The sequence below is a fragment of the Rhizobium sp. TRM95796 genome (assembly GCF_025779995.1).
GTDB lineage: Bacteria > Pseudomonadota > Alphaproteobacteria > Rhizobiales > Rhizobiaceae > Rhizobium_E.
The window spans coordinates 282532-395648 of the sequence record NZ_JAOXHE010000001.1 but is presented as its reverse complement, the minus strand read 5'-3'; the positions used below and the strand labels follow the sequence as shown (position 1 = coordinate 395648).

Annotated in this window: 112 protein-coding genes, 1 tRNA gene, 1 pseudogene and 1 riboswitch (2 of these 115 only partly in view); of the genes and pseudogenes, 65 read left to right on the top strand and 49 right to left on the bottom strand. The window is 62.3% G+C overall.

The genetic code is table 11. The features are described from left to right. The 7 genes from OCK01_RS01965 to moaA form a co-directional block, all read right to left on the bottom strand. Positions 1-142 carry the start of a DMT family protein gene (locus tag OCK01_RS01965; RefSeq protein ID WP_182829215.1) on the bottom strand. It extends 212 nt beyond the left edge of the window, so only the first 142 of its 354 coding nucleotides appear in the window; it begins with the start codon at positions 140-142; its stop codon lies off the left edge, out of view. A gap of 156 nt (positions 143-298) precedes the next feature. After that, on the bottom strand, positions 299-694 hold the full coding sequence (locus OCK01_RS01960; RefSeq protein WP_263822461.1) for an acyl-CoA thioesterase: 396 nt from the start codon (positions 692-694) through the stop codon (positions 299-301). A gap of 46 nt (positions 695-740) precedes the next feature. Beyond that, complete coding sequence (gene mobB / locus OCK01_RS01955; protein ID WP_263822460.1) at positions 741-1274, bottom strand: molybdopterin-guanine dinucleotide biosynthesis protein B; 534 nt, start codon at positions 1272-1274, stop codon at positions 741-743. Then, positions 1271-1912 (bottom strand): molybdenum cofactor guanylyltransferase MobA, encoded by a 642-nt coding sequence (mobA, locus tag OCK01_RS01950; RefSeq protein ID WP_263822459.1) that lies wholly within the window; start codon positions 1910-1912, stop codon positions 1271-1273. The genes mobB and mobA overlap by 4 nt, the downstream gene beginning before the upstream one ends. A gap of 10 nt (positions 1913-1922) precedes the next feature. Beyond that, positions 1923-2819, bottom strand: coding sequence for a DMT family transporter (locus tag OCK01_RS01945; protein ID WP_263822458.1), 897 nt, complete (start codon positions 2817-2819; stop codon positions 1923-1925). 130 nt (positions 2820-2949) lie between these two features. Beyond that, positions 2950-4365, bottom strand: coding sequence for a diguanylate cyclase domain-containing protein (locus OCK01_RS01940; RefSeq protein ID WP_263822457.1), 1416 nt, complete (start codon positions 4363-4365; stop codon positions 2950-2952). A gap of 246 nt (positions 4366-4611) precedes the next feature. Then, positions 4612-5649: a GTP 3',8-cyclase MoaA gene (moaA, locus tag OCK01_RS01935; protein ID WP_263822456.1), complete on the bottom strand. Its 1038-nt coding sequence runs from the start codon at positions 5647-5649 to the stop codon at positions 4612-4614. A 140-nt stretch (positions 5650-5789) separates the two neighbouring features. On the opposite strand from moaA, the gene OCK01_RS01930 reads away from it, so the two are divergent. Then, a complete protein-coding gene (locus OCK01_RS01930; protein ID WP_263822455.1) occupies positions 5790-6149 on the top strand; it encodes a DUF971 domain-containing protein in 360 nt (119 codons plus the stop codon). Positions 6150-6174: 25 nt separating this feature from the next. Here OCK01_RS01930 and OCK01_RS01925 read toward each other — a convergent pair whose 3' ends face one another. Beyond that, complete coding sequence (locus OCK01_RS01925) at positions 6175-6639, bottom strand: MarR family winged helix-turn-helix transcriptional regulator (RefSeq protein WP_263822454.1); 465 nt, start codon at positions 6637-6639, stop codon at positions 6175-6177. Positions 6640-6681: 42 nt separating this feature from the next. On the opposite strand from OCK01_RS01925, the gene OCK01_RS01920 reads away from it, so the two are divergent. From OCK01_RS01920 to OCK01_RS01900, 5 genes are all read left to right on the top strand, one after another. Then, complete coding sequence (locus OCK01_RS01920; protein ID WP_263822453.1) at positions 6682-7575, top strand: alpha/beta hydrolase; 894 nt, start codon at positions 6682-6684, stop codon at positions 7573-7575. Positions 7576-7633: 58 nt separating this feature from the next. Continuing rightward, complete coding sequence (locus OCK01_RS01915; RefSeq protein ID WP_182829225.1) at positions 7634-8242, top strand: pyridoxamine 5'-phosphate oxidase family protein; 609 nt, start codon at positions 7634-7636, stop codon at positions 8240-8242. A gap of 112 nt (positions 8243-8354) precedes the next feature. Continuing rightward, entirely contained in the window at positions 8355-8744 is a 390-nt protein-coding gene (locus tag OCK01_RS01910; RefSeq protein ID WP_263822452.1) for a hypothetical protein, read from the top strand. After that, complete coding sequence (locus tag OCK01_RS01905) at positions 8734-9519, top strand: M15 family metallopeptidase (protein ID WP_263822451.1); 786 nt, start codon at positions 8734-8736, stop codon at positions 9517-9519. Before OCK01_RS01910 ends, OCK01_RS01905 begins: the two co-directional genes overlap by 11 nt. Before the next feature lie 11 nt (positions 9520-9530). Then, the gene (locus OCK01_RS01900; protein WP_182829227.1) at positions 9531-10154 is read left to right on the top strand and encodes a nucleoside 2-deoxyribosyltransferase; all 624 of its coding nucleotides are present in this window, start codon (positions 9531-9533) and stop codon (positions 10152-10154) included. Between the two features lie 27 nt (positions 10155-10181). Here OCK01_RS01900 and OCK01_RS01895 read toward each other — a convergent pair whose 3' ends face one another. Both OCK01_RS01895 and OCK01_RS01890 read right to left on the bottom strand, forming a co-directional pair. After that, on the bottom strand, positions 10182-11246 hold the full coding sequence (locus OCK01_RS01895; RefSeq protein ID WP_182829228.1) for a GGDEF domain-containing protein: 1065 nt from the start codon (positions 11244-11246) through the stop codon (positions 10182-10184). Positions 11247-11477: 231 nt separating this feature from the next. Beyond that, on the bottom strand, positions 11478-13085 hold the full coding sequence (locus tag OCK01_RS01890; protein WP_263822450.1) for a fumarate hydratase: 1608 nt from the start codon (positions 13083-13085) through the stop codon (positions 11478-11480). Between the two features lie 345 nt (positions 13086-13430). On the opposite strand from OCK01_RS01890, the gene OCK01_RS01885 reads away from it, so the two are divergent. From OCK01_RS01885 to OCK01_RS01860, 6 genes are all read left to right on the top strand, one after another. After that, on the top strand, positions 13431-14240 hold the full coding sequence (locus tag OCK01_RS01885; RefSeq protein WP_263822449.1) for a GGDEF domain-containing protein: 810 nt from the start codon (positions 13431-13433) through the stop codon (positions 14238-14240). 60 nt (positions 14241-14300) lie between these two features. Further along, positions 14301-15194 carry a LysR substrate-binding domain-containing protein gene (locus tag OCK01_RS01880; protein ID WP_263822448.1) on the top strand — a complete coding sequence of 298 codons (894 nt, stop codon included), beginning with the start codon at positions 14301-14303 and terminating at the stop codon, positions 15192-15194. Between the two features lie 127 nt (positions 15195-15321). Further along, a complete protein-coding gene (gene aldA, locus OCK01_RS01875; protein ID WP_263822447.1) occupies positions 15322-16743 on the top strand; it encodes an aldehyde dehydrogenase in 1422 nt (473 codons plus the stop codon). Between the two features lie 8 nt (positions 16744-16751). After that, the gene (locus tag OCK01_RS01870; RefSeq protein WP_263822446.1) at positions 16752-18383 is read left to right on the top strand and encodes a GMC family oxidoreductase; all 1632 of its coding nucleotides are present in this window, start codon (positions 16752-16754) and stop codon (positions 18381-18383) included. A 67-nt stretch (positions 18384-18450) separates the two neighbouring features. Next, positions 18451-18762, top strand: a complete 312-nt coding sequence (locus tag OCK01_RS01865) for a type II toxin-antitoxin system HigB family toxin (protein ID WP_263822445.1) — start codon at positions 18451-18453, stop codon at positions 18760-18762. 9 nt (positions 18763-18771) lie between these two features. After that, positions 18772-19149, top strand: coding sequence for a helix-turn-helix domain-containing protein (locus OCK01_RS01860; RefSeq protein ID WP_263822444.1), 378 nt, complete (start codon positions 18772-18774; stop codon positions 19147-19149). A 40-nt stretch (positions 19150-19189) separates the two neighbouring features. Here OCK01_RS01860 and fumC read toward each other — a convergent pair whose 3' ends face one another. Beyond that, a complete protein-coding gene (gene fumC / locus OCK01_RS01855) occupies positions 19190-20578 on the bottom strand; it encodes a class II fumarate hydratase (RefSeq protein ID WP_263822443.1) in 1389 nt (462 codons plus the stop codon). A gap of 184 nt (positions 20579-20762) precedes the next feature. Here fumC and OCK01_RS01850 point away from each other — a divergent pair, with 184 nt between their 5' ends. Together OCK01_RS01850 and OCK01_RS01845 are read left to right on the top strand one after the other, a co-directional pair. Continuing rightward, positions 20763-21110 carry an ArsR/SmtB family transcription factor gene (locus OCK01_RS01850; protein ID WP_263822442.1) on the top strand — a complete coding sequence of 116 codons (348 nt, stop codon included), beginning with the start codon at positions 20763-20765 and terminating at the stop codon, positions 21108-21110. A gap of 297 nt (positions 21111-21407) precedes the next feature. Next, a complete protein-coding gene (locus OCK01_RS01845) occupies positions 21408-23327 on the top strand; it encodes a L,D-transpeptidase family protein (protein WP_263822441.1) in 1920 nt (639 codons plus the stop codon). A gap of 213 nt (positions 23328-23540) precedes the next feature. Here OCK01_RS01845 and OCK01_RS01840 read toward each other — a convergent pair whose 3' ends face one another. The 3 genes from OCK01_RS01840 to OCK01_RS01835 all read right to left on the bottom strand — a co-directional run bounded on the left by OCK01_RS01840 (position 23541) and on the right by OCK01_RS01835 (position 24999). Next, on the bottom strand, positions 23541-23966 hold the full coding sequence (locus OCK01_RS01840; RefSeq protein WP_263822440.1) for a type II toxin-antitoxin system VapC family toxin: 426 nt from the start codon (positions 23964-23966) through the stop codon (positions 23541-23543). After that, positions 23963-24205 carry a FitA-like ribbon-helix-helix domain-containing protein gene (locus OCK01_RS26505; protein WP_412178959.1) on the bottom strand — a complete coding sequence of 81 codons (243 nt, stop codon included), beginning with the start codon at positions 24203-24205 and terminating at the stop codon, positions 23963-23965. The genes OCK01_RS01840 and OCK01_RS26505 overlap by 4 nt, the downstream gene beginning before the upstream one ends. A gap of 80 nt (positions 24206-24285) precedes the next feature. Further along, positions 24286-24999, bottom strand: coding sequence for an HAD family hydrolase (locus tag OCK01_RS01835; RefSeq protein ID WP_412178958.1), 714 nt, complete (start codon positions 24997-24999; stop codon positions 24286-24288). 156 nt (positions 25000-25155) lie between these two features. Here OCK01_RS01835 and rpiA point away from each other — a divergent pair, with 156 nt between their 5' ends. The 7 genes from rpiA (at position 25156) to OCK01_RS01805 (ending at position 30962) form a co-directional block, all read left to right on the top strand. Further along, complete coding sequence (gene rpiA / locus OCK01_RS01830; RefSeq protein ID WP_263822438.1) at positions 25156-25848, top strand: ribose-5-phosphate isomerase RpiA; 693 nt, start codon at positions 25156-25158, stop codon at positions 25846-25848. A 23-nt stretch (positions 25849-25871) separates the two neighbouring features. After that, positions 25872-26405 carry a DUF2059 domain-containing protein gene (locus OCK01_RS01825; RefSeq protein ID WP_182825973.1) on the top strand — a complete coding sequence of 178 codons (534 nt, stop codon included), beginning with the start codon at positions 25872-25874 and terminating at the stop codon, positions 26403-26405. A 108-nt stretch (positions 26406-26513) separates the two neighbouring features. Next, positions 26514-27902, top strand: coding sequence for a glutathione-disulfide reductase (gor, locus tag OCK01_RS01820; RefSeq protein ID WP_263822437.1), 1389 nt, complete (start codon positions 26514-26516; stop codon positions 27900-27902). Between the two features lie 339 nt (positions 27903-28241). After that, on the top strand, positions 28242-28751 hold the full coding sequence (locus OCK01_RS26425; RefSeq protein WP_318530220.1) for a LysR family transcriptional regulator: 510 nt from the start codon (positions 28242-28244) through the stop codon (positions 28749-28751). Continuing rightward, complete coding sequence (locus tag OCK01_RS26420) at positions 28718-29137, top strand: hypothetical protein (protein ID WP_318530219.1); 420 nt, start codon at positions 28718-28720, stop codon at positions 29135-29137. The genes OCK01_RS26425 and OCK01_RS26420 overlap by 34 nt, the downstream gene beginning before the upstream one ends. Before the next feature lie 116 nt (positions 29138-29253). Further along, on the top strand, positions 29254-29427 hold the full coding sequence (locus OCK01_RS01810) for a hypothetical protein (protein WP_182825981.1): 174 nt from the start codon (positions 29254-29256) through the stop codon (positions 29425-29427). Between the two features lie 161 nt (positions 29428-29588). Next, positions 29589-30962, top strand: coding sequence for a class II 3-deoxy-7-phosphoheptulonate synthase (locus OCK01_RS01805; RefSeq protein WP_263822436.1), 1374 nt, complete (start codon positions 29589-29591; stop codon positions 30960-30962). Positions 30963-31028: 66 nt separating this feature from the next. Here the strand turns inward: OCK01_RS01805 and OCK01_RS01800 are convergent, their stop codons facing one another. Next, positions 31029-32297 (bottom strand): metalloprotease, encoded by a 1269-nt coding sequence (locus OCK01_RS01800; RefSeq protein WP_263822435.1) that lies wholly within the window; start codon positions 32295-32297, stop codon positions 31029-31031. A gap of 316 nt (positions 32298-32613) precedes the next feature. On the opposite strand from OCK01_RS01800, the gene OCK01_RS01795 reads away from it, so the two are divergent. Then, complete coding sequence (locus OCK01_RS01795; protein ID WP_263822434.1) at positions 32614-33279, top strand: hypothetical protein; 666 nt, start codon at positions 32614-32616, stop codon at positions 33277-33279. Positions 33280-33283: 4 nt separating this feature from the next. Then, positions 33284-34126, top strand: coding sequence for an alpha/beta hydrolase (locus OCK01_RS01790; protein WP_263822433.1), 843 nt, complete (start codon positions 33284-33286; stop codon positions 34124-34126). A gap of 70 nt (positions 34127-34196) precedes the next feature. Here the strand turns inward: OCK01_RS01790 and OCK01_RS01785 are convergent, their stop codons facing one another. Further along, positions 34197-35099, bottom strand: a complete 903-nt coding sequence (locus OCK01_RS01785) for a calcium-binding protein (RefSeq protein ID WP_263822432.1) — start codon at positions 35097-35099, stop codon at positions 34197-34199. 345 nt (positions 35100-35444) lie between these two features. On the opposite strand from OCK01_RS01785, the gene OCK01_RS01780 reads away from it, so the two are divergent. Continuing rightward, a complete protein-coding gene (locus OCK01_RS01780) occupies positions 35445-35864 on the top strand; it encodes a GFA family protein (RefSeq protein WP_263822431.1) in 420 nt (139 codons plus the stop codon). Between the two features lie 49 nt (positions 35865-35913). On the opposite strand, the gene OCK01_RS01775 is transcribed toward OCK01_RS01780, so the two are convergent. Both OCK01_RS01775 and OCK01_RS01770 read right to left on the bottom strand, forming a co-directional pair. Further along, positions 35914-36954, bottom strand: a complete 1041-nt coding sequence (locus tag OCK01_RS01775; protein ID WP_318530229.1) for a porin — start codon at positions 36952-36954, stop codon at positions 35914-35916. Positions 36955-37156: 202 nt separating this feature from the next. Continuing rightward, positions 37157-37663 carry a DUF1003 domain-containing protein gene (locus OCK01_RS01770; protein ID WP_263822429.1) on the bottom strand — a complete coding sequence of 169 codons (507 nt, stop codon included), beginning with the start codon at positions 37661-37663 and terminating at the stop codon, positions 37157-37159. Positions 37664-37792: 129 nt separating this feature from the next. Here OCK01_RS01770 and OCK01_RS01765 point away from each other — a divergent pair, with 129 nt between their 5' ends. The 5 genes from OCK01_RS01765 to OCK01_RS01745 all read left to right on the top strand — a co-directional run bounded on the left by OCK01_RS01765 (position 37793) and on the right by OCK01_RS01745 (position 44610). After that, positions 37793-39466 carry an NAD+ synthase gene (locus tag OCK01_RS01765; RefSeq protein ID WP_182825994.1) on the top strand — a complete coding sequence of 558 codons (1674 nt, stop codon included), beginning with the start codon at positions 37793-37795 and terminating at the stop codon, positions 39464-39466. Positions 39467-39566: 100 nt separating this feature from the next. Beyond that, the gene (locus OCK01_RS01760) at positions 39567-41180 is read left to right on the top strand and encodes a molybdopterin-binding/glycosyltransferase family 2 protein (RefSeq protein WP_263822428.1); all 1614 of its coding nucleotides are present in this window, start codon (positions 39567-39569) and stop codon (positions 41178-41180) included. 163 nt (positions 41181-41343) lie between these two features. Next, positions 41344-43434 carry a TonB-dependent receptor domain-containing protein gene (locus tag OCK01_RS01755; protein ID WP_263822427.1) on the top strand — a complete coding sequence of 697 codons (2091 nt, stop codon included), beginning with the start codon at positions 41344-41346 and terminating at the stop codon, positions 43432-43434. A gap of 64 nt (positions 43435-43498) precedes the next feature. Beyond that, positions 43499-43819 carry a TfoX/Sxy family protein gene (locus tag OCK01_RS01750; RefSeq protein WP_263822426.1) on the top strand — a complete coding sequence of 107 codons (321 nt, stop codon included), beginning with the start codon at positions 43499-43501 and terminating at the stop codon, positions 43817-43819. A gap of 113 nt (positions 43820-43932) precedes the next feature. Then, positions 43933-44610, top strand: coding sequence for a M10 family metallopeptidase C-terminal domain-containing protein (locus OCK01_RS01745; protein ID WP_263822425.1), 678 nt, complete (start codon positions 43933-43935; stop codon positions 44608-44610). A gap of 34 nt (positions 44611-44644) precedes the next feature. Here the strand turns inward: OCK01_RS01745 and OCK01_RS01740 are convergent, their stop codons facing one another. The 6 genes from OCK01_RS01740 to OCK01_RS01715 all read right to left on the bottom strand — a co-directional run bounded on the left by OCK01_RS01740 (position 44645) and on the right by OCK01_RS01715 (position 50154). Continuing rightward, entirely contained in the window at positions 44645-45064 is a 420-nt protein-coding gene (locus OCK01_RS01740) for an NUDIX domain-containing protein (protein ID WP_263822424.1), read from the bottom strand. A 1-nt stretch (position 45065) separates the two neighbouring features. After that, entirely contained in the window at positions 45066-46565 is a 1500-nt protein-coding gene (locus OCK01_RS01735; RefSeq protein ID WP_182826000.1) for a DEAD/DEAH box helicase, read from the bottom strand. 148 nt (positions 46566-46713) lie between these two features. Then, positions 46714-47328, bottom strand: a complete 615-nt coding sequence (locus OCK01_RS01730; protein ID WP_263822423.1) for a LysE family translocator — start codon at positions 47326-47328, stop codon at positions 46714-46716. Positions 47329-47380: 52 nt separating this feature from the next. Continuing rightward, positions 47381-48595, bottom strand: a complete 1215-nt coding sequence (locus OCK01_RS01725) for a M23 family metallopeptidase (RefSeq protein ID WP_318530218.1) — start codon at positions 48593-48595, stop codon at positions 47381-47383. A 220-nt stretch (positions 48596-48815) separates the two neighbouring features. Continuing rightward, positions 48816-49643 carry a ferritin-like domain-containing protein gene (locus OCK01_RS01720; protein ID WP_263822421.1) on the bottom strand — a complete coding sequence of 276 codons (828 nt, stop codon included), beginning with the start codon at positions 49641-49643 and terminating at the stop codon, positions 48816-48818. A 43-nt stretch (positions 49644-49686) separates the two neighbouring features. After that, positions 49687-50154 carry a peroxiredoxin gene (locus OCK01_RS01715; protein ID WP_263822420.1) on the bottom strand — a complete coding sequence of 156 codons (468 nt, stop codon included), beginning with the start codon at positions 50152-50154 and terminating at the stop codon, positions 49687-49689. 118 nt (positions 50155-50272) lie between these two features. Here OCK01_RS01715 and OCK01_RS01710 point away from each other — a divergent pair, with 118 nt between their 5' ends. Next, positions 50273-53659 (top strand): DUF3971 domain-containing protein, encoded by a 3387-nt coding sequence (locus OCK01_RS01710; RefSeq protein WP_263822419.1) that lies wholly within the window; start codon positions 50273-50275, stop codon positions 53657-53659. 55 nt (positions 53660-53714) lie between these two features. Here OCK01_RS01710 and tyrS read toward each other — a convergent pair whose 3' ends face one another. After that, positions 53715-54968 carry a tyrosine--tRNA ligase gene (tyrS, locus tag OCK01_RS01705; protein WP_263822418.1) on the bottom strand — a complete coding sequence of 418 codons (1254 nt, stop codon included), beginning with the start codon at positions 54966-54968 and terminating at the stop codon, positions 53715-53717. Positions 54969-55103: 135 nt separating this feature from the next. Between tyrS and OCK01_RS01700 the strand changes: the two genes are divergently transcribed. The 6 genes and pseudogenes from OCK01_RS01700 (at position 55104) to OCK01_RS01680 (ending at position 60539) form a co-directional block, all read left to right on the top strand. Then, complete coding sequence (locus OCK01_RS01700) at positions 55104-55412, top strand: type II toxin-antitoxin system RelE/ParE family toxin (RefSeq protein WP_263822417.1); 309 nt, start codon at positions 55104-55106, stop codon at positions 55410-55412. Continuing rightward, positions 55403-55723, top strand: a complete 321-nt coding sequence (locus tag OCK01_RS01695) for an addiction module antidote protein (protein ID WP_263822416.1) — start codon at positions 55403-55405, stop codon at positions 55721-55723. The genes OCK01_RS01700 and OCK01_RS01695 overlap by 10 nt, the downstream gene beginning before the upstream one ends. Beyond that, complete coding sequence (locus tag OCK01_RS01690; protein ID WP_263822415.1) at positions 55710-56843, top strand: anhydro-N-acetylmuramic acid kinase; 1134 nt, start codon at positions 55710-55712, stop codon at positions 56841-56843. The genes OCK01_RS01695 and OCK01_RS01690 overlap by 14 nt, the downstream gene beginning before the upstream one ends. A gap of 45 nt (positions 56844-56888) precedes the next feature. Further along, positions 56889-57479 (top strand): flavin reductase family protein, encoded by a 591-nt coding sequence (locus OCK01_RS01685; protein ID WP_263822414.1) that lies wholly within the window; start codon positions 56889-56891, stop codon positions 57477-57479. 732 nt (positions 57480-58211) lie between these two features. Continuing rightward, a pseudogene (locus OCK01_RS26500) lies at positions 58212-58613 on the top strand (methyl-accepting chemotaxis protein); the annotation flags it as partial. A gap of 75 nt (positions 58614-58688) precedes the next feature. Next, on the top strand, positions 58689-60539 hold the full coding sequence (locus OCK01_RS01680) for a methyl-accepting chemotaxis protein (RefSeq protein WP_412178972.1): 1851 nt from the start codon (positions 58689-58691) through the stop codon (positions 60537-60539). Positions 60540-60748: 209 nt separating this feature from the next. Here the strand turns inward: OCK01_RS01680 and OCK01_RS01675 are convergent, their stop codons facing one another. Beyond that, positions 60749-61426, bottom strand: coding sequence for an alpha/beta hydrolase (locus tag OCK01_RS01675; RefSeq protein ID WP_263822412.1), 678 nt, complete (start codon positions 61424-61426; stop codon positions 60749-60751). Between the two features lie 208 nt (positions 61427-61634). Here OCK01_RS01675 and OCK01_RS01670 point away from each other — a divergent pair, with 208 nt between their 5' ends. The 10 genes from OCK01_RS01670 to OCK01_RS01625 all read left to right on the top strand — a co-directional run bounded on the left by OCK01_RS01670 (position 61635) and on the right by OCK01_RS01625 (position 69825). Next, positions 61635-62798, top strand: coding sequence for a cysteine desulfurase family protein (locus tag OCK01_RS01670; RefSeq protein ID WP_263822411.1), 1164 nt, complete (start codon positions 61635-61637; stop codon positions 62796-62798). Positions 62799-62931: 133 nt separating this feature from the next. Further along, positions 62932-64401, top strand: coding sequence for a Fe-S cluster assembly protein SufB (gene sufB, locus OCK01_RS01665; RefSeq protein WP_263822410.1), 1470 nt, complete (start codon positions 62932-62934; stop codon positions 64399-64401). Then, a complete protein-coding gene (locus tag OCK01_RS01660; RefSeq protein WP_263822409.1) occupies positions 64401-64757 on the top strand; it encodes a nucleotidyltransferase domain-containing protein in 357 nt (118 codons plus the stop codon). The genes sufB and OCK01_RS01660 overlap by 1 nt, the downstream gene beginning before the upstream one ends. Continuing rightward, the gene (locus OCK01_RS01655; RefSeq protein WP_182826013.1) at positions 64757-65167 is read left to right on the top strand and encodes a HEPN domain-containing protein; all 411 of its coding nucleotides are present in this window, start codon (positions 64757-64759) and stop codon (positions 65165-65167) included. The genes OCK01_RS01660 and OCK01_RS01655 overlap by 1 nt, the downstream gene beginning before the upstream one ends. Before the next feature lie 83 nt (positions 65168-65250). Beyond that, positions 65251-66006 (top strand): Fe-S cluster assembly ATPase SufC, encoded by a 756-nt coding sequence (sufC, locus tag OCK01_RS01650; protein ID WP_263822408.1) that lies wholly within the window; start codon positions 65251-65253, stop codon positions 66004-66006. Between the two features lie 14 nt (positions 66007-66020). Further along, positions 66021-67298, top strand: a complete 1278-nt coding sequence (gene sufD, locus OCK01_RS01645; protein ID WP_263822407.1) for a Fe-S cluster assembly protein SufD — start codon at positions 66021-66023, stop codon at positions 67296-67298. A 206-nt stretch (positions 67299-67504) separates the two neighbouring features. Continuing rightward, positions 67505-68728: a cysteine desulfurase gene (locus OCK01_RS01640; RefSeq protein WP_263822406.1), complete on the top strand. Its 1224-nt coding sequence runs from the start codon at positions 67505-67507 to the stop codon at positions 68726-68728. Positions 68729-68738: 10 nt separating this feature from the next. After that, positions 68739-69113 (top strand): SUF system Fe-S cluster assembly protein, encoded by a 375-nt coding sequence (locus tag OCK01_RS01635; RefSeq protein WP_182826016.1) that lies wholly within the window; start codon positions 68739-68741, stop codon positions 69111-69113. A 68-nt stretch (positions 69114-69181) separates the two neighbouring features. Next, entirely contained in the window at positions 69182-69505 is a 324-nt protein-coding gene (locus tag OCK01_RS01630) for a type II toxin-antitoxin system RelE/ParE family toxin (protein WP_318530228.1), read from the top strand. Next, positions 69505-69825, top strand: coding sequence for a helix-turn-helix domain-containing protein (locus tag OCK01_RS01625; protein WP_263822405.1), 321 nt, complete (start codon positions 69505-69507; stop codon positions 69823-69825). The genes OCK01_RS01630 and OCK01_RS01625 overlap by 1 nt, the downstream gene beginning before the upstream one ends. 64 nt (positions 69826-69889) lie before the next feature. Here the strand turns inward: OCK01_RS01625 and OCK01_RS01620 are convergent, their stop codons facing one another. Continuing rightward, positions 69890-70339: a hypothetical protein gene (locus tag OCK01_RS01620; RefSeq protein WP_263822404.1), complete on the bottom strand. Its 450-nt coding sequence runs from the start codon at positions 70337-70339 to the stop codon at positions 69890-69892. A gap of 164 nt (positions 70340-70503) precedes the next feature. Here OCK01_RS01620 and sufA point away from each other — a divergent pair, with 164 nt between their 5' ends. After that, the gene (gene sufA, locus OCK01_RS01615; protein ID WP_263822403.1) at positions 70504-70893 is read left to right on the top strand and encodes a Fe-S cluster assembly scaffold SufA; all 390 of its coding nucleotides are present in this window, start codon (positions 70504-70506) and stop codon (positions 70891-70893) included. Between the two features lie 27 nt (positions 70894-70920). Here sufA and OCK01_RS01610 read toward each other — a convergent pair whose 3' ends face one another. From OCK01_RS01610 to gcvT, 6 genes are all read right to left on the bottom strand, one after another. Continuing rightward, positions 70921-71529 (bottom strand): alpha/beta hydrolase, encoded by a 609-nt coding sequence (locus tag OCK01_RS01610; protein WP_263822402.1) that lies wholly within the window; start codon positions 71527-71529, stop codon positions 70921-70923. 63 nt (positions 71530-71592) lie between these two features. Continuing rightward, positions 71593-71856 carry a hypothetical protein gene (locus tag OCK01_RS01605; RefSeq protein ID WP_263822401.1) on the bottom strand — a complete coding sequence of 88 codons (264 nt, stop codon included), beginning with the start codon at positions 71854-71856 and terminating at the stop codon, positions 71593-71595. Positions 71857-71997: 141 nt separating this feature from the next. Continuing rightward, on the bottom strand, positions 71998-72294 hold the full coding sequence (locus OCK01_RS01600; protein ID WP_412178957.1) for an alkylphosphonate utilization protein: 297 nt from the start codon (positions 72292-72294) through the stop codon (positions 71998-72000). Between the two features lie 105 nt (positions 72295-72399). Further along, entirely contained in the window at positions 72400-75264 is a 2865-nt protein-coding gene (gene gcvP, locus OCK01_RS01595) for an aminomethyl-transferring glycine dehydrogenase (protein ID WP_263822400.1), read from the bottom strand. Beyond that, positions 75264-75626, bottom strand: a complete 363-nt coding sequence (gcvH, locus tag OCK01_RS01590) for a glycine cleavage system protein GcvH (protein ID WP_263822399.1) — start codon at positions 75624-75626, stop codon at positions 75264-75266. The genes gcvP and gcvH overlap by 1 nt, the downstream gene beginning before the upstream one ends. 209 nt (positions 75627-75835) lie before the next feature. Continuing rightward, positions 75836-76972, bottom strand: a complete 1137-nt coding sequence (gene gcvT / locus OCK01_RS01585; RefSeq protein ID WP_263822398.1) for a glycine cleavage system aminomethyltransferase GcvT — start codon at positions 76970-76972, stop codon at positions 75836-75838. Positions 76973-77114: 142 nt separating this feature from the next. Further along, a riboswitch (glycine riboswitch) is annotated at positions 77115-77205 on the bottom strand. Between the two features lie 177 nt (positions 77206-77382). Here gcvT and OCK01_RS01580 point away from each other — a divergent pair. Next, positions 77383-77754, top strand: a complete 372-nt coding sequence (locus tag OCK01_RS01580) for a DUF2946 family protein (protein ID WP_263822397.1) — start codon at positions 77383-77385, stop codon at positions 77752-77754. A 77-nt stretch (positions 77755-77831) separates the two neighbouring features. Continuing rightward, positions 77832-78785, top strand: a complete 954-nt coding sequence (locus OCK01_RS01575; RefSeq protein WP_263822396.1) for a DUF1775 domain-containing protein — start codon at positions 77832-77834, stop codon at positions 78783-78785. 48 nt (positions 78786-78833) lie between these two features. Here OCK01_RS01575 and OCK01_RS01570 read toward each other — a convergent pair whose 3' ends face one another. Beyond that, entirely contained in the window at positions 78834-79175 is a 342-nt protein-coding gene (locus OCK01_RS01570; RefSeq protein ID WP_182826027.1) for a hypothetical protein, read from the bottom strand. A gap of 452 nt (positions 79176-79627) precedes the next feature. Between OCK01_RS01570 and OCK01_RS01565 the strand changes: the two genes are divergently transcribed. Then, a complete protein-coding gene (locus OCK01_RS01565; protein ID WP_182829233.1) occupies positions 79628-80269 on the top strand; it encodes an outer membrane protein in 642 nt (213 codons plus the stop codon). A 67-nt stretch (positions 80270-80336) separates the two neighbouring features. On the opposite strand, the gene OCK01_RS01560 is transcribed toward OCK01_RS01565, so the two are convergent. The 5 genes from OCK01_RS01560 to wrbA form a co-directional block, all read right to left on the bottom strand. Then, positions 80337-81410 carry an HD domain-containing phosphohydrolase gene (locus OCK01_RS01560; protein WP_182826028.1) on the bottom strand — a complete coding sequence of 358 codons (1074 nt, stop codon included), beginning with the start codon at positions 81408-81410 and terminating at the stop codon, positions 80337-80339. A gap of 10 nt (positions 81411-81420) precedes the next feature. Continuing rightward, positions 81421-83667, bottom strand: coding sequence for an ATP-binding protein (locus tag OCK01_RS01555; protein ID WP_263822395.1), 2247 nt, complete (start codon positions 83665-83667; stop codon positions 81421-81423). Beyond that, on the bottom strand, positions 83664-84176 hold the full coding sequence (locus OCK01_RS01550) for a molybdopterin-dependent oxidoreductase (RefSeq protein WP_263822394.1): 513 nt from the start codon (positions 84174-84176) through the stop codon (positions 83664-83666). Before OCK01_RS01550 ends, OCK01_RS01555 begins: the two co-directional genes overlap by 4 nt. Before the next feature lie 538 nt (positions 84177-84714). Continuing rightward, a tRNA-Leu gene (locus tag OCK01_RS01545) sits at positions 84715-84799 on the bottom strand. 127 nt (positions 84800-84926) lie between these two features. Beyond that, on the bottom strand, positions 84927-85526 hold the full coding sequence (gene wrbA, locus OCK01_RS01540) for an NAD(P)H:quinone oxidoreductase (RefSeq protein WP_263822393.1): 600 nt from the start codon (positions 85524-85526) through the stop codon (positions 84927-84929). A 217-nt stretch (positions 85527-85743) separates the two neighbouring features. Here wrbA and OCK01_RS01535 point away from each other — a divergent pair, with 217 nt between their 5' ends. The 13 genes from OCK01_RS01535 (at position 85744) to fghA (ending at position 104665) form a co-directional block, all read left to right on the top strand. Beyond that, complete coding sequence (locus OCK01_RS01535) at positions 85744-86511, top strand: competence/damage-inducible protein A (RefSeq protein WP_263822392.1); 768 nt, start codon at positions 85744-85746, stop codon at positions 86509-86511. Between the two features lie 88 nt (positions 86512-86599). Then, a complete protein-coding gene (locus OCK01_RS01530) occupies positions 86600-87430 on the top strand; it encodes a universal stress protein (protein WP_263822391.1) in 831 nt (276 codons plus the stop codon). Positions 87431-87541: 111 nt separating this feature from the next. After that, positions 87542-88039: a xanthine phosphoribosyltransferase gene (gene gpt, locus OCK01_RS01525; RefSeq protein ID WP_263822390.1), complete on the top strand. Its 498-nt coding sequence runs from the start codon at positions 87542-87544 to the stop codon at positions 88037-88039. 414 nt (positions 88040-88453) lie between these two features. Further along, a complete protein-coding gene (locus OCK01_RS01520) occupies positions 88454-90331 on the top strand; it encodes a methyl-accepting chemotaxis protein (RefSeq protein ID WP_263822389.1) in 1878 nt (625 codons plus the stop codon). 48 nt (positions 90332-90379) lie between these two features. Further along, complete coding sequence (locus OCK01_RS01515; protein ID WP_318530227.1) at positions 90380-90955, top strand: hypothetical protein; 576 nt, start codon at positions 90380-90382, stop codon at positions 90953-90955. A 681-nt stretch (positions 90956-91636) separates the two neighbouring features. Then, entirely contained in the window at positions 91637-95431 is a 3795-nt protein-coding gene (locus tag OCK01_RS01510; RefSeq protein WP_263822387.1) for a vitamin B12-dependent ribonucleotide reductase, read from the top strand. Positions 95432-95795: 364 nt separating this feature from the next. Next, positions 95796-97478 carry a methyl-accepting chemotaxis protein gene (locus OCK01_RS01505; RefSeq protein ID WP_263822386.1) on the top strand — a complete coding sequence of 561 codons (1683 nt, stop codon included), beginning with the start codon at positions 95796-95798 and terminating at the stop codon, positions 97476-97478. Between the two features lie 109 nt (positions 97479-97587). After that, entirely contained in the window at positions 97588-98151 is a 564-nt protein-coding gene (locus tag OCK01_RS01500; protein ID WP_263822385.1) for a histidine phosphatase family protein, read from the top strand. Positions 98152-98296: 145 nt separating this feature from the next. Beyond that, positions 98297-99922, top strand: a complete 1626-nt coding sequence (locus OCK01_RS01495) for an FMN-binding glutamate synthase family protein (RefSeq protein ID WP_263822384.1) — start codon at positions 98297-98299, stop codon at positions 99920-99922. A 135-nt stretch (positions 99923-100057) separates the two neighbouring features. Then, a complete protein-coding gene (locus OCK01_RS01490; RefSeq protein ID WP_263822383.1) occupies positions 100058-101449 on the top strand; it encodes a DegQ family serine endoprotease in 1392 nt (463 codons plus the stop codon). Next, positions 101446-102753, top strand: coding sequence for a replication-associated recombination protein A (locus OCK01_RS01485; RefSeq protein ID WP_263822382.1), 1308 nt, complete (start codon positions 101446-101448; stop codon positions 102751-102753). Before OCK01_RS01490 ends, OCK01_RS01485 begins: the two co-directional genes overlap by 4 nt. Positions 102754-102762: 9 nt before the next feature. After that, positions 102763-103797 (top strand): hypothetical protein, encoded by a 1035-nt coding sequence (locus tag OCK01_RS01480; protein WP_263822381.1) that lies wholly within the window; start codon positions 102763-102765, stop codon positions 103795-103797. 28 nt (positions 103798-103825) lie between these two features. Beyond that, positions 103826-104665 carry an S-formylglutathione hydrolase gene (gene fghA / locus OCK01_RS01475; protein WP_263822380.1) on the top strand — a complete coding sequence of 280 codons (840 nt, stop codon included), beginning with the start codon at positions 103826-103828 and terminating at the stop codon, positions 104663-104665. A 54-nt stretch (positions 104666-104719) separates the two neighbouring features. On the opposite strand, the gene OCK01_RS01470 is transcribed toward fghA, so the two are convergent. From OCK01_RS01470 to crcB, 6 genes are all read right to left on the bottom strand, one after another. Beyond that, positions 104720-105625, bottom strand: coding sequence for a hypothetical protein (locus tag OCK01_RS01470; protein WP_263822379.1), 906 nt, complete (start codon positions 105623-105625; stop codon positions 104720-104722). 94 nt (positions 105626-105719) lie between these two features. Continuing rightward, positions 105720-106907 carry a GH12 family glycosyl hydrolase domain-containing protein gene (locus OCK01_RS01465; protein WP_263822378.1) on the bottom strand — a complete coding sequence of 396 codons (1188 nt, stop codon included), beginning with the start codon at positions 106905-106907 and terminating at the stop codon, positions 105720-105722. Continuing rightward, positions 106907-107743: an ATP12 family chaperone protein gene (locus OCK01_RS01460; RefSeq protein WP_263822377.1), complete on the bottom strand. Its 837-nt coding sequence runs from the start codon at positions 107741-107743 to the stop codon at positions 106907-106909. The genes OCK01_RS01465 and OCK01_RS01460 overlap by 1 nt, the downstream gene beginning before the upstream one ends. Then, on the bottom strand, positions 107736-108386 hold the full coding sequence (locus OCK01_RS01455; protein WP_263822376.1) for an HAD-IA family hydrolase: 651 nt from the start codon (positions 108384-108386) through the stop codon (positions 107736-107738). The genes OCK01_RS01460 and OCK01_RS01455 overlap by 8 nt, the downstream gene beginning before the upstream one ends. Positions 108387-108389: 3 nt before the next feature. Next, positions 108390-109379 (bottom strand): RluA family pseudouridine synthase, encoded by a 990-nt coding sequence (locus tag OCK01_RS01450; protein WP_263822375.1) that lies wholly within the window; start codon positions 109377-109379, stop codon positions 108390-108392. 27 nt (positions 109380-109406) lie between these two features. Beyond that, positions 109407-109784 carry a fluoride efflux transporter CrcB gene (crcB, locus tag OCK01_RS01445; protein ID WP_263822374.1) on the bottom strand — a complete coding sequence of 126 codons (378 nt, stop codon included), beginning with the start codon at positions 109782-109784 and terminating at the stop codon, positions 109407-109409. Between the two features lie 112 nt (positions 109785-109896). On the opposite strand from crcB, the gene OCK01_RS01440 reads away from it, so the two are divergent. Together OCK01_RS01440 and OCK01_RS01435 are read left to right on the top strand one after the other, a co-directional pair. After that, on the top strand, positions 109897-110196 hold the full coding sequence (locus OCK01_RS01440; RefSeq protein WP_182826115.1) for a nucleotidyltransferase family protein: 300 nt from the start codon (positions 109897-109899) through the stop codon (positions 110194-110196). A 26-nt stretch (positions 110197-110222) separates the two neighbouring features. Further along, complete coding sequence (locus tag OCK01_RS01435; RefSeq protein WP_263822373.1) at positions 110223-110555, top strand: DUF86 domain-containing protein; 333 nt, start codon at positions 110223-110225, stop codon at positions 110553-110555. On the opposite strand, the gene OCK01_RS01430 is transcribed toward OCK01_RS01435, so the two are convergent. The 4 genes from OCK01_RS01430 to OCK01_RS01415 all read right to left on the bottom strand — a co-directional run. Beyond that, positions 110552-111010, bottom strand: a complete 459-nt coding sequence (locus tag OCK01_RS01430) for a YaiI/YqxD family protein (protein WP_182826117.1) — start codon at positions 111008-111010, stop codon at positions 110552-110554. The genes OCK01_RS01435 and OCK01_RS01430 overlap by 4 nt on opposite strands. Before the next feature lie 26 nt (positions 111011-111036). Next, a complete protein-coding gene (locus OCK01_RS01425; RefSeq protein ID WP_263822372.1) occupies positions 111037-111525 on the bottom strand; it encodes a hypothetical protein in 489 nt (162 codons plus the stop codon). A 39-nt stretch (positions 111526-111564) separates the two neighbouring features. Beyond that, positions 111565-112575, bottom strand: a complete 1011-nt coding sequence (locus OCK01_RS01420; protein ID WP_263822371.1) for a P1 family peptidase — start codon at positions 112573-112575, stop codon at positions 111565-111567. Between the two features lie 93 nt (positions 112576-112668). Further along, positions 112669-113117 carry the final stretch of an ABC transporter substrate-binding protein gene (locus OCK01_RS01415; protein ID WP_263822370.1) on the bottom strand. The gene runs 625 nt beyond the window's last position, so 449 of the gene's 1074 nt are visible here — the last part of the coding sequence; its start codon lies beyond the right edge, outside the window; it ends in the stop codon at positions 112669-112671.

Below are 113117 nucleotides of genomic sequence, written 5' to 3'. Positions count from 1 at the left end.
TCCCCCAGGATGCGACGATTGCGAGCACGATCGACGTAGTCTTGTGTTTGAGATGTCCGTACCAGGCGAAGGTCATGAAGATGTTGGACAGGAACAGCATGCCGATCGGCAGAAGGGCGGGGAGATTGAACGGACCAGACATGGAGAATCCCTCATGGACAGCGATTTGCCGCCTTGATCTGCCTCCTCTGTGGCGCGGTCAAGACGGCTGGCCGCAAAACGCGCGGATCGGCATCCGGTTGCATAGCCCCGATCGCCTGCCGCTGCGGCGCTGGCGCGCGTTGCTTGCCGAGCAAGATCACTCTTCCGGCACAGCCGTCGGTTTGCCTTCCTGATCGAGCGCCACCATCACGAAGGTGGCGTCCGTGACCTTTTCCATATGCGGAGAGAGGTAGCGCTGGGCCCAGGCTTCGACATTGAGCGTGATCGAGCTGCGGCCGACCTTGACGATATCGGTATAGATGCACAGCGTATCGCCGATCTTCACCGGCAACTGGAAGGCCATCTCCTTGACGGCGGCGGTCACCACGCGGCCATGGGCCCGTTCGGCGGCGCGAATGCCGCAGGCCAGGTCCATCTGCGCCATGACCCAGCCGCCGAAAATATCGCCCGCGGCATTGGCGTCGCCGGGCATGGCCAGCGTGCGCAGGGTGAGTTCGCCTGAAATCTCGGGGCGGGCGGGACGGTCGTTCATGGTGGTTTCTCGGTCTTTCATGAGGTTTGCGCCGGGATGGCTGTATTCACCGTCCGTGGCCGGTGTCGGGGAGTTCGAGATGGCGGAGAATGAACTCGGCGAGCCCCTGCGTGTCGTCGAGGTCGAAGCGCGGCGGGCCGTCGGTGTCCGGCGCGTGGTCCGACGCGACCGCCAGGATCTGCGGATCGAACGGCGCGAGCGGTTCCGTGCTCCTTGCGTCGCGCCGCCTCGTCTCGATTTTCGGGATCGGTTCGCGCTTGTAGCCTTCGACGAGCACGATGTCGCACGGCGCGAGCCGGGCGAGGATATCGTCGAGGCTCGGTTCCGGCGCGCCGCGCAACTCCTGCATCAGCGCAACGCGCGCGCCGGAGACCAGCGCCACTTCCTGGGCGCCGGCCTTACGATGCTGGTGGGAATCGGCGCCGGGCTTGTCGACGTCGCAATCGTGATGCGCGTGCTTGACGGTCGAGACGCGATAGCCGCGCGCCGTCAGTTCGCGCACCAGCCGCACCATCAGGCCGGTCTTGCCGGAATTCTTCCAGCCGGTGACGCCGAAGATTTTCGGTTGGTTCTTCGTCATGCGCATTCTTCCGACGATGCCGCACCGAGATGGCGAAGCGCCTCCGAGAGGTCTTCCGGCGTGTTGATGTTGAAGAACGGGTCGATCATTCCGGCGGCGGTCGGGACCGGATCGAAATGCACGACCCGCTTCACCTTTCCTTCGAGAAACGCGCGGACCCTGAGTGTCGGTGGCGCCGCCAGCCAGGCGTCGAGCGCAGGCAGGAGCGCGGTCGGCCAGAGTCCGGTGACAGGATGCATGCGGCCGCCCGACGCCGCGAGCGCCACGTCGTCATCACCTTCGAGCGTCGCCCCCAGGCGATCGAACAGGTCGGGCGGGAAGAAGGGCGAGTCGACCGTGACCACCGCGACGTGGCTCGCGTCGGGATGAGCTTCGACGACGTGGGCCAAAGCCGATTGCAATCCTGCCAGCGGCCCCTGAAAATCAGGCGACAGATCCGGTATCACAAGTGCGCCGGTCAGATCGATCGCGGCGTCGTTGGCGTTGACCACGATCGCGTCGACCTGCGGCGCGAGCCGCGCCGCGACGTGATCGATGAGTCGACCCGCTCCGAAAGGCAGCAGCGCTTTCGGTCGGCCCATGCGCGACGATCGGCCGCCGCTGAGTATGACGCCCGGGCAGGGCGATGGCTTATGCATGGCATGCTCACTACAGGGGTTGGCTCGCGGCCGCTGTCAGCCGACGCAGCCTGTTTTCGCGGTAGAACATATAGACGCCGGCGGCGACGACAATCCCCGAGCCGATGATGATCCACATGTCCAGCCGCTCGCCCAGGAAGACGACGCCGAGCAGGATCGACCACAACAGGCTGGTATAGCGGAAGGGGGCGATGAAGGAGATGTCGCCGGTGCGCATGGCCATGATCAGCGTCTGGTAGGCGGTGAACAGCATCAACGCCCCGAAGCCCAACGCCGCCAGATCCGTGACGTCGGGCGTGCGCCAGCCGCCCATCGGCTCGACGAGCAGCGCGCCGCTGACGGTGACGGCGACGGAGGCCGCGCCCGAGACGAGAAGCGTGGGCGCGCCCGGCATGATGCGTTTGGTGGCGAGGTCGCGGGCGGCGGCGGTCAGGACGCTGGCGATGACGATGAGCGAGGCGACGGTGAAGCCGTCTCCGCCGGGGCGGATGATCACCAGCACGCCGCAAAAGCCCGCGCTGATCGCCAGCCAGCGCCGCCAGCCCACCTTTTCACCAAGAAACAGCGCGGCTCCCATGGTGACCACGAGCGGCAGCGCTTGCATGATCGAAGCGGCGTTCGAAAGCGGCATCAGGCCGAGCGCATGGACATAGGCGATCGCCGCGAGCGCTTCGCAGAGCGTACGGAGCATCAGGGCGCGGTCGCGCAACATCGACGGCGAGAACGCCGGCCTCATGCGCCAGGCGAAAAGTCCGATGATCAGCGTCGTCATCGCGCCGCGCAGGAGCATGATCTGGCCGGTGTTCATGTGAGCGGCGACCAGCCGAACCATGGCGTCGTTCAGGGAGAAGCCCGCCATGGCGAGAGCCATCAACAAGGCACCGCGTAAATTGCGATTATCGGGCAACGATCCACTCCAGCAGGAAACGCCTCCGTCGAGAAGACGCTTCGTCCATCGTCGCCGCGCTGTTCTGCGCGAGACGCTTCGCCTCTAGACCGAAAGAGGCGATGGAGCCAGATCCGCGACGAAGTTTTCGTCAGACGGCTGCGTACCGAATATCGACATGCTGATCGGGCGAGGCGGCGAACCCGTGATGGAATCGCAGCGTATTCTTGCCCGCGGCCTTGGCTTCGTACAACGCGGCGTCGGCTGCTTTGAGCAGCCCCTGCGCGGTGACGTCGGGCTCCCAGGAGTCGGCGATGCCGATCGAGCAGCCGATATGGGCGTCCTGTCCGGTCGACAAGGCGATGGGATTGCCGATCGACAGAAGAATGCGCGCGGCGATGGCCTGGATGTAGCTGCGCTCGATCCAGCCGGTCATCAAGACGACGAATTCATCGCCGCCCAGACGCGCGACGAGATCGTTGGTCCGCAGACAGTCCTTCAATCGCCGCGCCACCTCCTGCAACAACTCGTCTCCGCAAGCATGACCGAACCGGTCGTTGACCTGTTTGAAGCCGTCGAGGTCGATATACATGACGGTGATGCCGCTGAAGCCGCGCGATACGCGGCGCACCGCGTCTTCGAGTTCGGTGTTCAATCGCGCTCGATTGGCGAGGCCCGTCAGACTGTCGGAGCCGGCGCGCTGTTCCCGATCGGAGATCAGCCGGCTGGAATTGCTGATGAACCGCGCCAGCAAGAGGCCGAGCGCAGCCAGCGCCAACACCAGAACAGCGAAAAACGGCATGACGATGCGCAACATCTGGTCGCCGGGCCGCGACGGGTTCCAGATGAGAAACGTCTTCTGCGCATCGCCGGAATTGCCGCGGATTTCGACGGCGGAATCGGGATGCGGCGCCTCTTCGGCGATATTGGAGAGCCTGAGATCGTCGAGATCGAAATTCTGCTCGAGACGATCGAGCGCGGCGTCGTCGAAGCGATCGACGAAGACGATGGAATAGCCGGTGGCCGGTCGTCGAACGTCCGTTACGGAAGCCACCGGGGCCACCGCAATTGTCACGGCTTGGCTTTGATACGGTATGACCGCCGCGAAGGTCTTGGTCGGGTTCTTGAGCCAGGCGCGATAGGCGAAGCGGAAGGCGTGGGGAAGGTCGATGACGCGTTCGCCGTTCTGCCGGCTGCCCTTGACATAGGAATAGATGGTTTCGCCGTCGGGACCGATGACGAAGGAGAAATCCAGTCCCAGCGTCTGTTCCGGGCCGGCGCCGATCTGGGCGCGCATCCAGGCGAGATCGGGTTTGTCGACGATATTGGCGACGGCGTCGTCCCAATAGCCATAGTCGGATGCGCTCGGCCCGAGGCGCTCCGCCTGGACCTGCAGCGCATGCCGCGCCAGCCGCGATTGATGACGCACGGCCACCTGCGTCTGGTAGTCCGCGATCCACAACAGACCGGCGAAGGCCAGGACGATCAAGCCTGCTATGAGGGCGCAGAGCGGCAGAATCAAACGGCGTATGAACTGACTGCCGGCATCCGCCGCGAGATCCATCATCGCAATCCCCTCGTTGTTTAAAGAGAGTCCTACTCGTGATGGTTCAAGTTTTCGCTAAATTATACGGTTAACGTAGCGTCAGGTCGATATCGCGCCACACATGCAACGTATTCGCAGGATCGGCCGCCGATCTCGATCGTGGTCTGATCTGCGGGTGACGGTGGCCGATTGTCGGCATCGCCTCAAAATCCCGCTATAGGTCGAGTGCGCATTCGCAAGGGAGTTGGACGCGGGATCGCACGCACGTCACCCGCCGGTGACGCTCATATGGCGCGACACCGCAGGACGGTTATGCGTCCGGTCGATGATGAAATCGTGGCCGCGCGGCTTGCGGCGGATCGCTTCGTCGATCGCGGCGGAGAGGACCGCATCGTCGTCGCTGGCGCGAAGCACGGCGCGCAGATCGGCGGCGTCTTCCTGCCCGAGACACATATAGAGCGTGCCGGTGCAGGTCAGCCGCACGCGGTTGCAGCTCTCGCAGAAATTATGCGTCATCGGAGTGATGAAGCCGAGACGGCCGCCGGTCTCTTCGACCGTGACATAGCGGGCAGGGCCGCCGGTGCGGAAGGGAATGTCTTTCAGCGTGAAGCGGCTTTCGAGAGCGGCGCGCAGCACGGAGAGCGGCAGGTAGCGATCGGTGCGGTCTTCTTCGATCTCGCCCATCGGCATGGTTTCTATCACGGTCATGTCCATGCCGCGGCCATGCGCCCAGCGCATGATCTCGGGCAGTTCCCGGTCGTTGAAATCCTTGAGGCCAACGGCGTTGATCTTGATCTTCAAGCCTGCCTTCTGGGCGGCGTCGACGCCTTCGAGGACCTTGGCGAGATCGCCGGTGCGGGTGATCTGGCGAAACTTGTCCGGGTCGAGCGTATCGATGGAGACATTGATGCGGCGCACGCCGTTGTCGACCAGTTCGCTGGCGAAGCGCGACAGTTGCGATCCGTTGGTCGTGAGCGTCAGCTCTTCGAGACTGCCGTCCTTTATCTTGCGGCCGAGCGCGCGGATCAGATGCATGATGTTGTGGCGCACCAGGGGCTCGCCGCCCGTCAGCCGCAGCTTCTTGACCCCCTTGTCGATGAAGGCGGAACAGAGCCGCTCCAGTTCCTCGAGTGTCAGCAGATCCTTCTTGGGCAGGAACACCATTTTTTCCGCCATGCAATAGGTGCAGCGGAAATCGCATCGATCGGTGACCGACACGCGGAGATAACTCACCATGCGGCCGAACGGATCGATCATCGGCGGCGCTGCCGCCTCGCGCGCGATCGGACCGGGAATGATATTCATGCGCTTGCTCCTCCGAAGCCCATCATCGGAATTTCGGCTTTTGCGTCAAGGTTCATATAGGGACAGCATAACCGATTTAAAGCCGAAATGTCTTGCTCCTGCGACATGGCTTGTCCTATTGAACGGCCGAGAGGTGACGCATGACCGAACATTGGCCGACCGAACTCCGCATTTCCACCGACCGCAGGACGCTGAACATCGTCTATGACGACGGCGCGGGATTTTCCCTTCCTGCCGAAATGCTGCGTGTCCTGTCGCCGTCCGCGGAAGTGCAGGGGCATGGCCCCGGCCAGAAGGTGACGGTGCCGGGCAAGCGCGACGTCATGATCCTCTCGGTCTCGCCGCAGGGCAATTACGCGGTGCGCATCGGCTTCGACGATCTGCATGACAGCGGCATTTATACCTGGCGCTATCTCCGCGAACTCGGGGAAACCGGCGACCGGCTGTTTGCCGCTTACGAAGCGGAACTCGCCGAAAAAGGCTTGAGCCGGGATCGGTAAGCGGCCGACGACGCAGCGCCTTGGATCAGTCTCGATCTCCCTGTGCGAGCAGCGTGGCGATGATACCTTCCATGTGATCGGCCACATCGTTGCATCTCTCTTCCGAGGCGCCCGCCATCACCTGGTCGATAAGCCCGGTCTGCACCTCCATCGCCTGCTCGGTGATCGCCTTGCCCTCTTCTGTGAGGAACAGGCGGAGCACCCGCTTGTCCTGGCTGTCGCAGCGTCTTTCGACCAGTCCGCGCTTTTCCAATTGCGGCAGCAGCATCGACATGTTGGAGCGGCCGACCAGCAGCTTGCGCGCCAGTTCCTGTTGGGAAATGCCTTCGCGCCGATAGAGATTGAGCATGATGTCGAGATGCGGCGGCTTGATGTCGAGATGGGCGATGTTGCGCGCCAGTGTCAGTTGCATCAACTGACAGGCGCGCGCCACGGCGATCCAGGTGCGGAAACGGGGGTGGTCCCAGGGTTGGGCTTGCTTTTTGTTCATTGTTGTACTTTATAGTTCATGACTGAACATTCTAGGTGCGGCATGTCATCATATAGCGTCAAGGCCTTGGGGCAACTGATCAATCTCGCCGGCGTGATTTCTCCCCGATTGAGCGGCGATGCGGCGATGTGGTTGTTCTGCAGGACGTCCCGCCCCGATCCGGCAACGGACAAGGAGAAAGCGCTGTTCGCCGCCGCCCAGCCGCGCATGGCCGAGGCGCGAATCGAGATGCTCGAAACGGCGCGCGCCCGCGTGGCCGCGCATGTCTTTCCGCCGATCGGCCCGGCCAATGGCAAACGCGTGCTGGTGGCTCACGGCTGGGGTTCGCGCATCGACTATCTGCAGGCGCTGATCACCGGCCTGAGGGAGGCCGGGTTCGAAGCCGTCGGGCTCGATCTGCCCGGGCATGGCCGGTCCAGCGGCCGGACGCTCAACGTGCTCATGGCGATGGCGGCGATCAATGCGGCCTGGGATCGGTTCGGCGACTTTCACGCCATGATCGGCCACTCCTTCGGCGGTTATTGTGCGGCGATGGTCGCGGCGGGGCCCGCGGAGTTGGTCCGCCGGCGGACGCCGAAGCGGCTCGTCACCATCGGCTCGCCGGTGGCGGCCAAGGACGTATTCGCCGGCTTTTCCGATACACTGGGCTTTTCCGCCCGGGTTCGCCGAGGTCTCGACGACTCGGTGGCGCGGCTGACGGGGCGGCCGATCCAGGCCTTTTCCGCCGAAACCATGCTCGCCGCCCATCCCGAACTGCCGGTGCTGGTGCTGCATGCCGAAGACGACAAGGAAGTGCCGGCGGCTGCGGCGCGATCTTATGCGTCGGCGGGGGCCCAGGTGCGGCTGGAATGGCTGAACGGCTGGGGCCATCGCCGCATCGTCAGTTCACCCGAAGCGATCGAACGCATCAAATCTTTTGTCGCCCAAACGTCATAAACCTCGCGGTTCTGTCATGAAGCCGGACTATGTTGCCTGTGAAACAAAGGAGACGGTGATGAAGACGGTGCAGTCGGTCGAGGAATTGAACACGCTTTACGGCCAGCCCGGAGAAGCGTCCATCATCAAGGTGATCGATCGCCTGACCCCGGAATATCGCCGCATGATCGAGGCCTCGCCCTTCGTGGCGCTGGCGACGGTAGGGCCGGAAGGTCTGGATTGCTCGCCGCGCGGCGACGCGGGGCAGGTGGTGTTCGTCGAGGACGAGCGGACTGTGCTGATGCCCGACTGGCGCGGCAACAACCGGGTCGATTCGCTCTCCAACATCGTTCGCGATCCGCGCGTCGGGCTGATGTTCCTGATCCCCGGCTCCAACACCACCATGCGGCTCAACGGCAAGGCCAGCCTGGTGATCGACGAGGCGATGACGACGCGGTTCACCATGGACGGCAAGCATCCGCGCTCGGTGATCGTGATTACGATCGAGGAGGTCTACACCCAATGCGCCCGCGCCGTAATCCGCGCCGATCTCTGGAACGCGGAGAAGCATCTCGACCCCAAGAGCCTGCCGACGGTGGGACAGATGATGCAGACCATCAAACAGGGTTTCGACGGCGACGCCTATGACCGCGACTGGCCGGGCCGCGCCGCCAACACCATGTGGTGATTTTCTCGGTGAGGCTAACTCATCCCAAATAAAGTCGGCCGCTGAGCCGTACTGACAAGCGACGCCAAACGCCGACGGCGCTATAGTTCGACTTCATTTGAGGAAGAAGCCCATGAAAAAACTGTTGATCCTGTCCAGCGTCGCCATCACGACGATCATGTCGATGTCCGTTGCGGGGCGCGCCGACGACGTGCTCGACGAATACAACGCCTATATCGGCGAAGACGATCTCTATAATTCCAACGGCGAGCGCCTGCGCGAGCCCTGGCAGATCATCCGTCAGGACCGCGCCAATTTTCACAAATATCGCGTGCGTCAGTCCGGCGACGAAAGCGACAGCTACTTCTCGTCTGTCGACAATCGCGCCGCCGCCGAACGCATGGTCCGCTCGGGCACGATCACCCGCGAGGCGCGACGCCTGCTCCTCAACGGCGACGTCATGATCAATGTAAAGGTCATGGAGGGCGACGACGGCGTCTATCTGAAGATCAATGTCGAATAAAATCGGCTTCGTCCTCGGCGCGGCGGCGTTGTTCGCCGCCGCGCCCGCATGCGCCCTGACACTGTCGGAAAAGCTCGATCTTCTGGTCGCGGCCTATCCCGACACGCTCGCCGGTTGGAAAGGCAATGCGCTGACGCTCAGAGGCGGGGAGACAATCGAGATCGACGACGGCGTCCGGCGCGACCATTTCGCCATGCTCGCCGAGGGCGATGTCGAAGACAGTCTCCGACAACTGTATGAGGCCGGTCCCTGCGATCCCAAGCCCTCCCTGAATTCCGATCCGGGACGCATCCGTTCAGAGCCGCTGATGAAGGCCATGTATGGCGACAGTGCGAACATCATAAAGGCGAGGTTGTCGCCGGTCGACTGGTTCGGTGAAACGTTGCGGGTCACCTCCGTCAACGGCGTCGACAAGGCGCTCGCCAAGGTGCGGGACGAACTTGCGGCCCAGCCGGATCTACGCGCCTATCTCGCACCGTCGGCGGGCGTGTTCAACTGGCGCAAGGTCTCGGGGCAGCCCAACCTTTCGGTCCACAGTTTCGGCGCGGCCATCGATCTCAACACAAAATATGCCGATTACTGGGTATGGTCGGGCGGCAAACCGGGCCGTGTTCCTGTCTACGCCAACAAATATCCCATGGAGATCGTCGAAATTTTCGAACGCCACGGTTTCATCTGGGGCGGGCGCTGGTATCACTACGACACGATGCATTTCGAATATCGTCCGGAACTGATCGCCATCGGTCGTGCTTCTGGAGTCGCCGCCAGCAAGTGAAGGAGTTTGCCATGTCGCTGAAGATCTATACCGCCGGGCCGGAAGTGTTTCTGCCCAACGCCCGCGAGGTGATGGCGAGAAAGACGGCGCTCTGCGCCCAATACGGCTTCACGGCGATCTGCCCCGGCGATCTCGACATTCCCCAGCAGCCGACGCTCTACGAATTCGGTCTGGCGATCAGCCGGGTCGACGAAGAGATGATGGATGCCGCGGATGCGATCGTCGCCAATCTCACGCCGTTTCGCGGCATCGCCGCCGATGTCGGCACCTGTTTCGAACTCGGCTATATGTGCGCCCAGGGCAAGCTGGTCACCGCCTACACCAATGTCGTCGAAAACCACTTCGAACGCACCAAGGCCTATTACAATGGCGAAATCAGCGTCGGCGAAGACGGCCACAAGCGTGGGGCCGACGGGCTGTCGCTCGAAGATTTCGACATGATCGACAATCTGATGATGCATGGCGGCGTTGTCAGGCGCGGCGGCCATGTCGCCGTGCATAAGGCGGCGGCCGATGCGCTCTACACCGATCTTACCGGTTTTGAAGCTTGCTTGAAGGCGCTTTCGGAAATGGCCAAGGGGCGGGCCGAGCATGGGCTTCGTCCCGAAGAACTCGACGCCAGCAACGACGACTGAGCCGGCGCGGCGCGTGTGGCGCGCCGCCTACTTCTTATAGAGCAGCCAGCTCTTGGAAAGTTCCTTCTTCATGCCGTCTTCGAACACCATGACCTTGTTGCGGCCGTTGCTCTTGGCGCAATAGAGCGCGACGTCGGCCTTCTGGTAGAGCTCCTGAGGGCTTTCGGCCTCGGCCGCCAGGCAGAGACCGAGCGACAGGGTGACGGGGCCGTAATTGACGCCGGTCTTGGAATTCTTGAACGGCGTCGATTCGAGCGCCCGTCTGATGCGCTCTGAAACGGCGCTGGCCTCTTCCTGGGAGGCGCCTTCGAGAATGATGGCGAATTCCTCGCCGCCGGTGCGGGCGACGAAGACGTCCTTGCGCACATTCGATCGGATGACATTGGCGACCGTCGCCAGGATCTTGTCTCCGACGGGATGGCCGAACGAGTCGTTGATGTTCTTGAAATGGTCGATATCGCCGATCACCAGCGACGTCGTGGTGCGACCGAACTGGCTGTCGAAGATCGATGCCAGCTTTTCGTCGAAGGCGCGGCGGTTGAAGAGACGCGTCAGCGAATCCGTATTGGCGATGCGCTTGTATTCGTCGAGTTCACGACGAATGTCCTCCATCTCGCGCGACTTGTTGGCCATGCCGACCATGGTTTCCTGACCATGGGTCATCGTGTTGTCGGTCGCTTCCGTCAGAAGCGAAATGGCGTTGGTGAGCAGTTCGGTGCTGGCCGCGCTCTTGGAATTGATGCGCTGATAGGTTTCGCCGAGCAGTTTGTTGTAGCTTTCGAGCGACGACTGCTCCTGGCGAAGCATATTCACCAGTCCTTCGAGTTCCCGGACAATCTTATGATGGGCGTGATCGACGGCGTTTCCCTGATGCCGACTGAAATACTGTGCGCCGATGGCGTCGAGTTCTTCCTGGGTGGCGCGGTTGCCGAGCGCCGCCAGATCTTTGGTCAGTTTGGGATTGGAGCCGATATAGGCTTCATAGAACAGTTCGTAGTTTCGAGGCATCGGAGAGACGCCCATCTGGCGCATCGCATAGGTGACCTGCGCGGCGACATCCGGCACCTGCACCTTGCCCTGCGAACCTGTCATGGGAAACTCCTCAGTCTATTTGCATGAACTTATATTCTTGAAGTATTTGGAAAGCGTTAACGATCTTCAATACAGTCGGGCGGCCGCGGTCCTCGAGCGTATTGCCCGCCTGTCGCCCGGCGTTCGGAGCAAAAGCCCGCATCCGCAATGGGCGACGCAGAAACGCCCGGCCACTGATCGCGCGCCGGGCGTCTCCAATCTCCACTTGCGATATCTTGCCGGCGGGTGGGCCTATTCCAGATTGAGCTCTTTGAAGAAGTCGTTGCCCTTGTCGTCTATGACGATGAAGGCGGGGAAGTCCTCGACTTCGATCCGCCAGATCGCCTCCATGCCGAGTTCGGGATATTCCACCACCTCGACCTTCTTGATGCAGTCCTTGGCCAGCCGCGCCGCGGGGCCGCCGATCGAACCGAGATAGAAGCCGTGATGCGCGCCGCAGGCGTCGCGCACCTGGCGGGAGCGGTTGCCCTTGGCGAGCATCACCATCGAGCCGCCGAAGGACTGGAACTGGTCGACATAGGAATCCATGCGGCCTGCGGTCGTCGGGCCGAAGGAGCCCGAGGCATAGCCCTCCGGCGTCTTGGCCGGTCCGGCATAATAGATGGGGTGGTTCTTGAAGTAGTCCGGCATGCCTTCGCCGGCTTCCAGACGCGCGCGGATCTTGGCATGCGCCAGATCGCGCGCCACGATGATCGGGCCGGTCAGCGACAGGCGCGTCTTGATCGGATGCTTGCTGAGTTCCGCCAGGATTTCCGCCATCGGACGGTTGAGGTCGATCTTCACCACGCCGTCGGAGAGACGGCTCTCGTCGATGTCGGGCATGTATTTCGACGGATCGGTCTCCAGCGCCTCGAGGAAGATCCCGTCCTTGGTGATCTTGCCCTTGGCCTGGCGGTCGGCCGAACAGCTGACGCCGAGGCCGATCGGCAGCGACGCGCCATGGCGCGGCAGGCGGATGACGCGGACGTCGTGACAGAAATACTTGCCGCCGAATTGCGCGCCGACGCCCAGCGACTGGGTCAGCTTGTGGATTTCCTGTTCCATCTCGAGATCGCGGAAGGCGTGGCCGCTTTCCGAACCTTCGGTCGGCAATTCGTCGAGATAATGGGTCGAGGCGAGCTTCACGGTCTTCAGATTCATCTCCGCCGACGTCCCGCCGATCACGATGGCGAGATGGTAGGGGGGACAGGCCGCCGTGCCGAGCGACAGGATCTTGTCCTTGAGGAAGGTCACCATGCGGTCATGGGTCAGCAGCGACGGCGTGCCCTGGTAGAGGTAGGTCTTGTTGGCCGAGCCGCCTCCCTTGGCGACGAACAGGAATTCGTATTCGTCGACGCCCTCTTCATAGATGTCGATCTGGGCCGGGAGATTGTTCTTGGTGTTCTTTTCCTCGAACATCGAGATGGGCGCGAGCTGCGAATAGCGCAGGTTCTTCCTGAGATAGGCGTCCATGACGCCATGCGCCAAGGCTTCGTAATCGCCGCCTTCGGTCCAGACGCGGCGGCCCTTCTTGCCCATGATGATCGCCGTGCCGGTGTCCTGGCACATCGGCAACACGCCGCCGGCGGCGATGTTGGCGTTCTTGAGCAGATCATAGGCGACGAAGCGGTCGTTGCCGGTGGCTTCAGGGTCGTCGAGAATCGAGGCGAGCTGCTTGAGGTGGTCGGCGCGCAGGAGATGGTTGATGTCGGCGAAGGCGGCTTCGGCGAGCAAACGCAGACCCTCCTCGGCGACCGTCAGGATCTCCTGACCCTTGAACATGTCCGTCGAGACATGATCGGATGAAAGCTTGCGGTATTCTGTCTTGTCCTCGCCGAGCGGGAAGAGATCTGCGGCCATAAGCTTGCCTTTCAATGCCAGAAGCGCTGCAAATGCGGCCTGTGTATAAGCTGGCCGCACGAATTTCAATGCGCCCTCGGCTAGGCCTTTCTGCTTAATCGATTGTAAAACCGAGGCAAACCTGAACGCGAACGTCACAATCTCTGTTCAGGAGTGACGCAAGCCTCCCGCATAGTTCAAATTGTATATTGTTCGTTAGAGGCGTGTTCACGCCTCGGTCTTAGTTTGAACGAGCCCTGGAAACAGAGGGAGCTCGGAATGATTCCGAACCGAAGACCCGTATCACGCGGGGTTGGGACATCCGTTGTCCAAAAAATATCGTTTGTTTGCCTCCTCGGCGTTCACATGCCGTTGGCGGTGATGCTGATGCAGGCGGGAAGCCTGCCGCCGCTGCATGTGCTGATCTGGCCGACTTTGGCCACGCTCTTCGGATCGATTCTGTGCATGACTGCGGTCTGGTGGCACCTGCTTCCGCTCAGCGAGCTGGCCGAAGGCCTGCGCCGCTTTCGACTTGAAGGTTATCTGCCGCGGCTCGAATCGGCTGGCGACGACGAAATCGGCATGGTGTCGGATTCCGTGGCGCGGCTGGTCGGCGAGCTCGACATCACGCTGAAGAAGCTGAAGGCGCAGGCCACGACAGATATCCTGACCGGTCTCGTCAATCGCCGGGCTATGCTCGACCGCGGCGCCGAGGAACTGGCGCGCGCCCAGCGCGGCCGCGAAACGCTGAGCGTGGTGCTGATGGACCTCGACAATTTTCGATCGGTCAACGAGGATTTCGGCCAGGAAATCGGTGATCACGTGCTCGTTGCAATCGGCCAGGTGTTGCGCGATAATCTCCGTCCTTATGACGTCGCGGCGCGCATGGGCGGCGAGGAATTCCTCATCCTTCTGCCGAGAACCTCGCTGAAGGACGCCAAAGGCGTGGCCGAGCGGCTGCGACGAAGCCTGGAACAGACAATTATTGATCCTGTCCAGCGCGGCCGGATCACCGCGAGCTTCGGCCTCGCCGTCAGCCATGGCGGCGTCAACGGCCTCGAGGACATGATCGCCGAAGCCGATCTGGCGCTGTACGAGGCGAAGCGCGCGGGGCGCAACGCGGTACGCGTCGCCGAGCCGATTTCGCTCGACCATATTCTCCGGCGGAGAAGCTGAGGTCTTCCCTTGGAGCGCGCGGGACGATAGCGTCGCGCGTTTCCGACGCCGGAGTTACGAATGCGCCGCTTGCCCGCCCTGACCGCCATGAAGATCTTCGAGGTCGTCGGCCAGACGAGAAGTTTCACGCGGGCGGCCGAGCGGCTGAACCTCACCCAGAGCGCCGTCAGCCGCCAGGTGCGCAACCTCGAGGAGCAACTCGGCGAAGCGTTGTTCATCCGCAAGCATCACGATCTCGAACTGACGGAATCCGGGGCGGAACTTTACGCCACGCTGCAGGACGCCCTCCACAATGTCGAATTAACGGTGCGCTCGATCATGGAAAAGAGCAGCGGCGCGCGGCTGCGGCTCAATGCGCCGCCGACCTTCGCGCGGCGCTGGCTGATGCCGCGCCTGCCGTCGCTGCGCGAAGCGCTGCCCGACGTCGACATCAGCATCAGCACCGATCTGCAAGACAATCTTGGCGAACGCAGCCTGCTCGATTGCGCCATCCGCTTCGGCGACGGCGAGTGGCCGCTGATGCAGGTCAGTCATCTCATGACGGAGCGACATGTCGCCGTCTGCGCGCCGTCGCTGCTCAAGGGGCAGGGGACGGTTTCCGGCGGCGATCTCTCTCGCTTCACCTTCGTGCATGTGTTGGCCTCGTCGAACCAGCGCTATCTCACCTGGCGGCATTGGCTGGATGCGGCGGGGCTGGCCGACGTCGACACCCGCGGCGGCCTCGAATTCGATCTTCTGGATCTCGCCATCGAAGCGGCCGTCAACGGCATGGGCGTAACGGTGGCCGACCGCGCCATGATTACGCCGCTTCTCGACCAGAGGCTGTTGACGACGATCATGGATGTCGAGGTGCCCGGCCATCAATCCTACTGGCTGGTGACGCGGCGCGAGCGCAGCGAAAGCGACAAGGTCGCAGCTTTCCGCGCCTGGTTGGAGCGGCAGCTTTCCGCCTGAATTTTCCGAGCATTCCTTTTTGGAATGCTTTGCCCGACAACTCCTCGCTTGCGCTTTGTTCAGTCCCGGATTTTGCTGAGCGATAACAGCCGCTTCGGGCGTGTCATTTGCATCGGGAATCAAGGCCATGGACCACCAGATCTTTGTCGGAGGACGTTTCGCCTCCTCGCAATCGGGCCGCATGATCGACGTCGTCAATCCGGCGACGGGAAAAGTCTTCGCGCGCGTTCCTTCGGCCTCCGCCGACGAGGCGGTGACCGCCGTCGAACGCGCAGCCGATGCGCAGAAGGAGTGGGGCGCGCGTCCCGCCATCGAGCGCGGCGATATGTTGCGGCGCTTCGCCGACGCCATCGAACGCAATGCCGATAAGATCGCGGCAGCGCTGGCCAGCGAGAGCGGCAAGAGCTTGGCCGACGCTCGCGCGGAAACCGGCTATGGCGTCGACCTGATGCGCTATCACGCCGAATGGGCGCGGCGCATCGAAGGCGAGGTGATCGAAAGCGACAGCTGCGACGAGACGCTGCTCTTGAAGCGGGTGCCGATCGGCGTCGCCGCCTGCCTGATACCCTTCAACTTTCCGGTCTACACCTTCGTACGCAAGGTGGCCCCGGCGCTGATCGCCGGCAACGCCGTGGTGGTGCGGCCGTCGAACTCCACGCCGACCTCGGCCTTCGCGATCGCCGCCTGTGCTGAAGAGGCGGGCGTGCCTGCGGGCCTGCTCAACGTGCTGACCATGGATCACGACGTCGCCCGCGTTCTATGCACCCAGCCGCAGGTGGGCATGATCACCCTGACCGGCAGCGTTGCGGCCGGGCAGGCGGTGCTCGATTATTGCAAGGTCAATATCGCCAAGCCCTCGCTGGAACTCGGCGGCAAGACGCCTGTGGTGGTGGAGCCGGACGCCGATCTCGACCAAGTCGCATCCCTGTTGATTGGGGCCAAAAGCTATCACTGCGGCCAGGTTTGCACTTCGGCCGAACGGGTCTATGTCCATGAAAGCGTGCATGATCAGCTGGTGGCCAAGTTGACCGCCGCTTTCAAGGCGCGTGAATTCGGCGATCGGTCCGAGGATCCGGCCAAGGTCGGGCCGCTGCAGACCATGGCGTCGCGCGCGCGCGTCCACGCCATGGTCGAACGCGCCGCGCAGGAAGGAGCGACAATTGCTGCGGGCGGCTATCTGCCCGAGGGCGACGGCTTCTTTTATCCGCCGACGCTGCTGCTCGATTGCCGCCACGACATGGAGATCGTGCGCGAAGAGATCTTCGGGCCGGTTCTTCCGGTCATCTCCTATTCGTCCTTCGACGAGGCGCTCCAGATGATGAGCGACCATCAATATGGCCTCGCCTCGGTGCTGATGACCGAGAACTACCGTAATATCATGCGCGCTTCCGACGTGGTGGAAGCCGGCGAGCTCTATGTCAACCGTTTCCCGGGAGAGCCCTATCAGGGCTATCACGCCGGCTGGAAGCGCTCGGGCCTCGGCGGCGACGACGGCAAGCACGGCATGCTGGAATTCACCCAGACCCGTCTCGTCATCCTCAAGCACTGAGCGCCGCCATGAGCAGCTATGACTATGTGATCGTCGGCGCCGGCTCGGCCGGCTGCATTCTCGCCAATCGACTGACGGAGGACGGCCGCTATCGCGTGCTGCTGATCGAGGCCGGCGGCAAGGACAATTCCTTCTGGTTCAAGATTCCCATCGGTTACGCGATGAGCTACTACAATCCGAAGGTCAACTGGATGTACTATTCCGAGCCGGAGGCCGAGCTCGGCGGACGCCGGGTCTATGTGCCGCGCGGCAAGGTGCAGGGCGGCTCCGGTTCGATCAACGCCATGGTCTATGTGCGCGGCGCGGCCTCGGATTTCGACGACTGGGCGTCGGCGGGCAATCCCGGCTGGTCGTACCAGGACGTGCTGCCGGTTTTCAAACGGCTGGAAACCCATGCCGACGGCGCCAATGACTGGCATGGCGACACGGGGCCCATCCATGTGACGCCGATGCGCGGCGGCACGCATCGCATCACCGACGCCTTCCTCGCCGCCTGCGGCGAACTGCAACTGCCTGTCAACCGCGACTTCAACGGCGCGACGATCGAAGGCGGCGGCGTCTACGACATCAACACCAAGGGGGGACGTCGCTCCCATTCGAGCGCCGAATATTTGAAGCCGATCCTGGCGCGACCCAATCTCACCGTCGAGCGCTTCGTCCATGTCGAGCGACTGGCTTTTGACGCCACCGGACGCGCGGTCGGCGTCGAGGCGACGCGTAATGGGGAGAGGTTGACCTTTTCGGCGCGGCGTGAGGTGATCGTGGCCGCCGGCGCCGTAGGCAGCCCGGCCATTCTCCAGCGCTCGGGGCTCGGCGATGGCGACGTTCTGAAGAAGGCGGGCGTGGCGGTGCGCAGGCATCTGCCGGCCGTCGGGCGGAACCTGCAGGACCATCTCTGCGCGAGCTTTTACTACAAGTCGAAAATCCCGACGCTCAACGACACTTTCTCGAAATTCCATCACCGCATGCTGATGGGCCTGCGTTATGTTCTGAGCGGCACGGGACCCTTCTCGATGAGCGTCAATCAGGCCGGCGGCTTCTTCCGCGGTCGGCCGGAGGAGCCGAGGCCCAACATCCAGCTCTACTTCAACCCGCTCTCCTATCGCATTCCAAATACGCCGAAATCCGGCCTTACGCCGGAGCCCTATTCCGGCTATCTCATCGCCTTCAATTCCTGCCGGCCGACAAGCCGCGGCGAAATCATGATCGCTTCTCCCGACAGCCACGCTAGCCCAAAGATCATGCCGCATTTCCTGACCACCGAGCGCGACCTCGACGAAGTGATCCAGGGCAGCCGCCTGGTGCGTCGGATCGCTTCTGCGCCGGCCATCGCCTCGCTGAGCGAGGCCGAGATTTCACCCGGCCCGCAGGCGGAGAGCGACGAGGCGTTCCTCGACTATTTCCGCGCCAATTCCGGCTCGATCTACCATCTCTGCGGCACCTGCATGATGGGTCCTGACGCCGAGACATCCGTGGTCGACGCGCGTCTGCGCGTGCATGGCGTGCCGGGCCTGCGCGTCATCGACGCCTCGATCTTCCCCAACGTCACGGCCGGCAACATCAACGCCCCGACGATGATGGTGGCCGAGAAGGGCGCGCAGATGGCGCTGGAGGATGCGCGGATGGAAGCGGCGGCGTGAGCCGTCGCTGAATCAGCGATATTCTCTGGAGACTTGTTTCCAGTTTGGGAACGGGCTATGGTGCGCCATGCACATCATCGCCAAGTCAGCATTGGTGAAGTTCTGGGAGAGCCAGACGGCCGGGCTGCCGCGTGACGCCGCCAGGGCCGCGCTGACGTCATGGCACACAACTGTGTCCGATGCCGTGTGGAACGATTTCAACGATCTGAGGAAGACGTTCAATTCGGCGGACTATGTTGCGGACGGCAAGGTCGTGTTCGATGTCGGCGGCAACAAATATCGCTTGGTCGGTTTGGTGGGCTATCGCACGAAACGGGTTTTTGTCCTCTTCGTCGGCACGCATGCAGACGATGACCGCATCAGCGTCAAGGATCTCTAGGAGGCAGCCATGGATTTCTCAAGCTTGAGGACATTGCAGAGCGAGGACGAATATCAAGCCGCGCTTCTTGCCGTGCGTCCCTTCGTCGAGGCGGAGCCGGAGGAAGGAAGTCTCGACGCCGCTCGCTTCGATGCGCTCGTCCTGCTGATCGAGGAGTATGAGAAGCGGGTCTATTCGATCCCGCGGGCCGAACCGGTCGAGGTCATCAAGGCGGTGATGGAGACGAACAACTATTCTCGTGCAGACCTTGTCGCTGTCCTCGGCTCCAAGGCGCGCGCGTCAGATCTCCTCAACAAGCGGCGCGAGATCAATTTGGACCAGATCCGCAAACTCAGCAAGGCTTGGAATATTCCGGCTGCGGCGCTGATTGGGGATGTCGCGGCATAGTAGCCCCCGCGACATCCGTTTCAGATCAGGTCCGCCGGCCTCAGCCCGGCCCCACCATCTTCTCCGGCCTGACCACCTCGTCATATTGCGCTTCCGTCACCAGCCCGGTCGCCAGCGCTTCCTCTTTCAAGGTGGTGCCGTTCTTGTGGGCGGTCTTGGCGATCTTGGCGGCGGCGTCGTAGCCGATGACGGGGGCGAGCGCGGTGACCAGCATCAGCGAGCGCTCGACGCCCTGGCGAATATTGTCCTCGCGCGCTGTGATGCCGATCACGCAATTGTCGGTGAAGGAGCGGGCGGCGTCGCCGAGCAGCTGCACAGATTGCAGGAAGTTATAGGCCATCACGGGATTGTAGACATTCAGCTCGAAATGCCCCTGGCTGCCGGCGAAGGTGATCGCGGCATTGTTGCCGAAGATGTGCGCGCAGACCTGAGTCAGCGCCTCGCACTGGGTCGGATTGACCTTGCCCGGCATGATCGAGGAACCCGGTTCGTTTTCCGGCAGCGCCAACTCACCGAGGCCAGCGCGCGGGCCGGAGCCGAGGAACCGGATGTCGTTGGCGATCTTGAACAGCGCGGCGGCGGCGGCGTTGATGGCGCCATGCGAGAAGACCATGGCGTCATGGGCGGCGAGCGCCTCGAATTTATTGGGCGCGGTGACGAAGGGCATGCCGGTGATCACCGCGATTTCCTCCGCCACCAGTTCGGCGAAACCGACCGGCGCATTCAGCCCGGTGCCGACGGCGGTGCCGCCTTGGGCGAGTTGCAGCAGGCCGCTCATCGTGTCGCCGATCCGCTTGATGGCCGAGTGGACCTGCGCCGCATAGCCGCCGAATTCCTGGCCGAGCGTCAGCGGCGTGGCGTCCTGCGTATGGGTGCGGCCGATCTTGATGATGTGCTCGAATTCCTTGGACTTGGCCTCCAGCGCCTTGTGCAAATGGATGAGGGCTGGGATCAGGTGATGAGCGATCTCGACGGCGCAGGCGATATGCATCGCCGTCGGATAGGTGTCGTTGGACGACTGGCTCATATTGACGTGGTCGTTGGGGTGAACCGGCTTCTTGGAGCCCTTGGCGCCGCCCAGCATTTCGATCGCGCGGTTGGAGATCACCTCGTTGGCGTTCATGTTCGACTGGGTGCCGGAGCCGGTCTGCCAGACCACCAGTGGGAAATGATCGTCGAGCTTGCCGTCGATGACCTCCTGCGCCGCCGTGACGATGACGTCGCCGAGCTTGGGATCGAGCTGGCCGAGCTTCATATTGGCGCGTGCGGCGGCCTGCTTGACCACGCCGAGCGCTTTGACGATCGACGCCGGCTGTTTCTCCCAGCCGATGCGGAAGTTTCCGAGCGAACGCTGCGCCTGCGCGCCCCAGAGGCGATCGTCTTCCACTTCGATGGGGCCGAAAGTGTCGGTTTCGATGCGTGTCGGCATGGGGAATATCCTTCTGATCCGAGTCCAGTATCTTGTCTAATCCCGCCTGCGCGTGAAAGGAAGTGGTCACTCCAACGTCCTCAGCACACAACTCCGTTCGCAAGGCGCAAGAATTTACGTGCAAGCGCGGCCTCGCCTTCCTATATGCGATGAAGCAAGGGCGGCGACTGAAAGCCGGGCGGCGATGGACGAGATCGAGACTGACAAGCAACCGGTTCTGAGCAAGCTGACGGCGCTGTCGCATGCCGGCCGTCTCGACATTTTCCGTCTGCTCGTTGCGGCGGGAGGCGATGGACTCAATGCCGGCGAGATTGCCGTGGCGCTGGATCTCAAGCCCAATACGCTCTCTCAACATCTGACCATGCTGTCTGCGGCGCATCTGATCCGGGCGCAGCGGGAAGGGCGCAACATCCGCTACTTCGCCGAAATTTCCGCGATGGGACAACTCCTCGGCTTTCTCATGCAGGATTGCTGCGGCCGCAGCCCGGACATCTGTCGGAAAGCGCTGGAAACCTTGAAGATCCGCCGTTAGCCGCAGCGATGTCTGCGCCATTTTCGCCACAGCCTCTCCGAAACGAACTATGCGAAACTGGGCGGCAAGCCTGACGTCCGAGGGCGAAAGCATATCTGGCGGGTTAACAATAAATTAAGGTTATCAGTGTGTTGTGGATGCTCGAAATCGGGCCTGCCCAAAACGCGTCACAAATTTGTGACCTCATGAATGAAGTCGACCGGTCATCCGTTTTCTTTTCAAGGGATTGGCGATCCGCTAGTCTGTCAGCAACTTGATTTGGGGTGACGGCGTTTCGTCGTCGGGAATGATAGCAACATGAAGATGAAGACTACGACAGCGATCGTCGCACTTGCCGTGGCTGGCGCGATCGGAATGAGCTCCGCGCCTGTCGGCGCCGCCACATTGCTCGACTTCCTCAAGGGCAACAAGGCCGCACAGAGACCGCAGCAGCCCTTCGCCGGGTCGCTGGATGACGACACCAGCGCCTTCCCGGACCCCGCAGCGCCGGCCAGGCCGTTGCCGAAAGTGACGGGTCCGACCTACAATGCCTACAAGGCCGATGCTCTGCGCTGGATCGCCGCGTCAAAATTCGCGTCGTCCAGCCAATCCGCGTCGGCCGCTGCGATCGAACAGCCCGAGGCGACCGGCTCGATCCAGACCATCTCCGGCCCTGCGAGTTTCGACGCCGGCGCCGAGCCGCGCGCCTTCATGGCCGATGTCAAGGTCAGGGCCCCGTCCGAAGTGGCGACCGCAATCGAGAAATACTACGCCACGCATCAGGGGCTCGTATGGGTCGACGCCAACGGCGTCAGCCAGAAGGCCCGAGACGCGATGGCGGCGCTCGCCGACGCCGGCTCCGACGGCCTCGATCCCGCCGATTACGCCGTGACAGATCCCGATGGCGCAATGACCGACGCCGATCCGGCCGCGCGTCAGAAGCGACTGATGCAGTTCGAGATCGAGATGTCGGCCGCCGTGCTGACCTATGTCCAGGACGCCCAGCGCGGCCGCATCGATCCCAACCGGATCTCGGGCTATTACGATTTCAAGCGCAAGACGGTCAATCTCGACGCCGCGCTGACCAATGTCGCGCTCTCGGGAGACGTGAAGGCCTATCTGGTGAGCCGCAATCCGCAGAACGCCCAGTACCAGGCGTTGAAGGCCGAGCTGGCGCGACTGAAGGCCGTCGACGGCGAACAGGAAGCGCGGGTGGATGTTGCGCCGGGCACCCTGATCAAGCCGGGCGACGTCAATCCCGAGCTCGCCAATGTGGTTGCGGCCATTCGCCAGCGCGGTTCCGACAAGCTCAAGCTCGATCATTCGCTGACGCTCGCCTCTTACCAAGGCGGCGCCGATTACGCGCCGGAGATCGTCGAACTGGTGAAGGCCTATCAGACCGAGAACGGCCTGAAGGGCGACGGCGTCGTCGGCCGCGGCACGGTCCGTGTTCTCAGCGGCGGCGACAGCCACAGCGCCAAGATCAACAAGCTCGTGGTGGCGATGGAGCAGATGCGCTGGCTGCCGAAGGATCTCGGCCCGCGCTTCGTCTTCATCAACCAGCCGGCGTTCAAGGCCTACTATTACAACGAAGGCCGCGAACAGTTCGAGATGAAGGTCGTCGTCGGGTCAAAGGCCAACCAGACCTATTTCTTCCAGGACGAGATCGAAGTCGTCGAATTCAATCCCTATTGGGGCGTTCCGCGCTCGATCATCGTCAACGAGATGTTGCCGAAGCTGCGCCAGGACCCCAGCTATCTCGACCGACTCGGCTACGAGACGTCGGTCGGCGGTCAGCAGATGTCGTCGACCGACATCGACTGGAGCACGACCGACTCCGTCGATGTGCGCCAGCCGCCCGGAAGCGACAATGCGCTGGGACAGCTGAAGATCATGTTCCCGAACTCTCATGCGATCTACATGCATGACACGCCGCAGAAGAAGTTCTTCGGCCGCGACATGCGCGCTCTCAGCCATGGCTGCGTTCGTCTGGTCGATCCGAAGAAGATGGCCGCTGCGGTGCTCAATATGTCGGTCGCCGACGTCGACCAGCAGATCGCTACCGGCAAGAACCATCAGGTCAAGGTGCCGGAGAAGTTTCCGGTCTACGTCTCCTATTTCACCGCCTTCCCCAACAAGGACGGCGCAGTGGAATATTTCGATGATGTGTATGATCGCGACATGTATCTGGGCCGCGCGCTGGATGCGACCCGGAAGGCGCGCCACGGTCAGGGGTGAAACGATCGTCCCTAGGTCTGACTAACATAAGGCGGCTTCGGGCCGCCTTATGTGTTTTTGGCAGTGTCGCGGGCCGCCGCGTCACTCTTTGCGACGTCATTGCTATGAGAGCGCGGCGCAGGCGGGGATGAAGCGGCTGGAAGAATAGATGGCGGTAGAGACGAAGTCGCTCTGCTTATTTCGGCATGATTACCAGGCTCGTTGTAAAGCCGCCTATATTGCAAACCGCCAAGGATCGATCGCGTTGATGCCTGCCGCTAGATAAGGGGACAGATCGCGGGTTGCGACCGAAAACCCGCGTGACATCGCTGTCGCGGCTATCAAACCGTCAGCGAAGGAAATGGCCCGTCCACGGTTCTTTGCCGAGGACATCAAAAATGCGTAAGCCGCTGATGCAGGGAGATCGAAGGGCAAGACTCGTTCCGCAAAGAGAGGCAGCACTTCCTCCTCAAGCCGCCTCTCCAAAACTTGCTTACGTTTTCCGAGAGGCATGATGCCCACGCCATATCTGAGTTCGGCCACCGTGATGGCGGACAGGAAAAGCGTATCAAGCGCTTGATGATCGAGCCATGCAATGACTTCCGCCGCTGGCGTCGGTCTCCACGCTTCTGAGATTACATTGGTGTCCACAAGGATCATTCGAAGGGTGCGCGAGGCAGGAAATTGCTTCTGACATCCAAGTGCGCGTCTTCGCCGCTCCCTGCTTCCCGTCCAATGTCGGCGAGCAGGGAGCCTAGACGTGACGGACTGGCCGCACCGGTTTCGCGCTTCAGGATAGAGAGAGCTTCCTCGGCCGTGCTTCGTCCATGCTGAGCCGCCCTTCGGATGAGCGCCTGTTCTATGTCGTTGGGTAGATCCCGGATCGTCAGGGAGGCCATGCGCGCCCTCTCGGATGTGTCTTCCCCAAATATGAAGGCAAACCCGCGAATTTACAATCGCCTTCCTGGTTCGCCGAACCTCAGTCCGCCACCAGCCTCTCGATCAATTCCGCCGTCAACTCGTCGAAATGGCCGATCACCACGCTCGGACCGAGATCTTCGACAGGCGTGTCCGAGTAGCCGAATGGCACGGCGATCGATGCGATCTTGGCGTTCTGCGCGACCTTGATGTCGTTGAGGCTGTCGCCCACCATGACGGTTCGGGAAGGGTCGCCGCCGGCGCGTTCGATGGTGCCGAGGAGATGGGCGGCGTCGGGTTTGCGCACCGTGAAGGTGTCGCCGCCGGTGATCGCGGCAAAGCGGTCGGCGAGGCCCAGGCCTTCGAGAAGCGGGCGCGCCAGCCCCTCCATCTTGTTGGTGCAGACGGCGAGCGCCACATCGGCCGCCGCCAGACGGTCGAGCGCCTCGACAAGGCCGGGATAAGGCTTGCTCTTGCCCGGCATGCCGCCGCGGTAATGCGCGATGAATCGCTCCAGCATCGGCGGGAAATCGTCTTCCGCCAGCGGTTGGCCGCGCAGCGCGAACGCGCGCTCGATCATGGCGCGGGCTCCATGCCCGACCAGATGCGTGAGATCTTCGAAGCCGACCGGCGGCAGGTCGCGCGCCGAGATGGTGAAGTTCAGGCTGTCGATCAGGTCGGGGGCGGTGTCGATCAGGGTTCCGTCGAGATCGAATACGGCAAGCAGGCGCGGCACGGGCAGTCTCCTCACAAAGAATGAGGCTGTGATAAACATCGCCGGCCGTCATGTAAATCGCGCCGCAACGCCAGTCGTCTTGCCGTCTGTCATTTCCCGGCGGGAAGCAGACGATGCAAAACTCGTCTTTGCTTCTTCCGCTCGCTCACAAGCTCGTGTAAAAGCCCGTCCACGAACAATCGGAGATCCTGGCGGATGGACGCCCGGCATATGAAAATCATCGCCGCCCAAGAGGCGCTCAAGCATGTCGAGCACGGCATGCGCCTCGGAATCGGCACTGGCTCCACCGCGGAAGAATTCGTCCGGTTGCTGGCCGAAAAGGTGGCCGAAGGGCTCGAGGTCCGCGGCGTGCCGACATCGGAGCGCACCGCGCGGCTCTGCCTTGAACTCGGCGTACCCCTGAACTCGCTCGACGAGCTTCCCGAACTCGACCTCACCATCGACGGGGCCGACGAAGTCGACGGCCAGCTGCGCCTGATCAAGGGCGGCGGCGGCGCGCTTCTGCGGGAAAAGATCGTCGCGGCCGCCTCGGCGCGGATGATCGTCATCGCCGACGAAACCAAGGTCGTCGACACGCTCGGCAAGTTTCCGCTGCCCATCGAGGTCAATCCGTTCGGCCTGGCCGCCACCCGTATCGCGGTGGACAAATGCGCTTCCCGCCTCGGTCTGACCGGCGAGATCGCCCTGCGCAAACGGGGTGAAGACGCCTATGAGACCGATGGCGGCCATTACATTCTCGATGCTTCTTTTGGCCGTATTTCTGATGCAGAGGCGCTGGCTGCGAGTCTGTATTCGATCCCCGGCGTGGTCGAGCACGGGCTGTTCATCAATCTGGCCTCCCTGGCCATCATCGCGGGTCCGCAATCTGCGCGGACCATCGCGGTCTAATCTGACGAGGAGATAGTGTGTCCATGATGAAGATTGACAGGATCGGGCGCGCGGCTTTGGTCGCGGGCATGATGTTCGGGTTTGGCGCGTCGCTCGCCGTCGCTCAGGAGAGCATTTCGGACGCGCATCTGAAGGCTGCCCGCTCGGCGATGAAAGCGATCAAGATCACCGAGCCTTTCGACGCCATCCTTCCCAATATCGCCCAGCGCCTCAAGGGCACGCTGATCCAGAGCTCGCCCAATTACGAGCAGCTGATCAACGACACGGTCGACGCCAAGGCGCTCGAACTCGCCGCGCGACGCGCCGATCTCGAAAAGGAAGCTGCGGCGATCTACGCCAAGACTTTCTCGGAAGAAGAGCTGAACCAGATCGCCGCCTTTTATTCCGGCCCGGCCGGGCAGAAGCTGTTGAAGGATGGCCCTCTCGTCATCCGTCAGCTGTCGAAGGCCGCCGACATCTGGGCGACCGGCATGAGCCGCGATCTGTCGACCACCACCGACGCGGCGCTCGAAACGGCGATCGCCGCCGAAAAGAAGGCCGAGCAGCCCAAGCAGTGAGGCGCTCTCCGACGACGATGCAAGCCCGCCTCCCGGCGGGCTTTTCTTTTGCCGCTCGAGCCGCCATATGAACATGCGGGAGGCCGGGAGTTTCTAGTGGGGAATGAAATGTCCAGTTACGATTATGATCTCTTCGTCATCGGCGGCGGTTCGGGCGGCGTGCGTGCGGCGCGCGTGGCGGCGTCGCTCGGCAAGAAAGTAGCGATCGCCGAGGAATACCGTTTCGGCGGCACCTGCGTCATCCGCGGCTGCGTCCCGAAGAAGCTGTTCGTCTACGCCTCGCAATTCCACGAGCATTTCGAGGACGCCGCCGGTTTCGGCTGGCAGGTCGGCGAATCGCGTTTCGATTGGAAAAAGCTGGTGGCTGCCAAGGATCAGGAAATCACCCGTCTCGAAGGCCTCTATCGCAAAGGGCTGACCAATGCCGGCGCCGAGCAGATCGACAGCCGCGCCGAACTGGTCGATCCCCACACCGTGCTGATCAAGGCGACCGGCAAGACCGTGACCGCCGAGAGGATCATCGTCGCCGTCGGCGGCGCACCGTCGGTCCATGGCGCGCTTCCCGGCTTCGAGCACTGCATCAGCTCCAACGAAGCCTTCCATCTCAACGAACTGCCCGACGCGATCCTCATCGAAGGCGGCGGTTATATCGCGGTGGAATTCGCCAATATTTTCCATGGTCTCGGCGTCAAGACGACGCTGATCTATCGCGGCAAGGAGATCCTGTCGCGCTTCGATCAGGATATGCGGCGCGGTCTGCATGCGGCCATGCAGGCCAAGGGCATCGAGATCCTCTGCGAGGACGTGATCCTCAATGTCGAGAAGAAAGCCGAGGGACAGCTGGTCGCCACGACCAAGCAAGGCAAGATCCTCGAAGTCGGCCAGGTGATGCTGGCGATCGGCCGGTCGCCCAACACCAAGGGTCTCGGCCTGGAACGGGCCGGGGTCGCGGTGAACGAGCGCGGGGCGATCATCGTCGATCAGTATTCCCGGACCAATGTGGCGAGCATCTTCGCGCTCGGCGACGTGACGGACCGCGTGCAGCTGACGCCCGTCGCCATTCACGAGGCGATGTGTTTCATCGAGACGGAATACAAGAACAATCCGACCTCGCCGGATCACGATCTCATCGCCACCGCCGTGTTCTCCCAGCCGGAAATCGGCACCGTCGGCATGAGCGAGGAGCAGGCGGCCAAGGCGTTCGAAGAGCTGGAAGTCTACCGTGCGGAATTCCGGCCGATGAAAGCGACGTTGTCGGGCCGGGCGGAGCGGATGATCATGAAGCTGATCGTCAACGGCGCGGATCGCAAGGTGGTGGGCGCGCATATCCTCGGCCACGACGCCGGCGAGATGGCGCAGCTTCTCGGCATCACGCTGAAAGCCGGTTGCACCAAGGATGATTTCGACCGCACCATGGCGGTGCATCCCACCGCAGCCGAAGAGCTGGTGACCATGTATGCGCCGACCTATCGCGTCAGGAACGGCGAGCGGGTCTGAACTATGACGCCGGACCGGCGCGGCTGTCGCGCCGGTCCGTTTTCATCTGGCGATCTCGCGCGCGTCAGCCGCGCCAAAAGCGGCGCGAGCCAGTCGAGGCCGCGCCATTCCTCCCGCTCCAGAGGGTCCTGAAACGCATGAGGTTTCGGGATGCGCTGGCCGCCGCGGCGAGTGAAGGGATCGGATAAGGGCATGATATCTCTCCTGCCGTTTTGTTCTGATCCCAAGGTAGGGCAGGGGCTGCCGAGGACGTAGACGCAAGGATGAAAAGCCCATTTCAGCTGCGAAATGTTCAACGCGCCCACGGGCGTGCTATGGTCGGCCGCGAAGGAGACCGGCATGCTCGGCGCGGATTGGAACGACCTCGATCTGTTTTTTCATGTGGCGACGCAAGGCGGGCTGACCGGCGCGGCGATCGCCACGGGCGTGAGCGCGCCGACCATCGGCCGCCGCATGCTGGGGCTGGAACGGCAGCTCGGCCGCACCCTGTTCATTCGCAGTCCCCAGGGCTATCGGCTTGCCCATGACGGGGCGGTGTTGCTCGACCATGTGCGCGTGATGCGTCGCGCCGCCGACAGTATTGTCGAATGGCAGCGCGGCGCCTTCGCCCTGCCGATCGTCTCGATCGCCGGCGACGCCTGGATCGCCGGCTTTCTCGCAGATCACGCCCAGGCCATTCGCGGGCAGGACGACGCCTTCCGCATCTGTTGCAAATCCGCCCATACCGGGCTCGACCTGACTTTCGCGAGGCGGATGTGGCGATCCTGGCCGTCCGACCCGATCACGGCAACTTCGCCGTCCGGCAGAGCGTCACGATGCGCTACGGCGTCTATGGCGCCGTCGCGATGACGGCCGAAGCGAGTGAGCGCTGGATTTCGCTCGGGACGGAAAGCGCCGCCTCCGCCGCGGATCGCTGGGTGTTCGAGCATCATGAAAACAGGATCATGACCTGGACCAGCAGTCCGGATCTCCTGCAGAGACTGATCCGAAAGGGCCACGGTTTCGGCGTGCTGCCGCTCTTCGTGGGGGATAGCGATCTGGAGCTGGCGCGGCGCGACGAAGCCATCGCCGAGCTCGACCATCCGCTGTTCATCGGCGCCAATGACGATGATCGCAAGCGCCCCGAAGTGCGCATCGTGCTCGACCGTATCGCGAATCTGCTGCGCGCCCATCAGGACCTGTTCGCCGGCGGCGATGCTCCTGCAGCGCGGCGAGCGTCGGCCGAGGCGTCCTGAAGTTTTTCTGCGACAGGCCGTAAAATCTGCTAATTTGACAGTCATCAATGCTTCGCGGCCGGCGGGAGGAGACGGCGGGCGCGAAACCCTGGCATGAAGACAGCGGAGGATTGATCATGGCAAGCGTAAGCAAGATCCGGCCCGGCCCGGTTCACCCCGACACCACCGGCATGGGCGAAGACCGCATGCTGGACGCCCAGCGTAGCGGCTTCGGCTTCATCAGCTATCTTTTGTTTCCCTTGATCGCGGTCGTCGCCTTCGCCGCGGCGCTGTATCAGTCCGCGCCGTAAAGGGACGCGACGCTGAACTCATTGTTCATCGAACGGCGGCGAAACCGGTGTTTTGCAGCCATTGAAGGCTTTGCAAACTCTTCCTTAATATGTATAAGCCCGCCGATCAGCGGGCTAGCGTTTCACGCCCGCAGTGTATCCACATCGAACAGGTGAGTATTATGGCACAGAATTGGAACCCGTCTAGCTGGAGGTCTAAGCCCATTCAGCAGGTTCCGGCTTATCCGGACTTGGCTCAACTCGACGCCACGGAAGCACGTCTGTCCAAGTTTCCGCCGCTTGTTTTTGCAGGCGAGGCGCGGCGTTTGAAGGCCTCGCTCGCCAAGGTCGCCAATGGGGAGAGCTTCCTGCTCCAGGGCGGCGACTGCGCTGAAAGCTTCGCGGAACATGGCGCGGACACGATCCGCGACTTCTTCCGCGCCTTCCTGCAGATGGCCGTGGTCCTGACATTCGGCGCGCAGAAGCCCGTCGTCAAGGTCGGCCGCATCGCCGGCCAGTTCGCCAAGCCGCGCTCCTCGGGCATCGAGAAGAAGGGCGACGTGGAGCTGCCGAGCTACCGCGGCGACATCATCAACGGCATCGAATTCACCGAGGAAGCCCGCATTCCGAACCCGGAACGCCAGATCATGGCCTACCGCCAGTCGGCTGCGACGCTGAACCTCTTGCGCGCTTTCGCGATGGGCGGCTACGCCAATCTCGACAATGTGCACAAGTGGATGCTCGGCTTCGTCAAGGATAGCCCGCAGGCCGAACGCTACCGCGCGCTCGCCGACCGCATTTCCGAGACCATGGATTTCATGGCGGCGATCGGCATCACGCCGGAAAACAATCCGAGCCTGCGCGAAACCGATTTCTTCACCAGCCATGAAGCGCTGCTTCTCGGCTATGAAGAAGCGCTGACCCGCGTCGACTCGACTTCCGGCGACTGGTACGCGACCTCGGGCCACATGATCTGGATCGGCGACCGCACGCGCCAGCCCGATCACGCCCATGTCGAATACTGCCGCGGCATCAAGAACCCGATCGGTCTGAAATGCGGCCCGTCGCTGACTGCCGACGGCCTGCTCGAGCTGATCGACATTCTGAACCCGGCCAATGAAGCGGGTCGCCTGACGCTGATCTGCCGTTTCGGTCACGACAAGGTCGCCGAGCATCTGCCGCGCCTCATCCGCGCCGTCGAGCGCGAAGGCCGCAAGGTGGTCTGGTCCTGTGATCCGATGCATGGCAACACGATCACGCTCAACAACTACAAGACCCGACCCTTCGACCGGATCCTGACGGAAGTCGAAAACTTCTTCCAGATCCACTATGCCGAAGGCACGCATCCCGGCGGCATCCATATCGAGATGACCGGCAACGACGTGACCGAATGCACCGGCGGCGCCCGCGCGCTGACGGGCGAAGACCTGCAGGATCGCTACCACACCCATTGCGATCCGCGCCTCAACGCCGACCAGGCTCTCGAACTGGCCTTCCTGCTGGCCGAGAACCTCAAGTCCGGCCGCGACGAGCAGAAGCTGGCCGTCAACGCCTGAGGCGAGACTGACAAGATATGAAAAAGGCGGCTCGCGGGCCGCCTTTTTCATAGGCTGGTCTTGATGTCAGACGCCAAAGCCGAACACGTAGACGCCGCCATGCGTCGCCAGCGTGACGGCAAAGGCCACCGCCAAGATCGCGGCTTCCTTCGACGTCATCGCGCGTGCGGAAGGCGCATAGCCGCGCCGCAATAGGCCGGGCAGGCCGAAGATCGCCAGCAGCACCGCCATCTGCGTATAGCCGAGCCAGAGCAGCAGCAGCAAGCCGGCGAGCGCGAGCGCCATCATCGCCTGGGTGAAGATATCGCGACCGAAGGAGCGAAGGAAGCCTTCTGCGACCTGTCCGCCGTCGAGCGGATAGATCGGCAGAAGATTGAGCGCGTTGAGCAGGCAGCTGAAATAGGCCAGATTGACGGCCCACGCATAGGCGACGGAAAACTCGGTGGCGAAATAGGCGTAGCAGAACGCCGCTGCGGTGAGGGGTACGCAGATCGCGGGACCTGCGAGCGCGCAGACCGCCCGCTCGAATTCCGAGCGATGCGGCGAGGACGAGACGGCGATGCCGCCGACGAAGGGCAGCAGCATCAGGCGATTGCCCTGCTTGCCCATCAGTTTGAACGACAGGTAGTGGCCGTATTCGTGCAGAAGGATGACCAGCGTGAGCTGGATCGCCGCCGTCACCGAGAACTGGGTGAGAAGGAGCGCGAAGGCGACCAGCGACAAGCCGATCTCCATGGCGTAATCGCGCGGATCGAAGGAGCCGAACAGCGGTTTGCGGGCTGCGCGCGTCTGTTGGCCTGCGCGGCCAGTGGGCGGTGCGACGGCGGACGGCGCGGTCGAGTAATCCCGTTCTCCGCGCACGAAGCTTCTCAACTGTCTCCATGCCCCGAAAATCGCCGCGATCACGCCGCCGATGCGGGAGAACAGCCGTTGCTCGACGGTGATGCGGCTGCCGGCGCCGGCCGGCTCGACGGTCCAGATCTCGACGGATTCACGCCCGGGCGCCGCGTCGACGCCGTCGACCGAGATCACCGCGACGCCCAGGCTGCCATGCGGCAGGCCTTCGATCCGTCGCACCCGTAATTGACGGAGGCCTCCGGCGCGGCCGATATGGACCGTGCGCGCCCCGTCGGGCGTTTCCACGATCGCCTCGACGGCGGCGAATGTGCCGCCGGTGTTGTCCATCGCCATTTGCAGCCGCGCCAGCGCCTGGTTCGCCGGCTCGGTGGAAAGCCGCGAGAATCGGATCAACCTCATGCCTCGACCGGTCTCCGCGAGGAGCCGGTAGATCGCCAACATCAGGAGGAGAAAGAGGATCTGGACAAGGAATTGCATGCGGTGGGCTGCTTTCGATAGGAAGGAGCATCTCGATTGAGCATTCGATAGAGGGGAAACCGAGGCGCGGCAAGTCGGCGTTCATTGTTGGGTTTGCGCCTGAGCGGCCACGATGGTGGCTGGGTTGTATATTTTGTTTGCTAAATATCATCGGCTGTGTTTCAATTCGCCATCGACCCGTTTGCGTCGATGCTGATGGCGTTTCATTCCAGTCTTTCAACTTCACCTATGCGCTTCGCGTCGCCGCGAGGCGGCGTCAGTGCGCGCGCCGTCCCGACGATTGCCGGCCATGGCATATTTCATTCAGGGGACCGATATGGACCTACCCACTATCCTGGCGGCCACGACCGCCATCGGCACCGCCGCCTACGGATTGGTCGATTCCAGCAAAGCATTCAAAGGGGGCGTCTCGAATATCGGCTACGGATTCGTGGAGGAGGCGCTGACGCCATTCCGATCGGCGCTGGCGCTGGTGAACGAGGATGCTCCCTTCGAATTGGCCAAAGCCAACTGGATCAACGGGATGGACGTCGCGGATCAGAAGATCGCGATCAAGGGCTTGATCAAGCTCGGCATCGCCCCCAGCACGGCGCGCGAGCTCGCGGAGGCGACGCCCGGGGTCAATGCAAATTCACTGTTGGACATCTCGAGAAAACTCGAAACAGGAGCGCCGCTCGAGGAAATGGAACTGGCGCTTCTCGCCCGCTTCGAGGGGGTGATCGACGCGCGTCTCGATGCGGCGTTCGAACGGGCGGACCAGAGATATCGCAACACGGCGCGCGTGATCGCGGCCGCCATTGCGGTCGTCATATCGGAAATCGGCGCATTCACCATGGTGATGGACGGCGATCAAGGCGGTTTTCTCCTGTTTTTGCAGGCGTTCGGGATCGGCATCGTCGCTGCCCCGCTTGCTCCGATCGCGAAGGACCTGACCAGCGCCATCACCGCCGCGTCGACCTCGTTCAAAGCGATCGTGCGGTGAAGCCATGTCGCTGTTTCTTAATTTCAGGATGCAGCCCGTTGGTGGCGGACTGCGCACGGAGCCGATGATCCTGAGGACCGACGCCGACATTCGCGCCTCGGTCCTCGAACTTTCGACCTTGCAGAGACTTGTCTCCGGGCGAAGTGTGCTCTTGTCAGTACACGGCTTCAACAACGGTCAGTCCGAAGCTTTGTGCAAGCTGACGCGTTTGGAGGAAGCGTTGGCGCTGCCGCCATCCGTCGCCTTCATCGGGGTGCTGTGGCCCGGGGATTCGGCGGCCGGCTTCATCAGTTATCCAGTCGAGAAACCGACTGCTTCAGCCTCCGGTCAGCGTTTGGCGAAGTTTTGCAACAATCGTCTGCCTGCGACCGTGGAAGTGTCGATCCTCAGCCACAGCCTCGGGGCGCGGGTCGCCTTGGAAACCGTGCGCGGCCTTCGCGCCGACGTCCGGGCTGTCGTCCTCATGGCGGGCGCCATCGAAAGGAACTGTCTGGAAAAGGAGTATTCCGACGCATTCGCAAAGGCGGAGGCCGTGCATGTGCTCGCGTCGCGCAAGGACAATGTGTTGCGTTGGGCGTTCCCGGCAGGCAATTTCTTCGGCCAGTTGCTCGACCGAACGGCATGGCCGCTGTCGTCGGCCCTGGGCTATTCGGGACCGCCGAAACAGATCGGCAAGACGCGCCCGCCCTGGATCATCGACGACAAGGAAGATTACGACCACGGCGACTATCTGCCGTCGGGGAACAAAGCTGAAGCCTTTCCCGGCGCCGACCCCGCCCCGACTTGGAGGAACACGGCCGCTTATGTCGGCAGAGCGCTGTCGGGCAATCCGCAGATCTGGCCCTGACCAACAAAGGACGACGCCCGCGCGCCGAGGCTGGCGCGCGGGCGTCAGATCCAATCCCAGGCGGGTGGGATCAGAACAGGAAGTCGTCGGACGAGAGATCGTGGATGTCGACGTTCTTGAGCGTGATCTCGCCGTATTTGCCGCCGTCGATCACCACGTCCTTGCCGACCTGTTCCGCCGAATAGGTGATGAGATCGTCGAAGCATGGGAAGTAGCCGACATCCTGGAGATCGATCACGTCGTGATGATCGCCGGCGGCGTTGAAGTCGGTGATGACGTCATGGCCGAACTTGCCGTTGAAGTCGAAGACGTCGGCGTCCTTGCCGCCGGTCAGGCGGTCGTTTCCGGCGCCGCCGTCCAGCACATCGCCGCTTCCGCCGCCGATGAGGATATCGTTGCCGCCGAGGCCGCGGAAGTAATTGTCCTCCGCGCCGCCGCGGATGACGTCGTCGTATTTCGTGCCGATCACGTTCTCGATGCTGACCAACACGTCATAGGAGCCGTCGCGGCCATAGACATAGGTCGCGCCGGACTTGCCGTCGATCTTGAAGGTCACGCCCCCGCCGATGTGGGAGAAGTCGACGAGATCGTAGCCCGCATCGCCACGATACGTATCGTAACCATTGCTGGCGACGAAATAATCGTGGCCGGCCCCGCCGCCGAACACATTGTTCGACTTGTTGCCGACGAAGTAGTCGTCGCCGGATCCGCCGATGATCTGCTCGATGCTCACGAGCGTGTCGCGATGCACGCCGTCGCCATAGACCTGGGTCTCACCTTTATCCTGGAGCTTGATGGAGAGGCGGCCGTGATAGGTTGTGTAGTCCATCAGGTCCCAGCCCTTGCCGCCATTGATGACGTCGTCGCCGTCGCTCGCCCGGATGATGTCGTTGCCCGCCAGCCCGAAGATGACGTCGTCGCCATCCGTGCCATGGATGTCGTCAGCGAAATTCGTACCCTTGATCCGCGCCATCTGGTCCTCCACAGTCCAATGAGTTGTGCTGGAGACTTTGTAGGCCAGCGTCGGCGTGGACGGAACAGATCGCTTGGTCAGGCCCGGGTTTCCGAGAAATTAAGGATAACGCTGAAAGGTTTACGCAATTTTTGGAGCAGCCGGGCGCCCGCCTTCGTTTCGAAACGATGCGATCGGGTCAGATTGAAACAGCATGTTGTGACGACATGGCTCACCGGGGAAAGCGCTGGGATCGGCGCCGGCGGAGCGAGGATCAATTCCGTTGTAGGATCGGATCATCCCAATTCATTTGAATTGCCGCCCGGCGTTCGTCACTGTGTCCGCAAACGACGATGAGGAGCGATGATGAACGAACGTCACACCGGAGCCTGTCTGTGCGGCGCCGTCACCTATGTGGTCGACGGGCCGATGCGCCAGGTGGTTTTTTGCCATTGCGGTCAATGCCGCCGCCAGACGGGGCTTTATTACGCGTCCACGGCGGCCGACGACGACGATCTCAGTATTTCTGGTGAGGACAATATCACCTGGTTTGCTTCGAGCGAAAAAGGCCGGCGTGGTTTCTGCAAGCATTGCGGGTCGGCGCTGTTCTGGCGCTACGAGGGCGCCGACTACACCTCGATCCAGGCGGGCAGCGTCGACATGCCGAGCGGGTTGACGCCCGGTTCTCACATCTTCTGCGCCGACAAGGGCGATTTTTACGAGATTCTCGACGATCTGCCGAAATACCCCAAGAGTTCGGCCGATCTTTTGACCAACAACGATTGATCCGGCAAGGAGAAGAGCCCCGTTTGGGGCTCTTCGAAGTCGGATCGTGTCAGAAGGTGCGCTGGAAGCGGACCATGCCGTTCCAATGGTCGGCGTCGACGACCTTGTTGTCCCACTTGGTGTAGGTCACTTCCGGCTGGATCAGCAGGCCGGAGACCGGGTTCCACTTGAGATTGGCGGCGGCGGCGAAGGTCTTCTTGTCGGTGCCGGCGACCTGGACATTGGCGGCGAGATCGTCGGCGAACTTGTAGCCGACGCCACCCCAGGCGGCCCAATCACCCCAGCCGACATAACCGTCGCCGGGAGCATAGGCGTGGATCGTGTCGCCGTCGGTGTTCCAGGCGCCCATCACGAAGACCGAGAGCGCGCCGAACTTGCCGTCCAGTCGTCCCTTGATCGCGCCGGCGTCGGCAGTGTCGTCATAGCCGCCGACAACGGCGACGCCGAACATGTCGGTCGCATAGCTGACGCCGCCGACGAAGTTCGGGACATAGTCGTTGCCGTTGGGATCGGCATAAGCGACGTTGTCGTCCGCTTCGACGCCCAGAGACGCCTTCAGATCGCCGGCCTGGTAGGTGTAGGAGATCTGGTTGGTTTCCTTGAGACCGAACTTGATCACGTCGTCATTGGCGACGTCGCCGCCGTAATTGGTGAAGGTGGTGTAGAGCGAGTCCGTCAGGCCGACCTGGAAACCGGCCAGGGAGATTGTCGCAGCGATCAGCTTGGTGGTGGTGTGGGTTCCGTCGTTGTAGGTGTTGACGAATTCGTGGCGGGCGATGAGCTTGGTCTTCAGCGCGCCATATTCGGTGTCGGACGCCGTATCCATGTAGATCTCGGCGCGGGTCAGCGAGGTCCAGCCATGGTCGCTGTCGGCCTTGTAGGAATCGGCGGCTTTCAGGTCGAAGCGGATGCGTCCGCCGACCTTGAGGCAGGTCTCGGTGCCGGGAATGTAGAAATAGCCCGTGCCATAGGCGTCGCAGACTTTCACATAATCCATCGGTTCCGCTTCGGCGGCGACGACGGCGTCGGCGGCCTGGGCTGCGGAGCCGATGGCGAGCGCCGCGGCGGATGCGAGAAGAAGGGTCTTCATGGTCAAAATGACCTCCAGTCAGTCGGATAAAGTGAGCCGGCCCTGCGCCGGCTGGTTGCCAGAAACCGAGCCCCTCCAAACCCGGTTTCTGATGCTGCACTACGTCCGCGGTTTTGCACGCAAATAACAAAAGCTGTCACATAGTCCAAAATTTAGGAACTGATGTTTAATTAGCACACTTAGGAAACTCTTGGTGTGCCTGTCAGCCACGCATTTTCGCGACTTCGGCCCGCAGCTCCCGCAACTCCTTGAGCACTTCGAGGTCGATTTTCTGGTGGAGGGCCAACACCTCGATCTCGGCCTTCAGATTGATCTCGTAATCTTTCGCCGCCATGAAGCGGTCGCGCTCGGCCTGACGATTCTGGCTCATCATGATGATCGGCGCCTGAATGGCGGCGAGCATCGACAGCATGAGGTTCAGAAAGATGAACGGGTAGGGGTCGAACGGCCTGGTCGTCAGCAGCACGGTGTTCAGCACCGCCCAAAACATCAGAAAAGCGAAGAAGCAGAGAATAAAACTCCATGAGCCGCCGATACGGGCGATCTGGTCGGCCAGCCTGTCGCCGAAATTTGCGCCTGAGAGAAACTCCTCATTGGCGTTGCTGGAAACCGCGCGCCGCTCGCGGGCCCGTTTGATCACCTTTTTTTCAGAGGCGTTCAGTTCCTCCGCGCTTTTGCCCAGCGCACTTTTTTCGAGGTCCGTCAACATGTCACGATCTCCGCGTTGTCGGCCCACATTCTACGAATCGTTTGTAAAAACAACGGGAACTTGGTTCGCGCGCCCGGTGTCATGGACAAGGCGGACGTTTATGCTAAGACCAAAGGACGGAAAGAGAGAATGGGCATTATGACGGACACGCTTCGGATCGCGATCGCGCAACTCAATCCCACCGTCGGCGACATCGTCGGCAATCTCGCCAAGGCGCGCGACGCCCTGGCCGACGCCGACCGCCAGGGCGCCGATATCCTGTTGCTCACCGAACTGTTCATTTCGGGCTATCCGCCGGAAGATCTGGTCCTGAAGCCGGCGTTCCTGAGATCCTGCTTGCGCGCGGTCGAACAGCTGGCCGGGGAGACCCGCGAGGATGGCCCGGCCGTGATCGTCGGCTTTCCGCGCCAAGGCGAGACCGGCCGTCACAATGCGGTGGCCGTGCTCGAGGCCGGACGCATCGCGGCGATCCGCGACAAGGTGGATCTGCCGAATTACGGCGAGTTCGACGAAAAACGCGTCTTCGTCGCCGGGGGCGAGCCGGAACCCGTGACGATCAAAGGCGTGTCGGTCGGCATTCCCATTTGCGAGGATATCTGGGGCTCGCTCGGCGTCACCGACACTTTGGCGGCCAAGGGCGCGGAAATCCTGCTGCATCCCAACGGCTCGCCCTATTACCGCGGCAAGATGCCGATACGGCATGACATCGTCAAAGCCCAGGTCACCCGCACCAAGCTGCCGCTGATCTACGCCAACCAGTTGGGAGGGCAGGACGAACTGGTGTTCGACGGCGGCAGTTTCGCCGTCAACCCCGATCTCTCCCTCGCGTTCCAGATGGCGGAGTTCGAGGACGCGGTGGTGACGACGACCTGGAAGCGGCGCGAGGGCGGCTGGACCTGTTCGGAAGGGCCGATGTCGCCGCTGCCGGAAAAGGAGGAGGCCGATTACCGCGCCTGCATGATCGGCTTCCGCGACTATGTGAACAAGAACGGCTTCAAGAATGTCGTGCTGGGACTTTCCGGCGGCATCGACTCGGCCATATGCGCAGCGATCGCCGTCGATGCGCTCGGCGAGGACCGCGTGCGCACGGTGATGTTGCCCTATCGCTATACGTCGACCGATTCGCTCACTGACGCCGCGGCCTGCGCCAAGGCTCTGGGCTGCCACTACGACACGGTGCCGATCGAGGAGCCGGTGCAGGGTTTCCTGTCGGCGCTGTCGGATCTGTTCGAGGGCACCGAGGAAGGCATCACCGAGGAGAACTTGCAGAGCCGCGCGCGCGGCATGATCCTGATGGCGATTTCCAACAAGTTCGGCTCCATGGTCGTGACCACCGGCAACAAGTCGGAAATGTCGGTCGGCTACTGCACGCTGTATGGCGACATGAATGGCGGCTTCAATCCGATCAAGGATCTCTACAAGATGCAGGTCTATGCGCTGTCGCGCTGGCGCAATGCGCATGTGCCTCCCGGCGCGCTGGGGCCGTCTGGCGAGGTCATTCCGCACAACATCATCGACAAGGCGCCGTCGGCCGAATTGCGCCCCAACCAGACCGACCAGGATTCGCTGCCGCCCTATCCCGTGCTGGACGATATTCTCGAATGCCTGGTGGAGCAGGAAATGGGCACCGAGGACATCATCGCCCGCGGCCATGACGCCGCCACCGTGCACCGCGTCGAGCATCTGCTCTATCTCGCCGAATACAAGCGCCGGCAATCGGCGCCGGGCGTGAAGATCACCAAGAAGAATTTCGGCCGCGATCGCCGCTATCCGATCACCAATCGGTTCCGCGACCGCGGTTGATGCAGTCTTGCGCCGTTTGGTCGGGTGAAGCGGCCGACCGGTCTTTACGCTTGCGAGCGCCCGTGGTTTCATCGCGTCCTGATCGCGTTGGAGAGACGGCATGAAATTCGGACCTGTTCCGCTCGACGAGGCAGAGGGCGCGTTGCTGGCGCATTCTCTGAGGGCGGAAGGCCTCAGCCTTCCCAAGGGCCGGCGTCTTACATCAAGCGATGTGTCGGCGATCGCCGCGGCGGGCATAGCGGAAGCGATCGTCGTGCGTCTCGAGCCGGGCGACGTCGAGGAAGACGAGGCCGCGCAAGCGATCGCAGACGCCATACCAAAAGATCACCTCACATTTTCCCCGGCGACGACCGGCCGCGTCAATGTCTTCGCCGCCTGTAACGGCCTGTTTCGCGCCGATCGCGCCGTGGTGGATCGTCTCAACCGTCTCGATCCGGCCGTGACGCTCGCCACTCTGCGCGATCACGCCGATGTCAAGGCGGGCGACATGGTGGCGACGATCAAGATCATTCCACTCGCCGCGCCGGGCGCCGCCGTTTCCGCCGCCGTCGAGATTTTGGCGCAGGCGCGGCCATTCGAAGTGCAGCCATACGCCGCGCTCAAGGTCGGACTGGTGGCGACCATGCTTCCGTCGCTGAAGTCGACTGTCATGGATAAAACAGCGCAACTTCTCAAAGCGCGGCTGTCCGCGTCGCGGAGCCGGCTCGATCGCGAAATTCGGGTTCCGCATCGCACAGAGGCGGTGGAGGATGCGATCGTCTCGCTGCTGCCGGATCACGATCTCGTCGTGGTGTTCGGCGCGTCGGCGATGACGGATTTCGACGACGTCATCCCGGCTGCGATCCGGATGGCGGGCGGGACGGTGATCCAGGCGGGGCTGCCCGTCGATCCCGGCAATCTGCTGGTGTTCGGCGAGATAGACGGCAAGCCGGTGGTCGGCGCGCCGGGTTGCGCGCGCAGCCCAAAGGAAAACGCTTTCGACTGGGTGCTTTCGCGGGTCATGGCGGGCGAATGGCCGAGCGTCCAAGAGATGACCGGCTGGGGCGTGGGAGGCTTGCTGATGGAAATTCCGACCCGGCCCAGACCACGACTCGGCGAGGCCAGACCCGAGGGCCTGCAAATCGAAACGGTGATCCTGGCGGCCGGGCAGGGGCGGCGGATGGGACCGGAAGGCAGACATAAGCTTCTGGCCCTGTTCGACGGCGAGCCGCTGGTGCGGCGGACGGCGAGGGTCGCAAAGGAGGCCGGTTACGCGACGCCCCTGCTGGTTACGGGCCATCGCGCCGCCGAGATCGAAGCCGCGGTCGACGGTCTGGGATGTCGCGCCGTGTTCAATCCGGCCTATGAAGACGGCATGGCGTCGTCGTTGCGCGCCGGTCTGGCCGCCGCTGCGGACGCCGACGGGCTGCTCGTGCTTCTCGCGGACATGCCGGCAGTGACAGCGGAGGATATTGCCTGCCTGACGCGGGCCTTCGTCGCGGCCGGAGGAAACTCGATCGTGCGGGCGGTGTCCAACGGCAAGCGCGGCAATCCGGTGATCCTGCCGAAATCGGTATTCCCGGCTGTCATGAGGCTGGAGGGCGATATCGGCGCGCGTCCCGTCATCGAGAAAAGCGGTCTGCCCGTGCTCGACGTCGAAATCGGCCTCGCCGCGCATCTCGACACCGATACGCCGGACGCCGTGATCGCGGCCGGCGGCGTTCTCGGTGCATAACTCTCTTAAAACTTGACAGATTAATTCATGATATGCGAATTGCTTCTGGTCGGCCGCGGGGGTCGATGAAGCAGTCGCCAGCCAGTCGCCGCCTACGGCACAAGCCAGGACTTCCGATCGCATGGGGTGTATCGTGGGTTTGAAGCGCTTGGCCGCCATTTTCATGGCTGGAACCGCTGTCGTGTTCGTGTCGACTCAACTGACGCAGGCGCAGGACGCCGAAAGCGCGCCCACCGAGGAAACCACCAGCGACGGCGCAACCAAGCTCAAACGACTGGTGATCACCACCACGCCGGGCGAAGGCGACATCACGGATTCGGCCGCGCCGGTCTCGCAGATCAGCGCCGAGGATTTTCAACAGCGTTACAACGGCAACATCAACACCGCGCTGCGCGCCAAGGCGGGCACCTTCACCCGCGAAGGCGCCGAGCAGCCGGGCGTGTCCGTCAATATCCGCGGCATGCAGGGCATGGGCCGCGTCAACACCATGATCGACGGCGTGCCGCAGACATTCCGCAATCTTTCGGGCCATGGCGGCAGCTTCGACAACATGGCTTATGTCGATCCCAACATGCTGGCCGGCGCGGATATTTCCCGCGGCGCAGTCAGCGGCGCCGAAGGGCTCGGAACCTTGTCGGGATCCGCCAATCTCCGCACCGTCGGCATCGACGACGTCCTGCTGGAAGGCAAGAACGAAGGCCTGATGACGACGCTGCGCACCGGGACCAACGGATACTATTTCTCACGGCTGACCGCCGCCGGCATCCGTCGCGACGTCGGCGAGAGCGGTGATTTCTCGGTGATGGGCGCCGTCTCGGGCAGCAATTTCGGCAATTACGAAAACGGCGACGGGCAGGATTATCCCTACGACGCCTCGCAGCAGCCGCGTTCGGCGCTGATGAAGGTGAAGATCGCGCCCGACGACACCCATTCGCTGGATCTGGGCGGCGTCTATTACAAGAACGCCTTCGACGTCGAGAGCGCCGGTTATCGCTGGCATATCGACAACCAGACCTATTCGGCCAAATACGCCTATACGCCGGGCGATAACCTGATCGACTTGCGCGTCAATGCTTACGCCAATTTCACCGATGTGAAACTGGACTCGCTGACCGGTGACGGCGTCTTCGACGGTCGTGACGGTCGCGACACCGGGCTCGGCGTCGACATCAGCAACACCAGTCTCTGGGATGTCACCGACGACACCGAGGTCAAGTTCAACTATGGCGCGGCGCTCAATTCCGACGAGTACAGGGGCAATGAGCAAAGCGGCGCAAATCCCGACGGCAAGCTGGTCAAGAGCGGCGCTTTCGGCGACGCGACGCTGACGCATGGCATGTTCGGACTGACCACCGGGCTGCGCTATGACCATTACAGCCTGAGCGGCGTCGCCTCGGGCGCGCCGGACGACTGCGCCAACGGCTATTGCGGCGGCGACGCGATCGATCGGTCGGGGGGCAAGTGGAACCCCAAGATCGGCGGAACCTTCACGCCGGTGGACTGGGCGCAATTCTACGCCACCTACGCTCATACGATGCGTCCGCCGACTACGTCAGAACTGTTCTATCCCGGCGGGCATAATTTTAACGGCGTCGGCGACCCGATCAACAACAATCCCAATCTCGTTCCCGAAGAACAGAAGGGTCTCGACATCGGCGTCAATCTGATGGGCGAGGGCCTGCTGAGCGCGACCGACAAGGGCCATCTCAAGATCGGTTATTTCTACAACCGCATCGAGAACTACATCACCTATGGCTATGACGCCAACAACGACGCCAAGTGGATCAATCTGGCCGGCGAGACCATCATGCAGGGCGTGGAAATCGAAGGCGGTTACGACACGGGCCGCCTCTACGCCAATTTCTCCCTGACCATCGCCGATACAGACCAGCCCCTGGGCCTGGCCGCCGGCTTCGGCAATGACGTCGGCACGCTCCCGGACGACTTCGGCATGCTGGATGTCGGAGCGCGATTCCTCGAGGAAAAGCTCACTGTGGGCGGTCGCGTTCGTTACGTCGGCGACAGTATCCAGGCCTATGTCAACGAGGAGCAGAGCCTGGAGCGGCCCGCCTATACTCTGTTCGACCTCTACGGCTCCTACAAGGTTAGCAAGCACTTCGAGACCTTCTTCACTGTCGAGAACCTGTTCGACAAGGCCTACTGGACGGCCAATACCGGCACCGGCGACATTCTGAGCGGCATCACCAATGGTCGCGGCAGGACCATTATGGTGGGAGCGACGACCCGGTTCTGAGAGGCGCGCTTGACGCCTCCGCGTCGCCCGTCGATAGTCTCCCCGACTGGCGCGGGGGAACGGCATGGACGTCGACGATATCCAGGATCTGTTTCGGGCCGTCGGCCCGGTGTCGATCCGCCGCATGTTCGGCGGCAAGGGCATTTATGCCGACGGCATGATCATTGCGCTCGACCTGTTCGACGGCATCATGCTCAAGGGCGACAAGGATGCCGGGCGTCTTTATGAAGAGGCGGGCTCGGCGCAATGGACCTACACGCACAATAAGTCAGGCAAGCCGGTCGCCATGCCCTACTGGCCGATTCCCGGCGCGGCCTATGACGATCCCGACGAAGCCGCGCATTGGGTGAGGATCGCCTATGAAGCTGCGCGCCGTCTGTCGTGAGGCGCCGCGTTTCGCAGAGCTTTTTTTATCGCATGCGGCCGTTTGCATAGTCGCGCCCGTTTGAAAGCCGGCAAGTCGCCCGCGTATTCTCCGGACGAAAAGGGAGACGCGCCATGACCTTAGCTTACGCCTTCGTCGGTTTCGACATCAACAAGATCGACTATCACAGCATTACGACAGCTTCTCAGTTCACCACCGAGAAAAAGGAATTCGCCGCCTTCTACGCCAATGGATATGAGGAGCATTTCGTCGGCAAAAACCTGACCTACGACGCAGACGGACGGCTGACGGGCGGCACGGTGATGTCCTACGAAGCCCGGTTTGGCGACACGGTCTTCTATATGGAGTTCAGCGTCGCTGCGACCAAAATCCAAACCGCCATCGATACGGTCTCCACGAAGGACGACATGGCGCTGATGGCGACGATCTTCAAGGGCAAGGACTGGCTCTACGGCTCGGAAGACGACGATGTCTTGAAAGCCTTCGGCGGCAATGACCGGATCGACGGGCACGGGGGCGACGACGTGTTGAGCGGCGGCGCGGGCAGAGACGTGTTCGTCTTTTCCAAGTATCACGGCAAGGACGAAATTACCGACTTCGAGGCGCGCGACACCCGTTCCGGGCATGATCGCATCGACCTCAGGGAGGCCGGCAAAGACTACACCTTCGCCGATCTCAAGACGATGATGGCGCAGCATGGCGACGATGTCGTCATCGACTTCGGCAAGGCCGAACTGACGCTCGACGACGTGAAACTGTCACAACTCGGCCGCGGCGATTTCCTGCTTTGACTTGTTCAACCGGGGCCTGCTTTACGCGGGCCCCTCAGCGCAGCGGGGCTTTGGTCAACATGGCCACGGCGTCGGCCGCGAAGCGTGACAGCGGTTGCGGCAGCGCATCGACGGGGAACCAGCCGAATTCCGGCAGTTTCTCCGGCTCGGTCACCCGAGCTTCGCCGGAAAACTCAACGGCGCGATAGATCAGCGACAGCCAGTGCTGTCCTTCGTCTGCAAAGATCTGTTCGGAAAGACCGAGAAATTCGACCGAGCCGATCAATAGTCCGCTCTCTTCCTCGGCTTCGCGGCGCACGGCGTCGTTGGCGGCCTCGAGATGATCGATCTTGCCGCCGACGATGTTCCAGTGTCCGGCCTCGGGCGGCCGCACGCGACGATAGAGAAGGAGCCTGGCGTCCCGTATGATGACGAGGCCGACGCCGACTCCGGGGAAATCCTCGCCGGGCCGCATCTTACTTGATGGCGGCCGACACCATCATGAAGGCAGGGATGTCGTCGCCGAAACCCACCGGCGTCGGACCATCGTCGCGGTCCTGGTAGCGGCGGCGACGATGGTCGTCGTTGGCCGGGTAAGGACGCTCGTCGCGATAGTCACGCTTGGGGGCCTGGTTGGTCTTCGCCATAGGTGGTTCAACTTTCTTCGAGGCCATGTCGATCACGGCACTCTTATCGGCTTTTTCGATGTCGGTTTTATGACCCGCGACGTCGCGCGGCGCCTTGGAGCGATCACGATCACGATCGCGGCCACGGCCCTTGTCCCGGCCGCCGCGGCGGTCGGACGACTTGCGGTCTTCGCTTTCCTCGCGCTCGGGAAGTGCGGAGAGATCGCCGCCATGCCACTCGATCTCTTCGTTGATCAGCTTCTTGATCGCGTCGAGATGCTTGGCGTCGCGCTTGGTGATCAGCATGAAAGCGGCGCCGGAGCGTCCGGCGCGGCCGGTGCGACCGATGCGGTGGACATAGTCTTCCGCATGGATCGGCACGTCGAAATTAAAGACGTGGCTGACGTCGGGAATGTCGAGGCCGCGCGCGGCGACATCCGAGGCCACCAGGAATTTCAGGTTGTTTTCCTTGAAATTGTGCAGCGTGGTCGTGCGCGAGCGCTGGTCCATGTCGCCATGCAGCGCGCCGACCGAAAAGCCGTGACGCTCCATGGAGCGGAACAAGTCGGCGACGTCCTTCTTGCGATTGCAGAAGATGATGCCGTTCTTGATGTCGGCCTCGACTTCGCGGATGATGTTGCGCAGCGTGGCGCGCTTTTCCCAATCCTGGCTGTGGCTGGCGACGAGGCGCTGAGTCACGGTCTTGGCGGTGGAGGAGGGCTTGGCGACCTCGATCCGCTCGGGATTCTGCAGGAAGGTGTCGGCCAGTTTCTGGATCTCCGGCGGCATGGTGGCCGAGAAGAACAGCGTCTGGCGTGTGAAGGGGATCATCTTGGCGATGCGCTCGATATCCGGGATGAAACCCATGTCGAGCATGCGGTCTGCCTCGTCGATCACCAGGATCTCGACGCCGGTCATCAACAGCTTGCCGCGTTCGCAATGGTCGAGCAGGCGGCCGGGCGTGCAGATCAGCACATCGGCGCCGCGCTCGAGCTTCCGGTCCTGATCGTCGAAAGACACGCCGCCGATCAGCAGGGCGACGTTCAATTTATGGTTCTTGCCGTATTTTTCGAAGTTTTCCGCCACCTGGGCCGCCAATTCGCGGGTCGGCTCGAGAATCAGCGTGCGCGGCATGCGGGCGCGAGCGCGACCCTTTTCGAGCAGCGTCAGCATCGGCAACACGAAGGACGCGGTCTTGCCGGTGCCCGTCTGGGCGATGCCGAGGATATCACGCCGTTGAAGCGCGAACGGGATGGCTCCAGCCTGGATGGGGGTGGGGATCGTATAGCCCGAATCCGTGACTGCGGAGAGGACTTTCTGGCTGAGGCCGAGATCTTCAAAGGTTGTCAAAGGAAATGACTTTTCCGTTGTTGGCGTTTATTTACCCTGGAATCTGTCCAGCGCTGCTGGATAAGCTGCGTGGGGCATAATCGTTAACGACCAGCAAGTCAAGAAAATCACGGTCTTGGGGGCGATTAGCCTTAACGTGGCGACATTATCAACGCGCCGCCGCGGCGATGACCCCGGTTCCGATCATCACGGAGCCGGCGGCGCGGTTCACCCTGCGAGCGACGACCGGCGAGGTCATCAGGCGGCTGCTCTTGCTCGCGATGAACAGATGCCCGGCAATCACCACCGCCTCCACGACGAGAATGACCAGGGCGAGCTCCAGCGCCAGCACCGGGCCGATATCGGCGCCGACGACATTGGGAAGCAGTGCGACATAGAAAAGCGGCATTTTCGGATTGCCGAGATTGAGCAGCACGCCCGATGTGTAAGCCGGCAGAAGTCCGCGATCACGGCTGCGTAGGGCGAGATCCGCAGCGTCGGGTCTGGCGGTCCACAGACGTATGCCGGTCCAGATCAGCCAGATCGCTCCGGCATAACGAAGCACGGTCATGACGACGCCCATCTCGCTGGCGATGACCGAGAGGCCGAACACCGCTGCGACGAGAAAGATCAGGATGCCGGTCACCGTGCCCAGTCCATAGGCGAGACCGGACGTCCATCCATGAGATATGGTGCGGGCGACGATGGTCAGGTTGTCGGGTCCGGGGCTGGCGGCGAACACGAAGAAGGCGAGCGCGAAGGCGACGAGAGTGGATATGTCCATGACCGAGCTCCTGTTTCGCCTCTAGGAAGCAAGAGCCGCGCCAGGCGCCCGCTCAGCGAATATAGGTGTCGAGTTTCATCCCGGCGTTGAGGAAACGCAAGGGGTCGACGGCGCGGCCATTGCGGCGCACTTCATAATGCAGGTGTGGTCCGGTGGAGCGGCCGGTGGAGCCGGAGAGCGCGATGATGTCGCCGTCGGCGATCTTCTGCCCCTTGTCGACGAGGATGCGGGAGAGGTGGCCATAGCGGGTGGTGACGCCGTTGCCGTGATCGATTTCCACCATCATGCCGTAGCCGCCGGCCGGACCGGCGGCGATCACCGTCCCTGCGCCGGTCGCGAACACCTTGCCGCCGGTCTTCTGGCGGAAGTCGATGCCGGCATGCATGGCGAGCTTGCCGAAAAACGGGTCGATACGGTTGCCGAACAGCGAGGTGATCTCGCGCCCGGGGGCCGGATTGGCGAAGGGCAGCGTTTCGGCGTAAGATTTCACGCGCTCGAATTTCTGCAGCGCCAGGTCGAGATCGCTGAGCGAATCCTCGAACATGTCGCCGGTCTCCGGCGGCATATAGGGGCCGCCGATGGCGGTGTCGGCAGACGTCTCGACTGCAGCGGTGTCGGTGGGCAGGCGGAAGCCGGTGTTGGCGAGGATAGACTGGATCTTGTCGGCGCGTTCGCGGGCGTCGGCGGCGAGCGATTGGATATGGGCGAGTTGCTGGCGCTCGATCGATTTCAGCGACAGCGTCACCTTGGTGAACAGGCGGTCGGCGCGATCGGCGATGTCGCTCTTTCCGGGTTGCGGGGCGAGGGACGCAGACTTCTCTGGCGCCTGCGCCAGCCGCTCCCGCGACAGCAACGTCTTGAACGACGACAGCGGCGAGAAGGAGGAGTGCTCCTCCTCGGGGACGAAGGCCTTGACGGGGGCGGCGTCCGGCGGCGTCGCATCCAGCCCGGCGCCCTCGGCCCGTTGCAGCACGTCGCCGATCTTGCCCTGGCGCGAACTCAGCGCCATCTGCTGTTCGAGCAGCTTTTCGACCTTGTTTTCGACCACCTGCTGGTCGAGCAATTGCCGGGAGGTGATGCGGTCGACCTGGGCGCGGAGCGCGGCGATGCGGTCTTCGTAATCATGCTGCATGCGCGCCTGGCGGGCCATGGCGGCCCCCATCAGGTCGTCACGCAGCACGAGATAGGCGGTGGCGCCGAGATAGCCGAGCGACAGGAAGGCGACGCCCGCCGCGGCGAGCGCCGTCATCCAGGGTCGGACCGTCATGTGCCGAACCTTTTCGCCGCTCGCGAGAATGAGCAGATGCTGCTGCCGCCTCCGGCCGAATGTCTTGCTTGCTCCGTCCGACACGCCCGCCAACCTCGTGATCTGAAACCGGCCGCTGCGACGGTTCCGACGTTCCCCTGGATTCCTTGGTCGGATTAGAATTTATTAGGGTTAACCAAAGGTTAAGTTTGCGGTCCGCAATGCAGAAATCGAAGGGATGTCAGGCGTTTCCGAGCGGGGACAGCGTACGGTAGAAACTGGGCGTGAGACCAGCGGCTGCGCGGGCGAGATCGTTGAATGGCGGTTTCAATCCGCCTCTGAAGTTTTCGCGCACCAGGGACTGGAAGGCTGCGGCTGGGTCCTTCTTCTCGCGGGCGCAGAGGAAGCGAAACCACTTGGCGCCCACCGCGACATGGCCCTTTTCGTCTTCGTAGATCACATCGAAGACCTTGGCGCTCTCTTCGTCGCCGAGTTCCCGCAGGTTGTCGCGCATCGACGGCGTCACGTCGAGGCCGCGGGCTTCCAGAATGAGCGGCACAACCGCGAGCCGTGCGGTCAACGAATTGCGCGTCGAATGCGCCGCCTCCCATAGGCCGTCATGGGCGGGCAGGTCGCCATAGTCGGCGCCCAATTGTCTGAGTCGGTCGCGGACCATCAGGAAATGCTTGGCCTCCTCGAAGGCGACCATCATCCAACCGTCGAAGAAGGAGCGCGGCACAAGCTGGTCGGCGAAGCGCGCGACGATGTCGAGCGCGAGATCGACCGCATTGAGTTCGATATGGCAGATGGCGTGCAGCAGCGCGATGCGTCCATGCGCCGTGTGCAGCGAGCGCTTCTTCATCTTGTTCGGGGGGACGAGCGCTGGCTTTTCCGGTCGGCCGGGCCTAACGGGCAGTTGCGGATCGAGCGGCGACCTCAGCGAAAGCGACCGCGCGGCCCACAGTCGATGCGTCTCGCGCGTCAGCGCCATCTTGCGGTCGAGATCCGCTTCGGCCACGCCGGCGATCGCGCCGGCGCGCAGGCTGTCGATGGTGAAATCGTCTGTCATTGGAATCGGATGTCCGCATGAGCTCACATTCCGATTCCACTTATTAAAGCGACTTCACCGCTTCAAGGACTTCCTCGGCGTGGCCGGCCACTTTGACCTTCGGCCAGACCTTGAGGATCACGCCGTCCGCGCCGATCAGGACCGTCGTGCGCTCCACGCCCATGTATTTCTTGCCATACATGCTCTTCTCAGCCCAGACGCCATAGGCGGCGAGCGTTTCAGTGCTTTCGTCGGAGGCGAGGATGACGCCGAGAGAGTGCTTCTTGCAGAAATTGTCGTGCTTCTTGACGCTGTCGGGGGACATGCCGATCACGACGGCGCCGGCGGCTTCGAACTCCGGCAGAAGGCGCGTGAAATCGATGGCTTCGATCGTGCAGCCCTCGGTATTGTCCTTCGGATAAAAATACAGCACCACTTTCTTGCCAGATTGTTCGGCGAGGGACACGCTGCCGCCGCCGTCGCGCGGCAGGGTGAATTGCGGGGCTTTGTCACCGGCTTTGAGTTCGGCCATGGCGTTTATCGTGCCTTTCTCAGCATCCACGCTGTGCAAATCGTTCTATTGAGATATGAGCGGTTCGTCGGAATCGCGACAACGTATATACGATGTTCGACCGAGAGAGGTTTGCGGCTTGGATCACATTCGCGGCGAAAAGGTGGTTTTTGGCAAGGGAGACTATTGCTCCCTGGACGATCTGCCGTCTTGCCGTCGGCCGGACGCGCCGCTTCTCGCCACGCCGAGGCGACGCAGGCCGATGCGCACCGTGGCGAAACTGCTTTCCGTCGTCGTGCTCGTGTTCTCCGCCGTGTTCAGCACCGTGCTGGTCGCGCTCGAGGAGGGCTATCTCGACGACACGTTGACGGCGCGGGCGGAGCATGAATTGTCCTCCGCGCTCGGTCCGGATTTCCAGCCGTCGGTCGGCTCGGTCAGGCTGCGCTTTACACAGACCTGGCTTCTCGGGCTTGCCGCGGGCGATGTGAAGATCGTCCACAAGCCGAGCGGCGTCGTCGCGCTCAAGACCGACAGCCTCAAGGTGGCGATCAGCCCGCTGTCGCTGATGATGGGACGGATCGTGTTGTCGCGCGCCGAAATCGGATCGGCCGAAGGCGATCTGCGCTTCCTGCCAGCCGGCGCGCCGATGGACCTCAAGTCTCTGCGGATCGACGCAATCCCGAACGCGCTGAGCGCGGCGTTCCCAGCCATCGATCGATTGGTTGAGGCTCTGCGCCGCGCGGATGTGACGGATGTCGCGGCGGCGCGGCTGTCGCTCAAGCTGCCGCGTCCTACCGAACATGGCGATAGCGTCTCGCTCGTCGATTTCGATCTCACTCATCCCGACGAGGGTCGCTACGTGCTGAAAACGGCGGCCGAGTTCGGAGATCTGCGGCCCCGGATCACAATTTCGGTGGACGCCGACGGCAATACCGTCACCGCGCTCAACGCCAATGTCGAGCGATTGCCGTCGAATTCCTTCATTATGAAGCGGAGCAAGATCACCGGCGAGAAGCGGTTCGGGATCGAGATGCCTCTGGCGATCGGGGTGACGGCGGAGCGGGAAAAGACGCTTCTCATCCGCATCGCAGCCGGTCCCGGGTTGTTCTATGCCGACAGCATCACCCAGCCGGTCGACAAGGGGGAAGGGCAGCTGCGCTACGATTTCGCCGACCGCAAATTCGTCCTCGACCGCGGCGATATCGTCTCCGGCGAAACGCGGCTGCCGCTGGTGGGAACGCTGATCGATCTCGACAGGGTCCAGAAGAATCAGCCGGCCGGATTCGCATTCGAGGTGGTCTCCAATGAAGCCTATTCGGCGGTGAAAGGCGTGGAGTTGCCGCCGCAACCTTTCAGTCTTCGCGTCGCCGGCTTCTTCGCGCCCGAACCGCGATTGTTGCAGCTCGACACGATCGGCGTGTCGACGAAAGAGGGCAATTTCGCCGGTTCGCTCGCGGCGCGTTTCGTCGAACCGTCTCCCGCGGTCAGTTTCGCGGCGCGGTCCGATATGCTCACGGTCGATTCGCTGCGGCGCCTCTGGCCTTACTGGTATGCCGCCAAAGTGCGAGACTGGGTCATCCAGAATGTTCAGGGCGGAATGGTGCGAAACGGCCAGATCGACGTCAATCTCGCGGCCGGCCGCATCCCCGAACATCCGATCCCGATTCATTTCGAACCGGGGGAAATCAAGATTTCTCTCGATGTGGAAGACGCGGGCATCCGCTTCAACAAAACGATGCCGGCGGCGACCAAGACCAGCGGACGCGTCGAGATGATAGACCGCATGGTGAGCGTCGCCATCACCAGGGGTGGAATTCCCCTTCCCTCGGGAAAGACGTTGACCAGCGACGGCGGACGTTTCCTGATCGGCGATATCTCGGATAAACCCCTGATGGGTCAACTGACCTTGAAGGCGGCAGGCGCGGCGTCGGCGGTTGCGGAATTCGCCAGCTTTCCGCCCATCAACGCGATGTCGCGCGCGCCTTTCGCCTTGTCGGATCTGACCGGAAACGTCGCCGGCGAGGTGCAGGGCGTCTTCGGGCTGGAAGAGGCCCAGCATCCGCCGGCGCCGGTCTTCAAGGCCGATCTCAAACTGTCGGACGTCTCGCTCAAGAAGCCTTTCCGCGACAAGCAGATCAGTGATCTCACCGGTGACCTCTCCGTCGATCAGAATGCCGCCCGGCTGACGGCGCGCGCCGACGTCGATGGTATGAAGCTGAAAATAGAAGCGACCGAGCCGGTTCGCAAAGACCGGGCCGAGTTGCGGAAATGGCGCGTGTTCGGGGATATCGGCAATGACGAACTCGCCTCCATCTCTCCGAGCCTGGCGGACGTTGTTTCCGGATCTCTCGGCCTCGACATCAGCGGCGACTCTGTGAGCGCCGACAAGGTGGCCGTCGATCTGACCAACGCCTCGCTTTCGGTTCCGGGTATTGGTTGGCGGAAGGGAGCCGGCGTGGCCGCCAAGGCGGAATTTTCCATGTCGTCGGCGCAGGGCGTGACGACGTTGGACGACTTTTCCCTCGGCGGCGAGGGCTTCGGCGCCTCCGGCGTCCTCAAGTTGGACAAGTCGGGGCTCCTGGCCGCCGACCTCAAGAAAATCAGGCTGTCGCCAGACGACAAATTCGCCGTTTCGCTTGATCGGAAGGGCAAAGGCTATGCGATCGCCGTGACGGGCGACGCTCTCGACCTTCGCCCGCTGCTTTCCAAGCTGAAGGATGACAATGGAGCGGCGGCCTCGAAAGGTCAGAAGGATGCGAGCAGCACTTCGATCAGGGCCACGCTCGGATCGGTGGGGGGCTACAACAAGGAAAGCCTCAGCCAGGTTCGATTGGCGATGGCGACCCGAAAAGGCGAGATTTCCACGCTCGATTTCGGCGGCGTCACCCGTTCCGGCCAGGCGGTGGTGGTGCGCAGGAATGGTTCGACCGGCGCCTTCGAAATCGCCAGCGGCGACGCCGGCGCGCTCGCTCGTTTCGCCGATGTCTACAAGAACATGAATGGCGGCCTGCTCAATGTGAAGCTCACGTCGCGCGGCGAGAAATCCTGGCGGGGATCGGTGGACATCCGCAACTTCGCCCTTGTGAACGAGCAGCGTCTGAAATCCTTGGTGTCGGCGCGCACGGGCGCCAATGGCGAAAGCCTGACCGATGCATTGAAGACCGAGATCGACACCAGCTCCCAAAAATTCCGTCGGGGTTTTGCGCGGCTGCTCATGGATGGCGGGGTCATCAGCGTGCAGAACGGCATCGTGCGTGGCGACCAGGTGGGCGCGACCTTCCAGGGCGTCGTTCGCGACCCCAGGGGTCGGATCGACATCACCGGGACCTTCATGCCGGTCTATGGCATCAACAGCCTGTTCGGACAGTTGCCGATCATCGGCAACATCCTCGGCAATGGCCGGGATCGAGGTCTGCTCGGCATCACCTTCAAGCTCGAGGGTCCGTTCGACGCGGCGCAGTTGTCGGTGAATCCATTGTCGTTGATTGCGCCCGGCGTGTTTCGCAACATCTTCGAGTTCGAATAAAAAGGCCGCGCCCCCTGTGGGACGCGGCGCAGATGCTCGAAGCGGGTCATTGGTCTCAGACCGGCTTGACCAGCACGTGCTTCTTCTTGCCCAACGACAGCTTGATCACGCCCTCGGCCGTCACCTCGCTTGCGCCGATCACCGTCTTCTCGTCGGTCACGGCCTTGTCGTTGATCTTGACGGCGCCGCCCTGGACGTGCCGGCGGGCTTCGCCGTTGGAGGCGGCGAGACCGGCCTTGACGAAGAGCGCGAGCAGGCCGACGCCGGCCTCGATCTCGTCTCTCGCGACTTCCACCGTCGGCAGGTTGGCGTCGAGCGCGCCTTCTTCAAACGTCTTGCGCGCCGTCTCAGCCGCCTGTTCGGCAGCATCGCGGCCATGCAGCATGGCGGTGACTTCGGTGGCGAGGATTTTCTTGACTTCGTTGATCTCGGAGCCGCCGAGGGCGGACAGGCGCGCGATCTCGTCCATGGCCAGCGTCGTGTAGAGCTTCAGGAAGCGGCCGACATCGGCGTCCTCGGTGTTGCGCCAGTACTGCCAGAAATCATAGGCTGAGAGCATGTCGGCATTGAGCCAGACGGCGCCCGTGGCGGACTTGCCCATCTTGGCGCCAGATGAAGTCGTCAGCAGCGGCGAGGTCAGCGCGTAGAGCTGCGGCGCGCCCATGCGGTGGCCGAGGTCGATGCCGTTGATGATATTGCCCCACTGGTCCGAGCCGCCCATCTGCAGCCGGACGTCGTAGCGCTTGTTGAGCTCCACGAAGTCGTAGGCCTGGAGGATCATGTAGTTGAATTCCAGGAAGGACAGCGATTGCTCGCGGTCCAGACGCGTCTTAACGCTGTCGAAGGACAGCATGCGGTTGACCGAGAAATGGCGGCCGACATCGCGCAGGAATTCGAGGTAGTTGAGCCCGCGCAGCCAGTCGGCGTTGTTGATCATCAACGCGTCCTTGGGGCCGTCGCCATAGGTCATGTATTGCGCGAAGCACTTCTTGATCGAGGCGATGTTGCTCTCGATCGTGTCGAGCGTCATCAGCTGGCGCGCCTCGTCCTTGAAGGAGGGATCGCCGACCATGCCGGTGCCGCCGCCCATCAGCGAGATCGGGCGATGGCCGGTGGCCTGGAACCAGTGCAGCATCATGATCTGGATCAGCGAGCCCGCATGCAGCGAGGAGGCGGTGGGATCATAGCCGATATAGGCGGTGACGGTTTCCTTCGAAAGCAGATCGTCGAGGCCGGTTTCATCGGAAATCTGATGGATGTAGCCGCGCTCGGACAAAGTGTGCAGGAATTCGGATTTGAACTTGGACATGGTCTTCTGCTTTCGGGTGGAATACGAGCGCGCCTTTAGCAAAGTTTTTGCGGTGTTGCACCCCTTGGAACCATCAAAAGGCGTGATGGGGAGGGGAGTGATTGCGAATATGTCCTCTACGCAGTACAGTTTCTCATGATCGTCGTTTTCCGAACCGATGTTTTCGACGCATGGCTTGAGGGTCTGAAAGATGACAGGGCAAAGGGACGGATCACCATGCGCCTCGTGAGGATGGAGACCGGCGCGCTGGGCGACGTGAAATCGGTGGGCGAAGGCGTTTGCGAGGCGCGGATCGACTATGGCCCGGGCTATCGGCTCTACTACACGCAAAGAGGGCCTGTCGTTATCTTGTTGTTGTGCGGCGGAGACAAGACGCGCCAGCAGCGCGACATCACGGAAGCAAAACGGCTTGCGAAAGAATGGAAGGAACGCGCATGGGACTGATCACCAAACCTTTCGATGCATCGAAATATCTTGATAGCGATGAGGCAATCGAGGAATTTCTGGCTGCGGCGTTCGAAGAAGGCGATCCCGCTCTGATTGCACAATGCGTGGGCGTCGTCGCGCGAGCGCGAAACATGAGCCAGTTGGCTCGCGATGCGGGCATGAGCCGTTCGGCGCTTTACAAAGCCTTGAGCGGCGATGGGAACCCCGAATTCGCCTCGATCATGAAAATTCTGGACGCGCTCGGCGTGAAACTCTCCGCCAAGCTCGTCGCCAAAACCGAAGACGCCGCAAATCATGCCGCAGCTTGAGACGGCGATCGGCCTGATGAGCGGCACGTCGATGGATGGCGTCGACGTGGCGATGATCCGCACCGATGGCGAGAATGTGGTTGAGCGCGGCCTTTCGATAAGTCTTCCCTATGACCCGGCTTTTCGCAGGCGGCTGCAGGGCGCGCTGGAAACGGCCAAGGCGATCGTCTCGCGCCAGGAGCGCCCCGGCGATCTCCGTGACGTCGAGCGTGAATTGACTCTGCGGCATGCCGCTGCGGTGACGGCGTTTCTCGCCAGGTTTGCGCTGGATCCGGCGGAGATCGATTGCATCGGCTTTCACGGCCAGACGGTGCTGCACAGGCCGCGGCAGGCGCTGACGGTGCAACTCGGCGACGGAGCGCTGCTCGCGCGGGAAACCGGGCGTCCGGTGGTCTATGACATGCGCGCAAACGACATGGTTCATGGCGGACAGGGCGCGCCGCTTGCGCCGGCCTATCACGCCGCTCTGGCGGCGGGTCTTGAGCATTATGCGGGCCGCGCGACGATGTTCGTCAATATCGGCGGCATTTCCAACCTCACCTTCATCGGCGCCGAGGGCGAGATCATCGCCTATGATTCCGGTCCCGGAAACACGCTGATCGACCAATGGGTGGAGGCGGAGGCGGGACTGCCGTTCGACCAGGGCGGCGCCATCGCTTCGGAAGGCGTCGTGGTGAAGACCTTGATCGACGGCTATCTCGATCAGCCTTTCTTCACCTCGCCAGAGCGGATATCGCTCGATCGCAACGATTTTCGTCCGCCCGCGCCCGGCAAAGTCGGCCTGCATGACGGCGCGCGCAGCCTGGCGCGGCTGACGGCGGAGGCGATCGAGCGATCGCTCCGCCATCTGCCCGAGCGTCCGGCGCTGGCCGTCATCTGTGGCGGTGGACGGCTGAACAGGGTCATCATGCAGGATCTCGCCGAGATCCTGTCGCCCATGGTCGTGGAGCCCGCCGAACGCTTCGGCTTTTCGGGCGACGGCATGGAGGCGGAGGCCTGGGCCTATCTGGCGGTGCGATCCGCCAAGCGGCTGCCGCTGAGCTTTCCCGGCACGACGGGGGTGGTGAAACCGGTGAGCGGCGGCGTTATCGCGCAGCCTTCTTCATCCGCTCAGGCCTGAGTGTTTGAGCACGATGAAATCGAGCACTATTGAGGGATGACGACATTGACGCTGGATCATATTGCGCCGGTAGAGCTGGAGAAATCCTATCGGCTCGTCAATCACGGTCCGACCGTGCTCGTCTCGGCCCGGCATGATGGCGTCGCCGATGTCATGGCGGCGGCATGGGTGTGCGGGCTCGACTACAGCCCGGCGAAGCTGACCGTCGTCCTCGACAGCTCGACGATGACCCGCAAACTGCTGGAGGCGTCCGGCAAGTTCGTCATCCAGGTGCCTACGGTCGTGCAAGCGAGATTGACCTACGCCTTGGGGCATACGAGCCTTCATGACGACCCCGAAAAGCTGGTGAAGGCCGGCGTCGAATTTCTGGACTTCGAAGGCCATGACCAACCCTTCGTGGTCGGTTGCTCCGCTTGGCTCGCTTGCCGGCTGCTGCCGGAGGCGGAGATCCAGAACCGCTATGATCTGTTCTTCGGCGAAATCATTGCGGGCTGGGCCGATACACGCGTGTTCCGCGACGGGCATTGGCGTTTCGAGGAGGCGAGTTCGTCGCTCAGAAGCATCCACTATGTGGCGGGCGGTCAGTTCTACGCGATCGGGGAGGGGATCGACGTCGCGCTAAACGGGAAGCTCTGATATTCTCCTCATGTTGCAAGGTAGGAAACGGAGATCTCCGGCGCGCAGCTCGATGCGTTGCGCGTTCATTGGCGGCGAATCAAGCAAGCAGGTCGGGGGCTTCTCTCCCTTGGATCGATAATAACCCTCGCTGACGTGTCGACGCTCGCGCGGGAGCCGAGCCTCCAATGCAACCGTGCACCGGTTTCCGACAACGGCTGGATTGTCCCTTTCTGAAACAAGAACCGCCCAAAACCTCCAAAAGACTGTCCTAGCTTCCGAGCTTCGACATAGAAAATTAGGGTTCTCTAATTGAAATCGTCAATTGCAAATCCCTGCAACCGTGAAATTTTGTGCAGCAGGTAGCTAAAACGCAGAATAGCAAATTAGCGCCTTGTTAAATGTCTTCCCTCAAACTGAGCGAATACAGCAAACAGCGAATTTTGTCTGCCCGCGGAGCTGATAAAATCGGGCTCCTAGGCAAATGAGATCGACGCTTTCAGGCTGTGCAAGGAATGTATGACCCTTCTCCGTGTTTGATAGCCGCGTCGCGCATGCGGTTGCTCCTGACCCGGGTAGCTGACGTGAGAGTTCGATGACAGCGCAGATCTCGTGCGCATTCAAACTCCCTCATGTTGCCTGTTCAGGTTGTGACGCAGGTTGGCGCGTCGATCGGCGACGGGGCGGTGGTCATCCGGTGCAGCCTTGAAGAAGAAAACTGACGGTAGGGCAGCTTAGAATTGGGGTGATGCAATGTCTTTCTACACGCAAATGAAGAAATCGTCCAAGCCTCAGGCGGCGATGGCGGAAATACGCCGCGTCGGTCTCGCCATTTCGGGTGGGGATCTCTCCGAGCGCGCAAATCTCGATGCGGCGACGGGCGAAGCCCGGGAAATCTTGATAGCGGTCAACGGACTGCTGGAAACCGGGCTGCAGCCCGCACAGAAGTTCCGCGCGGCCGTGGCGCATATGTCGGCCGAGCATGACAAGGGCGATATCGATGTCATGCTGCCCTCGGAAGACTTCAAGGGCGAATTCGCCGTCCTGGCCAAATGCGTAAACGATCTCGTCAACGCCCATATCGCCGTCAAGAAGAAGGCCATGGCCTGCATCAAGGAATTCGGCGAGGGCAACTTCGACGCGACGCTCGAGCAGCTCCCCGGCAAGAAGGCCTTCATCAATCAGACGATAGACGCTTTGCGCGCCAATCTGAGGGGTCTCATTTCCGAAATGAATGCGATGTCCTCGGCGCATGACAAGGGCGAGATCGACGTCTTCGTGCCCGTCGAGAAGTTCAAGGGCGATTTCGCCGTGATGGCCAAGGGCGTCAATGAGATGGTCGGCGCCCATATCGGCGTCAAGATGAAAGCCATGGCCTGCGTGAAGGAAATGGGCGAGGGCAATTTCGAGGCGCCGCTCGAGCAGTTCCCCGGCAAGAAGGCCTTCATCAACGACACTATCGAAACTCTGCGGGCCAACCTCAGAGGCTTGATCGCCGAGATGAACAAGATGTCTGTGGAGCACGACAAAGGCGACATCGACGTTTTCGTGCCTGTGGAGAAATTCAAGGGCGACTTTGCGTTGATGGCCAAGGGCGTCAACGACATGGTCGGCGGCCACATCGCGGTCAAAAAGAAGGCTATGGCCTGTGTCAAGCAATTGGGCGAGGGCAATTTCGAAGCGCCGCTCGAGCAGTTTCCCGGCAAGAAGGCGTTCATCAACGACACGATCGAGACGTTGCGTGGAAATCTGCGGGCGATCACCGATGAACTTCAGCGCCTGATCGCCGCCTCGACCGCCGGCAAACTCTCGGAGCGAGGCGCGGCCAACCACTTTGTCGGCGATTTCGCCAAGCTGGTGTCCGGCATCAACGGCATGTTGGACGCCATCATCATTCCGATTTCCGAAGGAAATCGCGTTCTTCGCCAGATCAGCATCGGTGATCTCACACAGCGCGTGGACATCGACTGCGAAGGCGATCACGAGCTTATGAAGACTGCGATCAATAATTTGATCGACAATCTGCGCAATACCGCCGCCATCGCCGACCGGATCGCGGCCGGCGACTTGACCGTCGAGCCGCAACCGCTGTCGGACAGGGATATGCTAGGGCTGGCGCTTAGCTCGATGGTCGACCGTCTTCGCGGCGTCGTCGCGGATGCGTTGACCGCAAGTCAAAATGTCTCCGCCGGATCGCAACAGCTGTCTTCGGGGTCGGAACAGCTTTCGCAGGGCGCCTCCGAACAGGCTGCGGCGGCCGAAGAAGCCTCGGCCTCCATGGAAGAGATGGCAGCCAACATCAAGCAGAACGCCGACAACGCCGCCCAGACCGAGAAAATAGCTCGCCAGTCGTCGCGAGACGCCGAGGCGTCCGGAGACGCCGTCAACCGGGCCGTGGCTGCAATGCGCTCGATCGCCGAGAAAATCTCCATCGTGCAGGAAATCGCGCGTCAGACCGACCTTCTCGCTCTGAATGCCGCAGTGGAAGCGGCGCGCGCCGGAGAGCACGGGAAAGGTTTTGCCGTCGTCGCCTCCGAAGTGCGCAAGCTCGCCGAGCGCAGCCAGTCGGCCGCCGCCGAAATCAGCGCGCTGTCGGGCGAGACGGTGCAGGTGGCCACCGAAGCGGGCGTCATGATCTCGCGTCTCGTTCCCGACATTCGCAAGACCGCCGAATTGGTCACCGAAATCTCCGCGGCCTGCCGCGAGCAGGATATCGGCGCATCCCAGATTAACGAAGCCATCCAGCAACTCGACAAGGTCACGCAGCAGAACGCCGGCGCGTCCGAGGAAATGTCGGCAACCTCCGAAGAGCTCGCGGCCCAGGCCGACGAACTCCAGTCCTCCATCGCCTTCTTCAAGGTAGACGGTGCGAGGGAGACGAGGACGCCGCCGACACGCCATCAACCGACCCATGCCCAGTCGAGGATCAATAACCCGACGAGATTTGCGGCAAAGGCTCCTCAGTTCAAATCCGGCCAATCCGTCGCGAGCCAGCAGGCGCGGGTGAAGGGACTGATGCTCGATCTGTCGATGGGCGGCCCCGATAGCGAGGATCCGGAATTCGGAGCGCGCGCGTCGTAAGGGTCGAAACGCGCGTTCCTGCCCGTACCGAAGGTCGGTCAGAGACGTCCGGGTTCGTCGATCGCCTCCATTCGCCCGCAAGGCGCCGTGTCGACGGCGGCTTGCGGGTTTTTCGGCGAGCGACCAGACTGAGGCCGCAACGCGCGACAAAAAGGCCCGCTCAGCATGCCGGCGGGCCGATTTGTTTTCGCATGCGGTTCAGATCAGGCTCAGCGGATCCGTTTCGCCGCTGGTTCCGGCACCAGCTCGCCCGCCATGCGCCGGTCGAGATAATCGCCGCATTCCTCGATCAACGGCTCCATCTGGCCGGAGAAGAAATGGTTGGCGCCGGGCACCGTCTTATGGGTGATCAGGATGCCCTTCTGCTGCTTGAGCTTGTCGACCAGGCCGACCACGTCCTTTTCCGGCGCGACCTTGTCGGAATCGCCATTGATGATCAGTCCTGAGGAGGGGCAAGGCGCGAGGAAGGAAAAGTCGTAGATATTCGGCTGCGGCGCGACGGAGATGAAACCTTCGATCTCCGGCCGGCGCATGAGAAGCTGCATGCCGATCCATGAACCGAAGGAATAACCGGCGACCCAGCAGCTCTTGGAGTCCGGATGCAGGCTCTGCACCCAATCGAGCGCAGACGCTGCGTCGGAGAGTTCGCCGGCGCCATGGTCGAACTCGCCCTGGCTGCGGCCGATGGAGCGGAAATTGAAGCGGAGCGTCGTGAAGCCGCGCTTCTGGAACATGTAGAACAACTGGTAGACGATCTGGTTGTTCATCGTGCCGCCGAACTGCGGATGCGGATGAAGGATGATCGCGATCGGCGCGCTTTTCTGCTTCGAGGGCTGGTAGCGGCCTTCCAGGCGTCCGGCAGGACCATTGAAGATGACTTCAGGCATTCTCACTCCGCTGTTGACGGTTTGCTAAAAAAGCCCGGAAAGCGCGATGCAGTCTTGACGAAACAAGTCAGCTTTTCTAAGAGCTAGTTTAGAACCATTCGAAAGTTGGGGCCTCGGCCCGTTTCGTGTGACGCTTCATAGGACAGGCAGGACCAGAATTTCAAGGAAAATGCGCTCGGCGCATCGTCCGACACCGTGAAAGGCCAGAATGAACCGCCCGCGCGCCTACATGGACTGGAACGCCACCGCGCCGCTTCTCGATGAAGCCCGCGAGGCCTTCCTGCGCGTGAGCTTCATGCCGGGCAATCCGTCCTCCGTTCACAATGAGGGACGCGCCATCAGGCGCGAGATAGAGACGGCGCGACGGTTTGTTGCGGAATCGGTCGGCGGTAAAGCCGCAAACGTCACCTTCACCAGCGGCGCGACCGAAGCCGCAAATCTCGTGCTGACGCCGGACTTCCGCATGGGGCGGGCGCCGCTCGCGGTGAGCCGGCTCTATGTCTCGGCGATCGAGCACAAGGCGGTGTTCGATGGCGGGCGGTTTTCCGCCGAGGCCAAGACGCTCATTCCGGTCGATGGAGACGGTGTCGTCGATCTCGAGGCGCTGGCGGCGCTGCTCGATGCCCATGACAAGGCGTCCGGCCTGCCGATGGTGGCCGTCATGGCGGCCAACAACGAAACCGGCGTGCTGCAGCCGATCGCCGAGATCGCCCGGCTCACGCATCAGGCCGGCGGCTTGCTGGTGGTCGACGCTGTGCAGGCGCTCGGCCGGTTGCCGCTCGATATCGAGGCACTTGAAGCCGACTTTTTGATCCTGTCGTCGCACAAGATCGGCGGCCCGAAAGGCGCAGGCGCGTTGGTCGCGCGCGGCGAAACCTTGATGCCGGCGCCGCTTTTGCGCGGCGGCGGCCAGGAGAAGGGCCATCGCTCGGGCACGGAAAACGCCGGCGCGATCGCCGGTTTCGGCGCGGCCGCCACTATTGCGGCTCGTGATGTCGCGGTGCGCGCCGGGGCGCTCGAAGCGCTGCGTAATCGCATAGAAGAGAACATGGCTGAGATCGCGCCTGATGTCGTCATTCATGCACGCAACGCGCCGCGTCTGCCCAATACCTCTTTCTTTTCGCTGGATGGTCTCAAGCCCGAGACAGGACAGATCGCCTTCGACCTCGAAGGTGTGGCGCTCTCGGCAGGTTCGGCCTGCTCGTCGGGCAAGGTCAGCGAAAGCCACGTGCTGAAAGCGATGGGATTAGATCCCAGGCTTGGCGCGCTGCGTATCTCGATCGGTCCCGACACCATTGAAGAGGACGCCGCGCGGTTCCTCGAGGCGTTTCGGAAGGTCGCTTCGCGGCTGACCAAGGCGGATGCAGCATAATTTCATGCGGAAAATCAATTTTCCGCTTGCCCGAACGGTGAAAAAGGCTTTCTGGCAAACCTATATAGCGGCGGTGTAAACCGTCAAACGACAACAAGCTGCCGGCCTTGACCCGGCGAGATTGGAGATCGACATGGCTGCGGTTCAAGAGACCATAGACCAGGTCCGCGCGATCGATGTGGACCAGTACAAATACGGCTTCGAGAGCAATATCGAATCCAACACGCTGCCGCCCGGCCTGAATGAAGATGTCATCCGCCTGATCTCGGCCAAGAAGGACGAGCCGGAATGGATGCTGGAATGGCGGCTCGACGCCTATCGTCGCTGGCTGACCATGATCGAGCCGGAATGGGCGCGTGTCGACTATCCCAAGATCGATTTCAACGCGATCAGCTATTATTCCGCGCCGAAGAGCCAGTCCGGGCCGATGTCGATCGACGACGTCGATCCCGAGATCCTGAAGACCTATGAAAAACTCGGCATTCCCCTGCGCGAACAGGAAATCCTGGCCGGGGTGCAGAACCGAAAGATCGCCGTCGACGCGGTGTTCGATTCAGTCTCGGTCGTCACCACCTTCAAGGAAGAGCTGAAGAAGGCCGGCGTGATCTTCATGTCGATCTCGGAAGCGTTACGCGAACATCCCGATCTTGTGCGCAAATATCTCGGTTCGGTCGTGCCGGTGTCCGACAATTTCTACGCGACGCTGAATTGCGCCGTCTTCACCGACGGCTCCTTCGTCTATGTGCCCAAGGGCGTGCGCTGCCCGATGGAACTGTCGACCTATTTCCGCATCAACGAGAAGAACACCGGCCAGTTCGAGCGGACGCTGATCATCGCGGAAGAGGGCGCTTACGTCTCCTATCTCGAGGGCTGCACCGCGCCGCAACGCGACGAGAACCAGCTTCACGCCGCCGTGGTCGAACTCGTGGCGCTCGATGACGCCGAGATCAAATATTCGACGGTGCAGAACTGGTATCCGGGCGATGTGAACGGCAAGGGCGGGATCTACAACTTCGTCACCAAGCGCGGCGACTGCCGAGGCAAGAACTCCAAGATCTCCTGGACGCAGGTGGAAACCGGCTCGGCGATCACCTGGAAATATCCGTCCTGCATTCTGCGCGGCGACGGCTCGCGCGGCGAATTCTACTCGATCGCCGTCTCCAACGGCTATCAGCAGGTCGATTCCGGCACCAAGATGATCCATCTCGGCAAGAACACGTCGAGCCGCATCATCTCCAAGGGCATCTCCGCCGGCCGTTCGCAGAACACCTATCGCGGCCAGGTGTCGATCCATCGCAAAGCGGACAACGCGCGCAACTTCACCCAGTGCGACAGCCTGCTGATCGGCGACAAATGCGGCGCCCACACCGTGCCCTATATCGAGGCCAAGAATTCCAAGGCGCAGCTCGAACATGAGGCGACGACCTCGAAGATTTCCGAAGACCAGCTGTTCTACTGCCTGCAGCGCGGTATTCCGGAAGAAGCCGCCGTGGCGCTGATCGTCAACGGTTTCGTGCGCGAGGTGATCCAGGAATTGCCGATGGAATTTGCTGTCGAGGCGCAGAAGCTGATCAACATCTCGCTTGAGGGTTCGGTGGGGTGATGAGGGCGGTTCGAGCCAATTTCGGCGGACGGGACACCGAGGGCGACGCATTAGCCGTCCTCGTCGACCGACTGTCGAAAGCGCTCGATCCCCAGGCTATCTGGTTGTTCGGCAGCCGTGCGAGAGGTTCTGCGCGGGATGACAGCGACTTCGATCTTTTTGTCCTGGCGCGCGAAAACGGCAGCTTCGGCTGCGACGACTACGAATTGGTCGATGCGCCGCTGCGCGACACGGGAATTGGAGCGGATGTCGTGCCTTGCGACATGGAGGTCTATCGAGCCGGTCTAGGTTTGAGCACGTCTTTCGTTCGGCACATCGTTGATCATGGGCGGCTGGTCTATGGCGAGGCTCCCTGATGACTCCGGAGGATCTTCAGCGGCTCAGGGTGCGCTCTTTTCTTCAACTGGCGAAGGAAGAGTTCGAAGTGGCCATGCAGCTGCGAACGGATCATCGGCGGCAGGCGGCGTACTTTCTACAGCAGGCTGTCGAGAAGCTGCTTCGGGGAATATTGGAGACGGAGTCGGTGCCGGCAGGGACTATGCATAATATTCGTGGTCTCGCGGATCTGCTTCCCAAGGGGCATCCGCTATTCGAGCGGTTTCTCGAACTGGACGAACTTTCGCCGGCCGCCACCCGATACCGCTATCCGAGCCCCAAGGGCACGCTGGCGGATTTCGACGATCGGCGCTTCGATGTGCTGACGCCAATGGTTGAGGCTCTGTTGCGCGACGCCGGCGCGGTGATGGAGCGCTTCGCCGCTGGGTAATGAACAATCCCGGTCTCGGCCGGAGAGAATGAATTGGAAATATGCGGGTCCTTGAAACCCGCGATATGACAGGAAGACACATCATGCTTGAAATCAGAAACCTGCACGCCCGCATCGCCGAAGACGGCACGGAGATCATTCGCGGCCTGAACCTGACCGTGAAGGCCGGCGAAGTCGCAGCCATCATGGGCCCGAACGGCTCGGGCAAATCGACGCTGTCCTATATTCTGTCCGGTCGGGAAGACTATGAAGTCACTGAAGGCGATATCCTGTTCAACGGCGAGAGCATTCTGGAGCTCGATCCGGCCGAGCGGGCGTCCAAGGGCATTTTCCTGGCCTTCCAGTATCCGGTGGAAATTCCAGGCGTCGCCACCATGCAGTTCTTGAAGGTCGCCATGAACGAGCAGCGCAAGGCGCGCGGCGAGGCCGAGTTGACGACGCCTGAGTTCATGAAGCAGGTGAAGGCCGCCTCCGCCGAGCTGCAGATCAATCCGGACATGCTCAAGCGCCCGCTCAATGTCGGCTTCTCCGGCGGCGAAAAGAAGCGCGCCGAGATCCTGCAGATGTCGTTGTTGCAGCCGAAGCTCTGCGTGCTCGACGAAACCGATTCCGGCCTCGACATCGACGCGCTGAAGATCGTGTCCGACGGCGTCAACGCGCTGCGCTCGCCCGATCGCGCCGTGGTGGTGATCACCCATTACCAGCGCCTGCTCGACCATATCGTACCCGACACCGTGCATGTGCTCTACAAGGGCCAGATCATCAAGACCGGCGACAAGACGCTGGCGCATGAGCTGGAAGCAAACGGTTACGCCGACATCATCGGCCAGGCCGCCTGAGCGGGGATGACGCCATGACGATCCAGACACAGATCCAGCCGACGGCGGCCGAAAGCGCGCTTCTCGACGCCTTCGGCGGCGCGCTCGGCCAGCTGCCGGGCGATGCCGCGGTGACCACCCAGCGCTCGACGCTGATCCAGGGCATCAAGGCTGCCGGACTGCCCACCCGTCGCCGCGAAAGCTGGCACTATACCGACCTGCGAAGCCTGCTGCGCTCGGTTCCCGCATCCCAGACATCGGTAACGCCGGATACGGCTGCGCCGCTGGTCGCGGGCTCGCTGGTGCTCGGCGTCGCCAATGGCGTGGCGTCGGCCGGCGCTGCGATATCCGGCGGTTCGGTCAAGACCTATGCCGAAAGCCTGCGGGACGGTTCCGCCCTCAAGGGCCTGACCCTGCGCGACGCCGACGATACCGTTGCGCGTCTCAACGGCGCCTTCGTGACGGACGGTTATGGGATCAACCTGCCGGATGGCTACGCCAGTGAACGGCCGGTCGAAGTGCAGTTCGCCCAAGGCGGCGGATTCTTCAATACGCGGCTGACCGCCCATATCGGCGCAGGGGCCAAGGCGACCCTGATCGAGCGGCATCTGGCCGGCGGCGAAGCCCCCGCGCTGACCTCTCATATCACCGACATCTCGCTCGGCGCCGGCGCCGAGGTGACCTGGATCATCGCCCAGCAGCAGGGTCTTTCCGACCAGCATCTCGGCCAGATCCGCGTCAAATTCGGCCGCGACGCCAAGCTGAGACTCTATCTCCTGAACGCCGGCGGCAAGCTCGTCCGTCAGGACATCCTCGTGGATGTCGACGGCGAGGGCTCCGACCTGATGCTGCGCGGCATCAATCTGCTCGGCGGCGAAAGCCATACCGACGTGACGCTGGTGCTCGGCCACAATGTCGAAAACACCACCTCGACGGAAGTCATGCGCAATGTCGTGTTCGGCAAGGCCAAGGGCGTGTTCCAGGGCCAGATCCGCGTCGCGCCCGGCGCGCAGAAGACCGACGCCAAGATGTCGTGCAACACGCTGCTTCTGTCCGACGATGCCGAATTCTCCGCCAAGCCGGAGCTGGAAATCTTCGCCGACGACGTGCAGTGCGGCCATGGCGCGACGGTCGCCGATATCTCCGACACCCATCTCTTCTACCTGAAATCCCGCGGCATTTCCGAGCCGAAGGCGCGCGCGCTGCTGGTGCAGGCATTCGTGCAGGAAACGGTTGAGGAACTGGACGACGAGGCGCTGGTCGAGGGTCTCGAAGCCGTGATCCAGGCTTGGCTTGAGAAGCAGGTGGCTTAAGAAACCTGTTACGACGGTGCGCGGCCCCTCATCCGGCTGCCGCCACCTTCTCCCCGCATTGCGGGGAGAAGGGAGATGGAGCGCTGGCATTGCCATATCCTCCCTCTCCCCGTTCTACGGGGAGAAGGTCCCGGCAGGGGGATGACGGGCAGCGCACGCTCTTCACGAAAAATAACCGAACCGGATCCGATCCGAAGGAAACCGACATGACTGGCTATGACGTCGAGGCCATCCGCAAGGATTTTCCGATCCTGTCGAAGACCGTCTATGGCAAACCGCTTGTCTATCTCGACAATGGCGCTTCGGCGCAGAAGCCGCAAAGCGTCATCGACGCGATCAGCCACGCCTATTCGCAGGAATACGCCAATGTGCATCGCGGCCTGCATTTCCTCTCGAACGCCGCGACCGACGCCTATGAGGGCGCGCGTGAAAAGGTGAGGGCCTTCCTGAACGCTGGCTCCGTCGACGACATCATCTTCACGAAGTCCTCGACCGAAGCGATCAACACGGTCGCCTATGGTTGGGGCATGCCGAATATCGGCGAGGGCGACGAGATCGTGCTGTCGATCATGGAGCATCACTCCAACATCGTGCCTTGGCATTTCATCCGTGAGCGGCAGGGCGCCAAGCTCGTCTGGGCGCCGGTGGATGACGAGGGCGCCTTCCATATCGACGACTTCGTCAAATGCCTCACCGACAAGACCAAGCTCGTCGCCATCACCCATATGTCGAATGCGCTCGGCACGATCGTCAATGTCAAGGAAATCTGCCGCATCGCCCATGAGCGCGGCATTCCGGTGCTGATCGACGGCAGCCAGGGGGCGGTGCATATGCCCGTCGATGTCCGCGACCTCGATTGCGACTGGTATGTGATGACCGGCCACAAGCTTTACGGTCCCTCGGGCATCGGCGTGCTCTATGGCAAGCCGGAGCGCCTCAAGGCCATGCGGCCCTTCATGGGCGGCGGTGAGATGATTTCGGAAGTCACCATGGAGACGGTGACCTACAACGATCCGCCGCATCGCTTTGAAGCCGGAACCCCGCCGATCGTGCAGGCGATCGGGCTCGGTCATGCGCTCGATTACATGGAGAAGATCGGCCGGGCCGCAATCGCCGCGCATGAGGCCGATCTCGCCGCCTATGCCGCCGAGCGCCTGCGCTCGGTGAATTCGCTCAGGATCATCGGCAATGCGCCGGGCAAGGGCGGCATCTTCTCTTTCGAACTCGAAGGCATTCACGCCCATGACGTCTCGATGGTGATCGATCGACGCGGTGTTGCGGTGCGCGCCGGCACGCATTGCGCCCAGCCGCTCTTGCAACGCTTCGGCGTCACCTCTACATGCCGGGCGTCATTCGCCTTGTACAACACGAGGGCCGAGGTCGACGCGCTGGTGGATGCGCTCGAACACGCCCGCAAATTCTTTGCCTGAAGGAAGCGCCATGACCGAGGAAGCTGAAAAGATCGACGCGCGCATGGGACTGATCCAGTCCACGATCCCGCCCGAGGAAATCGACCGGCTGACCGACGACATCATCGCCGCGCTGAAGACCGTCTACGATCCGGAAATTCCGGCCGACATCTACGAACTCGGCCTGATCTACCGCGTCGACATCGAAGACGACCGCATGGTCAAGATCGTCATGACGCTGACCGCGCCGGGCTGCCCGGTGGCCGGCGAAATGCCCGGCTGGGTCGAAAACGCCGTCAGCGCCGTGGAAGGCGTCCAGGGTGTTGAAGTCACCATGACCTTCGATCCGCCGTGGTCGGCCGATCGCATGAGCGAAGAAGCGCAGGTGGCGCTGGGGTGGTATTGACGCGTTATAGTTGATTTGCCACGGTAGATCCCTCTTCCATTTGAGAGGGAAAGGCCACGACAAGGACGATCTCCTGGATAAAGCCGGCAAGGCGAGAATTTGAGGCATTTCCGGCTGCAGCGCAGTTGGAGATCCTGACAGCTCTCGATATCGCCGCTCAAGGCCAGAAAGCGATAATCGCTAAACCTCTAAAGGGCATCGACGGCGGTGTGTTCGAAATTGCGCTGCCTTTTCGCGGCGATGCTTTTCGTGTTATTTATGCGGTCAAGATCGGAGACGATATATGGGTCGTCCACGCGTTTCAGAAGAAGTCGAAGACCGGCATCAAGACGCCTCAGCATGAAATTGATCTGATCAAGCGTAGACTGCGGCAATTGCGGGAAGCACTGTGATGAGCACCGATGATGATTTGGAACTGGTACGCGGCAGCGGCAATGTCTTCCGCGACTTTGGATATCCCAATGCCGAGATATTGAGCGCCAAAGCAAAGCTGGCGGCAGAGATCATCGCCTTACTTGGCGATGCCGAGTTGTCTGTCGAGTATTTTAGTGCGCATCCGGGTTTGAATGTCGAGGAGTTGATGCGGATACGCAGTGCGTCGCTTTCTGGCGTCAGTATTGATCGCCTCGTTGAGATTCTCACACTGTTGGGGCAGTCTGTGGAGATCGAACTTTCTTTCCCTGACATGCAGGCTTTGTCGGCTGCCCAATGAACGTTGGTGTTCAAATCTGTGCGTCGGACTCGGCTATTGATGAGCCACACTCACAATCTGTCTGCTACTCCTGTTGGCGTGTTTCAAACATCTGCCCATCCCCATTCGGCAGCCAATGCAATTCTTCATGCGTGAGACGACCGAACTCTCGAAGTCGCGCACCGAGCTTGAGGATGGCGGCGATGTCCGAATGGAGTGTCAGCTGGCATGATCCTTCAAAACGATCTCTGAGGTCTGTGCGCATGTCGATTTGCAAGGCGCAATTCCCGGTCCGGTTGGTAGAACGGCAGATCAGGTGGAATGCAGGGCCGGGACCTTCACTGCGGTAAATGAACTCCGACTTTGGGTCATCGCCGAATTTGATGAGGCCGTTTGCAATGGCCAGAATCGTATCCACAGGAGCAAAAATCCGAGCACGACCGGCGAAAACGCCGTCGGATGCCATGAATTCGAGTTCGGTGTTGTAAGGTTCTTCGTAAGGATGGCGCTTAACGATGAGGATCGGCTTCTGCATTCAGAGCGCTTTATCATCGGTTGTGCTTGGCGACAATTATGGGATGGCCTCCTCCGGAGTTTGTCATGAGGTCCGGCCCGCTATTGAACCCTTAACCCGCCTGCCTTACATTGCGATTTGACAACACCGGGCCTTGAACCCGGCTTGCGAAGGAGAATGGGCCGATGGGCTTTCAAGTCATGACCATGACGGATGCGGCCGCCGCGCGCGTGCGTGAAATCGTCGAGAATTCCAATAGCGACGCCAAAGGCATTCGCGTCGGGATCAAGAAGGGCGGCTGCGCCGGGATGGAATATACGATCGATCTGGTGACCGATCCCAATCCGAAAGACGATTTGATCGAGCGAGACGGCGCGCGCGTCTGGGTGCAGCCGGCTGCGGTGCTCTATCTCCTGGGCACGGAAATGAGCTTCGAGACCACGACGCTGCGTTCCGGCTTCATCTTCTCCAACCCGAACCAGACTTCTGCCTGCGGCTGTGGCGAAAGCGTGGAATTGAAGCCAGCCGATCTTGCGGCGCTCGCCGCCAAGGGCGAGGCCGTGGTGCGGGCGTGAGCGAACGCTCGCTTCAACCCCAGCCCCTCAATCGGGAAAATGCGTGTTGAGCCAGTCGGCGAGACTCTCCGTTTCGCCGTCAGAGAACGTGTGGCCGACAGGGCTCTCGATAAATTCCACCATGGCCCCGGCGCGCGTGAGGCGTTCTCTCGATGTTTCGGCGTCTGCCCGCGCTCGTCGTTCATCCTCGGTGGCTGCGAGGATCAGGACGGGTTTTTGGGCGAGGGCGGGCTCCGCGCCGCCGAGATCCGGACTGAGCGGCCGGATCAAAGCGGCGCCGGCAAAATGTTCCGGAGCGGTTCGCAACAGGCTTTCCGCCATGATCGCGCCGTTGGAATAGCCCACCAGAACGGGCTGGCGCGTGACGCTGCGGGCGCGTTTGAGGCTCGCCACGAAAATTTGGAAAGCCGCGACTTGCTGGGCGAGATCGTCGAGATCGAGGCTGCGATCAGGATGGCGGCGGAAGAAGGCGTGGCCGTCTTCCCACATCACCGATCCGCGCGGCAGGATCGCGGGACGGTCAGGCGCGACCTGCGCCGCCAGCGTTTCGAGCGTCGTTTCATCCTGTCCTGAACCATGCAGGAAGATGGCCGGACGCTTGGACGAACCGGCGCGGCGAATGACATGGTGAAGCATCTCGCTAGTCCCCTCGAACGTTATCGAAGGGTTAGCGGCGGCGTGTGACCGGCATGTGATGGTTTACTCGCGCTTGACCAGCATCAGGGCGGCCCAGAGATCCATGCCGCTCTCGAAAGAGGCGAGCGCCGCCTCGCGGACGAACCGGGATTCGCTCATGGACGACAATTCCCGCGCCAGATCGCCGGCGCGGCCGTCCGTGGCCTGGCGGGATTGACCGTTTTCGTCATTGGAAAAATCGTCGAACGCGTCGCCGACATTGCCAAACTGGGACGTCTGGCTCAGCATGCCTGGAAGGGTTGTGTTCATCACGTTTGCTGGGCTCATGCCCATCTCCTCTATGCAGCAAACGTGTTCTACAAGACGACGCTTTCAAATTCCTAAACGGATCATAGCGTCATTTTGGGATGAATATTTCGGGTCGACGGACGCCGCGAACCCTTGTCGGCCGGGAGTCCAACATGTCCGTCAGCGCTTCCGGACGAACTCCGTCCGCAGCACGAGGCCCTTGATGGCGTCGTGGCGGCAATCGATTTCTTCGGGATTGTCGGTCAGCCGGATCGACTTGATCACCGTGCCTTGCTTGAGCGTCTGGCCCGCGCCCTTGACCTTGAGATCCTTGACCAACACGACGCTGTCGCCGTCCGCAAGCACATTGCCGGCGGAATCCACCACCGCATTCGCCGCAGCCTTCTCAGCGGCGATTTCGGAGGCCGGACGCCATTCGCCGGTTGCTTCGTCGTAAATGTATTCGTCATCGGCCATGGCCAGGTTCCTTTCTTACGGAAAATCGTGATCGGGGCCTACAGGACGACGCCTTAGAATGCAATGACGCCGCCCCTCGCATAAGAGGCGGCGGCACGTTCGCTTTTACTCCGCGGCTTCCGCGTAAACCTCCATCGGCGGGCAGGCGCAGACGAGGTTGCGGTCGCCATAGACATTGTCGACGCGGTTGACCGGCGGCCAGTATTTGTCGACGCCGAGCGAGCCGGGCGGGAAGCAGGCCTGTTCGCGGCTATAGGGGCGGTCCCAATCGCCCACGAGATCGCGCACCGTATGCGGGGCGTTTTTCAGCGGGTTGTTGGTTTTGTCCATATGCCCGTCCTCGATGGCCTGGGCTTCCGCGCGGATCGACAGCATGGCGTCGATGAAGCGGTCGAGTTCGGCCTTGGTCTCGCTTTCGGTCGGCTCGATCATCAGCGTGCCGGCCACCGGCCAGCTCATGGTCGGGGCGTGGAAGCCGGAATCGATCAGGCGCTTGGCGACGTCATCGACGCTCACGCCGGCGCTCTGCTGCAATGGTCGCGTGTCGATGATGCATTCGTGGGCCACGCGCCCCCTGGCGGATTTGTAGAGCACGTCGTAGGCGCCCTTCAGCCTGGCGGCGATGTAATTGGCGTTGAGGATCGCTGCTTTCGTCGCCTGGGTCAGGCCTTCGCCGCCCATCATCAGGATATAGGACCAGCTGATCGGCAGGATCGAGGCCGAGCCGAAGGGGGCGGCGGAGACTGCGCCGTCGCGATGGTCACTCTCGGGATGGCCGGGCAGGTGGGCTGCGAGATGCGCCTTGACGCCGATCGGCCCCATGCCCGGACCGCCGCCGCCATGGGGAATGCAAAAGGTCTTGTGCAGGTTGAGATGACTGACGTCGGAACCGATATCGCCGGGGCGGGAGAGGCCGACCATGGCGTTCATATTGGCGCCGTCCATATAGACCTGGCCGCCATGAGCATGGGTGATGTCGCATATCTCCCGCACCGTCTCCTCGAACACGCCATGGGTCGAGGGATAGGTGATCATTACGGCCGAGAGATTGGCGGAATGTTTTTCGGCCTGGGCGCGGAAGTCGTTGAGATCGATGTCTCCATTCGGAGACACTTTCACCGGCACGACTTTCATCCCGACCATCTGCGCCGAGGCCGGGTTGGTGCCATGCGCAGATGTCGGGATCAGGCAGACATCGCGATGGGTATCCCCGCGCGCGACATGATAGTTGCGGATGGTGAGAAGGCCGGCATATTCCCCTTGCGCGCCGGAATTGGGCTGCATGGAGAAGGCGTCGTAGCCGGTGATGTCGCAGAGTTTCTTCGTCAGATCCTCGATCATGATCCGGTAGCCCTCGGCCTGATCGGCGGGGACGAAAGGATGGATTTCGGAAAATTCCGGCCAGGTGATCGGCAGCATTTCGGCCGTGGCGTTGAGCTTCATCGTGCAGGAGCCCAACGGGATCATCGATCGGTCGAGCGCCAGATCGCGATCCGAGAGACGGCGGATATAGCGGGTCATCTCGCTTTCGGCCCGGTTCATGTGGAAGATCTTGTGGGTGAGATAGTCGCTCTTGCGCAGGAGGTTCGCCGGCAGGCGCCAGTCTGGCGCAAAATCCTCGGTCTTGAGGTCGCCGCCGAAGGCGCGCCAGACGGCTTCCAGCGTCACCGGCCGCGAGCGCTCGTCCAGCGATATGCCGATGCGGTCATGGCCGATCTTGCGCAGATTGACGCCCTCAGTCACCGCAGCCTTGAGGATGACGCCCTGCAATTTGCCGACATTGACAGTGATCGTGTCGAAGAAGCTTTCCGGCTCGACGGTATAGCCGAGTTTCTCCAGCCCCTTGGCGAGGCGGACGGTCTTCTGGTGAACGCTCTGGGCGATCGCCTTCAAGCCCTGCGGGCCGTGAAAGACGGCGTACATCGAGGCCATGACGGCCAGGAGAACCTGCGCGGTGCAGATGTTGGACGTGGCCTTTTCGCGGCGGATATGTTGTTCGCGGGTCTGCAGCGCCAGCCGATAAGCGCGGTTGCCGCGCGCATCGATGGAGACGCCGACCAGGCGGCCGGGCATCGCGCGCTTGAGATCGTCGCGCACCGCCATATAGGCCGCATGCGGCCCGCCATAGCCGACGGGCACGCCGAAGCGCTGGGTGGAGCCGACGGCGATATCCGCGCCCATTTCGCCGGGCGATTTCAGCAGGCAGAGCGCCAAGGGATCGGCGGCGACGGCGCCGAGCGCTCCGGCGGCATGGAGCTTGTCCATCAGCGGCGCGACATCGCGGACATGGCCGTAGGTGCCGGGATATTGGAACAGAGCGCCGAAGACTTGGCTCGGATCGAGATCCGTAAATGGGTCGCCAATGATGACCGTCCAGCCCAGTGGTTCGGCGCGTGTCTTCAAGAGCGCCAGCGTCTGCGGGTGGCAGTTTTCGTCGGCGAAGAAGGCGGTCGCCTTGCTCCTGGCGGAGCGCTGGGCGAGCGCCATGGCTTCGGCCGCAGCGGTGGCTTCATCCAGCAGCGAGGCGTTGGCGATGTCGAGACCGGTGAGATCGGTGATCATGGTCTGGTAGTTGAGGAGCGCCTCCAGACGTCCCTGGCTGATTTCGGGCTGGTAGGGCGTATAGGCGGTGTACCAGGCCGGATTTTCCAGAATGGTGCGCTGGATGACCGGCGGCGTGATCGTGCCGTAATAGCCCTGTCCGATCAGCGAGACAAGATTGCGGTTCCTGTTGGCGGTCTCGCGCATCCTGTCCAGCGCCTCGCGCTCGGTCAGCGGCTTGTCCCAGGCAAGCGGCGTCTCGAGCCGGATCGAGGCGGGCACCGTGTCGTCGATCAGCGCATCCAAGCTGTCATAGCCGATGGCCTTCAGCATCTCGGCCATTTCACTGGGCGAGGGGCCGATATGGCGGCGATCGGCGAAATTATAGGGATCGTAATCCGTAAACGTAAAGTCGCTGGGCAGTGACATTAGCCGACCATCCTGTTGTAGGCGTCTTCATCCATGAGCGCTTCGATTTCGCTAGGGTTGGCGAGCTTGAGCTTGAAGAACCAGCCTGCGCCCAGCGGATCGGAATTCACCAGCGCCGGATCCGCGGCGATGGCGTCATTGATTTCGACGATCTCGCCGTCGAGCGGGCAATAGACTTCGGAGGCCGCCTTGACGCTTTCGACGGTGGCGGAAGCGGCGTTCTTCGCGAGCGTCGCGCCGACCTCGGGCAGTTCGACATAGACGAGATCGCCGAGTTGATCGGCGGCGTGGCGGGTGATGCCGACGGTGGCGACATCGCCCTCGAGCTTCAGCCATTCATGTTCTTCGGTGAATTTCAGCATGGTGTGGGTCCTCTGGGGTGTAAGATTTGATGGGTGTGGTGGAATGGTGTGCGTCGGCGACCGCTCCTCATCCGGCTGCCGCCACCTTCTCCCCGCGCCTGCGGGGAGGAGGGCGATTATGGCAACGACGGCGCTCCAACCACCTTCTCCCCGCATGGCGGGGAGAAGGTGGCGGCAGGGGGATGAGGGGCGGAGCACGACATCCGCCGTTACCGCCGATACCCCGGCGTCACGAACGGCAGAGCGCTGACGGTTGCGGGCAGAAACTTGCCGCGCACCTCGGCGAAGACACGCGTTCCCGCAGCGGCATGACTCACCGGCAGGTAAGCCATGGCGACGGGCGCATCGACGCTCGGGCCGAAGCCGCCGGAGGTGACCTCGCCGAGCAGATGCTCGCCTGCGTCGTTGGCATAGAGTTTCGCATGCGCCCGGATCGGCGCCTTGCCGTCCGGCTTCAATCCGATGCGGAGGCGGGCGGGGCCATTGTCCAGTTCCGCCAGGATGCGATGGGCGCCGGGGAAGCCGCCGGCGCGCGCTCCGCCAGTGCGGCGGACCTTCTGGATCGCCCAGGTCAGCCCCGCCTCGACTGGCGTCGTCGTCTCGTCGATGTCGTTGCCGTAGAGGCAAAGGCCGGCTTCGAGCCGCAGGCTGTCGCGGGCGCCGAGCCCGACCATCTCGCAATCGGGATGGTCGAGCAGGCGGCGGACGACCGTTTCGGCGTCTTTCGCCGGGATCGAGATCTCGAAACCGTCTTCGCCGGAATAGCCGGACCGGGAGACGATGCAGTCGATGTCGTGCAGATCGTCGGTCTCGACGTCCATGAAAGCCATGCTGGTCACTTCGGGACAGAATTCCGCCAGCACCTGCTCGGCATGCGGCCCCTGAAGCGCGATCAGCGCCCGGTCCTCCAGCACCTCGATGTCGCAGACATCAGAGAGATGGGCGCGGAGATGGGCGATGTCCTCGGCCTTTCGTGAGGCGTTGACCACCATGAAAAAGTGATCGCCGCGATTGGAGATCATGAGATCATCGAGAATGCCGCCGGCTTCGTTGGTGAAAAAGCCGTATCGCTGGCGGCCGACCTTGAGGCCTGCGATGTCGACCGGGATAAGGCTTTCGAGCGCCGAAGCGGCATCGGAGAGATGTCCGGACTTCGGGCGGATCGTCAGCTGACCCAGATGCGACACGTCGAACAGACCGCATTGGCCGCGGGTGAAGAGATGCTCCTTCATCACCCCCAGCGGATATTGGATCGGCATGTCATAGCCGGCGAAAGGGGCCATGCGGGCGCCGAGCGATAGATGCAGCGCATGCAGCGGCGTTTTGAGGATAGGGCTTTCAGTCACGAACAGTCTCCCGGATTCAGCGTTTCCGCCTTGCTCAAGTCCGGACGCGGTCAGGCGGTTCCGGTTCTCAAGCCCCCTCTGTCCCTTTGCCTGAGATTGTTATCCCTTCGGCAGGCGCATGCGCCATTCTCCAGAGTTCTGTTCCCACCCGATGGTCCTTTGGCCTGAGAGTTTCCGGGGCTGTTGCTCCTTCGGCGCCGCCGCAATGCAGCGGGCTCTCCCATCGGGTGAGCTAGGCATAGCCGCAAGGCGGGGCCGATGACAAGCGGAAACGGCGCGATCACCACAGAAATTGTCGCAGCAAGGGTATCGAGCCGTTCGGAGCTGCGACGCGCGTTCGGCTCGATGCGGCGCAACGTCCACTGTTCAGACGATCATTCTTGGTCTAGGCATGAACCGGGGAGACAATCATGCCGGGATTCTTGCGAGCGAAAGGAGCGATATTGCGCATTCTCTGCGCCGTCGCCTTCGTCCTGCTCGGTTTTTCCAGCCATTCCATCGCGGATGCCGATGGCGCTATCGGCGCCAGATATCAACTTCCGGATGGATCCTATGCGTCGCTGTGCGAGCCCGGCGGTGGTGATCGGCAGTCGACGCCTGCCGATCATTGCAAGACATGCCTGATCGCGCAGCCGCACACCGCGCCGGCGCCCGGCCTCACCGCTTTCCAGCCGCCTGTATTCAACCTGCTCGGGCTCGCCGCGCCCGCGACCTTCCGCATTTTCACGCCCAAGCCGACTTTCCGGCGCCAAGCGAGTCGCGGCCCGCCCATGGCGGCCTGACGCTTTCGACAGTCGTCTTTGATTTCGCCGTGAACCGCGGCAACACGTTCGCGCATCGCGCAGAGAAGAGATTTCTTATGTTCAAGACCATTCTATCCGCCGCCGCCCTCGCGACCATCCCCGTGATGGCGTTCGCTCATGTTAGCCTCGTTCAGGGCGAAGCGGCCGCCGACAGCTATTATCTCGCACAGTTGCAGATCCCGCATGGCTGCGACGGCAAGGCCACCAAGGAAGTGCGACTGACGCTTCCGGAAGGCTTCATTTCCGCCAAACCGATGCCGAAGGCCGGATGGACGCTCGAAATCATCAAGGGCAAGTACAAGTCGGCATATAAGGACCACGATACGCCGGTGACCGAAGGACCACTCGAAATCCGCTGGAAGGGCGGCGACCTGCCCGACGATTATTTCGACATCTTCTCGGTGCGCGGCAAGTTCGCCGGCCTCGCCGAGGGCGCGGTCGTTCCTTTCGCCGTCACGCAGGTCTGCGACGGCGCGGAAGCGGCGTGGAATGAAGTCGCAGCGCCCGGCCAGGACGCTCACGATCTTCCGAACCCGGCGCCGACGGTCACGCTGGTGGCTGCCAAGGCGATGCATCATCACCATGACGCCGCGCCCGCCACCGTGACGCTGGGATCGCTCGACATCACGCCAGGCTTCATCAAGGCGACCGTCCCCGGCCAGCCGGTGGCGGGCGGCTTCCTCTCCGTCGCCAATCGCGGAACCGAGGACGACAGGCTGGTGGCGGTCGAAGGCGTCGCAGATATCGACCATGTCGAACTGCACACGATGTCGATGGAGGGCGACGTGATGAAGATGCGCCGGCTGCCGGACGGAATTCCCGTCCCTGCCGGTCAGACGGTGGAGTTGAAGCCGGGCGGCCTGCACATGATGCTGATGGGGCCGAAGCATCCCTTCGAGAAAGGCGATATCGTGTCGATGACGCTGGTGTTCGAAAAGGCGGGCAAGGTCGAATTCAAGCTTCCCGTCATGGATATCAAGGGCGGGGCGACGAAGCACCAGCACAATTGAGCAGGGCACGTAACGGAAAAGAGCGGCCCGTCGCCGCTCTTTTCTTTTTCAACCGTCTTCGGTTTCCTCTTCCTTGTGCCGTCGCGTGACGACCCTGGTCGCGCCGGGCCCTTCGGGCCTGCCGCCGTTGAGCCGATATTCCTCTTCCGCCTGGGCATAGGTCATCATCGGCTGTCGGCGCTTCTCGCCCGCCTCGAGAAAGAAGGTCGTCATGCCGGACGACATGACCGGCGGCGCGCCCGACTTTCCGTCCGGCGCGGTCTTGCGCTCAGGCGTCAGAGCCCGTGTGGCGGTCTCGACGGGAGAGACGCCGCTGACGCGCGCATTGGGGCGCAAGGCTTCCGCTGCATAAGCCGCCGTATGCGCCGACACGGTGAGGATTTGTGTCATGGCTCTCGATCCAGTTATTCCAATGTGACGAGGCTAGAGCAATGTTCTGGATCTCCTGTTTCCGAAAAAATTAGAAATTTAGCGGAGTTAGCCTTTTCCAGCCGCGCTTGTGACAAATGCAATCGGCTGGTGCGGCATTTTTTTCGCGTTCGACCAAAGGTGATGCAGAATGGCCGCACCCGAGGCATTGAGAACGCCCGCCACCTGATCACCGCATTTCAGCCATCAAGCCGCCAAGCTTGCCGACGATGAGTGTCTCCGTAACGAAAGGCTGTGAGATGAAAAACACGGCCTGGAAAAATCGACCGCCGACGGGAACCTTGGGGCCCGAATGATGTTCACAGGGCGTCAGGGTTCATAGAGGGCCGCTGATAGTCAACAGCGATGCCCGTCTTGGGCGGGGCGATTGACGGAAGGCCTGACCTTCCGGAGAAATCGAAGGAGTTAACATGATGAAGAAAACTTTGATCCTCTCGGCGGTGGCGCTGTGCGCCGCGACCTCCGTTCACGCAGCCGACCTGGTGTCGCCCGAACCGGCGCCTCCGGCGATCACCGAAGAGATCGTCGCGCCGGCCACCTGGGACGGCGGCTATATCGGTGTCATGGGCGGCGCGAACTGGACCAACAGCGATTACGACTTCGGCGCGACGAGCCGCGACCGTTGGCTCAACGGCGGTTCGCTCGGCGCGTTCGCCGGCTGGAACCATCAACTCGACAACAGCATCGTGCTCGGCCTGGAAGGCGACTTTTCCTACAAGTGGAACGAGGAAGATGTCCGCGGTCGTGAAACCGGCACCGACTGGTCGGGCTCCGTTCGCGGTCGCGTCGGCTATGCCGTGATGGACAACGCTCTGCTCTACGGCGCGGCCGGCTACACGGTGACTCGCGGCTATCTCGACGACGCCACCGGCGACAAGGACACCAAGGCTCTGCACGGCTACACCGTCGGCGCCGGCGTTGACTACAAGTTCACCGAGAACATGTTCGGCCGCGTCGAATATCGCTTCAACGATTACGGCAGCGCCAATATCGGCGGCACGGATGTCGACGCTCAGCAGCATGAAGCGCTGATCGGCGTCGGCTTCAAGTTCTGATCCGATCGAGAACGCATGAGGGAAAAGGGCGCCGCGGCGCCCTTTTTCATATTCGGAGCCTGCATCGTCAGGCGACGGCCTGGGCGGGAAGACAGAAGGGTGCGTCGTCGGCGACCGAGTTGTCGCGCATGATGCGCAATATTTCAGGCAGCGCCGCCTTGAAGGCCGAAACGCAATCCGGATCGAACTGGCTTCCGGCGCGGCGAATGATGTGGTCGGCGGCCTGGTCCGCCGTCCAGGGCTCCTTGTAGGGGCGGGCCGTGGTCAGGGCGTCGAAATTGTCGGCGATGGCGACGATCCGGCCCGGGAGCGGGATCGACGCGCCCTGCAGGCGCAGCGGATAGCCCTGGCCATCCCAGCGCTCATGATGCGACGAGGCGATTTCAGCGGCGAGTTGCAGCAGGCTCGAGCGCGACTGTCCCAGGATCTGACCGCCGACCAGCGTGTGACGCTGCATTTCCGCGAATTCCTGCTCGGTGAGCTTGCCCTGCTTCAGCAGGATCTCGTCGGCGATGCCGACCTTGCCGATGTCGTGCATCGGCGCGGCGAGCCGGATGTCGGCGGCGACATCCGGCGACAATCCATACGCTTTGGCGATTGCTTCGGAATAGAGACCGACCCGCATCGTGTGGCGGCCGGTTTCCGGATCCTTGTAGCCTGCGGCGAGCGTCAGGCGATAGATGATCTCCTCTTCGCGAGCGCGGAGTTCGCCCACCGCCTTGTCGACTTCCATCCGCAGCCATTCGGCTTTGTCGGCCAGTTTGTTGCGGGCGTCGGCCAGCGCCACGAGATTGCGAATGCGTGCGGTGAATTCGAGCGGGTTGATCGGCTTGGTGAGGAAGTCGATCGCGCCGGCGTTCAGCGCCGCCATGCGGGTGGCGAGATCGGTGTCGACCGTGACGAAGACGAATGGCTTGTCCTTGTATTTGTCGAAGCGCATCGTTTCGATCAGGAAATCCACCCCGGTATAGACCGGCATCTGGAAGTCGACGATGCCGATGTCGAATTCCAGCTCCGGCATTTCCGACAAAGCGTCTTCCGGGCTGATGAAGGGCAGGGGAATGCACCCTTCCAGCTTTTCGACCAGCTTGGTCAGGATCGTCAGGTTCGTCTTGTTGTCGTCTACGAGAAGTATGCGCATGGTCTACCCCCTAAGCCGCCAGCATCATTTTGCGGCTGGCGATGTTCGTTGACAGTGTTTCGAGCTCCGACCTGCTCGGATGATTGGTCCGCATGTGCTGGGCGGCGTCGGCGATGTCGGCCAGGCCGACATTGGCGGCCGCGCCCTTGAGATTGTGCAGCATCGGATCGAGCTTCTCCGGTCCGCCGGCGTCGAAGGCCGCCAGAAGGTCGCGCAGCAGACGTTCCGAATCGTCGAAGAAATCGTCGAGCAATTCGCGGAAGACATCATCCCCCAGGGCGTCCGCAATTTCCTGGCGGCGGAGTTCAAACGGGCCTTTCCAGCCCGTGTGTTCGGCGTCCGAACCGCCGTCCTCGCCGACCTCTTCGGCCACGACGGCTGCGGCTCCCGTCTCCATGACCGATCGCGGCGCGGAATGGCCGAGATCGGTGATCAATTGCCGGAGCTGGATCATCGAGACCGGCTTGGAGTGGAAGCCTTCCATGCCGGCTTCCTCGCAGGCGATGCGGTCGTCCTCGGAGGCATTGGCGGTCATGGCCCAGATCGGCGCCGCATTGAACGGCGCCGGCAACGCCTTGATGTGCCGGGTGGCCTCGATACCGTCCATGACGGGCATCTGCATGTCCATGAGAATGAGGTCGAAATGCTTGCGGGAGGCGAGGTCCACCGCCTGGGCGCCGTCGTCGGCCAGTTCGACGTCCTGGCCAAGATGTTCCAGGAAGCGGCGGATGACCTGCTGGTTGACCTTGTTGTCCTCCACCGCGAGCACCGACAATTTCGGCAGCGCATGGGCGGCGGCGGCATTGTCGGTCTTGCGGTTGGGCGGCGCGTGTTCCGAGCGCGGGGCGGGGATCTCGAACCAGAATTTGCTGCCGAGGCCCGGCACGCTTTCGACATCCATCTCGCCGCCGAACCGATCGACGATCTGCTTGCAGATGGTCAGTCCGAGACCGGTGCCGCCATATTTGCGGCTGATCGAGGCGTCGACCTGCGAGAAGGGTTTGAACAGCTTGACGCGCCCGCTCTCGTCGATGCCGATGCCGGTGTCCTTAACCTCGATGCGAAGGCGCGGCGCGCGTTCGGTGCCGGTTTCGCGGATCCGCAAGGTGACGACGCCGTTGGCGGTGAACTTGACGGCGTTGCTCATCAGGTTGAGCACGATTTGGCGGAGCCGCGTCGGGTCTGAGTGGATATAGGGGGCGGCGAACACCGCAGGCATGTCGAGTTCGATCGTGTTGCCGGCCTCGGCGGCGCGGCCACGCATCATCTCGGCGGCGGATTCGGCCAGCGCACGGATGTCGACGATGCGGTATTCGAGCTCCAGATTGCCGTGCTCGATCTTGGCGAAATCGAGGATCTCGTTGATGATGTCGAGCAGAGCCTCGCCGGCGCCGCGGATGGTGCGCAGATTGTCCTGGCACTCCGTAGGCAGCCTCTTGAGCTCCATCAGTTCGACCATGCCGAGAATGGCGTTGAGCGGGGTGCGGATTTCATGACCCATCGTCGCCATGAACTGCGACTTGGCGCGGTTGCCTGACTCCGCCGCCTGGTAGGCGTCGTTGAGATTGCCCGCCATGGTTTCGAGACTGAGCCCCGCCGCGCGGACGCTGCGCAATTGCCGGCGGAGGGTGAAGATCAGGAAGCCGACCGAGGCCACCAGTAACACGATGAGCGTGAGCGACTTCATCTCCAGCGCCTGCACCGTCTGGCGCGCGTCGGCGCGGTCGGCGCTGAGCGTGTTGTTGGTGTAGGTCAGCAGATGCTCGCTGTTTTCGGTCAGCGTCACCAGTTGCGCATATAGAATGCGCAGGCTGGCGATCGAGACCGTTTTGCTCGCCACGATGTCGTCGAAGAGCGGCGCGTTCTGAAAGACAGTGCGGCGGATCTCCGTCAGCTGCTTGCGCACCGTGGCGTCGACCTTGAAGTTCTCTTCGAAATTCGTCTTTTCGAGCATCGACATGCGCGAGAACAGAATGTCGTAGCGGAGCGACATTTCTTTCTGCGTGGGATGCGAGGTGTCCGACCGCGATATCGCGATCGAAACGACCTCGCGAAGGCGCCGCGCCTCGCGGTCGAGCTGATAGACCGACCACATGGCGTTTTCGCGAATGCCGCTCTGCAACGCCGAGTAGCGCGCGGAGATATCGTAATAGAGCGAGCCCAGGAGAGCCAGGAGCAGGACAGCGAAGACCTGCAGCACGGCGGTGGTCTTGCCGGCCTTTCGGATGACGTCGCTTTCCTGCGTGAGACTGATCACTCGATGACCTCGATCGATTTGATCTGCCAGACCGACCGCGCGAAATATTTTTCGTTGTAGAGCGACGGGTCGAGATCGAAGGGATAGATCAGGAAGAGGGGACCCTTGTCGCGCACCGACATCGGCTCGTCGTTCATGCGTGTGGCGAGGATCGTCTTGATGTCCGTGGCGTCCGACAACGGCACTTCCACCGTGTAATCGTTGAGCGCGGTCACGCGCAATATCTTGCCATGCGCGCCCACGGTCTTCATCAGCTCCGCCATGAACGGACCGGAAAAGGTGACCTTGCCCTGGGTCCAGGGCGTTTCGAGCGTCGCCGCGCGTCCCGACAATTTTTCGAGCATGGCGATGTCGAATTCGGCGGCGTTTTCGTCGTTGGTGTCTTTGATCGCGCCGGTCACCGTCAGGACGACGTCGCCCGCCGGCTTGTCGAGCGCAAGCGCCGGCGTAAACTGTAGGACGATCGCGGAAATGGCTGCTGCGAGGAAGGATGTATGACGTGCACGCATGGCGTCTGCCTGAAACTCTTCGCGCCGCTGCCTGACCGCGCCGACTCATCCGGCGCGGCTGGCGGAAAAGGCGGCCCGGAACCCGAGACTGGTTCCCTCTCCGCCACAGGAATAGGGAAACAGTTCCATTCCCGTATTGGATTGTGCTAAAATACAGGAGGCTGATTAAAAGGGTTTGAAGCCGTTGCGTTAATTTTGCGATAACTGGTGCTTTTTGATCTGGGTTTAAGCGCCGTTAACCGCGTTTGTCATGTCGGGGCGACATTGTCGGAGGCTGTCTCTGCGGATGTCGACGTGCGAAGCTTTGCCGTCGCAATGAATTTACGGCAGGGGCCAACGGCGATAGGCCCCTGCCGTCGACGACGCTCGCAGTTAGGGGGCATGCGTCGCTATTTCAGACGTATCGAAAACTTCTTTCCGCACCATCCCTAAAAATCACTTTTCTACAGATTTAATAGCAAATTTCTCACCGTTCTGGCCGTCTCGGCGCCAGAAAGCTCGGTTTTCCAGTAAATATGGCTGGTTTCTCGGTGAAATTTGGTGCGGACAACGGGAATCGAACCCGTACGAGCAAGCCCGAGGGATTTTAAGTCCCTTGCGTCTACCAGTTCCGCCATGTCCGCAGGGTAGCCTATCCCGCCTAACCCGGCGGCGGGATTCGTTCAAGGGGGACTTGTCCACGCTTGGAGCCAAGGCGCGAAAAAAGGGCGACGCGCGCGCCGCCCTTCCCATGATGATCTCGATTCGTGATCAGGCGGCGAGCTTCGCGGCGAGCTTCGCGATATGGGCGCCCTGGAACTTCGCGCCTTCCAACTCGACTTCGGACGGCTGGCGGGAGCCGTCGCCGTCGGTGATCGTGGACGCGCCGTAGGGCGAGCCGCCCTTGACGGCGTCGACGCCCATCTGACCGGCGAAGGCGTAGGGCAGGCCGGCGACGACCATGCCGTGATGCAGCAGAGTCGGGATGAAGCTCAGGATGGTGGATTCCTGGCCGCCATGCTGGGTGGCCGACGAGGTGAACACGCCGCCGACCTTGCCGACCAGCTTGCCCTGGAACCACAGGCTGCCGGTCTGATCCCAGAAATTACGCATCTGCGAGGCGACCGAGCCGAAGCGGGTGCCGGCGCCGACGATGATGGCGTCGTAATCGGCCAGCTCTTCGGCCGTCGCGATCGGAGCGGCCTGGTCGAGCTTGAAATGCGCGCCCTTAGCGACGTCTTCCGGAACCAGTTCCGGAACGCGCTTGACGGTGACGTCGGCGCCGGCGGACTTCGCGCCTTCGGCGACAGCGTAGGCCATCGTCTCGATATGGCCGTAAGAGGAGTAGTAGAGCACGAGAACCTTTGCCATTGTGGCGTCCCTTCGTTGTCTGAGAAAAATTCGACACCCGCTATATAGGCGGATCGTCTCGTTCTGGCAGCATGGCAATTTGCGGCTTGAGTGTTCTCTATTGTTGAACAATGGAGGTTTTGTGAAACTGATTTCCTTTACGCCGCGTCGACGCGCCCGGCTTGACAGGCGATAAGCGCAGGCCCAGTTTGCCCCCATCTTCCCGGAGACTCTGATTATGACCCATACAGACATCGTGACGGCCGCCATGCTGGCGATCGGCGACGAACTCCTGTCCGGACGGACGAAGGACAAGAATATAGGCTATCTCGCCGACATGCTGACGTTGAACGGCGTCGACCTCAAGGAGGTCCGCATCGTCCCGGACGAGCAGGACGAGATCGTCGCGGCGCTGAATGCGCTGCGGGCGAAATACGACTATGTCTTCACCTCCGGCGGCATCGGCCCGACCCATGACGACATCACCGCCGACGCCATCGGCGCGGCCTTCGGCGTGCCCGTGGCGCATGAGGAAAAGGCGATGGCGCTGATGGCCGCCATGTATGCTGCGCGCGGGCTCGAGTTCAACGAGGCGCGCCAGCGCATGGCCCGGCTGCCGGTCGGCAGCGTTCATATCGACAATCCCGTCTCGACCGCGCCCGGCTTTTCGATCGGCAATGTGCATGTGATGGCGGGCGTGCCCAATATCTTCCAGGCGATGCTGGACAATGTGCTGCCGACGCTGCGCACCGGCGCGAAGATGCTGTCGCGCTCGACGCCCTGCAATTTCGGCGAGGGCGACATCGGCGGTCCGCTGACGGCGGTGCAAAAGACCCATCCGGACACGGTCATCGGCTCCTATCCGAAATTCGACGGGCAGCGCTATTCCACCGACATTGTGGTCAGGGCGCGGAGCGCCGAGGCGCTCGAGGCGGCGGTCGCGGCGGTGCAGGCGATGCTGGCCGAGGTGGCCGCCCGGCGCGAGGCGAAAGCCGACACGGATTGAGGCGGCAGGATTGACCTTGATCAAGGTTGGGCGGAACTTTGCGCCTATTGTCGACTTGAAACCGTGAGAACAACGACGGGAGGCTCCTATGCCCATCAAGACGATCGCAGTCGTATTGTCCGACCCCAAGACCGCCCAGGCGGTAACCAGCGCCGCCATCGGCGTCGCGCGAAAGGAGAATGCTCATCTGATCGGCCTTCATGCGGAGATCGTCGATCCGCCGCCGATCATGACGCCTTTCGACCTGCCGGATTCCTCGATCATCGCCAGCCTCTATGAAGCGGCGGGGGAGCGGCGCAAAGCCATCGAGGCGATGTTCAACGAAGCGACGGCGCGTGAAGGCGTCTCCGCCGAATGGCGCGCGAGCCGGGGCACGGGCGTTATGGCGTCGCAGGCGCTGATCGATTCCTGCCGTATCAGCGATCTCGTCATCGCCAGCCAGCCGGCCTCCGATCGGGTTGGAGATGTCGACGAATTGCTGTTCGAGACGGGGCGGCCCGCGCTGTTCATCCCCTGGATCGACCAGCCTGTCGCCGGGTTCAACCGGGTGCTGGTCGCCTGGGACGGTTCACGCGAGTCGACGCGGGCGGTGTTCGACGCCATTCCGCTGATCAAGGATGCGGCCGAGATCGAACTTTTCTCCGTCGATCCGCAGGAGACCAATTCCAAGAGCGCGGTGCTGACAGGGGCGGATCTCGCCGAGTCCTTGGCCCGTCACGGTTTGAAAGTGACCACGAACACGCAGGATTCCGAACGCGTGGCCATTTCGGCGGTTCTCGAGAACCGCTGCACTGATTTCGCCGCCGACCTGCTGGTCATGGGCGCCTATAGCCATGCCCGCATTCGCGAACGGCTGTTCGGCGGCGTCACCCAGATCATCCTGGAATCGATGACGGTGCCGGTCTTCATGTCCCGCTGACCGGCGATATGAGGGTTTTGTCGGGGATCAAGGCCGCCGCGCACTTTACGGCGCGGCGGCAACTCGGATAATGGCGCGACAGATCTTCCACCTTCCATCCGAGGACATTCCATGTCGCTGCCTGAAAAAGCTTTCCCCGTTTCCTGGGATCAATTCCATCGCGACGCCCGCGCGCTCGCCTGGCGTTTGGCGGGGCAGAACAAGCCGTTCAAGGGCATCGTCTGCATCACCCGCGGCGGTCTCGTTCCTGCTGCGATCATCTCGCGCGAGCTCAATATCCGCCTGATCGAGACGGTCTGCATCGCGTCTTATCACGACTATGTCAATCAGGGCGACATGAGCGTTCTCAAGGGCATCGCGGAACCGCTGCTGGAAAATGGCGGCGAGGGCATGCTGGTGGTCGACGATCTCACCGACACCGGCAAGACAGCCGCCGAAGTCCGCGCCATGCTGCCGAATGCGCATTTCGCCGCCGTCTACGCAAAACCGAAGGGCGTGCCGATGATCGATACTTTCGTGACGGAAGTGTCGCAGGACACATGGATTTATTTCCCTTGGGATATGGGCTTCACCTATCAGGAGCCGATCGCCAAGGACCATCGCGGCTGACCTCGATCGACTATCGGCAAAACAACAACCGCTCGCGCTGTCGGCCGCGAGCGGTTTTTAGTTCGTCACGTGGCGGTAGGCGTGGTGCGTATCGCGGACGCCGAACCCAAGAAATCACGGTCGTCGAAAGGGTGTGCTGACCTGGTCAGTCGCCACTGACGATTGGTAATATTTTTCGCTAAATTGTTCCATTTCTCACGATATTTTTCGTTTTCTCGGCCCTTCAACGTCATTTTTGCGAAAATTGTCCACCGCGATAAAATCAATCGGCGCGTGTTTCATAGTTTGTTAATATAGCGATTGTAGGTTTGGCCTGCAAAACACGCAAGGCAGCCATGCATTCTTGCCATGAGGGCAGGCGAATGAGGCGAAATCTCCCGGCGTTTTCCGGGAGGCGCTCAATGAGGTCCCTCCATGACGCTATTCCGCAATCTCTCCCTGACCGTCAAGCTGTCGGCGCTGATCGTGGCGATCAACGCCGTGGGGCTGGCGGGGCTCGCTGTCAACACCTGGCGTCAAGAAAGCGCCCAGATGCTGTCGATGTCGGAGCGGGGGTGGATCAAGGATTCCGAACAGTTTGCGACGCTCGCGGCCGGCGGCGTCAAATGGGGCAAGGCGTCCGTGGTTCAGGAAGCCTATGCGCTCTATCGGGACAATGCGGGCCTCAACCTCACCCAGTTTACGGCGCTCAACGCGAGCGGCGCTCCGGTCGACGCCTGGGTGAGACCGGACAGCGTGACGTCCTTGACCCCGGAAGAAATCGCCGCGCTGGCGAAGCAGGGCGCGGAGACATCCGACGTGAGTCATGCGCGGGTCGCCGATGGACTGGTGGCCGTCGCCTCCCCATTGCCGCTCGACAAGAAGGGCAAGCCGCAAGGCGTGGTGGTGACCGTCTGGTCGGCGGAGGCCATTTTCGCCGAAGCGCGCAACAAGGCGCTGATTGCGCTCGGCATTCAGTCGGCGGTCATCATCCTGGCCATCGGCGCCTTCCTGTTCGCCATGCGTCGGCTGGTGGGCGCCCCGCTCGCCTTGATCGGCGACCGGATATCGCGCCTGCAGGCCGGCGACCTCGATACGCCTGTGATCCATCAGGATCGCAGCGACGAGATCGGGTTTCTCGCCAGGGCGCTGGATCAATTCCGGCAGCAGGCCATCGAAAAGGTCCGCCAGACCGAGGCGTCCGAACAGCAGCGCCTCAACATCGAAGCCGAACGTCGACACAACGCCGAAGCCGAGAGGCAGTCGTCGCACCGGCAGAAGGCGGTGGTCGACACGCTCGCCACGGCGCTCGGCAAGCTCGCCGACGGTGATTTCAGCATTCGTCTCGACGATCTCGGCGCGGATTTTTCGGACGTCCAACGCGACTTCAACCGCATGATCGAAGCCGTGGCCGACGCCATCGACAACATCAAGCGCGTCTCCGTTGCGGTCGAGAACGGGTCGCAGGAACTCGCCAATTCCGCCGAGCAGCTCGCCAAGCGCACCGAGCAGCAGGCGGCGGCTCTCGAAGAGACGGCGGCGGCGCTGTCCGAAGTGAGTTCGACGGTGGATCTCACCGCCCGCAGCGCCGAAACCGCGGTGCGCATGGTGGAGGACGCCAGAAGCGACGCCCATAATTCGGCCGTCATCGTCCGCGAGGCGATCGGCGCCATGGACCAGATCCAGACTTCGTCGAGCCAGATCGGCAAGATCATCGGCGTCATCGACGAGATCGCCTTCCAGACCAATCTTCTGGCGCTCAATGCCGGCGTCGAGGCGGCGCGGGCGGGCGAGGCGGGCAAGGGCTTTGCGGTGGTGGCGCAGGAAGTGCGCGAACTCGCCCAGCGCTCCGCCAACGCCGCCAAGGAAATCAAGCAGCTGGTGACGATGTCGAGCGCGGAAGTGTCCAACGGCGTCAACCTCGTCAATCGTACGGGGGATGCGCTGGTGACCATCGAAGAGCGCGTCAACGGCATCACCCATTCGATCCAGGCGATGGTGCAATCCTATCAGAGCCAGGCGCATGGGCTGCGCGAAATCAACGGCGCCATGAACCAGATGGACCAGACCACGCAGCAAAACGCCGCTATGGTCGAGGAAACAAGCGCCGCCTGCCACGATCTGCTCAGCCAGAGCCGCGCCTTGCAGGCCGGCGCCCAGCGTTTCCGCATCCGTGAGGCGGCTCCTGCGCCGCGGCAGGAGACGAAGCAACAGGGGGCGGATGTCGCGCCTGCTCGTCGGCCGGCGCCGGCGCGGTCGGTGCGGACTGCGACAGCCGTGGCGCCGGTTGCGGATTCCTGGGAAGAGTTTTGAGATTTACATGCGCACAAAACCGTGCGGGGCGAAAGGAAAGGGCGAATGATGAGGAACACACTGACGGCCGCCTTGATGGCGGCGACCATGATCGCGCCTTGGTCGGCGCGGGCGGAAGAAGCGCATGTCGCGCCTGTCACCGACTATGTGAAGGCGAATGTAGCCCCGTGGATCAAGGATCCCGTGATCGTCAATGCGGTCAACGCGCAGAACGCCAAAAATGCCGGGCTCGCCCAGGCCGATGTCGACGGGCTCGACAAGGAGTGGCGCGCAGAGGTCGACGGCGGCGATCGCAAGATGATCGACGAGGTTCTCAACAACGCCGTTTCGAAATTCCTGCATGAAAAGCAGGAGGCGTCCGAGGGCGTCATCTCCGAAATCTTCGTCATGGACGCCAAGGGGCTGAATGTCGGCCAGAGCGATGTCACCTCCGATTACTGGCAGGGCGACGAGGCGAAATTCGAGAAGAGCTTCGGCGCGGGCGCCGATGGCTTCTTCGTCGACGAGGCGGAGAAGGACGAGTCGACCCAGGCGCTGCAATCCCAGGCCTCGATGACCATCGTCGACGAAACCGGCGCGCCGATCGGCGCCGTCACCATCGGGATCAATCTCGACGCGCTCTGAGCCGTTTCTTCCTCGAAAGCAAACCCTGTTGCGGCCAGCTCCGGCAGGAGTTGGCCGCTCTTTTTTCCGCATGGAGGCAGCCTTTTTCCTGATTCGTTTTCGGGCTGCCACAGATCGCTCCCACGCAAAAGCGATAGGGTCTTTTTGAAGAAAAAATAAATATTCGATTTACCAAACTGTGAACAAGCGGCCCCGGCCGGACCCTCGCTCGACCCGAAACGCCGAGATTAGAAGCGGTTAGCAGATATCCCGTTTTTCCACATGCCAGCGCCACTAGATATGGTGTTAATAAATCCGTCACAGACCACCCCTTGACGGAATCGTGCCCCTGTTTCTTAATGGGAACGTTGCGGCGGCGACTGGACCGGAAAGTTACGAGGACCCGGTTCATCCTAAGGAAAATTCGGTGGTTTTTACGCTCTCCCGCGATCGTTTTGTTGCGTCCGGGGGCTGGGAAAGCCGCGTCGAAAAATTCCGCCCGCCATGGAACGAATGCTGGATCAGTAAAGTTGTTGATACTATATTTAGTGTTTGCAGCTAGATTGAACACCAGATAAAGGGGCGACAGGACAGCGTGTTTCCCAAAAGGTGAAGAGACGCGAACTGGCTGCGGGGCTAACCCTCGCACCGGACAAGGATATTCGCGCCCATGGCGCGGGCAAGATGCTAGGGGTTAACGAGATGCGCATAGAACGGAAATTCACCGAGGCCGGCAAGTCAGCCTATGACGCCATTGCCTTCCGCACCGCCACCAGCGAGATCCGCAATCCCGACGGGTCCGTGGTCTTCCGGCTCGCCGACATTCATGTGCCGGAGCAATTCAGCCAGGTTGCGGCCGACATTCTCGCCCAGAAGTATTTCCGCAAGGCCGGCGTGCCCAAGGCGCTGAAGAAGGTCGAGGAAAACAACGTTCCGTCCTGGCTGTGGCGCTCCGAAGCCGACACCGCCGCGCTCGCCAAACTCCCCAAGGACGAGCAGTACGGCTCTGAAACCGACGCCCGCCAGGTCTTCGACCGCCTGGCCGGCACCTGGACCTATTGGGGCTGGAAGGGCGGCTACTTCTCGTCCGAAGAAGACGCGCTCACGTTCCGCGACGAACTCGCTTATATGCTCGCCACCCAGCGCGTGGCTCCGAATTCGCCGCAGTGGTTCAACACCGGCCTGCATTGGGCCTATGGCATCGACGGCCCGGGCCAGGGCCATTTCTATGTCGACCCCTTCACCGGCAAGCTGGTGAAGTCGAAGTCGGCCTATGAGCATCCGCAGCCGCATGCCTGCTTCATCCAGTCGGTCGAGGACGATCTCGTCAACGAAGGCGGCATCATGGATCTCTGGGTGCGCGAGGCGCGCCTGTTCAAATACGGCTCCGGCACCGGCTCCAACTTCTCTTCGCTGCGCGGCGAGGGCGAAAAGCTGTCTGGCGGCGGCAAGTCGTCGGGCCTGATGAGCTTCCTCAAGATCGGCGACCGCGCCGCCGGCGCGATCAAGTCGGGCGGCACCACCCGCCGCGCCGCCAAGATGGTGGTGGTCGACATCGACCATCCGGATATCGAGGCTTACATCGACTGGAAGGTCAAGGAAGAGCAGAAGGTCGCAGCCCTCGTCACCGGCTCCAAGATCGTCGCCAAGCATCTCAAGGCGATCATGAAGGCCTGCGTCAATTGCGAGGCCGACAACGACGCCTGCTACGATCCCAAGCAGAACCCGGCGCTGAAGCGCGAGATCAAGGCCGCCAAAGCCTCCCTCGTTCCGGAGAATTACGTCCAGCGCGTCATCCAGTTCGCCCGCCAGGGCTATAAGGACATGGAATTCAAGACCTATGACACGGACTGGGATTCCGAAGCCTATCTGACCGTCGCCGGTCAGAACTCCAACAATTCCGTCTCGATCAAGGACGACTTCCTGCGCGCCGTCGAGCGCGACGACGTCTGGAACCTGACCGCCCGCAAGGACGGCAAGGTCGTCAAGACGCTGAAGGCGCGCGACCTCTGGGAATCGATCTCCTACGCCGCCTGGGCGTCCGCCGATCCCGGCCTGCATTTCAACACGACGATGAACGACTGGCACACCAGCCCGGCGGCAGGTCCGATCCGCGCCTCCAATCCGTGCTCGGAATATATGTTCCTCGACGACACCGCGTGCAATCTCGCCTCCTTGAACCTGATGATGTTCAAGGATCCGGCGACCGGCAATATCGACATCGCCGCTTACGAACACGCCGTGCGTCTGTGGACCGTGGTGCTCGAAATCTCGGTGATGATGGCGCAGTTCCCGTCCAAGCGCATCGCCGAACTCTCCTATGAGTATCGCACGCTCGGCCTCGGCTACGCCAATATCGGCGGCCTCTTGATGTCCTCGGGCATTCCCTACGACTCCAAGGAAGGCCGCGCCATCGCCGGTGCGCTGACCGCCATCATGACCGGCGTCTGCTATGCGACGTCTGCCGAAATGGCCTCCGAGCTTGGTCCGTTCCCGATGTTTGCGCCGAACCGCGACAACATGCTGCGGGTCATCCGCAACCATCGCCGCGCCGCTCTCGGCCAGACCAGCGGCTACGAGAAGCTGTCGGTCGATCCGGTGGCGCTGATCCATGGCGATTGCCCGGACCAGACGCTTATCGCGCACGCCACCGCCGCCTGGGACAAGGCGCTGGAGCTCGGCGAACAGCATGGCTATCGCAACGCCCAGGTCTCGGTCATCGCGCCGACCGGCACGATCGGTCTCGTCATGGACTGCGACACGACCGGCATCGAGCCCGACTTCGCGCTCGTCAAGTTCAAGAAGCTGGCCGGCGGCGGCTACTTCAAGATCATCAACCGCGCCGTGCCGGAAGCGCTGCGTTCGCTCGGATACACGGAAAGCCAGATCGCCGAGATCGAGGCCTATGCGGTCGGCCATGGCAATATCAACCAGGCGCCGGGCGTGAACCCCGGCTCATTGAAGGCCAAGGGTTTTTCCGACGAGAAGATCGAAGCGATCAACGGCGCGACCAAGGCCGCCTTCGACATCAAGTTCGTCTTCAACCAGTGGACGCTCGGCGCCGATTTCCTGCGCTCGCTCGGCGTCTCCGACGACGAGATGAATGCGATCGACTTCAACCTGCTCGATCATCTCGGCTTCTCCAAGAAGGAGATCGAGGCGGCCAACATCCATGTCTGCGGCGCGATGACGCTCGAAGGCGCGCCGTTCCTGAAGAAGGAGCATCTGCCGGTCTTCGATTGCGCCAATCCTTGCGGCAAGATCGGCAAGCGCTATCTCTCGGTCGAAAGCCATATCCGCATGATGGCGGCCGCCCAGCCGTTCATCTCGGGGGCGATCTCCAAGACGATCAACATGCCCAACGACGCCACCGTCGAGGATTGCAAGAGCGCCTACATGCTCTCCTGGAAGCTCGGCCTGAAGGCCAATGCGCTCTATCGCGACGGCTCCAAGCTTTCCCAGCCGCTCAACGCCTCGCTGATCGAGGACGAGGACGACGAGGACGCGATGGAGGAACTGCTGCAGGCTCCGGCCGCCGCAGCCGCCGTCACCGTCACCGAGAAGATCGTCGAGCGCGTGGTCGAGCGTCTCGTCCGCGAGCGCGAAAAGCTGCCGAACCGTCGTCAGGGCTACACCCAGAAGGCCGTGATCGGCGGCCACAAGGTCTATCTCCGCACCGGCGAATTCGGCGACGGCCGCCTCGGCGAAATCTTCATCGACATGCACAAGGAAGGCGCCGCCTTCCGCGCAATGATGAACAACTTCGCCATCGCCATCTCGCTCGGCCTGCAATATGGCGTGCCGCTGGAAGAATATGTGGAGGCCTTCACCTTCACCAAGTTCGAACCGGCCGGCATCGTGCAGGGCAATGACGCGATCAAGAACGCCACGTCGATCCTCGACTATGTGTTCCGCGAACTCGCCGTCAGCTACCTGAACCGTCATGATCTGGCGCATGTCGACACGTCGGATTTCTCCAACACGGCGCTCGGCAAGGGCATCCAGGAAGGCAAGACCAACCTGATCTCCACCGGCTGGACCCGCGGCTACAAGCCGACGCTGGTCGGCGGTTCGGGCGTCGATCGTTCGGACGCCAAGGGCGCGGCGACCGCCGCTCCGGCCAAGGCGTCTGCATCCGTGGCTACCTTCTCGGGCAACGCCGCGCGCAAGCTCGAGCCCGTTGCGGCGATCTCGACCTCGGAAGTCGTCTCCTTCAAGCGCGATTATGAAGAGCGCGCCAAGGAATTCGTCGAGGACATCGCTGAGGAGATCACCGAAACCGCCTCGGACGCCACCGCGCTCTTCTCCGACAAGGCCGCCGCCGACGCCGCAGCGGCGAAATCGGAAGCCAAGAAGATGGAAAACGCCCGCCGCATGCAATCGATCGCGCAAGGCTACACCGGCAATATGTGCTCGGAATGCCAGAACTTCACCATGGTGCGCAACGGCACTTGTGAGAAGTGCGACACCTGCGGCGCGACGAGCGGCTGCAGCTGAAGGCTGGATTGGCAGATATACTTAAAGTCAGAAGAGGCGGGCCGCGATGGTCCGCCTCGTCGTTTTGCGGAACCGGTTGGAAAACGCGCTTCTTTCTGTGCGCTCATCATTTTTCGCCTTCGAGATCCGCTCGTCAGCCGGGCATATTGCGTTGATCCAAAAAAATACGGCTCCATGCTGATCCGATGAACGATGAAAGGCGTAAAATAGTACAGCGGTATATTTTTTAGTATTGATGGGCCGGCTGAAAGTATGATCGTCGAGTCCTTCGCGTTTATTAGAAGTCAATAATGCTTGATTAAGCTTTATTGCGTAGAATTCCTCTCAGTTTGCGCAAGGTTGCGCTGTTCATCCGGAGGGGTTCATGTTTGTGAATGCGAAAATGGAAGCGCAGATACAGGCTTTGGCGGCGATGAAGGCCAATGTCATGGTGGCGGACGCCAAACTCAACATCACCTATATGAACCCGGCGGTGGTGGAGCTGTTGCAGGATGCGGAAGAAGATCTGAAGAAGGAGCTTCCCCGCTTCTCCGTCGCCACCCTCATCGGCAGCAATATCGACGTCTTCCATAAAAACCCCGCCCATCAGCGCAACATGCTGGCGGCGCTGACCAAGACGCACAACGCCACCATCCGCGTCGGCGCCCGCGTCTTCGATCTGGTCGTCACGCCGCTGAAGAAGGGAACGAAGATCACGGGCTTCGTGGTCGAATGGTCCGACGCCAAGGCGCGGCTGCTCAACATGGACTACACCGCCCAGATCGCCGCCATCAGCCGGTCGCAGGCGATCATCGAATTCACGCCCGAGGGCGAGATCATGACGGCGAATGCGAATTTCGTCACTCTCATGGGCTACACGCTCGACGAAATCCGCGGGCGCGACCACTCGATCTTCGTCGACCGCGCCTATGCGCAGAGCGACGGTTACGCCGCGTTCTGGCGCAACCTCAGGGAGGGCCGCTATCAGGCCGCCGAATTCAAGCGCGTCACCAAGCAGGGCAAAGAGGTGATCATCTCCGCGTCCTACAATCCCATCCTCGATCACAATGGCAAGGTGATCAAGGTGGTCAAGTTCGCCACCGACGTGACGCAGCGGGTGCAGACCGTGAGCTCGCTCGGCGAGGCGTTGAAGAAGCTCTGCTCGGGCAATTTCGGTTTCCAGCTGTCGACGCCTTTTTCGCCGGAGTTCGAAGAACTTCGCCACGATCTCAATCGCTCGGTTTCGCAACTCTGCGATACGTTCCTTGAAATTTCCGGCAGCGTCGACACGATCAGCACCGGCAGCCAGGAAATCCGCCAGGGCGTGTCGGATCTGTCGCGCCGCACCGAGACCCAGGCCGCGACGCTGGAAGAGACGGCCGCCGCGCTGGACGAGATCACCGCCAACGTCGCCTCCTCGTCCGCCCGCGCCGAGGACGCGCGCCGCGTGGCGTCCGAAGCAAATTCGAGCGCCAATCGTTCCGGTCAGGTCGTGGCGCAGGCGGTGGAGGCCATGAGCCGCATCGAGGATTCCTCGTCGAAGATCTCCTCGATCATCAGCGTCATCGACGAAATCGCCTTCCAGACCAACCTTTTGGCGTTGAACGCCGGCGTCGAGGCGGCGCGGGCGGGCGAGGCGGGACGCGGCTTTGCCGTCGTGGCGCAGGAAGTGCGCGAACTCGCCCAGCGCTCGGCGAAGGCCGCCAAGGAGATCAAGGATCTCATCCAGAATTCCACCGCCGAAGTTGCGAGCGGCGTCAAGCTGGTCAGCGAGACGGGCCAGGCGCTGAAGGCGATCAGCGACCTCATCTACCAGATCCACAACCATATGGAGGCGATCTCCACCGCCTCGCGCGAACAGTCGACCGGCCTCTCCGAAATCAACACGTCGGTCAACAGCATGGACCAGACGACGCAGCAAAACGCAGCGATGGTGGAGGAAAGCAGCGCGGCGGCGTCCACGCTCGCCTCCGAGAGCCAGAAGCTGCGGTCGATGATCGGTCAATTCCAGCTCACCGACGACAGCGCCGCCGGCTATGGCGCCGCATCCAATCGTCGCGCCGCCTGACGCGGCTGTCATCCTCGGTTGATCCGTCCGACCTCCCGGGCCTTATAAATGGTGGACGCTCTCGCCGAGCGTCCACTTGCCGTGAGGGCCATTACTGACGGAGAAGCCGATGTTCGTGATAGAAAGACGCGCCTTCGTCCTCGGCGCCTTTGCGCTTGTCGCCGCCGGCGGCGCGCGCGCCGAAGACGTCTGGGGGGAGTTTCGCCGCGGCGACGCGCTGGCGCTGATGCGGCACGCCACCGCGCCGGGAACGGGAGATCCGCCGGACTTTCGCCTGGGCGACTGTTCGACCCAACGCAATCTTTCCGATGAGGGACGAGCGCAGGCGCGTCGCATCGGCGAAAATATCCGCCGAAACGGGATCGAGAGAGCCGCCGTCTATTCGAGCCAATGGTGCCGGTGCCTCGACACGGCGCGGGCCTTGGACCTGGGTGAGGCGCGCGAACAGCCGCTGTTGAATTCGTTCTTCGGCAAACCCGGACAGAGCGATGCGCGCAGCCGCGAAACGCTCGCCTGGATCCGGACGCTGAGGCGCGCCGCGCCGACTGTGCTGGTCACCCATCAGGTAAACATCACCGCGCTTACCGGCGTTTTTCCAGCCTCCGGCGAAATCATCTTCGTCTCCCCGGGACAGAACACGATGGCGGTTCGCGGGCGCATGACGCTCGGCTGATCTATGTCGGGAGCGCCGGGTTCATCACGGGTAAGGTCGACCGCGGCGCGGGAGCGAAAACATGCGGTTTGGGCCGGAGGAGCTTCACGTTTATATAATGGAAATCATCTAATTTACGGCCTTCAGCATCCTTTCGGGTAGCACCATGGCCGCACTTCGTCTCGTCTTCTCCGCCCGCATCCTGCCGCTCACAATCAGCATCGCCTGTCTGGGGATCTTCGGGCTGGCGCTTCTGGCGATGGGCTTCCTCCATCCCGTCATCCTCGGCTTCTTCCTTCTGTCGCTGTTCCTCTCGGTCGTCGGCGTGCACGACATCGTCCAGAGCCGGCATGCGGTGCTGCGCAACTATCCGATCAGCGGCCATGCGCGCTACATCATGGAGGATCTGCGTCCGAAGATCCGCCAGTATTTCTTCGAAGGGGAAAAGGATGGCCGGCCTTTCCCGCGCGACAAGCGGTCGCTCGCCTATCAGCGCGCCAAGGGCCAGCTCGACAAGCGGCCGTTCGGCACCGAATACGACGTCTATGAGCCGCGCTACGAATGGATCTCGCATTCGCTCGCGCCCACCAGGATCTCGGATCACCATTTCCGCGTCGTCGTCGGCGGTCCCGATTGCGCCCGGCCCTACAGCCATTCGGTCCTGAATATTTCCGCCATGAGCTTCGGCTCGCTGTCGGCCAACGCCATCCGCGCGCTCAACAAGGGCGCCAAGATCGGTGATTTCGCCCATGACACCGGCGAAGGCGGCATTTCCCCCTATCATCGCGAGCATGGCGGCGACCTCGTCTGGGAAATCGGCTCGGGCTATTTCGGCTGCCGCAATCCCGACGGCTCGTTTTCGCCGGAGCGTTTCGAGAAGACCGCCGCCGATCCGCAGGTCAAGATGATCGAGATCAAGCTGAGCCAGGGCGCCAAGCCCGGCCATGGCGGCGTGCTGCCCAAGGCGAAAATCACAGAGGAGATCGCCGAGATCCGCGGTGTTCCGATGGATCGCGACTGCGTGTCGCCGGCCGGCCATCCGGCCTTTTCGACGCCGCTCGAGCTCATGGCCTTCATCGCCCAGCTCCGCAAGCTCTCCGGCGGCAAGCCGGTCGGCTTCAAGCTCTGCATCGGTCACGCCCATGAGTTTCTCGCGGTGGTCAAGGCGATGCTGTCGACGGGGATCACCCCCGACTTCATCGTCGTCGACGGCAAGGAGGGCGGCACGGGCGCTGCGCCTTCCGAATATATCGATCATATCGGCATGCCGCTGCGCGAGGGGCTGACCTTCGTGCACAATGCGCTGGTCGGCGCCGGCCTGCGCGAGAAGATCCGCATCGGCGCCTCTGGCATGATCATCTCGGCCTTCGACATCGCCCGCGTCATGGCGCTCGGCGCCGACTGGGTCAATATGGCGCGCGGCTTCATGTTCTCGATCGGCTGCATCCAGTCGCAATCCTGCCATACCGACCACTGTCCCGTCGGCGTCGCCACGCAGGACGAGCATCGCCAGCGGGCTCTGGTGGTGCCGGACAAGGCGACGCGCGTGGCGCAGTTTCACGCCAAGACGCTCGAAGCGCTGGCGGAAGTGGTGGCGGGCGCCGGCCTGCATCACCCGTCGGAATTCAAGCCTTTCCACTTTCACAAACGCATCAATCACAGCCAGGTGACGACCTTCACGCATCTTTATCCGCCGCTGCGCTCCGGCGAACTCCTGGAAGGGACGAACGACGTCCGCTTCCACATTCCCTGGCAGATCGCCCGCGCCGAGAGTTTTGCGCCGATGCACTGATTTTTTCTGTCGCGACGATGAAATCTCGCCCCGATCGGCGCGTTATAGTGCGTCCGGCGCAAAGCGTCGCTGCCGCACTTGGCAAGCCGCGCGCCGGAGTGAGACAATGAACGCCGCAAGAAAAAAGGGAATCACATGCTGTTTCGTCCGCGCTTCCTGTTGATGATCATGGCCTTGTCGATCGCCGTCCCGGCCGGGGCGGAAGAGACGAAAGCGCTGCCTCAAAGCCGCGCAGAAATTCAGCTGTCGTTTGCGCCGCTGGTGAAACAGACTGCGGGAACGGTGGTGAATGTCTACGCCGAAAAAGTCGTCCAGCGGCCCTCGCTCTATTCCGATCCGTTCTTCGAAGAATTCTTCGGGCAGCGCCTGCCGAACCGCACGGAGAAGCAGAGCTCTCTCGGATCCGGCGTCATCATCGGCAAGGACGGCCTCGTCATCACCAACAACCATGTCATCTCCGGCGCCGACGACATCAAGATCGCGCTGTCGGACGGACGCGAATTTTCCGCCAAGGTCACGTTCAAGGATGAGCGGCTCGATCTAGCGCTGCTGAAAGTCCAGGGCGGCGGCTCGTTCGCGGCGCTGCCGATCGGCGATTCCGACGGCGTCGAGGTCGGCGATCTCGTGCTGGCGGTCGGCAATCCCTTCGGCGTCGGCCAGACGGTCACCTCCGGCATCGTCTCCGCGCTGGCCCGCAACAGGGTGGGCGAGGGCGATTTCTCCTTCTTCATCCAGACAGACGCCTCGATCAATCCCGGCAATTCCGGCGGCGCGCTGATCAATATGCGCGGCGAGTTGATCGGCCTCAACACCGCCATCGTCTCGCGCGACGGCGGCTCGAACGGCATCGGCTTCGCCATTCCCGCCAATCTGGTCAAAGTGTTCATCGAGGCGGCGCGCGGCGGCCAGAGCGGCTTCACGCGCCCGTATGTCGGCGCTTCCTTCGAGCCCGTCACGTCGGAAGTCGCCGAGGCGCTCGGCCTGAAACTCGCCCGCGGCGCCCTCGTCACCAAAATCGTCAAGGACGGTCCGGCCGACAAAGCCGGCCTGAAGCCCGGCGAAGTCGTCACCGCCGTCAATGGCCGGGCCGTCGAACATCCCGACGCGCTCGGCTATCGCCTGACCACCGCCGGCCTCGGCTCGACGGTCACGCTGGCCGTGTCCGACAACGGCAAAGAGCGTGAAGTCAGCCTCACCCTGCAGCAGGCGCCGGAAACGCGGCCCAAGGACGAGCGACTGATCGACGGTCGCAATCCCTTCGCCGGGGCGCTGGTCGCCAATCTCTCGCCGCGGCTCGCCCAGGAACTGCAGATGCCGGCCGAAGCCACCGGCGTGGTGATCGAGGAAATCTCGCGCGGGTCGCCCGCCGCCCGCCTCGGCTTCGAGCCGCGCGACATCATCATCGCCATCAACGGCCAGGAGATCACCTCCACGGAGGGCCTGCAGGCCATGCTCGAATCCGACCCGAATTTTTGGCGGGTGGAAATCGATCGCGGCGGCCAGCGCATCCGGCAGTTCATTCGATGAGCAGCCTGTTCGATCATGCCGGCGTCGCCGACGCGATCCGGCCGCTCGCCGATCGTCTCCGGCCAAAGAGCCTCGCCGAAGTCTCGGGCCAAGAGCACCTCACCGGGCCGGACGGCGCGTTGACGCGCATGATCGAAGCGAAATCCCTGGGCTCCATGATCTTCTGGGGCCCGCCCGGCACCGGCAAGACCACCGTGGCGCGGCTGTTGAGCCGCGAGACGGATCTCTATTTCGAGCAGATCTCGGCGATCTTTTCCGGCGTCGCCGACCTCAAAAAGGTGTTCGAGGCGGCGCGGATGCGGCGGGAGCAGGGGCGTCAGACGCTGCTGTTCGTCGACGAGATCCACCGCTTCAACCGGTCCCAGCAGGACAGTTTCCTGCCGGTGATGGAGGACGGCACCATCGTGCTGGTCGGCGCCACCACCGAAAATCCGTCCTTCGAGCTCAACGCCGCGCTTCTGTCGCGCGCCCGGGTGCTGACCTTCAAATCGCATGACGAAGCGAGCCTCGCCTCGCTGCTCGCCCGCGCCGAGACCGAGATGGGCAAACCTTTGCCGGTCGATGAGGAAGCGCGCGCGCTTCTCCTGACGCTGGCCGATGGCGACGGACGCGCCATCCTGACGCTGTCGGAGGAAGTGTGGCGGGCGGCGCGCGACGGCGAACTCTTCGATTCCGCGCAATTGCTCAATGTCGTCCAGCGTCGCGCGCCGATCTACGACAAGGGCCAAGACGGGCACTACAATCTGATCTCGGCGCTGCACAAGTCGATCCGCGGCTCGGATCCCGACGCCGCGCTCTACTACATGTGCCGGATGCTCGACGCGGGCGAAGATCCGCTGTTCGTCGCGCGCCGGTTTGTGCGCATGGCGGTTGAGGATATCGGGCTTGCCGATCCGCAGGCTCTGGTGGTCTGCAACGCCGCGAAAGACGCCTACGACTTCCTGGGATCGCCGGAGGGGGAACTGGCGCTCGCCAACGCCTGCATCTATCTCGCCACCGCGCCGAAATCCAACGGAGCCTATCTCGCCTACAAGGCTGCCGTGCGCGACGCCAAGGCCAATGGTTCGCTTCTGCCGCCCAAGCACATTTTGAACGCTCCGACCAAGCTGATGTCGAGCGAAGGCTATGGCGACGGCTACCGCTACGATCACGACGAGCCGGACGCCTTTTCGGGCCAGAATTATTTCCCGGAAAAAATGGGCCGCCGCCGCTATTATGCGCCCCCGGAGCGTGGGTTCGAGCGGGAAATCAACAAGCGCCTGCAATATTGGGCGAAGCTTCGCGAGGAGCGGGGCGAGAAGTGAGGGTTTGGAATGGCTCTTGTCAGTCTCTGCATGCCGAGCCGACGACCGCTGGCCACGGCCAAGCCCTCGATCGACAATATGATCGCCTATGCGCGCGCGCGGGGCTGTCGGCTGATCATCTCGGACAATTCCGATGATCTCGACAAGGCCGGCTATTATGCGCAGGCTTGCGATGTAGCGACGGTGCTGCAAAATCCGGGCGCGGGGCCGCTCGACAATCTGATGCGGACGGTCGAGGCCGCTGATACGCCTTTCATCCTTCCGGTCGGCGATGACGACTTCATCGAAGAGGTGGCCGGGGCGCCGATGCTCGATCTCGCCCGGCTGCCCGCCGATTGCGTCGGAGCGCGGCCAAGCGTGGTAATTTTCGCCCAAGGGGAGCCGGAACTGCGACGGCTCGACTATGCCTTGCCGGAGGACACCGCTGTCGATAGGTTTCACGCCTATGCCCAACGCCGAGGCGGCTGCAATTCTCTCTATTACAGCTTTTTCAGGCGCGATTCCTTTCTGGCGGTGCACGAGCCCTACTGGCGCCGACGCAGGACCGTGATCGGCGATTTCGACTGGGCGGTGACGACGTCGCTGTTGTTTGAAGGCAAAGTCGTCCACGATCCCTCGACGCTCTATCGCTATGATCTCGGTCGCTGGCGCCGCCAGGCGAGTATCGATGCGACGGTCAGGAGCTTTTATCTCGATGCCGGCCTGCCCGATTGGGCGGCGAAATTCGACACGCTGTTCAAATATATCGATATCTATGTCACGACACAGCGCCCATCGCTGCAAATGTCCGATCTCGATCGGTTGAAGGCGCTCTACACCGCGACGATCGCGCTTCTCGGATCGCTGTTGCGCAACGCGGCCCAGAACGCCGAGCGCTATCGGGGCTTCGAGGATTACGTTGCCGAGATCAAGGCCGCCGTCACCGACCCCAACGACGACCTGTCGAGCGTCTTCGACGCCTGCGCGCGCATCGCCGGACGCATGAAGCCCGGCTTCGAAGACGAACTTCACCAATGGCTGGCCGCCACGCGCGCCGCCCATTGACGCCACTGACGTTCACAGGAGACTATCTATGCTCAACATCATTTCCGAAACCACCGCCCATGGCGGTATGCAGGGCGTGTTCTCGCATGCCTCGGAGGCCTGCAAATGCGACATGACCTTCGCGGTCTTCGTGCCGCCCCAGGCCAAGGACGAATTGTGTCCTGTGCTCTGGTATCTTTCGGGACTGACCTGCACGCATGCCAATGTCATGGAAAAGGGCGAATATCGTCGTCTCGCCGCAGAGCTCGGCCTGATCATCGTCTGCCCCGACACCTCGCCGCGCGGCAACGACGTGCCGGACGAGTTGACCAATTGGCAGATGGGCAAGGGCGCGGGCTTCTACCTCGACGCCACCGAAGCGCCCTGGGCCGAGAATTACCAGATGTACACCTACATCACCAAGGAATTGCCCGAACTGATCGGCAAGACCTTCCGCGCCGACATGACCCGGCAGGGTATTTTCGGCCATTCCATGGGCGGCCATGGCGCGCTCACCATCGCGCTGAAACATCCCGATCGCTTCAAGAGCTGCTCGGCCTTCGCGCCGATCGTCCAGCCTTCGACCGCGGACTGGTCGCGTCCGGCCTTCGAGAAATATCTCGGGACGGACGAACTGACCTGGCGGAAATATGACGCCGTGGCGCTGGTGGAAGACGGCATGACCTTTCCTGAATTCCTGATCGACCAGGGACTCGCCGACAGTTTCCTGCAGACCGGTCTTCGGCCCTGGCTGTTCGAGGAAGCGCTCGAGAACACCGACATGAAGCTGACGTTGCGCAATCACGAGCGCTACGATCACTCCTACTACTTCATTTCGAGTTTCATGGACGATCATCTGCGCTGGCATGCCGAGCGGCTCGGCAAATAATCAAAAAGCCCGGGAGACCGGGCTTTTTTCGTATGGCGTCTCACCTGTCTGAGCTCAGCATTTCTTCTCCAGCGTTTCCACGCAGGGCTCGCGATCGTCCGCCGGCGCAGGCGCAGATTGTTGGTTGGTCGCCGGTGTCGTCTGCGGCGCGGCCTCGGCCTGGGCGCCGATTTCCGGCGACGCCGGCGCTTCCGACTTCTTCGGCATGATCACGACCTTCGCCTTGGCGCCGTCTTCCACGGTGGCTGGGGCGGCGGCGTCCGGCTGCGCGGCGTCGTTCAAGCCGGCCTGCGGCACCTTCGCCGGGGTCGCCTGTCCCGCGACGGGGGTTTTGGAGTTCAACAGCGGATCCTGATCCGCGCCGACCACGGGCGCGTTTTTCAGAGGAATGACGACCGGCTTATAGTCTTGCTCGGCGGCCGGCTGCGTTTGTTGTTCGGTCGTCGGCAGGGACGGACGAATCTGCGTCGACAGACGGGGGTCATGGGTCAGGCGCTTGACGATCGGCGGTTGGTTCAGGCGATATTCGTAGCGCAGCCGCGCCGCGATGGCTTCCGCCGCCGCCCAGTTCGCTGCGCGCCGGTCGACCGACAGGCTGAGCACAAGGTAGCTGCGGACATGGACGGGATGACCCGACACGACATCGCTCAGCATCACCGAAATTTCGGTTTGCGTCTGCAATCCATCCTCGGTCGGCACCTGCTGGACGCCGACGACATGCACCGTCATCACCGCCCTCGGCATCGGGGTCGGGCGGACGGTTGCGGCGATCGCGTCGTCGAGCCGGTCCTGGATGGCGCTCATCAGCTTCTTCGGCGATCCTGCGTTGCCGGTGACCAGCGCGGCGCGGACCTCGTAAATCTGTGTCGCTTCCGGCAGGCTTTTTGGTCTGGTACCGCAGGCGGTCAGAAGCAGGCCAGCCGCAAAGATGACGACCACGCGCAGAAAAAGCCCCAGCATCGTTCGAATCCCCCATAAGCAAGTGCTTAAGCGACCATGAACGTTTATGGTTAGCGGGGAGTTAACGAGAGCGGCAAGGAGGCAAAACAGCCGATCAGACGATGTGGAAATCATCCGCTTGCAGCGTCGGGGTGTTGGACAATACCCCGATCAGTCGCCGGCCATTCGCTGCGCCGTCCCCGTCCGCGTCGTAAAAGAGCGCGCCGGTCTCGCGGATATAAAGTATCCGCGTCGCGTCTCCGAAAACCTTGCCTTGCCTGAATTCCCCGGCATCCAGTTCGCCCTTGCCGAGGGCCGCGAAGACATCGGCGTCCAGCTCGATCCGATCGTGATCCGAGCTGAAGTCGCGAACGGTGTCGATCTCTTTGCCGATATGATCGAAGACGAAGACGTCTTTGCCGCCGCCGCCGGACAGCAGGTCGGCACCGGCGCCGCCGTCGAGATAATCGTCGCCGCCCCGACCATGCAGCCGGTCGTCGCCGCCTTTGCCGAACAGGCGGTCCCGGCCTCCGTCGCCTTTGAGCAGATCGGCGCCGGCGCTTGCGTCATAGGTCGAAAAGCGGTGCTCCACGCTGTCGAGCGTGACGCGCCCCTTTCCGCGGACGATTTCCGCGCCGATTTCATATCCGGAGACGAAGTCGCTTTCCTTCACCAATCCGTGGCCGATCAGTTCGGTCAGCACGTCGCGCATGTCGATGCTGGCCCGGAGAGCGTCCTTGTCGGGGATAAGGGCGATATAGCGCCAGGTCTGGTCGTTTTCGCCCGCCTGGAAATCGCCGTAGGTGACGATCGTGTAGTCGACGCCGCGATTGACATAGTGTCCGACGACCGATGCGGGGTCGATGTCGAACTCATAGGCATGCGCCCAGACCATCAATTCGGTGGTGATCGTCTGGCTGCCGCCGAGCTCCTTGTCGGTCAGCCACAAATCATAGGCGACATTGAAGTTCCGGGGCTGCCCGTCGATCGTGATGTCATGTGAGAGTACGAAATTCTTGACATCCGAAATCCGGCTGCTCAGGCTGTCAGGCCGCTGCGCGGGCGTCAGTGAAGCGTCCCATGGCTTGTAGCCGACGATGAGCTCGGGATACGCCAGTACATCATCCGAAGAAGACGGCCAGTTCCAGGCGAAAGTGATGTCACGGCTGAGATCGGAGGGATCGTATGTAACGGTCTGGCGGTAGTCGACGCCGGACTGGAGATCGCCCTTGTTCCAGACATTGTTGCTGACCTCACGGTCGCCGAGCCTGTAGGCGTCCCAATCCCGCGCCAGTTTCGCCATCACGGATCCGTCGTCTCGTTGGCCTGATGCTGATGCATGGCGCCGAACAGATCGGCTGCAGTCTTCATCTCGACCCAGCGGGCCTTGCGACGGGCTTCCGCTTCCGCGTCAGCTCCCCATTGCGCGATGTTGAAGTCTTCATCGACATGGGCGGCGGTCCAGGCGGCCTCGGCGTCGAGGCGACCCTTGGCGAAAGCGAGAGCGAGAAGCGCCGAGCCGGTGAGGGTGGTGATCGTGTGCAGGGCGGCGAGCGCCAGCGGATGGCGATGATCGGCCAAGGCACTGCGATAAGCGTCGAGCGCCTCGGGCGGCTGCTCCTGATGCATGACGCCGGCGACGAGGATGAAACGCGCGCCGAGATCGTCTGCCGCCCAGAACAAGACGGGATCCCAATGCGCCGCCTGGAGATTTGCGAGCCGCTCCGGATGTTCTGCGCGATAGCAGACGAGATCCGTGCCGGCGAAGGAGACGATGTCCTCCGCAACCGCATCGATCTCGCGCGCTATGCCGTCGATGGCGGTGTTGGCGAGACGGGTCGCCGGCATTTTCGCAGGGTTGATCTCTTCGCCCTGAGCGCGCCATTCCGCGGCGACGATCCCGGCCGCGGCCGCCGTCGGCAGGACGAGCGCCGATTTCATCGGCGTCTTGACCGGCCGGCCGTCGAGCAGGATCTGATGACCGCCCTCGGTCTGTTGCACCGACACGTCCTTGTAGAAGCGCTTCGGCAGCGGCCGCTTCATCTGGATTTGCGCCCGTCGGGTCGGGTCTTCATCGGACAGGACCGGCGCGGCGAGGTCGCTGAAAATGTCGCGTAGCGATTGATCGTCTTCAGACATGAGCCAGGATCTCCAAGGGGGCATGAAGCACGGCGTCGGCGCCGGCGTCCCAGAGAGCGTCGACCGCACAATAGCCCCAGGACACGCCGAGCGCTTTCGCGCCGGCGGCTTTCGCCATGCCTATATCGTAAATGGAATCGCCGATGACAATGGTCTCGGAAGCGTCGATACCGGCTTCCGCGCAGCATTCGAGCACCATGGCGGGATGCGGCTTGGAAGGGCAATCATCCGCCGTGCGCGACACGAAGAAGGTCTTCTCAAAACCATGCGATTCAATGATCAGGTTCAGCCCGCGCCGCGACTTGCCGGTGACGGCGCCGAGCAGCAGATCCTCGCGCGCCGACAGCGTCGCCATCACATGGGCGATGTCGTCGAACAGCGGCTCCTGGAAATGCGGCAGAGCACGGACATCGCCATAGATCGCCTTGTAATGCGCAGTCATCGCCGCCACGCGCTCGTCGATATGCTCCTGGCCCATGATGCGGGCGATGGCGCTGTCGAGCGTGACGCCGATGATCGCCTTCGTCGCCTCATAGGTCGGCTCGGGCATGTCGTGATGCACGAAGGTGCGGACCATGACTTCGTGGATGAGGCGGCCGCTGTCGACCAGCGTGCCGTCGCAATCAAACAGGACAAGTTTCAAGGCTCATTCCCCGTAATCGTCGCCGTTGCCTTCCTCGAAGCCGAGCAGGTTCCAGGTCTGGACCATATGCGGGGGAAGGGGGGCGGTCACGCGCAGGCGGCCGCCGTCGGGATGCGGAATGTCGATATGGCGGGCATGCAGATGCAGCTTGTTCTGCACGCCGCCCGGGAAATCCCAGCCTTGTTCGGCCTCGAAATATTTGGGATCGCCGATGATCGGATGGCCGATATGGGCGGCATGGACGCGCAGCTGGTGGGTGCGGCCGGTATAGGGCTCCATTTCCAACCAGGTCAGGCGCTGGGCGGCGTGTTCGCGGACACGGTAGTAGGAGACCGCGTGATCGGCGCCGTCGTCGCCATGCTTGGCGACGCGCATGCGGTCGCCGTCCGGCGTCTGTTCCTTCACCAGCCAGGTCGAAATCTTGCCTTCATGCGGCTTGGGCATGCCCTTGACCAGCGCCCAATAGGTCTTTTTGGTGTCGCGCTCGCGGAAGGCGCCGGTCAGCGCCTGCGCTGCGCCGCGGGTCCGGGCGATCACCAGCACGCCGGTCGTGTCGCGGTCGAGGCGGTGGCAGAGGCGGGGCTTTTCGCCGCGCGGGCTGGTCCAGGCCTCCAGCATCTTGTCGACATTGCGCACCACGCCCGAGCCGCCTTGGACCGGCAGGCCATGCGGCTTGTTGAGCACGATGACTTTCTTGTCTTCATACAGCACCATGCGCGACAGGAGCTCGTGATCGCTGGAATGCGAGAGCTCCTTGCCCGACAGGGGCTTGCCCTTCTTCTCGTCGACATCGAGCGGCGGCACGCGCACCGTCTGGCCGGCCTGGACGCGGGTGTCGGATTTCACCCTACCGCCATCAATGCGGATCTGGCCGGAGCGCAGGAGCTTCTGCAGCGGGCCGAAGCCCAGTCCGGGATAATGAACCTTGAACCAGCGATCGAGCCGCATGCCCGCTTCGTCTGTTTCCACCTGTTTATGCTCTACGCCAGCCATCGTCTCAATTTTCCTTTTCGGCAGGCTTTAGAGCAAAGCGCGTCCGAGCGCCAGCCCCGCGAAAACCGCGGCAATCGAGATCACCAGCGTCGCCGCCACATAGGCGAAGGCGAGCCCGAGATCGCCGCGCTCGAACAGGGTGGCGAAATCGAGCGAGAAAGACGACAGCGTCGTGAAGCCGCCCATGACGCCGGTGACCAGGAACAACCGCATCTCCATGGAGGCGCTGAGCCTGCGCGCGATCAATTCCACCAGAAGGCCGATAGCGAAGGAGCCGACGATGTTGACGACCATCGTGCCCCAGGGGAAGCTCGGGCCGAACAGGCGGGTGGTCAAAACGCCGGTGAGATAGCGGGCGACGGAGCCGAGCGCGCCGCCGAGCGCGACGAGGAGGATGGGGAGCATGGTGATCCTCTCACTGCGGGATGATCGATATGTCCTCACGTCGCATGGCCGATGGGGAGTGTCAAATCGGCGCTGGATGACTTTTCAGTCTATAGGCGCTACATTGTGAGGCATGAACAGAGATGTCGTGATCGAGAAGCTGAAAGCGCTGGAGCCGAGACTGAGAAATCTCGGCGTCGGCGGGCTTTATCTCTTTGGCTCCGTCGCCCGCGATGAAGCCGGACCGGCATCGGATATCGATCTTTTCATCGACAAAAGCGATCCATCGCGCTTCGGATTTACCGAATTCATGGCGTCCTATGACATTCTGGCCGAAATAGCTCCTCGTGAGAGCCTGTCATACACGACGCGAGAGGGACTTGTAGACTTCTACCGAGCGGACATCGAAGCGACGGCGATCAAGGTGTTCTAGTGATCAGTAGGAACCCGCTACTCCGATTGAAACATATAGAGTTTCATATCGCGAGCGTCATTGAGGCTCTGGAGGGGAAGACGGTCGACGATTACGCAGGGTCATATCTGCTCGAGCGCGCGACTGAGCGTGCAATTTCAATCATCTCAGAAGCTGCCAAGCTCTTGTCGCCGGAGTTGCGCGACCAATATTCGTCTGTTCCGTGGATGCAGATCATCGGCATCGGAAATTTGCTGCGGCACGAGTATGAGCGGGTCGACACGATGATCATGTGGGACATAGCCCGGAACCACCTACCACCGATGCTGATCACGATAAGGCAGATGATTGCAGCCTTGGATGAAGCCGATCCCGCCTAAACGGCCGCCTTCGCCCGCCGGCACAGTTTCTCCAGCGTTTCCAGAAAGGCCGAGCGATCCCGGGGCGAGAAGGCGGCGTTGTAGCCCTTGCTTTCGCCAGTTTCACGCAGATGCTGGCCGAGATCGCGCATGGCGGAGGCCATGCCGATATTGGTTTGATCGAAGACCCGGCCGGTCGGGCCGGTCACATGCGCGCCCTTGGCGACGCAGCGCACGGCGAGCGGCACGTCGGCGGTGATGACGATGTCGTTGGTTTTGACCTCGTCGGCGATCCAGTTGTCGGCGGCGTCGAAACCGTTGGACACGATAATGTTGCGCACAAGCGGATCTCGCGACGGGCGCAGGCCGGAATTGGCGACCAGCGTCACCCTCAGGCCATGCCGTTCGGCGACTTTCAGGATTTCGGGCTTCACCGGGCAGGCGTCGGCGTCGACATAGATTTCGATCGTGGACAAGAGAGTTCCGTTATGAGTGATGGGGGTCAGGGTTTGGGCGGCGCCGGCGCCTGGGCGCGCGGCTTGGACTCCACTTTCGTGGTTGCCGTCTTGGTTTTGGCCGATGCGCGCGCGCCGTCTTTCGGCGTCCAGGTCTCATAGGCGACGCGATCGACGTTCTCATAGGTCCATGCGCCGCTCCAACTGCCGTCCCCCTGTTCGGAATAGACGGCGAGGCCGACATCCTTGCCGCTGCGAAACAGGATCGAAATCGCCGTATCGCTTTCCGAGGCCGGCGCGGGGGTGAAGACGCCATCGATCATGGATCCACCGATGCCGGTGCCGGTGAATTTGGTCGAACCGACGACCCAGTTCGCCCTATAGGTTTCGCCGTTGCGCGTGACGGTGATTTTCCCCTGATACGCCCCCGATCCGTCGGCATTGCCGCCATTCACCAGCCACGAGCCGGTGGGATCGGCCAACGCCGGCGCGGCGCACGCAGCGGCGAGAAGGAGACCTGTAAGCCAGGCGCGCATGGACGGCTCCGTGAATCGCGTTTTCAAGCAGGAAGACTATCAGGCGCGGGCGCGGTCCGTCCACACCGGCAGGAGATCGCCGTCCATCGGTTCGGCGCAATGGACGCCGCGGGCGATGGCGCGGGCCATGACGGCTGCGGCTGCGGCCGACAGCGCCACGAAATCCATCAGCTCTGGTCGGCGCCCGGATGCGCCTGTCGCCAGCGTGAAGACGATGTCGCCGTCAAACGGCGTATGCGAAGGCCAGAGCGCATGGGCGAAACCGTCATGCGCCGCCATCGCCAGCCGCTTGGCTTCGGCCTTTGTCAGGATAGCGTCGGTGGCGATTACGGCGATGGTGGTGTTGGCGTCTTTCGGTTGGCCCATATCCATCTTGGTGAAGATCTTGGTGGCGTCGTCCGGCAGTCGCGGCGGCATGCCCAGCCCGCCGAATTCGCCGTCGAGCTCGAAGGCGGCGGCGCGGAAATAGGGCGTGGCGCCGAAGGTGGCGGAACCCAGCGCATTGACGGCGGCGAGAGCGCCGACGGTAAAGCCACCCGGCAGAATGGCGGAGGCCGAACCGAGCCCGCCCTTGAGCCCCGCCGTCAGCGCGCCAGCGCCGGCGCCGACCGAGCCGAGGTCGAACTCGACCGAAGCTGAGAGCGCCGCCTCGCAGCCGAGATCGCGATAGGGCGAGTGGCGTCCCCAGCTCTTGTCGCCGCCGTTCAGGAGGTCGAACAGGATGGCGGCGGGCACGATCGGCACTTTGACCGGACCGACCGCAAAGCCGCGGCCTTTTTCACGCAGAGCCGATTGCACGCCGGAGGCGGCGTCGAGGCCGAAGGCCGAGCCGCCCGACAGCGTGATGGCGTCCACCTCCTGAACCGTGTTGTGCGGCTCCAGGAGATCCGTTTCGCGTGTTCCAGGCGCGCCGCCCATCACATGCGCGGCTGCAACCGCCGGCCGGTCGCAAAGGATGGCGGTGACGCCGGATTTCAGCCGGGCGTCCGTCGCATGCCCGATCTTAAGGCCGGCGACGTCGGTGATGAGATTGCGCAAACCCGCTTTCATAGACATCTCCGGGAGTTGGAGGCGGCGGCTCAGAGAATGAGTCACCAGGTTGAGACTTTGAGTCCGCCTGCGGGCACAAGCCTCTGACGCGACTTACTCCACCGTCACGGCCGGCTCGAAGCGCTCACCCGTCCAGCGCATCAGCGTGAAGGGATTGGTCTCCAGTTCATGGCTCTTGGTGAAACTGACTAGCCCTATGGCGGTGTCGAACGGCGTGTCGACAAGCGCTTCGGCGAGGTCGGCGCCGCTGTTGGCGGAAATTTCGGCGGCGTCGATAGCGATGGTCACGGCCGCCGCCGCGGGCAGGGCGTAGCCATCGGCAGACTGCCCGGTAGCTGCCAGCGCCTCGACGATCGCCTTGGCGTCCGGCTGCTCGGTCCAGTCCGGCGTCGTCACGGCGAGGACGCCTGATTCCAGCGGCGCATCCATATCCACGGCGTTCAAGGCGTCGCCGCCGAGGAAGACCAGCGGCAGGCCCGCTTTCTTGGCGTCGCGCGCGATCACCGCCATGTCCGCGCGATCGGCGGCGGCGAAAACATGGG

Coding starts and splice junctions, on each gene's coding strand:
- OCK01_RS01960 (WP_263822461.1), bottom strand. CDS start 694: ATGAACGACCGTCCCGCCCGCCCCGAGATTTCAGGCGAACTCACCCTG.
- mobB (WP_263822460.1), bottom strand. CDS start 1,274: ATGACGAAGAACCAACCGAAAATCTTCGGCGTCACCGGCTGGAAGAAT.
- mobA (WP_263822459.1), bottom strand. CDS start 1,912: ATGCATAAGCCATCGCCCTGCCCGGGCGTCATACTCAGCGGCGGCCGA.
- OCK01_RS01940 (WP_263822457.1), bottom strand. CDS start 4,365: ATGATGGATCTCGCGGCGGATGCCGGCAGTCAGTTCATACGCCGTTTG.
- moaA (WP_263822456.1), bottom strand. CDS start 5,649: ATGAATATCATTCCCGGTCCGATCGCGCGCGAGGCGGCAGCGCCGCCG.
- OCK01_RS01930 (WP_263822455.1), top strand. CDS start 5,790: ATGACCGAACATTGGCCGACCGAACTCCGCATTTCCACCGACCGCAGG.
- OCK01_RS01925 (WP_263822454.1), bottom strand. CDS start 6,639: ATGAACAAAAAGCAAGCCCAACCCTGGGACCACCCCCGTTTCCGCACC.
- OCK01_RS01920 (WP_263822453.1), top strand. CDS start 6,682: ATGTCATCATATAGCGTCAAGGCCTTGGGGCAACTGATCAATCTCGCC.
- OCK01_RS01915 (WP_182829225.1), top strand. CDS start 7,634: ATGAAGACGGTGCAGTCGGTCGAGGAATTGAACACGCTTTACGGCCAG.
- OCK01_RS01910 (WP_263822452.1), top strand. CDS start 8,355: ATGAAAAAACTGTTGATCCTGTCCAGCGTCGCCATCACGACGATCATG.
- OCK01_RS01905 (WP_263822451.1), top strand. CDS start 8,734: ATGTCGAATAAAATCGGCTTCGTCCTCGGCGCGGCGGCGTTGTTCGCC.
- OCK01_RS01900 (WP_182829227.1), top strand. CDS start 9,531: ATGTCGCTGAAGATCTATACCGCCGGGCCGGAAGTGTTTCTGCCCAAC.
- OCK01_RS01895 (WP_182829228.1), bottom strand. CDS start 11,246: ATGACAGGTTCGCAGGGCAAGGTGCAGGTGCCGGATGTCGCCGCGCAG.
- OCK01_RS01890 (WP_263822450.1), bottom strand. CDS start 13,085: ATGGCCGCAGATCTCTTCCCGCTCGGCGAGGACAAGACAGAATACCGC.
- OCK01_RS01885 (WP_263822449.1), top strand. CDS start 13,431: ATGCCGTTGGCGGTGATGCTGATGCAGGCGGGAAGCCTGCCGCCGCTG.
- OCK01_RS01880 (WP_263822448.1), top strand. CDS start 14,301: ATGCGCCGCTTGCCCGCCCTGACCGCCATGAAGATCTTCGAGGTCGTC.
- aldA (WP_263822447.1), top strand. CDS start 15,322: ATGGACCACCAGATCTTTGTCGGAGGACGTTTCGCCTCCTCGCAATCG.
- OCK01_RS01870 (WP_263822446.1), top strand. CDS start 16,752: ATGAGCAGCTATGACTATGTGATCGTCGGCGCCGGCTCGGCCGGCTGC.
- OCK01_RS01865 (WP_263822445.1), top strand. CDS start 18,451: ATGCACATCATCGCCAAGTCAGCATTGGTGAAGTTCTGGGAGAGCCAG.
- OCK01_RS01860 (WP_263822444.1), top strand. CDS start 18,772: ATGGATTTCTCAAGCTTGAGGACATTGCAGAGCGAGGACGAATATCAA.
- fumC (WP_263822443.1), bottom strand. CDS start 20,578: ATGCCGACACGCATCGAAACCGACACTTTCGGCCCCATCGAAGTGGAA.
- OCK01_RS01850 (WP_263822442.1), top strand. CDS start 20,763: ATGGACGAGATCGAGACTGACAAGCAACCGGTTCTGAGCAAGCTGACG.
- OCK01_RS01845 (WP_263822441.1), top strand. CDS start 21,408: ATGAAGATGAAGACTACGACAGCGATCGTCGCACTTGCCGTGGCTGGC.
- OCK01_RS01840 (WP_263822440.1), bottom strand. CDS start 23,966: ATGATCCTTGTGGACACCAATGTAATCTCAGAAGCGTGGAGACCGACG.
- OCK01_RS26505 (WP_412178959.1), bottom strand. CDS start 24,205: ATGGCCTCCCTGACGATCCGGGATCTACCCAACGACATAGAACAGGCG.
- OCK01_RS01835 (WP_412178958.1), bottom strand. CDS start 24,999: ATGTTTATCACAGCCTCATTCTTTGTGAGGAGACTGCCCGTGCCGCGC.
- rpiA (WP_263822438.1), top strand. CDS start 25,156: ATGGACGCCCGGCATATGAAAATCATCGCCGCCCAAGAGGCGCTCAAG.
- OCK01_RS01825 (WP_182825973.1), top strand. CDS start 25,872: ATGATGAAGATTGACAGGATCGGGCGCGCGGCTTTGGTCGCGGGCATG.
- gor (WP_263822437.1), top strand. CDS start 26,514: ATGTCCAGTTACGATTATGATCTCTTCGTCATCGGCGGCGGTTCGGGC.
- OCK01_RS26425 (WP_318530220.1), top strand. CDS start 28,242: ATGCTCGGCGCGGATTGGAACGACCTCGATCTGTTTTTTCATGTGGCG.
- OCK01_RS26420 (WP_318530219.1), top strand. CDS start 28,718: ATGCGCTACGGCGTCTATGGCGCCGTCGCGATGACGGCCGAAGCGAGT.
- OCK01_RS01810 (WP_182825981.1), top strand. CDS start 29,254: ATGGCAAGCGTAAGCAAGATCCGGCCCGGCCCGGTTCACCCCGACACC.
- OCK01_RS01805 (WP_263822436.1), top strand. CDS start 29,589: ATGGCACAGAATTGGAACCCGTCTAGCTGGAGGTCTAAGCCCATTCAG.
- OCK01_RS01800 (WP_263822435.1), bottom strand. CDS start 32,297: ATGCAATTCCTTGTCCAGATCCTCTTTCTCCTCCTGATGTTGGCGATC.
- OCK01_RS01795 (WP_263822434.1), top strand. CDS start 32,614: ATGGACCTACCCACTATCCTGGCGGCCACGACCGCCATCGGCACCGCC.
- OCK01_RS01790 (WP_263822433.1), top strand. CDS start 33,284: ATGTCGCTGTTTCTTAATTTCAGGATGCAGCCCGTTGGTGGCGGACTG.
- OCK01_RS01785 (WP_263822432.1), bottom strand. CDS start 35,099: ATGGCGCGGATCAAGGGTACGAATTTCGCTGACGACATCCATGGCACG.
- OCK01_RS01780 (WP_263822431.1), top strand. CDS start 35,445: ATGAACGAACGTCACACCGGAGCCTGTCTGTGCGGCGCCGTCACCTAT.
- OCK01_RS01775 (WP_318530229.1), bottom strand. CDS start 36,954: ATGAAGACCCTTCTTCTCGCATCCGCCGCGGCGCTCGCCATCGGCTCC.
- OCK01_RS01770 (WP_263822429.1), bottom strand. CDS start 37,663: ATGTTGACGGACCTCGAAAAAAGTGCGCTGGGCAAAAGCGCGGAGGAA.
- OCK01_RS01765 (WP_182825994.1), top strand. CDS start 37,793: ATGGGCATTATGACGGACACGCTTCGGATCGCGATCGCGCAACTCAAT.
- OCK01_RS01760 (WP_263822428.1), top strand. CDS start 39,567: ATGAAATTCGGACCTGTTCCGCTCGACGAGGCAGAGGGCGCGTTGCTG.
- OCK01_RS01755 (WP_263822427.1), top strand. CDS start 41,344: ATGGCTGGAACCGCTGTCGTGTTCGTGTCGACTCAACTGACGCAGGCG.
- OCK01_RS01750 (WP_263822426.1), top strand. CDS start 43,499: ATGGACGTCGACGATATCCAGGATCTGTTTCGGGCCGTCGGCCCGGTG.
- OCK01_RS01745 (WP_263822425.1), top strand. CDS start 43,933: ATGACCTTAGCTTACGCCTTCGTCGGTTTCGACATCAACAAGATCGAC.
- OCK01_RS01740 (WP_263822424.1), bottom strand. CDS start 45,064: ATGCGGCCCGGCGAGGATTTCCCCGGAGTCGGCGTCGGCCTCGTCATC.
- OCK01_RS01730 (WP_263822423.1), bottom strand. CDS start 47,328: ATGGACATATCCACTCTCGTCGCCTTCGCGCTCGCCTTCTTCGTGTTC.
- OCK01_RS01725 (WP_318530218.1), bottom strand. CDS start 48,595: ATGACGGTCCGACCCTGGATGACGGCGCTCGCCGCGGCGGGCGTCGCC.
- OCK01_RS01720 (WP_263822421.1), bottom strand. CDS start 49,643: ATGACAGACGATTTCACCATCGACAGCCTGCGCGCCGGCGCGATCGCC.
- OCK01_RS01715 (WP_263822420.1), bottom strand. CDS start 50,154: ATGGCCGAACTCAAAGCCGGTGACAAAGCCCCGCAATTCACCCTGCCG.
- tyrS (WP_263822418.1), bottom strand. CDS start 54,968: ATGTCCAAGTTCAAATCCGAATTCCTGCACACTTTGTCCGAGCGCGGC.
- OCK01_RS01700 (WP_263822417.1), top strand. CDS start 55,104: ATGATCGTCGTTTTCCGAACCGATGTTTTCGACGCATGGCTTGAGGGT.
- OCK01_RS01695 (WP_263822416.1), top strand. CDS start 55,403: ATGGGACTGATCACCAAACCTTTCGATGCATCGAAATATCTTGATAGC.
- OCK01_RS01690 (WP_263822415.1), top strand. CDS start 55,710: ATGCCGCAGCTTGAGACGGCGATCGGCCTGATGAGCGGCACGTCGATG.
- OCK01_RS01680 (WP_412178972.1), top strand. CDS start 58,689: ATGAATGCGATGTCCTCGGCGCATGACAAGGGCGAGATCGACGTCTTC.
- OCK01_RS01675 (WP_263822412.1), bottom strand. CDS start 61,426: ATGCCTGAAGTCATCTTCAATGGTCCTGCCGGACGCCTGGAAGGCCGC.
- OCK01_RS01670 (WP_263822411.1), top strand. CDS start 61,635: ATGAACCGCCCGCGCGCCTACATGGACTGGAACGCCACCGCGCCGCTT.
- sufB (WP_263822410.1), top strand. CDS start 62,932: ATGGCTGCGGTTCAAGAGACCATAGACCAGGTCCGCGCGATCGATGTG.
- OCK01_RS01660 (WP_263822409.1), top strand. CDS start 64,401: ATGAGGGCGGTTCGAGCCAATTTCGGCGGACGGGACACCGAGGGCGAC.
- OCK01_RS01655 (WP_182826013.1), top strand. CDS start 64,757: ATGACTCCGGAGGATCTTCAGCGGCTCAGGGTGCGCTCTTTTCTTCAA.
- sufC (WP_263822408.1), top strand. CDS start 65,251: ATGCTTGAAATCAGAAACCTGCACGCCCGCATCGCCGAAGACGGCACG.
- sufD (WP_263822407.1), top strand. CDS start 66,021: ATGACGATCCAGACACAGATCCAGCCGACGGCGGCCGAAAGCGCGCTT.
- OCK01_RS01640 (WP_263822406.1), top strand. CDS start 67,505: ATGACTGGCTATGACGTCGAGGCCATCCGCAAGGATTTTCCGATCCTG.
- OCK01_RS01635 (WP_182826016.1), top strand. CDS start 68,739: ATGACCGAGGAAGCTGAAAAGATCGACGCGCGCATGGGACTGATCCAG.
- OCK01_RS01625 (WP_263822405.1), top strand. CDS start 69,505: ATGAGCACCGATGATGATTTGGAACTGGTACGCGGCAGCGGCAATGTC.
- OCK01_RS01620 (WP_263822404.1), bottom strand. CDS start 70,339: ATGCAGAAGCCGATCCTCATCGTTAAGCGCCATCCTTACGAAGAACCT.
- sufA (WP_263822403.1), top strand. CDS start 70,504: ATGGGCTTTCAAGTCATGACCATGACGGATGCGGCCGCCGCGCGCGTG.
- OCK01_RS01610 (WP_263822402.1), bottom strand. CDS start 71,529: ATGCTTCACCATGTCATTCGCCGCGCCGGTTCGTCCAAGCGTCCGGCC.
- OCK01_RS01605 (WP_263822401.1), bottom strand. CDS start 71,856: ATGAGCCCAGCAAACGTGATGAACACAACCCTTCCAGGCATGCTGAGC.
- OCK01_RS01600 (WP_412178957.1), bottom strand. CDS start 72,294: ATGGCCGATGACGAATACATTTACGACGAAGCAACCGGCGAATGGCGT.
- gcvP (WP_263822400.1), bottom strand. CDS start 75,264: ATGTCACTGCCCAGCGACTTTACGTTTACGGATTACGATCCCTATAAT.
- gcvH (WP_263822399.1), bottom strand. CDS start 75,626: ATGCTGAAATTCACCGAAGAACATGAATGGCTGAAGCTCGAGGGCGAT.
- OCK01_RS01580 (WP_263822397.1), top strand. CDS start 77,383: ATGCCGGGATTCTTGCGAGCGAAAGGAGCGATATTGCGCATTCTCTGC.
- OCK01_RS01575 (WP_263822396.1), top strand. CDS start 77,832: ATGTTCAAGACCATTCTATCCGCCGCCGCCCTCGCGACCATCCCCGTG.
- OCK01_RS01570 (WP_182826027.1), bottom strand. CDS start 79,175: ATGACACAAATCCTCACCGTGTCGGCGCATACGGCGGCTTATGCAGCG.
- OCK01_RS01565 (WP_182829233.1), top strand. CDS start 79,628: ATGAAGAAAACTTTGATCCTCTCGGCGGTGGCGCTGTGCGCCGCGACC.
- OCK01_RS01560 (WP_182826028.1), bottom strand. CDS start 81,410: ATGCGCATACTTCTCGTAGACGACAACAAGACGAACCTGACGATCCTG.
- OCK01_RS01550 (WP_263822394.1), bottom strand. CDS start 84,176: ATGCGTGCACGTCATACATCCTTCCTCGCAGCAGCCATTTCCGCGATC.
- wrbA (WP_263822393.1), bottom strand. CDS start 85,526: ATGGCAAAGGTTCTCGTGCTCTACTACTCCTCTTACGGCCATATCGAG.
- OCK01_RS01535 (WP_263822392.1), top strand. CDS start 85,744: ATGACCCATACAGACATCGTGACGGCCGCCATGCTGGCGATCGGCGAC.
- OCK01_RS01530 (WP_263822391.1), top strand. CDS start 86,600: ATGCCCATCAAGACGATCGCAGTCGTATTGTCCGACCCCAAGACCGCC.
- gpt (WP_263822390.1), top strand. CDS start 87,542: ATGTCGCTGCCTGAAAAAGCTTTCCCCGTTTCCTGGGATCAATTCCAT.
- OCK01_RS01520 (WP_263822389.1), top strand. CDS start 88,454: ATGACGCTATTCCGCAATCTCTCCCTGACCGTCAAGCTGTCGGCGCTG.
- OCK01_RS01515 (WP_318530227.1), top strand. CDS start 90,380: ATGAGGAACACACTGACGGCCGCCTTGATGGCGGCGACCATGATCGCG.
- OCK01_RS01510 (WP_263822387.1), top strand. CDS start 91,637: ATGCGCATAGAACGGAAATTCACCGAGGCCGGCAAGTCAGCCTATGAC.
- OCK01_RS01505 (WP_263822386.1), top strand. CDS start 95,796: ATGTTTGTGAATGCGAAAATGGAAGCGCAGATACAGGCTTTGGCGGCG.
- OCK01_RS01500 (WP_263822385.1), top strand. CDS start 97,588: ATGTTCGTGATAGAAAGACGCGCCTTCGTCCTCGGCGCCTTTGCGCTT.
- OCK01_RS01495 (WP_263822384.1), top strand. CDS start 98,297: ATGGCCGCACTTCGTCTCGTCTTCTCCGCCCGCATCCTGCCGCTCACA.
- OCK01_RS01490 (WP_263822383.1), top strand. CDS start 100,058: ATGCTGTTTCGTCCGCGCTTCCTGTTGATGATCATGGCCTTGTCGATC.
- OCK01_RS01485 (WP_263822382.1), top strand. CDS start 101,446: ATGAGCAGCCTGTTCGATCATGCCGGCGTCGCCGACGCGATCCGGCCG.
- OCK01_RS01480 (WP_263822381.1), top strand. CDS start 102,763: ATGGCTCTTGTCAGTCTCTGCATGCCGAGCCGACGACCGCTGGCCACG.
- fghA (WP_263822380.1), top strand. CDS start 103,826: ATGCTCAACATCATTTCCGAAACCACCGCCCATGGCGGTATGCAGGGC.
- OCK01_RS01470 (WP_263822379.1), bottom strand. CDS start 105,625: ATGCTGGGGCTTTTTCTGCGCGTGGTCGTCATCTTTGCGGCTGGCCTG.
- OCK01_RS01465 (WP_263822378.1), bottom strand. CDS start 106,907: ATGGCGAAACTGGCGCGGGATTGGGACGCCTACAGGCTCGGCGACCGT.
- OCK01_RS01460 (WP_263822377.1), bottom strand. CDS start 107,743: ATGTCTGAAGACGATCAATCGCTACGCGACATTTTCAGCGACCTCGCC.
- OCK01_RS01450 (WP_263822375.1), bottom strand. CDS start 109,379: ATGGCTGGCGTAGAGCATAAACAGGTGGAAACAGACGAAGCGGGCATG.
- crcB (WP_263822374.1), bottom strand. CDS start 109,784: ATGCTCCCCATCCTCCTCGTCGCGCTCGGCGGCGCGCTCGGCTCCGTC.
- OCK01_RS01440 (WP_182826115.1), top strand. CDS start 109,897: ATGAACAGAGATGTCGTGATCGAGAAGCTGAAAGCGCTGGAGCCGAGA.
- OCK01_RS01425 (WP_263822372.1), bottom strand. CDS start 111,525: ATGCGCGCCTGGCTTACAGGTCTCCTTCTCGCCGCTGCGTGCGCCGCG.
- OCK01_RS01420 (WP_263822371.1), bottom strand. CDS start 112,575: ATGAAAGCGGGTTTGCGCAATCTCATCACCGACGTCGCCGGCCTTAAG.